The sequence below is a fragment of the Thalassovita sp. genome (genome assembly GCF_034670005.1).
GTDB lineage: Bacteria > Pseudomonadota > Alphaproteobacteria > Rhodobacterales > Rhodobacteraceae > Thalassobius.
Window position 1 is genome coordinate 171059 of record NZ_JAXMOH010000003.1, and the last position, 114281, is coordinate 285339.

General features: G+C 58.8%; 108 protein-coding genes (2 of these 108 running past the window's edge). 61 read left to right on the plus strand and 47 right to left on the minus strand.

Annotated elements, in window-relative coordinates:
* A protein-coding gene (locus VOI23_RS08320; RefSeq protein WP_323784036.1) for a lytic transglycosylase domain-containing protein crosses the window boundary here: on the plus strand, positions 1-1251 show its 3' portion. Its footprint begins 711 nt before the window's first position; the window shows 1251 of its 1962 coding nt (coding positions 712-1962); its start codon lies beyond the left edge, outside the window; its stop codon occupies positions 1249-1251.
* Here the strand turns inward: VOI23_RS08320 and VOI23_RS08325 are convergent.
* The gene (locus VOI23_RS08325; RefSeq protein ID WP_323784038.1) at positions 1225-2091 is read right to left on the minus strand and encodes a DMT family transporter; all 867 of its coding nucleotides are present in this window, start codon (positions 2089-2091) and stop codon (positions 1225-1227) included. The genes VOI23_RS08320 and VOI23_RS08325 overlap by 27 nt on opposite strands.
* Positions 2088-2765: a tRNA (5-methylaminomethyl-2-thiouridine)(34)-methyltransferase MnmD gene (mnmD, locus tag VOI23_RS08330; RefSeq protein ID WP_323784039.1), complete on the minus strand. Its 678-nt coding sequence runs from the start codon at positions 2763-2765 to the stop codon at positions 2088-2090. The genes VOI23_RS08325 and mnmD overlap by 4 nt, the downstream gene beginning before the upstream one ends.
* Positions 2766-2830: 65 nt before the next feature.
* Between mnmD and VOI23_RS08335 the strand changes: the two genes are divergently transcribed.
* On the plus strand, positions 2831-3871 hold the full coding sequence (locus VOI23_RS08335; protein ID WP_323784510.1) for an NAD(P)/FAD-dependent oxidoreductase: 1041 nt from the start codon (positions 2831-2833) through the stop codon (positions 3869-3871).
* 63 nt (positions 3872-3934) lie between these two features.
* Here the strand turns inward: VOI23_RS08335 and VOI23_RS08340 are convergent, their stop codons facing one another.
* Positions 3935-4741: an FAS1-like dehydratase domain-containing protein gene (locus VOI23_RS08340; protein ID WP_323784041.1), complete on the minus strand. Its 807-nt coding sequence runs from the start codon at positions 4739-4741 to the stop codon at positions 3935-3937.
* A gap of 42 nt (positions 4742-4783) precedes the next feature.
* Between VOI23_RS08340 and VOI23_RS08345 the strand changes: the two genes are divergently transcribed.
* The gene (locus VOI23_RS08345) at positions 4784-5182 is read left to right on the plus strand and encodes a VOC family protein (RefSeq protein ID WP_323784043.1); all 399 of its coding nucleotides are present in this window, start codon (positions 4784-4786) and stop codon (positions 5180-5182) included.
* 1 nt (position 5183) lies between these two features.
* Here the strand turns inward: VOI23_RS08345 and VOI23_RS08350 are convergent, their stop codons facing one another.
* The 3 genes from VOI23_RS08350 to VOI23_RS08360 form a co-directional block, all read right to left on the minus strand.
* Positions 5184-5714, minus strand: coding sequence for an NADPH-dependent FMN reductase (locus tag VOI23_RS08350; RefSeq protein ID WP_323784045.1), 531 nt, complete (start codon positions 5712-5714; stop codon positions 5184-5186).
* A 106-nt stretch (positions 5715-5820) separates the two neighbouring features.
* Positions 5821-6477: an OmpA family protein gene (locus VOI23_RS08355; RefSeq protein WP_323784047.1), complete on the minus strand. Its 657-nt coding sequence runs from the start codon at positions 6475-6477 to the stop codon at positions 5821-5823.
* 137 nt (positions 6478-6614) lie between these two features.
* Positions 6615-7469, minus strand: coding sequence for a bifunctional helix-turn-helix domain-containing protein/methylated-DNA--[protein]-cysteine S-methyltransferase (locus VOI23_RS08360; protein ID WP_323784049.1), 855 nt, complete (start codon positions 7467-7469; stop codon positions 6615-6617).
* Between the two features lie 95 nt (positions 7470-7564).
* Here VOI23_RS08360 and VOI23_RS08365 point away from each other — a divergent pair, with 95 nt between their 5' ends.
* The 3 genes from VOI23_RS08365 to VOI23_RS08375 are packed head-to-tail and all read left to right on the plus strand — an operon-like array spanning position 7565 to position 10127.
* Complete coding sequence (locus VOI23_RS08365) at positions 7565-8446, plus strand: serine hydrolase domain-containing protein (RefSeq protein ID WP_323784051.1); 882 nt, start codon at positions 7565-7567, stop codon at positions 8444-8446.
* A 53-nt stretch (positions 8447-8499) separates the two neighbouring features.
* Positions 8500-9144: an endonuclease III gene (gene nth, locus VOI23_RS08370; protein WP_323784053.1), complete on the plus strand. Its 645-nt coding sequence runs from the start codon at positions 8500-8502 to the stop codon at positions 9142-9144.
* The gene (locus VOI23_RS08375; protein WP_323784055.1) at positions 9141-10127 is read left to right on the plus strand and encodes an adenosine kinase; all 987 of its coding nucleotides are present in this window, start codon (positions 9141-9143) and stop codon (positions 10125-10127) included. Before nth ends, VOI23_RS08375 begins: the two co-directional genes overlap by 4 nt.
* Positions 10128-10454: 327 nt before the next feature.
* Here the strand turns inward: VOI23_RS08375 and VOI23_RS08380 are convergent, their stop codons facing one another.
* The gene (locus tag VOI23_RS08380) at positions 10455-11273 is read right to left on the minus strand and encodes a sulfotransferase family protein (RefSeq protein WP_323784057.1); all 819 of its coding nucleotides are present in this window, start codon (positions 11271-11273) and stop codon (positions 10455-10457) included.
* A gap of 143 nt (positions 11274-11416) precedes the next feature.
* Between VOI23_RS08380 and VOI23_RS08385 the strand changes: the two genes are divergently transcribed.
* Both VOI23_RS08385 and VOI23_RS08390 read left to right on the plus strand, forming a co-directional pair.
* The gene (locus VOI23_RS08385) at positions 11417-12994 is read left to right on the plus strand and encodes a DUF5928 domain-containing protein (protein WP_323784059.1); all 1578 of its coding nucleotides are present in this window, start codon (positions 11417-11419) and stop codon (positions 12992-12994) included.
* Positions 12995-13002: 8 nt separating this feature from the next.
* Positions 13003-13386, plus strand: coding sequence for an HIT domain-containing protein (locus VOI23_RS08390; protein WP_323784061.1), 384 nt, complete (start codon positions 13003-13005; stop codon positions 13384-13386).
* Positions 13387-13557: 171 nt separating this feature from the next.
* Here the strand turns inward: VOI23_RS08390 and polA are convergent, their stop codons facing one another.
* Positions 13558-16359: a DNA polymerase I gene (polA, locus tag VOI23_RS08395; RefSeq protein WP_323784063.1), complete on the minus strand. Its 2802-nt coding sequence runs from the start codon at positions 16357-16359 to the stop codon at positions 13558-13560.
* Between the two features lie 142 nt (positions 16360-16501).
* A complete protein-coding gene (locus VOI23_RS08400; protein ID WP_323784065.1) occupies positions 16502-16687 on the minus strand; it encodes a zinc-finger domain-containing protein in 186 nt (61 codons plus the stop codon).
* A gap of 75 nt (positions 16688-16762) precedes the next feature.
* Between VOI23_RS08400 and VOI23_RS08405 the strand changes: the two genes are divergently transcribed.
* The 3 genes from VOI23_RS08405 to VOI23_RS08415 all read left to right on the plus strand — a co-directional run bounded on the left by VOI23_RS08405 (position 16763) and on the right by VOI23_RS08415 (position 19601).
* Entirely contained in the window at positions 16763-17689 is a 927-nt protein-coding gene (locus tag VOI23_RS08405; protein ID WP_323784511.1) for an ABC transporter ATP-binding protein, read from the plus strand.
* Between the two features lie 9 nt (positions 17690-17698).
* On the plus strand, positions 17699-18613 hold the full coding sequence (locus tag VOI23_RS08410) for a cation diffusion facilitator family transporter (RefSeq protein ID WP_323784067.1): 915 nt from the start codon (positions 17699-17701) through the stop codon (positions 18611-18613).
* 103 nt (positions 18614-18716) lie between these two features.
* On the plus strand, positions 18717-19601 hold the full coding sequence (locus VOI23_RS08415) for an acyl-CoA thioesterase II (protein ID WP_323784069.1): 885 nt from the start codon (positions 18717-18719) through the stop codon (positions 19599-19601).
* Here VOI23_RS08415 and VOI23_RS08420 read toward each other — a convergent pair.
* The 3 genes from VOI23_RS08420 to VOI23_RS08430 form a co-directional block, all read right to left on the minus strand.
* Entirely contained in the window at positions 19598-20287 is a 690-nt protein-coding gene (locus tag VOI23_RS08420) for a YafY family protein (protein ID WP_323784071.1), read from the minus strand. The two genes, VOI23_RS08415 and VOI23_RS08420, sit on opposite strands and share 4 nt — an antisense overlap.
* Positions 20287-20658 (minus strand): VOC family protein, encoded by a 372-nt coding sequence (locus VOI23_RS08425; RefSeq protein ID WP_323784073.1) that lies wholly within the window; start codon positions 20656-20658, stop codon positions 20287-20289. The genes VOI23_RS08420 and VOI23_RS08425 overlap by 1 nt, the downstream gene beginning before the upstream one ends.
* 87 nt (positions 20659-20745) lie before the next feature.
* On the minus strand, positions 20746-21339 hold the full coding sequence (locus tag VOI23_RS08430) for a DUF1285 domain-containing protein (RefSeq protein ID WP_323784075.1): 594 nt from the start codon (positions 21337-21339) through the stop codon (positions 20746-20748).
* A 69-nt stretch (positions 21340-21408) separates the two neighbouring features.
* Here VOI23_RS08430 and VOI23_RS08435 point away from each other — a divergent pair, with 69 nt between their 5' ends.
* From VOI23_RS08435 to VOI23_RS08450, 4 genes are read left to right on the plus strand one after another with little or no spacing between them, the layout of a single operon-like run.
* On the plus strand, positions 21409-22416 hold the full coding sequence (locus tag VOI23_RS08435; RefSeq protein WP_323784077.1) for a MoxR family ATPase: 1008 nt from the start codon (positions 21409-21411) through the stop codon (positions 22414-22416).
* A complete protein-coding gene (locus VOI23_RS08440) occupies positions 22413-23288 on the plus strand; it encodes a DUF58 domain-containing protein (RefSeq protein WP_323784079.1) in 876 nt (291 codons plus the stop codon). The genes VOI23_RS08435 and VOI23_RS08440 overlap by 4 nt, the downstream gene beginning before the upstream one ends.
* Positions 23288-26080 carry a DUF4159 domain-containing protein gene (locus VOI23_RS08445; RefSeq protein ID WP_323784081.1) on the plus strand — a complete coding sequence of 931 codons (2793 nt, stop codon included), beginning with the start codon at positions 23288-23290 and terminating at the stop codon, positions 26078-26080. The genes VOI23_RS08440 and VOI23_RS08445 overlap by 1 nt, the downstream gene beginning before the upstream one ends.
* Complete coding sequence (locus VOI23_RS08450) at positions 26077-28125, plus strand: hypothetical protein (protein ID WP_323784083.1); 2049 nt, start codon at positions 26077-26079, stop codon at positions 28123-28125. Before VOI23_RS08445 ends, VOI23_RS08450 begins: the two co-directional genes overlap by 4 nt.
* 20 nt (positions 28126-28145) lie before the next feature.
* Here the strand turns inward: VOI23_RS08450 and VOI23_RS08455 are convergent, their stop codons facing one another.
* Genes VOI23_RS08455 through VOI23_RS08465 form a run of 3 tightly spaced genes read right to left on the minus strand, consistent with a single transcriptional unit; the run spans position 28146 to position 29677 of the window.
* Entirely contained in the window at positions 28146-28508 is a 363-nt protein-coding gene (locus VOI23_RS08455; protein ID WP_323784085.1) for a hypothetical protein, read from the minus strand.
* A 35-nt stretch (positions 28509-28543) separates the two neighbouring features.
* Positions 28544-29263: a DUF599 domain-containing protein gene (locus tag VOI23_RS08460; protein ID WP_323784087.1), complete on the minus strand. Its 720-nt coding sequence runs from the start codon at positions 29261-29263 to the stop codon at positions 28544-28546.
* Positions 29264-29266: 3 nt separating this feature from the next.
* On the minus strand, positions 29267-29677 hold the full coding sequence (locus VOI23_RS08465) for a CopD family protein (RefSeq protein ID WP_323784089.1): 411 nt from the start codon (positions 29675-29677) through the stop codon (positions 29267-29269).
* Between the two features lie 119 nt (positions 29678-29796).
* Between VOI23_RS08465 and VOI23_RS08470 the strand changes: the two genes are divergently transcribed.
* From VOI23_RS08470 to VOI23_RS08505, 8 genes are all read left to right on the plus strand, one after another.
* Positions 29797-31248 (plus strand): FAD-linked oxidase C-terminal domain-containing protein, encoded by a 1452-nt coding sequence (locus VOI23_RS08470; RefSeq protein ID WP_323784091.1) that lies wholly within the window; start codon positions 29797-29799, stop codon positions 31246-31248.
* 68 nt (positions 31249-31316) lie between these two features.
* A complete protein-coding gene (locus VOI23_RS08475) occupies positions 31317-32444 on the plus strand; it encodes an FAD-binding protein (protein ID WP_323784093.1) in 1128 nt (375 codons plus the stop codon).
* A gap of 3 nt (positions 32445-32447) precedes the next feature.
* A complete protein-coding gene (gene glcF, locus VOI23_RS08480; protein WP_323784095.1) occupies positions 32448-33737 on the plus strand; it encodes a glycolate oxidase subunit GlcF in 1290 nt (429 codons plus the stop codon).
* A gap of 128 nt (positions 33738-33865) precedes the next feature.
* Positions 33866-34681 carry a trypsin-like serine peptidase gene (locus VOI23_RS08485; protein ID WP_323784097.1) on the plus strand — a complete coding sequence of 272 codons (816 nt, stop codon included), beginning with the start codon at positions 33866-33868 and terminating at the stop codon, positions 34679-34681.
* A gap of 74 nt (positions 34682-34755) precedes the next feature.
* Entirely contained in the window at positions 34756-35493 is a 738-nt protein-coding gene (locus VOI23_RS08490; RefSeq protein ID WP_323784099.1) for a trypsin-like serine peptidase, read from the plus strand.
* Between the two features lie 117 nt (positions 35494-35610).
* A complete protein-coding gene (locus tag VOI23_RS08495; protein WP_323784102.1) occupies positions 35611-36078 on the plus strand; it encodes an Hsp20 family protein in 468 nt (155 codons plus the stop codon).
* Positions 36079-36246: 168 nt separating this feature from the next.
* Positions 36247-37467, plus strand: coding sequence for a PLP-dependent aminotransferase family protein (locus VOI23_RS08500; RefSeq protein WP_323784104.1), 1221 nt, complete (start codon positions 36247-36249; stop codon positions 37465-37467).
* Positions 37468-37768: 301 nt separating this feature from the next.
* The gene (locus VOI23_RS08505; RefSeq protein WP_323784106.1) at positions 37769-40339 is read left to right on the plus strand and encodes a Hint domain-containing protein; all 2571 of its coding nucleotides are present in this window, start codon (positions 37769-37771) and stop codon (positions 40337-40339) included.
* 91 nt (positions 40340-40430) lie between these two features.
* Here VOI23_RS08505 and VOI23_RS08510 read toward each other — a convergent pair whose 3' ends face one another.
* On the minus strand, positions 40431-41912 hold the full coding sequence (locus VOI23_RS08510; RefSeq protein ID WP_323784108.1) for an NAD-dependent succinate-semialdehyde dehydrogenase: 1482 nt from the start codon (positions 41910-41912) through the stop codon (positions 40431-40433).
* Between the two features lie 80 nt (positions 41913-41992).
* Here VOI23_RS08510 and VOI23_RS08515 point away from each other — a divergent pair, with 80 nt between their 5' ends.
* Positions 41993-42787: an alpha/beta hydrolase gene (locus tag VOI23_RS08515; RefSeq protein ID WP_323784111.1), complete on the plus strand. Its 795-nt coding sequence runs from the start codon at positions 41993-41995 to the stop codon at positions 42785-42787.
* An 85-nt stretch (positions 42788-42872) separates the two neighbouring features.
* Here the strand turns inward: VOI23_RS08515 and VOI23_RS08520 are convergent, their stop codons facing one another.
* A complete protein-coding gene (locus VOI23_RS08520) occupies positions 42873-43874 on the minus strand; it encodes a P1 family peptidase (protein ID WP_323784113.1) in 1002 nt (333 codons plus the stop codon).
* Positions 43875-44037: 163 nt separating this feature from the next.
* Between VOI23_RS08520 and VOI23_RS08525 the strand changes: the two genes are divergently transcribed.
* Positions 44038-45246 (plus strand): aminopeptidase P family protein, encoded by a 1209-nt coding sequence (locus VOI23_RS08525; RefSeq protein WP_323784115.1) that lies wholly within the window; start codon positions 44038-44040, stop codon positions 45244-45246.
* Positions 45247-45306: 60 nt separating this feature from the next.
* Here VOI23_RS08525 and VOI23_RS08530 read toward each other — a convergent pair whose 3' ends face one another.
* Positions 45307-45642 carry a cupin domain-containing protein gene (locus VOI23_RS08530; RefSeq protein ID WP_323784117.1) on the minus strand — a complete coding sequence of 112 codons (336 nt, stop codon included), beginning with the start codon at positions 45640-45642 and terminating at the stop codon, positions 45307-45309.
* 193 nt (positions 45643-45835) lie between these two features.
* On the opposite strand from VOI23_RS08530, the gene VOI23_RS08535 reads away from it, so the two are divergent.
* The 7 genes from VOI23_RS08535 (at position 45836) to VOI23_RS08565 (ending at position 53182) form a co-directional block, all read left to right on the plus strand.
* Positions 45836-46912: a hypothetical protein gene (locus tag VOI23_RS08535; RefSeq protein ID WP_323784119.1), complete on the plus strand. Its 1077-nt coding sequence runs from the start codon at positions 45836-45838 to the stop codon at positions 46910-46912.
* 86 nt (positions 46913-46998) lie between these two features.
* Entirely contained in the window at positions 46999-48129 is a 1131-nt protein-coding gene (locus VOI23_RS08540; protein WP_323784121.1) for a hypothetical protein, read from the plus strand.
* A 101-nt stretch (positions 48130-48230) separates the two neighbouring features.
* A complete protein-coding gene (locus VOI23_RS08545) occupies positions 48231-50168 on the plus strand; it encodes an ATP-binding protein (RefSeq protein ID WP_323784123.1) in 1938 nt (645 codons plus the stop codon).
* Complete coding sequence (locus VOI23_RS08550; RefSeq protein WP_323784125.1) at positions 50165-50710, plus strand: HEPN domain-containing protein; 546 nt, start codon at positions 50165-50167, stop codon at positions 50708-50710. The genes VOI23_RS08545 and VOI23_RS08550 overlap by 4 nt, the downstream gene beginning before the upstream one ends.
* Positions 50711-50880: 170 nt before the next feature.
* Entirely contained in the window at positions 50881-52245 is a 1365-nt protein-coding gene (locus VOI23_RS08555; RefSeq protein ID WP_323784127.1) for a DUF6638 family protein, read from the plus strand.
* A 9-nt stretch (positions 52246-52254) separates the two neighbouring features.
* Complete coding sequence (locus VOI23_RS08560) at positions 52255-52521, plus strand: hypothetical protein (RefSeq protein WP_323784129.1); 267 nt, start codon at positions 52255-52257, stop codon at positions 52519-52521.
* A gap of 13 nt (positions 52522-52534) precedes the next feature.
* Positions 52535-53182, plus strand: coding sequence for a DUF1523 family protein (locus tag VOI23_RS08565; RefSeq protein ID WP_323784131.1), 648 nt, complete (start codon positions 52535-52537; stop codon positions 53180-53182).
* Between the two features lie 181 nt (positions 53183-53363).
* Here the strand turns inward: VOI23_RS08565 and VOI23_RS08570 are convergent, their stop codons facing one another.
* Positions 53364-54815, minus strand: a complete 1452-nt coding sequence (locus VOI23_RS08570; protein WP_323784132.1) for a PLP-dependent aminotransferase family protein — start codon at positions 54813-54815, stop codon at positions 53364-53366.
* A 111-nt stretch (positions 54816-54926) separates the two neighbouring features.
* Here VOI23_RS08570 and VOI23_RS08575 point away from each other — a divergent pair, with 111 nt between their 5' ends.
* The 3 genes from VOI23_RS08575 to VOI23_RS08585 all read left to right on the plus strand — a co-directional run bounded on the left by VOI23_RS08575 (position 54927) and on the right by VOI23_RS08585 (position 57310).
* Complete coding sequence (locus VOI23_RS08575; protein ID WP_323784134.1) at positions 54927-55823, plus strand: ketopantoate reductase family protein; 897 nt, start codon at positions 54927-54929, stop codon at positions 55821-55823.
* A gap of 148 nt (positions 55824-55971) precedes the next feature.
* Positions 55972-56283: a helix-turn-helix transcriptional regulator gene (locus tag VOI23_RS08580; RefSeq protein ID WP_323784136.1), complete on the plus strand. Its 312-nt coding sequence runs from the start codon at positions 55972-55974 to the stop codon at positions 56281-56283.
* The gene (locus VOI23_RS08585; protein ID WP_323784138.1) at positions 56276-57310 is read left to right on the plus strand and encodes a permease; all 1035 of its coding nucleotides are present in this window, start codon (positions 56276-56278) and stop codon (positions 57308-57310) included. The genes VOI23_RS08580 and VOI23_RS08585 overlap by 8 nt, the downstream gene beginning before the upstream one ends.
* Before the next feature lie 49 nt (positions 57311-57359).
* Here the strand turns inward: VOI23_RS08585 and VOI23_RS08590 are convergent, their stop codons facing one another.
* Together VOI23_RS08590 and VOI23_RS08595 are read right to left on the minus strand one after the other, a co-directional pair.
* Complete coding sequence (locus tag VOI23_RS08590; RefSeq protein WP_323784140.1) at positions 57360-57920, minus strand: HupE/UreJ family protein; 561 nt, start codon at positions 57918-57920, stop codon at positions 57360-57362.
* Positions 57921-58121: 201 nt separating this feature from the next.
* Positions 58122-59519 (minus strand): aspartate aminotransferase family protein, encoded by a 1398-nt coding sequence (locus tag VOI23_RS08595; protein WP_323784142.1) that lies wholly within the window; start codon positions 59517-59519, stop codon positions 58122-58124.
* Between the two features lie 241 nt (positions 59520-59760).
* On the opposite strand from VOI23_RS08595, the gene VOI23_RS08600 reads away from it, so the two are divergent.
* Positions 59761-61026, plus strand: coding sequence for a glycerate kinase type-2 family protein (locus VOI23_RS08600; protein ID WP_416376517.1), 1266 nt, complete (start codon positions 59761-59763; stop codon positions 61024-61026).
* Positions 61027-61056: 30 nt separating this feature from the next.
* Here the strand turns inward: VOI23_RS08600 and VOI23_RS08605 are convergent, their stop codons facing one another.
* Genes VOI23_RS08605 through VOI23_RS08620 form a run of 4 tightly spaced genes read right to left on the minus strand, consistent with a single transcriptional unit; the run spans position 61057 to position 64011 of the window.
* Positions 61057-61935, minus strand: a complete 879-nt coding sequence (locus VOI23_RS08605; protein WP_323784144.1) for an OmpA family protein — start codon at positions 61933-61935, stop codon at positions 61057-61059.
* Between the two features lie 56 nt (positions 61936-61991).
* Positions 61992-62564 (minus strand): peroxidase-related enzyme, encoded by a 573-nt coding sequence (locus tag VOI23_RS08610; protein WP_323784146.1) that lies wholly within the window; start codon positions 62562-62564, stop codon positions 61992-61994.
* Positions 62561-63292 carry a GNAT family N-acetyltransferase gene (locus VOI23_RS08615; RefSeq protein ID WP_323784149.1) on the minus strand — a complete coding sequence of 244 codons (732 nt, stop codon included), beginning with the start codon at positions 63290-63292 and terminating at the stop codon, positions 62561-62563. Before VOI23_RS08615 ends, VOI23_RS08610 begins: the two co-directional genes overlap by 4 nt.
* Positions 63289-64011, minus strand: coding sequence for a competence/damage-inducible protein A (locus VOI23_RS08620; RefSeq protein WP_323784151.1), 723 nt, complete (start codon positions 64009-64011; stop codon positions 63289-63291). The genes VOI23_RS08615 and VOI23_RS08620 overlap by 4 nt, the downstream gene beginning before the upstream one ends.
* A 46-nt stretch (positions 64012-64057) precedes the next feature.
* On the opposite strand from VOI23_RS08620, the gene sfsA reads away from it, so the two are divergent.
* Positions 64058-64756 carry a DNA/RNA nuclease SfsA gene (sfsA, locus tag VOI23_RS08625; protein WP_323784153.1) on the plus strand — a complete coding sequence of 233 codons (699 nt, stop codon included), beginning with the start codon at positions 64058-64060 and terminating at the stop codon, positions 64754-64756.
* A gap of 73 nt (positions 64757-64829) precedes the next feature.
* Positions 64830-65678, plus strand: coding sequence for a type I methionyl aminopeptidase (gene map, locus VOI23_RS08630; RefSeq protein WP_323784155.1), 849 nt, complete (start codon positions 64830-64832; stop codon positions 65676-65678).
* Between the two features lie 84 nt (positions 65679-65762).
* Here the strand turns inward: map and VOI23_RS08635 are convergent, their stop codons facing one another.
* Together VOI23_RS08635 and VOI23_RS08640 are read right to left on the minus strand one after the other, a co-directional pair.
* Entirely contained in the window at positions 65763-66626 is an 864-nt protein-coding gene (locus VOI23_RS08635) for a DUF2189 domain-containing protein (RefSeq protein WP_323784157.1), read from the minus strand.
* Between the two features lie 201 nt (positions 66627-66827).
* Positions 66828-67460: a type VI secretion system-associated protein TagO gene (locus VOI23_RS08640; protein ID WP_323784159.1), complete on the minus strand. Its 633-nt coding sequence runs from the start codon at positions 67458-67460 to the stop codon at positions 66828-66830.
* Between the two features lie 249 nt (positions 67461-67709).
* Here VOI23_RS08640 and VOI23_RS08645 point away from each other — a divergent pair, with 249 nt between their 5' ends.
* The gene (locus tag VOI23_RS08645) at positions 67710-69194 is read left to right on the plus strand and encodes a SulP family inorganic anion transporter (protein WP_323784513.1); all 1485 of its coding nucleotides are present in this window, start codon (positions 67710-67712) and stop codon (positions 69192-69194) included.
* A 10-nt stretch (positions 69195-69204) separates the two neighbouring features.
* A complete protein-coding gene (locus VOI23_RS08650) occupies positions 69205-70053 on the plus strand; it encodes a universal stress protein (RefSeq protein ID WP_323784161.1) in 849 nt (282 codons plus the stop codon).
* A gap of 72 nt (positions 70054-70125) precedes the next feature.
* On the opposite strand, the gene rsmD is transcribed toward VOI23_RS08650, so the two are convergent.
* A complete protein-coding gene (rsmD, locus tag VOI23_RS08655) occupies positions 70126-70683 on the minus strand; it encodes a 16S rRNA (guanine(966)-N(2))-methyltransferase RsmD (protein WP_323784163.1) in 558 nt (185 codons plus the stop codon).
* Positions 70680-71891 carry an NAD(P)/FAD-dependent oxidoreductase gene (locus VOI23_RS08660; RefSeq protein WP_323784165.1) on the minus strand — a complete coding sequence of 404 codons (1212 nt, stop codon included), beginning with the start codon at positions 71889-71891 and terminating at the stop codon, positions 70680-70682. Before VOI23_RS08660 ends, rsmD begins: the two co-directional genes overlap by 4 nt.
* Positions 71892-71986: 95 nt before the next feature.
* Here VOI23_RS08660 and VOI23_RS08665 point away from each other — a divergent pair, with 95 nt between their 5' ends.
* The gene (locus VOI23_RS08665; protein WP_323784167.1) at positions 71987-72472 is read left to right on the plus strand and encodes a peroxiredoxin; all 486 of its coding nucleotides are present in this window, start codon (positions 71987-71989) and stop codon (positions 72470-72472) included.
* Between the two features lie 212 nt (positions 72473-72684).
* Positions 72685-73587 carry a hypothetical protein gene (locus VOI23_RS08670; protein WP_323784169.1) on the plus strand — a complete coding sequence of 301 codons (903 nt, stop codon included), beginning with the start codon at positions 72685-72687 and terminating at the stop codon, positions 73585-73587.
* Positions 73588-73627: 40 nt separating this feature from the next.
* Here VOI23_RS08670 and VOI23_RS08675 read toward each other — a convergent pair whose 3' ends face one another.
* The 7 genes from VOI23_RS08675 to VOI23_RS08705 form a co-directional block, all read right to left on the minus strand.
* Positions 73628-74473 (minus strand): mechanosensitive ion channel family protein, encoded by an 846-nt coding sequence (locus VOI23_RS08675; RefSeq protein WP_323784171.1) that lies wholly within the window; start codon positions 74471-74473, stop codon positions 73628-73630.
* Entirely contained in the window at positions 74470-74766 is a 297-nt protein-coding gene (locus VOI23_RS08680) for a 4a-hydroxytetrahydrobiopterin dehydratase (RefSeq protein ID WP_323784173.1), read from the minus strand. Before VOI23_RS08680 ends, VOI23_RS08675 begins: the two co-directional genes overlap by 4 nt.
* Positions 74763-75950 carry a GNAT family N-acetyltransferase gene (locus VOI23_RS08685; protein WP_323784175.1) on the minus strand — a complete coding sequence of 396 codons (1188 nt, stop codon included), beginning with the start codon at positions 75948-75950 and terminating at the stop codon, positions 74763-74765. Before VOI23_RS08685 ends, VOI23_RS08680 begins: the two co-directional genes overlap by 4 nt.
* 49 nt (positions 75951-75999) lie before the next feature.
* Entirely contained in the window at positions 76000-76767 is a 768-nt protein-coding gene (locus VOI23_RS08690) for a glycerophosphodiester phosphodiesterase family protein (protein ID WP_323784177.1), read from the minus strand.
* On the minus strand, positions 76764-77228 hold the full coding sequence (locus VOI23_RS08695) for a RidA family protein (protein ID WP_323784179.1): 465 nt from the start codon (positions 77226-77228) through the stop codon (positions 76764-76766). The genes VOI23_RS08690 and VOI23_RS08695 overlap by 4 nt, the downstream gene beginning before the upstream one ends.
* Positions 77229-77321: 93 nt before the next feature.
* Positions 77322-78629 carry an HlyD family type I secretion periplasmic adaptor subunit gene (locus tag VOI23_RS08700; protein ID WP_323784181.1) on the minus strand — a complete coding sequence of 436 codons (1308 nt, stop codon included), beginning with the start codon at positions 78627-78629 and terminating at the stop codon, positions 77322-77324.
* Entirely contained in the window at positions 78626-80359 is a 1734-nt protein-coding gene (locus tag VOI23_RS08705; RefSeq protein WP_323784184.1) for a type I secretion system permease/ATPase, read from the minus strand. The genes VOI23_RS08700 and VOI23_RS08705 overlap by 4 nt, the downstream gene beginning before the upstream one ends.
* A 206-nt stretch (positions 80360-80565) precedes the next feature.
* Between VOI23_RS08705 and VOI23_RS08710 the strand changes: the two genes are divergently transcribed.
* Together VOI23_RS08710 and VOI23_RS08715 are read left to right on the plus strand one after the other, a co-directional pair.
* Entirely contained in the window at positions 80566-81357 is a 792-nt protein-coding gene (locus VOI23_RS08710; protein WP_323784186.1) for a VacJ family lipoprotein, read from the plus strand.
* A complete protein-coding gene (locus tag VOI23_RS08715) occupies positions 81347-81952 on the plus strand; it encodes an ABC transporter substrate-binding protein (protein ID WP_323784188.1) in 606 nt (201 codons plus the stop codon). The genes VOI23_RS08710 and VOI23_RS08715 overlap by 11 nt, the downstream gene beginning before the upstream one ends.
* Before the next feature lie 56 nt (positions 81953-82008).
* Here the strand turns inward: VOI23_RS08715 and VOI23_RS08720 are convergent, their stop codons facing one another.
* The gene (locus VOI23_RS08720; protein WP_323784190.1) at positions 82009-84189 is read right to left on the minus strand and encodes a PBP1A family penicillin-binding protein; all 2181 of its coding nucleotides are present in this window, start codon (positions 84187-84189) and stop codon (positions 82009-82011) included.
* Between the two features lie 259 nt (positions 84190-84448).
* On the opposite strand from VOI23_RS08720, the gene VOI23_RS08725 reads away from it, so the two are divergent.
* The 12 genes from VOI23_RS08725 (at position 84449) to VOI23_RS08780 (ending at position 100082) form a co-directional block, all read left to right on the plus strand.
* Positions 84449-84787: a P-II family nitrogen regulator gene (locus tag VOI23_RS08725; protein ID WP_323784192.1), complete on the plus strand. Its 339-nt coding sequence runs from the start codon at positions 84449-84451 to the stop codon at positions 84785-84787.
* A 29-nt stretch (positions 84788-84816) separates the two neighbouring features.
* The gene (locus VOI23_RS08730; protein WP_323784194.1) at positions 84817-86142 is read left to right on the plus strand and encodes an ammonium transporter; all 1326 of its coding nucleotides are present in this window, start codon (positions 84817-84819) and stop codon (positions 86140-86142) included.
* Positions 86143-86399: 257 nt separating this feature from the next.
* Positions 86400-88721 carry a Tex family protein gene (locus tag VOI23_RS08735; RefSeq protein ID WP_323784196.1) on the plus strand — a complete coding sequence of 774 codons (2322 nt, stop codon included), beginning with the start codon at positions 86400-86402 and terminating at the stop codon, positions 88719-88721.
* A 327-nt stretch (positions 88722-89048) separates the two neighbouring features.
* Positions 89049-89294 (plus strand): DUF2478 domain-containing protein, encoded by a 246-nt coding sequence (locus VOI23_RS08740; protein WP_323784198.1) that lies wholly within the window; start codon positions 89049-89051, stop codon positions 89292-89294.
* A 202-nt stretch (positions 89295-89496) separates the two neighbouring features.
* A complete protein-coding gene (locus tag VOI23_RS08745) occupies positions 89497-90342 on the plus strand; it encodes an ArsR family transcriptional regulator (protein ID WP_323784200.1) in 846 nt (281 codons plus the stop codon).
* Entirely contained in the window at positions 90339-91337 is a 999-nt protein-coding gene (locus VOI23_RS08750; protein ID WP_323784202.1) for an ArsJ-associated glyceraldehyde-3-phosphate dehydrogenase, read from the plus strand. The genes VOI23_RS08745 and VOI23_RS08750 overlap by 4 nt, the downstream gene beginning before the upstream one ends.
* On the plus strand, positions 91334-92596 hold the full coding sequence (gene arsJ / locus VOI23_RS08755) for an organoarsenical effux MFS transporter ArsJ (RefSeq protein WP_323784204.1): 1263 nt from the start codon (positions 91334-91336) through the stop codon (positions 92594-92596). The genes VOI23_RS08750 and arsJ overlap by 4 nt, the downstream gene beginning before the upstream one ends.
* A 28-nt stretch (positions 92597-92624) precedes the next feature.
* The gene (gene arsB / locus VOI23_RS08760) at positions 92625-93632 is read left to right on the plus strand and encodes an ACR3 family arsenite efflux transporter (RefSeq protein ID WP_323784206.1); all 1008 of its coding nucleotides are present in this window, start codon (positions 92625-92627) and stop codon (positions 93630-93632) included.
* 234 nt (positions 93633-93866) lie between these two features.
* On the plus strand, positions 93867-95561 hold the full coding sequence (ade, locus tag VOI23_RS08765; protein WP_323784208.1) for an adenine deaminase: 1695 nt from the start codon (positions 93867-93869) through the stop codon (positions 95559-95561).
* Positions 95562-95713: 152 nt separating this feature from the next.
* Positions 95714-97813 carry a 3-hydroxyacyl-CoA dehydrogenase NAD-binding domain-containing protein gene (locus tag VOI23_RS08770; protein ID WP_323784210.1) on the plus strand — a complete coding sequence of 700 codons (2100 nt, stop codon included), beginning with the start codon at positions 95714-95716 and terminating at the stop codon, positions 97811-97813.
* A gap of 3 nt (positions 97814-97816) precedes the next feature.
* Positions 97817-99004 (plus strand): acyl-CoA dehydrogenase family protein, encoded by a 1188-nt coding sequence (locus VOI23_RS08775; RefSeq protein ID WP_323784212.1) that lies wholly within the window; start codon positions 97817-97819, stop codon positions 99002-99004.
* Positions 99005-99008: 4 nt separating this feature from the next.
* The gene (locus tag VOI23_RS08780) at positions 99009-100082 is read left to right on the plus strand and encodes an acyl-CoA dehydrogenase family protein (RefSeq protein WP_323784214.1); all 1074 of its coding nucleotides are present in this window, start codon (positions 99009-99011) and stop codon (positions 100080-100082) included.
* A 235-nt stretch (positions 100083-100317) separates the two neighbouring features.
* Here the strand turns inward: VOI23_RS08780 and VOI23_RS08785 are convergent, their stop codons facing one another.
* From VOI23_RS08785 to VOI23_RS08830, 10 genes are all read right to left on the minus strand, one after another.
* Positions 100318-101361, minus strand: a complete 1044-nt coding sequence (locus VOI23_RS08785) for an NADP-dependent oxidoreductase (protein WP_323784215.1) — start codon at positions 101359-101361, stop codon at positions 100318-100320.
* A gap of 98 nt (positions 101362-101459) precedes the next feature.
* Positions 101460-101891: a PaaI family thioesterase gene (locus VOI23_RS08790; protein WP_416376518.1), complete on the minus strand. Its 432-nt coding sequence runs from the start codon at positions 101889-101891 to the stop codon at positions 101460-101462.
* Positions 101888-102922 (minus strand): phosphotransferase family protein, encoded by a 1035-nt coding sequence (locus VOI23_RS08795; RefSeq protein ID WP_323784220.1) that lies wholly within the window; start codon positions 102920-102922, stop codon positions 101888-101890. Before VOI23_RS08795 ends, VOI23_RS08790 begins: the two co-directional genes overlap by 4 nt.
* A 9-nt stretch (positions 102923-102931) precedes the next feature.
* Positions 102932-103600, minus strand: coding sequence for a histidine phosphatase family protein (locus tag VOI23_RS08800; protein WP_323784222.1), 669 nt, complete (start codon positions 103598-103600; stop codon positions 102932-102934).
* Between the two features lie 54 nt (positions 103601-103654).
* Complete coding sequence (locus tag VOI23_RS08805; protein WP_323784224.1) at positions 103655-104857, minus strand: acetyl-CoA C-acyltransferase; 1203 nt, start codon at positions 104855-104857, stop codon at positions 103655-103657.
* Positions 104858-104879: 22 nt separating this feature from the next.
* Entirely contained in the window at positions 104880-105809 is a 930-nt protein-coding gene (locus VOI23_RS08810; protein ID WP_323784226.1) for an SDR family NAD(P)-dependent oxidoreductase, read from the minus strand.
* On the minus strand, positions 105806-106285 hold the full coding sequence (locus VOI23_RS08815; protein ID WP_323784228.1) for a MaoC family dehydratase: 480 nt from the start codon (positions 106283-106285) through the stop codon (positions 105806-105808). The genes VOI23_RS08810 and VOI23_RS08815 overlap by 4 nt, the downstream gene beginning before the upstream one ends.
* A 2-nt stretch (positions 106286-106287) precedes the next feature.
* The gene (locus tag VOI23_RS08820) at positions 106288-107106 is read right to left on the minus strand and encodes an SDR family NAD(P)-dependent oxidoreductase (RefSeq protein ID WP_323784230.1); all 819 of its coding nucleotides are present in this window, start codon (positions 107104-107106) and stop codon (positions 106288-106290) included.
* A gap of 10 nt (positions 107107-107116) precedes the next feature.
* Positions 107117-108250, minus strand: coding sequence for an acyl-CoA dehydrogenase family protein (locus VOI23_RS08825; RefSeq protein ID WP_323784233.1), 1134 nt, complete (start codon positions 108248-108250; stop codon positions 107117-107119).
* 11 nt (positions 108251-108261) lie between these two features.
* Positions 108262-109458 carry an acyl-CoA dehydrogenase family protein gene (locus VOI23_RS08830; RefSeq protein WP_323784235.1) on the minus strand — a complete coding sequence of 399 codons (1197 nt, stop codon included), beginning with the start codon at positions 109456-109458 and terminating at the stop codon, positions 108262-108264.
* A gap of 135 nt (positions 109459-109593) precedes the next feature.
* Between VOI23_RS08830 and VOI23_RS08835 the strand changes: the two genes are divergently transcribed.
* From VOI23_RS08835 to VOI23_RS08855, 5 genes are all read left to right on the plus strand, one after another.
* A complete protein-coding gene (locus tag VOI23_RS08835) occupies positions 109594-110832 on the plus strand; it encodes a branched-chain amino acid ABC transporter substrate-binding protein (protein WP_323784237.1) in 1239 nt (412 codons plus the stop codon).
* A 71-nt stretch (positions 110833-110903) separates the two neighbouring features.
* On the plus strand, positions 110904-111836 hold the full coding sequence (locus VOI23_RS08840; protein ID WP_323784239.1) for a branched-chain amino acid ABC transporter permease: 933 nt from the start codon (positions 110904-110906) through the stop codon (positions 111834-111836).
* Positions 111833-113113 (plus strand): branched-chain amino acid ABC transporter permease, encoded by a 1281-nt coding sequence (locus VOI23_RS08845; protein ID WP_323784241.1) that lies wholly within the window; start codon positions 111833-111835, stop codon positions 113111-113113. The genes VOI23_RS08840 and VOI23_RS08845 overlap by 4 nt, the downstream gene beginning before the upstream one ends.
* Complete coding sequence (locus tag VOI23_RS08850; RefSeq protein ID WP_323784243.1) at positions 113110-113883, plus strand: ABC transporter ATP-binding protein; 774 nt, start codon at positions 113110-113112, stop codon at positions 113881-113883. The genes VOI23_RS08845 and VOI23_RS08850 overlap by 4 nt, the downstream gene beginning before the upstream one ends.
* Positions 113880-114281, plus strand: the 5' portion of a protein-coding gene (locus VOI23_RS08855) for an ABC transporter ATP-binding protein (RefSeq protein ID WP_323784245.1). Its footprint extends 306 nt past the window's final position; only the first 402 of its 708 coding nucleotides appear in the window; its start codon is at positions 113880-113882; its stop codon lies off the right edge, out of view. The genes VOI23_RS08850 and VOI23_RS08855 overlap by 4 nt, the downstream gene beginning before the upstream one ends.

Sequence of the window (114281 nt, forward strand, 5' to 3'; positions counted from 1 at the left end):
CGCTGGCGGTTGAAGAAGAACCGCGCCGATGATGCGATCACGCTCTTGCTGGAGCGATCCAAATCCGCCGCATCGTTGGGGGAACCCGATCAATGGGCCGGTTGGCGGCGCAGTCTGGCGCGGCAGAAAATGCGGGCGGGCGAGATGCAGACCGCTTATGCCGTTGCGTCGTCTCATGGTTTGGTCGAGGGATCGGACTATGCCGATTTGGAATGGCTGTCTGGGTTTTTGGCGCTGCGTTTCCTGAACGATCCGGAACTGGCCCGCGACCATTTTCAACGGTTTCGCGCCGGCGTTGACACGCCGGTTTCTCTGGGCCGCGCCGGCTACTGGATCGGACGCGCGCAAGAGGCTGTAGGAGATCGCGAAGGGGCGCAGCAAGCCTATGGAGAAGGAGCGCAATATCAGACCAGTTTCTATGGGCTGCTGGCGGCGGAAAAGGCGGGTCTGCCATTTGACAGCAAACTGGCCGGAACTCATCCCTTTCCTGATTGGCGCGAGGCCGGTTTCGCCCGGTCTTCGGTGTTCGAGGCCGCAATGCTGCTGTTGCGCGCGGGTGAACTGAATCTTGCGGAACGGTTCCTGCGCCATCTGGCCGAAAGCCTGACCCCTGTGGAACTGGGGCAGTTGGGCGATCTGCTGAGCGAGATGCAGCAACCGCATCTGGCCGTGATGATCGGTAAACAAGCCGCAAGGCGCGGGTTGGTCGTTTCCGAACCCTATTACGCGTTGCATCCGATGCAAAAAATGAAGCTTCCGGTCCCGATGGAACTATCCTTGGCCATCGCGCGGCGGGAAAGCGAATTTGATCACCGGGTGGTCAGCGGTGCCGGGGCGCAGGGTCTGATGCAATTGATGCCCGCCACAGCCAAGCTGGTGGCGCGGGATCTGGGTATAGATCACGACCCGGCCAAAGTTCTGAGCGACTGGAGCTATAACGCCACGCTGGGAAGCGCCTATCTGGCGTCTCTGAGTGAACGGTTCAACGGCAACATCCTGATGGTTGCGGCCGGTTATAATGCGGGACCGGGTCGGCCGGAACGGTGGATGGACTTGTACGGCGATCCCCGCACCGGAGCGGTGGACGTGATCGACTGGATCGAATTCATCCCGTTTCGCGAAACCCGGAACTACGTGATGCGGGTGGCGGAATCGCTTCCTGTCTACCGCGCCCGGTTGGGCCGCGATCCGTTGCCACAGCCGTTCAGTAAGGAACTGACCGGGTCAAGTGTTCTGCCGCTCTCGCCATAGGGTGAACAGCCCTGCGGTCACAATGATTCCGGCCCCGAGCGCTACGTTCAGCCGGATCGTTTCGCTGAACACGGCAATGCCAAGCGCCGAGGCGAAGACCAGTTGCAGATAGGCAAAGGGCTGAACCGAGCTGGCTTCGGCAACTTCGTAGCATTTGATCAACAGGAAATGGCCCAAGGCCCCGGTAACACAGAGCAACGCCATCCAGCCCCAGTCAGGACCGGTCATCGGTTCCCAGAACCACGCACCGACCGCCGTCATTGCAATCGACCCCACGGTACCAGTCCAGAAAAAGGAGGTTGCGGCACTGTCGCGGCGGGCAACATAGCGGGTCAGCAATCCATAAAGCGCGAACATCAGTGCCGCTATCAGCGGCACTACGGCTTGTGGTTTGAAGACGCCAAAACCCGGTTGCAGGATGATCATCACACCGATGAAACCAACCGCGATGGCCGCCCAGCGACGCCAGCCCACGGATTCGCCCAGAACCGGACCCGACAACGCCGCGATCAACAATGGATAGCAGGCGAAAACCGCGTGGCTTTCCACCAGCCCAAGCAAGGTAAACCCATAGACCATCACGCAGATTTCGGTCACCAGAAGCACGGCTCTGAACGCCTGCAACAGAGGTTGCGTGGTGCGCGCTGCGGCCCGCACGCCACCCGCTTTGCGCGCCGCGACCGCGATCACGAAGGCGGCAAAAAACCAGTAGCGGATCATCGTCACCATCAGCACGTTATATTCCCCCGCCAGATGGCGGGAAATGCCGTCCTGCATGGCAAAAACAAAGGTGGTGGCGACCATCAACAGAATCCCGAGTCGGGTGTTGTTCGTGCTCATGCCTCGGCCTTTCTTGCGGTGGTCATATGCCGCTTGCGGCCAAAGCCGGGGCTGCGTTCTACGGTGAAACCGGCATCTTGCAATCCGCGGCGCACAAATCCAGCTGCCGTATAGGTGGCTGCGGTGCCATCTGCCTTGGTGTGACGAAAAACTTCCGCCATCAGCTCCGGCCCCCAAAGTTCGGGGTTCTTGGCAGGCGAAAATCCATCAAGGAACCAGGCGTCGGCTTGTCCCTGCCACTGCACCAAGGTCATGCGCGCGTCCCCACGGATCAATTCGAATTCCAGATCTGGCAGCTCTACCCGCTTTAGGTCATCGGTCCAATGCGATGCCATATCCCCGGCGACTTCGGCAATCTCGGGAAATGCGGACTGGGCGCGGGTCATTTCCGCCGGGGTCATCGGGAAGGCTTCGAAAGAGGTGAAGCGCAATACACCCTGTTGGCCGGTTTCTCGCCACAGCTTCAGCGCCGCCAGCAGGTTCAGGCCGGTGCCAAACCCCAGTTCGGCGATGTGAAAACCGGGACGGAACCGTGTCGGCAGATCGTTGCCTTGCAAAAACACATGGGCGGTTTCCGCCAGCCCGTTATCCAGCGAAAAATAGGGATCGTCGAACCGGGTCGACACCGGTATCGCGTCATCGCGCCATTGCAGGTCGGCACGCTGGTCATGCATCGTCTGATCCCTTAAGAAAACGGTTGAGAATGACGCGACAATGCAGGGGGGAGCGGGCAATGGCAATGGTGGATGTGACCGTTTACGGGGCCGGAATTTTCGGCCTTTCCATCGCCTGGACCTGCCTGTCGCGTGGGGCAAAGGTGCGGGTGATCGACCCCTATGGCCCCGGCGCCGGGGCAAGCGGTGGATTGGTCGGTGCCCTGGCACCTCATGTGCCGGAAAACTGGAACGACAAGAAACAGTTTCAGTTCGAAAGTCTGATCATGGCCGAAGGGTTCTGGCGCGGGGTCGAAGCAACGGGCGGCACGCGCGCCGGTTACGCAAGGCTGGGCCGGTTGCAGCCGGTGGCCGACGACAAGGCACTGGAGTTGGCGCGGTCGCGGTGTATGGGCGCGGCAGAGCTATGGCAGGGCAGGGCCGTCTGGGAAGTGATCAAGGTCGGGGAGGCCGGTGAATGGGCTCCGATCAGCCCGACCGGATGGCTGATCCGCGACAGCTTAAGCGCCCGGATGCACCCGCGTCGGGCCTGCGCTGCGCTGGTGGCGGCAATCACGGCCAGCGGCGGCGAGATCGTGGCAGAGGGTGCGGCAGAGGGACGTGTGATTTGGGCCACCGGTGTCGCCGGGTTGGAGGAGATCAGCCGCGGGACCAGTCGAAGCTTTGGCAATGGCGTGAAAGGGCAGGGCGCTTTGCTGCGACCGGAGCGGGATCTGCGCGACTGCCCGCAGATTTTTGCCGATGCGGTGCATGTGATACCACATTTCGACGGCACCGTGGCAGTGGGATCGACGAGCGAACGCGATTACGATGATCCCAAATCTGTGGACGGCCAGTTGGACGCTGTGCTGGCACGCGCTTATGCCGCCGTGCCCGCCATGGAGGGGGCGGAAGTGATCGAACGCTGGGCCGGTGTGCGACCGCGCAGTCGCAGCCGCGCCCCGGTTCTGGGGGCGCATCCGACCAAGCTTGGTCAATATATCGCAAATGGTGGATTTAAGATTGGTTTCGGAATGGCGCCGAAGGTCGCTCAGGTTATGGCAGATCTGCTGATCGATGGGATCGACCGGATTCCATCTGGGTTCAGGGCCGAGGCCAACCTCTGAAGGTCATGAGCATCCGGCCCGGACGGATCTGAGTATTTAGACCAAGATGAAGCCGAGGCGATTCTAACCTGTCTTGGCCGTCATGCATTGGCGGCCATCGGGCGCGCGAATCCACATATCGCCTGTTGTTTTCCAGCATAGCGTCGCAGTTTCGCCTAGGATCAGCGGGGCGGTGGCGCGGAAAGCAAAGCGTTTCAGGGGACCCATCCGGCGTTCCGCCAATAGCATCAACAGCTGCGCCAGAAGCGGCCCATGGGTGACCAGTCCGGCATAGCCTTCGACGTCGCGAGCATAATCCGTATCGTAATGAATCCGGTGCCCGTTAAAGGTCAGTGCTGAATAGCGAAACAGAAGGGTCGAGGTGAATTCGGCCTGTTCGCAATGGTCTTCGTCGGTGGCGGCGATGGGGGCCGCTGGTTTGGCCGCTTCGGGCGGCGGGTCCGGGCGATAGACGAGGTTCTGATATTCGGTCACGCACAGGCGGTCCTGCTGATACATCTCATGTTTCAGCGTCACAAAACCCAATGGTCCGGTGCGACCATCCTTGCGGCTGATTTCGGCAACCGAAACCCGTTTTTCCGCAGTGATTCCCGCCCTTAGCGGAGCGTGAAATTCCAACCTGCCCCCGGCCCACATCCGTCGCGGCAAGCCGAGATCGGGAATCAGACCAATGCCGGTCGCAGGGTGACCATCGCGACCCAAACGCACGGCGGGTTCAGGGTCCCAGAAATAGATCTGGTGGAAGAAGGGCGGCAATGGGGTGCCGGTTTCGATTGTTGCGGGCAGCCCGAGACTGACCTGTAAGGCCGCGGCGCGGGCCGGGTCCATTACATCGGTCTGGCGGGTTTCTTCTGGCAGGTCTTCGTGCATAAAGAGAGGGTAAGTTCGCGGCGGCAGAGGAGCAATTGGAAAATGACACCAGATTTAGCTGCGCTGGATCATCTGGTTCTGACGGTGGCCGATCTATCTGAAACTGTGGCGTTTTATTCCGATGTATTGGGTATGCGGGCCGAACGGTTCGACGCTGCGGATAACAGCAATCGCTGGGCGCTGTATTTTGGCACCCAGAAGATCAACCTGCATCAGGCCGGTGCGGAGTTTCTGCCAAAAGCACGCAATGCGACTCCGGGATCGGCGGACCTGTGTTTTCTCAGCCAGACCCCTGTTGACGACTGGGTGCTGCATCTGGCCGAGACCGGTGTCGAAATCGAACAGGGGCCAGTACCGCGCAGTGGCGCGACCGGGCCGATCCAGTCGATCTATCTGCGCGATCCCGATGGCAATCTGATCGAGATTTCCAACCCGGTTTGACTCAGTCGACTTCGGCCCGCAACCGGGTCATCAATTCACCCAGCGTTTCCAGATAACGGGCGTTTTCCAGCCTGCCGGTTTCGAATTCTGATCCTGCGCTGGCGATCATAACGCCTGGCCCGGCCAGAACCCGCGCTCCGAGAGGCACCAGACAGGAGCGCAACATATATTGCCCCGCTTCGCCGCCGGTGCGTCCGGCATTGGCCGACATTACAGCGATCGGTTTATCTTTTAGAACGCTCCGCTTGTCGCGGCTGATCCAATCCAGCGCATTTTTTAACACGCCGGTGATGGCCTTGTTATATTCCGGAGAAGCGATAGCGACCGCATCGGCAGACCTGATCTGATCAACCAACCGGGTCACCGCGTCGGGCAAACCATCGCGGGCTTCCAGATCCCCATCGTAAAGCGGCAGCTTGATATCTGCGTCGATCCGTTCCACCGGACCGTACAATTCTACCGCTTCGGTCAGCAATTTGCGGTTATAGCTGCCGGTGCGCAGTGAGCCTGAAATCGTCAATAGGGTTGTCATGCCTTCGCTCCAGTCTGGCTTTTTCAAGGGCGATTTAACTCGCGCACGCAGACCAAGTACGGGCGGCTGTTGCAAGCCGCCCGTGCGTTTTCTACGGAATGGTTTATCAGTTCGGCAGTATCACGATTTCGACGCGCCGGTTTTGCGCCCGGCCTTGCGCAGTCAGGTTCGACGCGATCGGCTGATCTTCTCCACGCCCGATGGTCAAAACCCGCGAGGCCGACACGCCCGATCCGATCAGGATCGAAGACACCGCAGCCGCGCGGCGCTGGCTGAGGTCGAGATTGTATTCGGCCGATCCGGTATTGTCGGTATGGCCAACCACCTGAACACTGGTGTTGGGATAGCGGTTCAGGCTTGTTGCGACAGCGCGCAGATCGTCCTGCAATACCGGTTGAACATAGGTGCTGTCGGTAGCGAACAGGATGTCCTGTGGCATGGTCACGATCAACCGGTCGCCGGTATTGGTGATCTGCACATTGTTGTCCAAGCTATTTCGCAATTCGGCTTCCTGCTTGTCCAGATCGCTGCCGATTGCGGCACCGGTCACCCCGCCTAGAATGCCGCCGATAATCGCGCCCTTCTTCTTGTCTTTGCTAACGGCCATGCCGGTGATCGCGCCCAGAATGCCACCGATCGCGGCGCCTTCCTTGGTGCGCTGGTTCGGGTCTGTGCCGCCCATCATTGCGGGGTCGGTACAGGCGGTGGTGGTCAGCAGCGATGCGCCAGCCACAAAGAGAACGACTTTGGATACTCGTGTCATGCTATGTTGCCTCATGTTTGTCCCCGCATCAGCGGATCGCGGCTAATATAGACGGCTGCTCTGAGTATCAAAACACAACTCTGCGTCAGCATCGGCGGCAATCCGCGTATATTCGGGGCAGCGGCGCCTCCGCCTTATCAGGCAGCGTCGCTTTCACCCTCCGCCCGCGCGGATTCATAAGCCAGAAGCGCGCGTTTCACCGGCAGACCCCAGTGATAACCGCCCAAGGCACCGGATTTGCGCAAGGCGCGATGACAGGGAATCAGCCAGCTGACCGGATTGCGCCCGACGGCGGTGCCCACGGCGCGCACCGCCTTGGGTTTGCCAATGCTGCCCGCGATTTCGGAATAGGTCGTCACATGGCCCGACGGAATATGCAGCAGCGCTTCCCACACCTTGATCTGGAATGGTGCGCCGATCATGTGCAGCGCGGTTTCGCCCTTCTGTGCGAAGGCCGCATCGACCCGCGGTTTCAACATCATCGGATCTTCGGTGAATGTGGCCTTGGGCCAGCGCGAAAGCATGTCCTGTAACGCCGCGTCGGTGCCGGTTTCGGCGGCAAAGGCCAGACCGCACAGCCCCTTTGATGTGCCCATCACCAGCGCCAGGTCGAACGGGCTGTCGAACCAGCCCCAGAATATGTCCAGCCCGTCCCCGGCGCGGGCATATTCCCCGGGACTCATCGCTTCCCACCGGATGAAAAGATCGTGCAGCCGGCCATTTCCAGACAACCCGATCTGATGGCTGACATCCAGCGTCGTCATGTTGTCACGCAACAGCGCCTTAGCATGATCGAGCGTCAGATATTGCTGATAGCGTTTCGGCGATACCCCGGCCCATTGCGAAAATATCCGTTGGAAATGCGCCGGGCTCATCCCCATCTGCGCCGCCAGTTCGTTCAGGCTTAAACCGGGCCCCGCCGCATCGATCAGGTCGATGGCGCGGCGCATGACGTTGTAATGATATCCGGTCTCTTGCGACTGTTGCAGCATGCCACGTCCTTTCCTCGCGACGATGATATCGCAGAATTGTCCGGGCGAGCGACCCGAAACTTGCGCTTTCGTTCGGATCGGCACAGGCTTGGCCGATGACGAACTCAAGGTTTATTTCCGCAGCCGTCGATACGACGGGGGCGCTGTGGCGCGATGACGTGCCGGGCGCGGTGTTGCCCTGGTGGAGCTTCACCAAGACCCTGATTGCCGCCTGTTTGTTGCTGCGTGCCGAAGACGGCGCGCTGGATCTCGACGCGCCCTTGCCCGGCAAACCTTACAGCCTGCGCCACGTGTTGGCGCATACCTCGGGGCTGCGCGATTATGGCGGTGTCGGGCGCTATCGCGCGGCAGTGGAGGCGGGGAAAGACCCCTGGCCGGTGGCGCAAATGCTAAAAGAGGCCCGGGCCGACGATCTGCTTTGGAAACCGGGCACGGGCTGGCGCTATTCCAATATCGGCTACATGCAGGCGCGATTCGCGCTGGAAGTCAGTGAAGGCGCCGATCTGGGCACGGTCGTCGCGCGGCGGCTGGCCCGACCGCTGGGATTGAAATCGGTCCGACTGGCGCGGCAACCGCAGGATTTCTCAGGTATGGTCTGGGGCAGCGGGGGGTACCACCCTGGCTGGGTCTATCACGGCTGTATGATGGGCAGCGCGGCCGATGCTGCACGGATGCTGCACGGCATTCTGGCCGGTGGACTGTTGCCGCGGAACAGAGTTGAACAGATGACAGCGTTGCATATGGAAGGCGGCGGGATCGAAGGACGACCTTGGCAGCAAACCGGCTATGGTCTGGGCCTGATGATGGGGCAAGTCGAAGGCGGCGCAAATATCCTTGGGCATTCCGGATGCGGCCCGTTTTCGGCAAATTTTGTGGCCCATTTCCCCGATCGGGGTGTGACCGTGTCCAGCTTTGCCCAGGGTGGCGATGAAACACCAGCGGAATGGGAAACGCTGCGCGTCGCGGCTTGTCGTTGAAATCAGCGTGCTACCCGGATAGGGGGGATAGGAAAGCAATCAGACCGTTCCTTATGCCCAAACAGCTCGACTATCACACCATTCGTGAAATCTTTACGCGGTTTCAGACAGCCGAGGCGGAGCCCAAAGGCGAGCTGGACCACGTTAATGCCTATACTTTATTGGTAGCGGTGGCGCTGTCCGCGCAAGCGACCGACAAAGGGGTGAACAAGGCCACGCGCGACTTGTTCAAGATCGCCGATACGCCGCAAAAGATGCTGGATTTGGGCGAAGAGGGGCTAATCGCGCATATCAAGACGATCGGGCTTTACCGCAACAAGGCCAAGAACGTCATGAAGATGGCGAAGATCTTGGTCGACGACTATGATGGCGAGGTACCCAATTCCCGCGCTGCGCTGCAAAGTCTGCCCGGCGTCGGCCGCAAAACCGCCAATGTGGTCCTGAACATGTGGTGGCGCTATCCGGCGCAGGCGGTTGATACCCATATCTTCCGCTTCGGCAATCGGTCGGGCGTGGCGGTCGGCAAGGACGTCGTCGCCGTCGAACGCGCCATCGAAGACAATATCCCGGTGAATTTCCAGCTGCATGCGCATCACTGGATGATTCTGCACGGGCGCTATACCTGTGTGTCGCGCAAACCCAAGTGCAATGCGTGCCTGATCCGCGACCTTTGCCATTACGAGGAAAAAACCCCATGAAAAAATATCAGATTGTCGGCATCGGCAACGCCATCGTCGATGTTCTCAGCCAAAGCGATGACAGTTTCCTCGACCTGATGGGAATTCAGAAAGGCATCATGCAGCTGGTCGAACGTGACCGCGGCGAAATGCTGTATGGCGCGATGACCAACCGGACCCAGGCGCCGGGCGGGTCGGTGGCCAATACATTGGCCGGGCTTGGAAATCTGGGCCTGACTACCGGCTTTATCGGGCGCGTGCATGACGATGCACTGGGCCGGTTCTATGCCGAAGAAATGGCCAAGGACGGCACCGATTTTGTCAACCCGCCGGTCGCTGGGGGCGAATTGCCGACCTCGCGCTCCATGATCTTTGTGTCGCCTGATGGCGAACGTTCGATGAATACCTATCTCGGTATCTCTTCGGAACTTGGCCCTGACGATGTGGCCGATGACGTCGCAGGTGATGCCGAAATCCTGTTCCTCGAAGGCTACCTCTACGACAAGCCAAAGGGAAAAGATGCGTTCGAACGGGCCGCCAAACTGTGTCGTTCGGCGGGCGGCAAGGCGGGGATCGCTCTCAGTGATCCGTTTTGCGTCGATCGTCACCGTGACGATTTCCGCCGTTTGGTCAAGGAACTCGATTACGTGATCGGCAATCAGCACGAATGGGAATCGCTCTACCAGACCGATCTCAGTTCCGCGCTGGAACAGGCGGCGGCGGATGCGGGCATAGTGGTCTGCACCCGGTCGGGCCATGATGTGGTGCTGGTGCGCGGCGAAGAAGAAGCGGTTGTTCCGGTCACTGAAATCACGCCGGTCGATGCGACAGGCGCCGGGGATCAGTTCGCCGCGGGTTTCCTGTATGGCTACGCTGCCGGTGCGCCTCTGGAAACGGCTGGCCGCATGGGATGCGTCGCAGCGGCCGAGGTGATCAGCCATTTCGGTGCACGCCCCGAAGCAGACCTGAAGTACCTGTTCCGTCAGCAAGGACTGATCGCCTGACCCTTTGAATTCTGTCGGATCGGGGTATTTTCGCCACGATGAAACAGAAAATTGCACCCCGCCACAGGCCGGTCGACGATCTGTCGATGCTTACCAGTGGCGGGGCCGCTTCACCTATGGCGGTCATCGGCTCCCCAGCCTGTACCGTGCTGCTATGGAAACCCGATTCTGGTTAACGAAGGGTTTTCATCTTGGTGGAAATGCCCGGGGTGAATTGGCCAAGGGGTCGCCGTTGGAGCGCCATTGGTCCGAGCGACAATGGCGACGAGGGGCAGCGCCCCTTAACCCGCCCACCGCAGGCGATCCCAAGATCAGGGAGACCGGCAATCAGTCCCCCAGTTTGGCGTGTACCTCGTCCAGATCGATCTCGCCGATGGGCAGCTTGTTGCCCGGATTTTCGAAATCGTATTTGAACATATCGAAATCTCGTTTGTAGATTTCATAGACCAGATGCATCGACAGATCGTCGAAATAATCCTCGATGGGATGGGCGCGTTTGGGGCCGTGACCTTCGGATTCGTTGAACCGCGGAATCGTGTCCAGGTCGACCGCGTAAGGCGTTTCAATATGATCCAGAACCTGTTGCATGCCGTCGTTGAACATCTCGGTATAGAAGATCTTGTCGTACAGCCCGCCATTCACGATGAAGGTGGAAATATGGCCAGACATTGCCGACCAATGGATGTCCGGGTCCATCGGTTTCCGCCAGCGGATGGTGTCGCGGGCAAACAGCAGGAAGCGGCGGAAGCTCTCGATCTGATCGAAGTCGTCCTGACCATCTTCGCCGCCGACCTCAATGCCGTATTTCTGGATCAGCATCGGCACCAGATTGCCACGGTAGCGTCGGCCGTTGCGTTGAATGCCGCAGATCTTGTCAAAGAAACTCGACAGGATGCGGCTATATGGATTGCGCACACAGGTGAACGCATATGACGTGTGACGCTGCACATTCCTGGTTATCAGTGGCTGGCTTTCCTCGAAGGCCCATTTGTGCATTCCGGACTTGGCATCATGAATATCGCCATCGAAGAATTCGCCATGATCGGAATAAAACATGATCTGTCCGATGGTCGAACAGGCGCATTTAGGGACTACGCGGTAAACCACGCTTTCGCTTTCCGTCATCCAGGTACCGGGGAACCCCATGGAACTTTGCCTCCATTATTGCCCCTATAAACGCGGAGCTTTTGCTTTTGTTTAAAAAAACCAAAGAATTCCGGTTTATTCAATCTACGATCAGCCGTATCTATGTAAACAATATCAGAAAAAAGGGGCTATCGTTTCCATAGATGGCAAGAATTGCGTTCATCCTTCTGTGCCACAAGGACCCCGAGGCCATCATTTCTCAGGCGGAACGCCTGACGGCGGCAGGCGATTACATGTCGATTCATTTCGATGCCCGTGCCAAGACGGACCATTTCCGGCAGATCAGGGCGGCATTGAAGGATAATCCCAATGTAACCTTCGCCAAAAAACGAATTAAATGTGGCTGGGGTGAATGGAGCCTGGTGCAGGCTTCGCTGAACGCGGTTGAATCGGCGCTAGAGGCGTTTCCACGGGCGACGCATTTCTACATGCTTTCGGGCGATTGCATGGCGATCAAATCGGCCCAGTATTCGCATGACTTCCTCGACGACAATGATCGCGATTTCATCGAAAGCTTCGACTTTTTCGAAAGCGACTGGATCAAGACCGGGATGAAGGAAGACCGGTTGGTCTATCGTCACTATTTCAATGAGCGGACTCAACCCAAACGCTATTACTGGGCCTATAACCTGCAGAAAAAGCTGGGGATGGAGCGGGAGATTCCGCACGACATTCAGGTCCAGATCGGCAGCCAGTGGTGGTGCCTGCGCCGCCGCACCATCGAATGGATCTTGGATTTCAGCAAGACTCGGAAGGATGTAATGCGGTTCTTCCGCACCACCTGGATTCCCGACGAAACCTTTTTTCAGACTCTGGTGCGCCATCTGGTCCCGGAAGAAGAGATCGAATCCCGCACCCTGACCTTCCTGATGTTTTCCGATTACGGGATGCCGGTGACGTTTTATAACGATCACTTTGACCTGCTGGTCAGCCAGGATTTCCTGTTCGCCCGCAAGATCAGCCCCGAGGCACGCGAATTGAAGGCGCGACTCGGGGCGCTATATGCCGCCGAAGGGGTGCAGTTCAAAATCTCCAACGAAGGCCGCAGCCTGTTCAAGTTCCTCACCGGACGCGGTCGGATCGGTCGCCGCTTCGGCATGCGGTTCTGGGAAAGCGAAAGCACGCTGGGCCGTGAGCGCGAGTTGTTGATCGTGATCTGCAAAAAATGGCATGTCGCTAAACGGTTGCTGGAACAGATCCGCCGGGTCACCAACATCCCCGCGATCGAATACCTGTTCAACGAAGAATCGACGCCGCTGCCCGATCTCGGCGGAATTCAGAAAACCATTCCCAAGCGTCATCGCCACCGTCGCGCCTTGATGCGGATGCTGTTCGACTATTTCGCCACCGACCGGTTGATCATCTGCCTCGATCCCGGGGCGCTGGACTTGTTGCAGGATTTCTGCGGCGACCGGTCGACCACAAGGCTGCTTGAGGTTGATGTGGATTTCACCAACGATTACCTGATCGGCCATGCCATGCGGATCGGTTTGGCCGGGGAACAGACCCCACAGGAAACGTTGGAACGGTTGCTGCCTACGATCCGCCATGACCTGTCCTTCGAGGGGGACCGGATCAGGGACGCCAATTTCGACAACCATAACCGCATCCGCGAATCCGGAAACCTTGAAGAAAACATCGCTGCGGTCGCGCAGTTTCTTGCTATTTCCGAAGACAAAGCGCAAGAAATCGTCGGAATCGATTATTTGTATTCAGACTGAGATGGCCGATGACTTACAGCTATGACGATCAAAATATCTTCGCCAAGATTTTGCGCGGCGAAATCCCGAACAAGACGGTGCTGGAAACAAAACATGCACTGGCCTTTCATGACATCCAACCGCAGGCCCCGGTGCATGTCCTGGTGATCCCGAAAGGACCTTATGTCTGTTACGATCATTTTGCTCTGCATGCGACGCCCGATGAAATCGTCGATTTCACCCGCGCGGTGGGCGAGGTCTGCAAACTGGTCGGGGTTCAGGCGGGGGACAATGGCGACGGGTTTCGGCTGATTTCGAATTCGGGCGACAATGGCGTACAGGAGGTCCCGCATCTGCATGTGCATGTATTGGGCGGGCGCAGGCTGGGTCGGATGCTGCAAAAAGTAGGATAAGCCCGAATTGAGCAGTAGCTTCGCCTCCGGGATATCCCTGAACCGAAGACCTGCAAGAGAAACTTTGGTTTCTTCTTGGTGCAAATACTCCCGCGCGGAGCGCGAATCCCGAAGGAATTTGGCGCAGGCAAATTCGTGAGATATAGGACGCGCGCCCTGGCGCGCCCCATTTCAGTGCGCTTCGGCCCAGTTGGTGCCCTGCCCGGCATCAACGGTCAACGGCAGTGATAGATGAACCGCTGGCGCGGCGGCTGTTTCCATCACTTCACGGGCGCGGGCGATGACATCTTCGGCGCGATCCGCGTCCACCTCGAACAGCAATTCGTCATGCACCTGCAGCAGCATCTTTGCGGGCAGGTCGGTGATCGCAGCAGGCATGCGGATCATCGCGCGGCGGATCACATCCGCGGCGGTGCCCTGAATTGGCGCGTTGATCGCGGCGCGCTGGGCAAAACCCGCGCGCGGTCCTTTGGCGTTGATTTCCGGCGTGTTGATCTTGCGTCCGAACAGGGTCTGGACGAAGCCATGTTCTTTGGCAAAAGCCTTGGTTTCGTCCATATAGGTTCGGATGCCCGGAAACCGTTCGAAGTAGCGATTGATGAAGGCCTGCGCCTCGGCGCGCGGGATACGCAGGTTTCGGGCGAGACCGAATCCGGAAATGCCATAAATCACACCGAAATTGATCGCTTTGGCGCGGCGGCGGATTTCCGGGGTCATGTCTTCCATTGGCACGTCGAACATTTCCGATGCGGTCATCGCGTGAATGTCCAGGCCGTCCTTGAACGCTTGTTTCAGCGCGTCGATTCCGGCGATTTCGGCCAGGATGCGCAGCTCGATCTGGCTGTAATCAAGGGAAAGAAGCACCTTACCCTCATCGGCGACAAAGGCCTCGCGGATGCGGCGGCCTTCTTCAGAGCGAACGGGAATATTCTGCAAATTCGGATCAGACGAAGAAAAGCGCCCGGTATTTGCCCCGGTTTGCAGGTAGGATGTATGCACCCGCCCGGTGTCGGGGTGGATATGATCTTGCAAGGCGTCTGTGTAGGTCGATTTCAGCTTTTGCAGCTGGCGGTAATCCAGCACCCGAGCGGCGAAATCATGTTCGGTGGCCAGATCTTCCAGCACGTCCGCCGGCGTCGACCATTGACCGCTCTTGGTCTTCTTGCCGCCCTCAAGCCCCATTTCTTCAAACAGGATCGCGCCAACCTGTGCGGGGGATTGCACGTTGAAATCGTGACCGGCCAACTCATAAAGCTCGGCCTCGAACCCGGCCATTTTCTGGGCGAAAGCGTTCGACATCCGTGACAGGGTATCGCGGTCGACCTTGATACCGTTCATTTCCATTTCCGCCAGCACCGGCACCAGAGGCCGTTCCAGCGTCTCATAGACGGTGGTGACGTGGGTCTGGTGCAGTTGCGGTTTGAACAACTGCCACAGGCGCAGGGTGATATCGGCGTCCTCGGCGGCATATTTCACCGCGTCGTCAACCGGCACCCTGTCAAAGGTGATCTGGCTTTTGCCACTGCCAAGCAGCGACTTAATAGGGATTGGTGTGTGACCCAGATAGCGTTCCGACAGCGTGTCCATCCCGTGCCCATGCAGCCCGGCATTCATCGCATAAGACATTAGCATCGTGTCATCGATCGGGCCGATATTCACACCGTTGCGGGCGAAAATCTTGGCGTCGTATTTCATGTTCTGACCGATCTTCAGAATACTCTCATCCTCGAAGACGGGTTTTAGCAGCTGCAACGCTTCGTCCAGACCCAACTGCCCCTCGGCCAGCTCATCCGACCCAAACAGGTCATCTGATCCGTCCTTGTGGGTCAGCGGAATATAGCAGGCCTGCCCGGGTTCGATACATAGCGAGATTCCGACCAGATCGGCGCGCATTTCGTCAAGCCCGGTGGTTTCGGTATCAACCGCCACATAACCGCGTTCGCGCGCTTGGGCGATCCATTTCGCCAATGCGCCAGCGTCGCGCACACATTCATAGTCATCCGGTTTGAAAGGCAGTTCTTCGGGCGTATCGGCCTTGCCCGGTTCGGCGCCGTGCGGATCGGTGTCGACGATTGCAGGCGGTTCGATGTTCAGTTGATTCGCGATCCGCTTGGTCAGGGTGCGAAATTCCATCTCGGCCAGAAAATGCAGCAGCTTTTCGGGGTCGGGATCGCGCGCCTCCAGATCGTCGAGGCTGAAGCCCAGATCCATGTGGCAATCAAGCTGCACCAGCTTTTTCGACAGCTCGATCTGGTCGCGCTTTTCGATCAGGGTCTGGCGCCGCTTGGGTTGCTTGATTTCTCCGGCCCGGTCCAGCAGATCCTCAAGCGATCCATATTCGTTGATCAGCAAAGCGGCGGTTTTTATCCCGATCCCCGGCGCGCCGGGCACATTGTCGACGCTGTCACCGGCCAGCGCCTGCACGTCGACCACCCGTTCCGGGCCGACGCCGAACTTTTCCATCACGCCCTCGCGGTCGATCAGCTTGTTTTTCATTGGGTCGAGCATTTCGACACCGTCGCCGACCAGTTGCATCAGGTCCTTGTCGGAACTTACGATGGTCACCCGGCCACCGGCGTCGCGCGCCTGATGTGCCAGCGTTGCGATGATATCGTCGGCCTCGAATCCTTCGATTTCCTCGCAGGCGATGTTGAAGGCGCGGGTCGCTTCACGGGTCAGCGGGAATTGCGGTACCAGATCTTCGGGTGCAGGCGGGCGATGCGCCTTGTACTGATCGTAGAGGTCATTGCGGAAGCTTTTACCGGAATGGTCGAAAATCACTGCGACATGGGTCGGAGCATCCGGCCCATGATTGCCGTCGACATAGCGCTGCAGCATGTTGCAAAACCCCGCGACCGCCCCGATTGGCAACCCATCGGATTTGCGCGTCAGCGGTGGCAGCGCGTGATAGGCGCGGAAGATGAAGGCCGATCCGTCGATCAGGTGCAGGTGGCAACCCTTGCCGAATGTCATGCTGTTTCTCCCATGGTCCGATCACGCACGGTCTTTCATGCCACGCGGAAACCCGCACGGCCAGACCGCCGGTCGTCAATTGCATTTCATCTTGCTAAAAATACTCAAATCGGGCGGTTGTCGCCCGCAGAAACCGGCTGGGTCAGCCCGCCTGATCCGCCTTCGACCCCTTCAGAACGTATTTCGCGTCGCAATAGGGGCATTCGATGAAACCGTCTTCTTCCGGGATATGCAGCCAGACCCGTGGGTGTCCAAGGGCGCCTTCGCCACCGTCACAGGCAATCTTGGAGCTCTCGACAATTTTGGTTTCGGGCGCTTGAGTCGTCATCTGGGACGTTTCCTTTTGGCTGCAAAAGAACTAGGTGCTGTTATGAGCGATCATAAAGCTAGGGGCAAGTGGGCCATGGGCGGGAATGCCATTGAAATCCGGGGACTGCGCAAGACCTATCGCGGGTCCAAGGGGCAGCCAGAAAAGCAGGCGCTGAAGGGAATCGATCTGGATATCCCTCAGGGGGCCGTCTTTGGGCTGCTGGGACCGAATGGGGCGGGAAAATCGACACTGATCAATATTCTCGCCGGGTTGGTGGTCAAAACCAGCGGCCAGGTGACGATCTGGGGGTTCGATCAGGATGTGAACCCGCGTCAATCGCGTGCCTCGATCGGAGTGATGCCGCAGGAACTCAATCTGGATGCGTTTTTCTCTCCACGCGGCGCGCTGGATGTGCAGGCGGGTCTTTACGGTGTGCCCAAGGCGCAGCGCCGTACCGACGAAATATTGAAACTGATCGGGTTGGAAGACAAAGCCGATGCTTACGCCCGCACCTTGTCGGGCGGTATGCGGCGACGATTGTTGCTGGGCAAGGCGCTGGTCCACGCCCCGCATGTTCTGGTTCTGGACGAGCCGACGGCGGGCGTGGATATCGAACTGCGCCAGATGCTGTGGTCGAATATCCGCAAGCTGAACGATGAGGGTATGACCATCATCCTGACCACGCATTATCTGGAAGAAGCCGAAGAGATGTGCGACGAGATCGCCATCATCAATCAGGGTGAAGTGGTGGCGCGCGACAGCAAAGTGAACTTGCTGAACCGGATCGACGCCAAGACCATGGTAATTCATCCCGAGGCGGAGGTTGCAGACCTGCCGCAGGCCGAAGGCATCACCGTGGAGGCCCGGCCAGACGGGGCCTTGGCCTTAAACTATCACGCCAATGAAACCAGCGCCGAGGCTGTTTTGGCCGCCGTGCGCGAGGCCGGTATCCGCATCCGCGACGTAAAGACGGAAGAAGCCGATCTCGAGGATATTTTCCTGGAACTAACACGAGGCTGAGCACAAGGCATGCCGCACGATCATCATGGCCATCATCACCACGGTGCCGATCTCGATATTGGGGATAAACGCGTCGCATTGGCGGTCGCGGTCAATTTTCTGCTGACGCTGGTACAGATCGTGGCGGGGGTGGTTTCGGGATCGCTCGCGCTGATCGCGGATGCAATCCACAACCTGTCTGACGCGTTATCCTTGGTGATTGCCTTTTTCGCCCGCCGCATCGGCAAGCGTCCGGCCGATCCGCAAATGACCTTTGGCTATGGTCGTGCCGAAGTGGTGGCGGCACTGATCAATTATACCACGCTGATCGTGGTGGCGTTTTATCTTGCAGCGGAAGGCGTTCAGCGCCTGTTCAACCCGGCCGAGGTCGAGGGCTGGATCGTGGTCGTGGTGGCCGGTATCGCACTGGTCATCGACACAGTGACGGCGCTGCTGATCCTGCGGATGAGCAAGGACAGCGCCAATATGCGCGCCGCTTTCCTGCATAACGTGGCCGATGCTCTGGGGTCTGTTGCTGTGATTGTCGGCGGGACCCTGATCCTGCTGTACGATTGGCGGCTGGTTGACCCGATCGTGACGCTGCTGATCTCGGGCTACATCCTGTGGCATTGCTGGCAGGGGGTGGTGCCGGTTATCCGTATCCTGATGTTGGGTACGCCTGAAGATACCGATCTTGATCTGGTGTTGGCTGCGCTGCGCGGCATAGACGGGGTCGAGGACATTCATCATTTGCATGTCTGGTGCATGCAGGAACACGAAACCGCGCTGGAAGGCCACGTTGTGCTGGATGGCCGGGTCGCCGCCGAGGTGGTCAAACGCGATGTCAAACGGCTGCTGCGGGACAGGTTCGGTATCGTGCATGCGGTTCTGGAGCTTGAAGCCGAGGGCGAATCCTGTGGCTACACCAGATTGATCGGTCATTGAAGCCGGACGCGGGGACACGAACACCAAAGCCCTGTTTGCACTTGCAACTTCCGACGCGTTGGCGTCGATTAGGGACTAAATAAGTGCTGCAATGGGATTAACGATGACGGATCAACCCAGAATCGACATGGTGAAATGGCTTCATGACGTGCTTGAAGTCGAAACGGTTGAGGATAACTTTTTCCGCGGTATCGCCACCCCGCAGGGGCGTGGGCGATCTTTTGGTGGTCAGGTGATCGGTCAGGCGTTAATGGCAGCAATCCGCACCGTCGGGACGGACCGTCCGGTACATTCATTGCACGCCTACTTCATGCGCCCGGGCGATGCCACCAAACCGGTACTCTACCAAGTTGACTGCGATCGTGATGGCCGCAGTTTCGCAACTCGTCGGGTGGTGGCGATCCAGTCGGGCAAACCGATCCTGAATCTGGCAGCCTCTTTCCATGTCATCGAACCCGGTCTGGCGCATCAGGCGCAAATGCCCGATGTGCCGATGCCGGAAGAGTTGGAAAGCGACGAACAGATTGGCGAACGGATGCAAGACCAACTGCCCGAAGCCTTTCTGGAATGGTTGCGCGTCCCGCGTCCGATCGAAATGCGCCCGGTGGGGTTACGTGCGCCCTTTACCCGAGACCCGCAGGAGCCGGTTCAGAACATGTGGTTCAAGGTACGTGGCCCCTTTGGCGACGATTCCAATCTGCACCGGGCGGCGTTGGCCTATACATCGGATTACGGTTTGCTGGGGACCTCTGTTCTGCCCTTTGCCAAGGCGTTCGTCGATCCCGACATGCAATTTGCCAGCCTTGATCACGCGGTTTGGTTCCATGATGATTTCCGTATGGACGAATGGTTGCTTTATGCAATGGACAGTCCATGGTCTGGTGGCGCGCGCGGTTTCAACCGCGGTCAGATATTTACCCGCGACGGGCGGTTGGTGGCCTCGACCGCGCAGGAAGGGTTGATCCGGCAGGTGACACCCAGAGGCTAGCTGCGACGTTTGTAAGCTTTCAATCGATAGAAATCGCGCAGGGTCTGGCCCGATTGGGGTTTGAACCTTTCCCCTTGGGTCAGGCCCTGGATTCTATCCAGCCGGAACATGCGGAAATCTTCGCGCAATTCGCACCAGCAGACCATGGTCCAGATTTTACCCCAGAACCACAGCCCCAAGGGGCGAACGCTGCGGCTGGACGCGGCGCCGGCTTCGTCTTCATAGTTGATTTGCAGCCGGATATGGGTATTGGCAGCGGCCTCGACACGGTCGATCAGGTCGCGCAGGTCGTCGGTCATGTCCTGCAGAGCGAGGGCGTGTACCTGCACCTCTTCGGCCCGGTCGCGGGCCGCCTCGGGCAGAACCGCATTGATCTTGACCAGCGCCTCTTCGGCGGCGGCGGCCATCGCAGTACCGCCCCAGGCGCGGATCATTCTTGCTCCGGCCACCAGCGCCACGATTTCGTCCGAACTGAACATCAGGGGCGGCAAGTCATAGCCGTCGCGCATCAGATAGCCGACCCCGGCTTCGCCCTCTATTGGAACGCCCGAACCGATCAAATCGGCCACGTCGCGGTAGATTGTCCGCGGCGTGACCTCCAGCTTTTCGGCCAGCTGCGCCGCAGTCACCAACCGCCCACCGCGCAGATATTGCACGATCTGGAACAGGCGATCGGCGCGGCGCATCAGGCGGCTGCCGGTTCGAACAGACCCAACGAATTGCCGTCGGGATCTCGGACATAGACAAAGCGGCCCGGAGGGATCGCGATCGGTTCGCTCAACACGGTGCCGCCTGCTCGGGCACAGCGGGTGGCCGCGTCTTCCAGTTTGCCGGGGACCGCCAGATGCAGGGTCGGGCCCTGACCCGTTTGGGCCGGGTTTCCAGGGTAAAGATGCCCGCCGACGGTTCCCATGGCGTTGCCAAGAACGGCGATGGGATTGGGTCCGGTTTCATCCAATGACATGTCATATCCGAAAACGGTTTGGTAGAAGACCATGGAATTCTGCATATCCGAAACCGGGATTTCGGACCAGACGACGATGGGTTTCTGTGTCATGTATTTTTCCTCGTATCATTGATTGACGGACAACCTATGACACAGGGCTGCTGACAGCATTCTGTCAGCAGTGTTTCAGCAGGCCGATTAATCCGGAAGTTCATCCGACGGGATGATTGGGAAAAACTGACCGCCCGACCACAGGCCGAACCAGCTTGTACCGTCAACATCGTGATGCTCTGACAAATCGACCAGCCTGTAGAAGCTTTTGCGGTCGATCAGCGCCTCAAGATTAGTGCGGACCAGCACATAGGGCGACGGTTCCCCGGTTTCCGGATCGCGTTCCACCCGGATCGGGGCCTTTGGTCCTGCTGCGACCTTGTCGCCGACATTTGTGGTGAAGGTCAGAACCTGATCCTGCCCATTGCCCTCGGCTTCGAAATCCACCGCCACGAAAGGCGCGTCATCGACAGTGATGCCGACCATTTCGACCGGAGTGACAAGGAAATATTTGTCATCATCCTTTCGCAAGATCGTGGAAAACAGACGAACAAGTTCGGGCCGCCCGATCGGGGTGCCCTGATAGAACCAAGTCCCGTCGCGGGCAATGCGCATATCCAGATCGCCGCAAAATGGCGGGTTCCACAGATGCACAGGCGGCAGGCCCTTGCCCTTGGAGGCGGCGCGGGCGGCGGCGCTTAGACTTTCTGATGATGGCTTCACGGACATTTGTTCGCTCATAGTTTTTGCCATTTGCGTTTGGCGAGATACACTCAATATGAAACGTACCCCTGATAACGGAGTTTGACCATGACCGATCCCAATGACCTTCTGGTCGAGATCGAGGCATTAGAAGAAAAACTGGCCGAGGCGAAGGGATCGATCACAAGGCGGTTCATTGGTCAGGAACAGGTTGTCGACCTGACCTTGTCCGCGCTTTTGTGCGGCGGTCATGCGCTGCTGATTGGCCTGCCTGGCCTGGGGAAAACCCGTCTGGTCGACACGCTAAGCACGGTGATGGGGCTGGACGGAAACCGGATTCAGTTCACCCCGGATCTGATGCCGGCAGATATCCTCGGGTCCGAAGTTCTGGAAACCGATAGTGAAGGCCGCCGGTCGTTCCGATTCGTGCCCGGCCCGATTTTTTGTCAGCTGCTGATGGCTGATGAAATCAATCGCGCCAGCCCACGGACGCAATCTGCATTACTACAGGCGATGCAGGAATATCACATTACCGTGGCAGGCGAAGACCGCGCATTGGGCGAGCCATTTCACGTGCTGGCAACGCAGAACCCGATCGAACAGGAAGGCACCTATCCGCTGCCCGAAGCGCAGCTTGACCGTTTTCTGGTCCAGATCGACGTGGCCTATCCTGACCGTCAGACCGAACGCGATATTTTGCTGGCGACCACGGGGGTCGACGAAGATAAAGCGCATCAGGTTTTCACCGCCGCCGAATTGATCCGCGCCCAGACTCTGTTACGGCAAATGCCGGTCGGCGACAGCGTGGTCGAAGCGATCCTCGATCTGGTCCGCGCCTTCCGGCCCGATGACGAAACCGCCGACGAACGGGTGAAACAGACCGTGGCGTGGGGACCCGGGCCGCGCGCGGCACAGGCCTTGATGCTGACGGTGCGGGCGCGGGCGATGCTGCAGGGACGGTTGGCACCGTCTGTCGATGACGTGGTGGCAATGGCGCGCCCGGTGCTGAGCCACCGGATGGCGTTGAATTTCGCCGCAAGGGCGCGGGGCGATAGCCTTGCCGATCTGATCGAGGCCACCGTCGCGCGCACCACCCGAATCGAGGCTGCGGCTTGACCCTGACACCTCCCCTTCGGGCGCGAGCCGAAGAACAGGCCGCGTCGCTTCCTCCGCTGTTAGCCCGGGCTGAACATTTGGCCGGGACGGTGCTGCTGGGCGAACACGGTCGGCGCCGCGCGGGTATGGGGGATGATTTTTGGCAATACCGGCCCGTGCAGCCAGGGGATTCAAGACGGATGATCGACTGGCGCCGTTCGGCGCGGGGCGATGCGCAATACGTCCGTGAACGCGAATGGCAGATCGCGCAAAGCGTTATGCTTTGGGTCGATCAGGCGGCGTCGATGCGGTTTGCATCTCACAACGACCTGCCGGAAAAGGCCGACCGCGCCCGATTGCTGGCGCTGGCCGTGGCGATCTTGCTGGTGCGTGGCGGCGAACGGGTCGGGCTGACCGGCACGCTACTGCCGCCGCGGCGGGGCAATAACCAAATCTTGCGGTTGGCCGAGTTCCTGGCGCTTGATGAACCCGCCGATTATGGCGTGCCTGAAGCGCGTGCGATGATCCCTCAGGCACGTGCTGTTTTCCTGTCCGATTTCATGGGTGATATCGATGCGGTGCGGCAGGCCTTGACCAAAGCCGCCGATCGCGGCGTGCGCGGCATTCTTTTGCAAGTGCTGGACCCCTCCGAGGAAGCCTTCCCGTTTCAGGGCCGCACGATTTTCGAAAGCGTTGGCGGAACGGTAAGCCATGAAACCCTGAAGGCGGGTGAATTGCGTGACCGTTATCTTCAGCGGCTGGAACGGCGCAAGGCGGATTTGGCGGGTCTTTGCGCGGTGACAGGGTGGCAATTTCATACTCATCACACCAGTGACAGCGCGCAGGTTTCGTTACTGTGGCTGTGGCATGCGCTGAACCGGGGGACCGTCTGATGGCCGGATTGGCACAGATCGGATTTGCGACGCCGTGGCTTCTTTGGGCGCTGGTAGTATTGCCGGTGCTGTGGCTGCTGCTGCGGGCGGTGCCGCCGGCACCGTTGCGTCGCCGCTTTCCCGGTGTTGTGCTTCTGTTGGGGCTGAAAGACGATGACAGCGTGACCGATAAAACGCCTTGGTGGCTGATCCTGCTGCGGATGATGGCGGCGGCGGCGGTGATTGTCGGGCTGGCAGGACCGGTGCTGAATCCAGACGCCAAGGGACAGGCGCGGTCCGGCCCTGTGCTGCTGCTACTGGATGGTGGCTGGGCCGGGGCGCGGAACTGGGAGGCGCGGATCGACGTGGCGGACCGGCTGTTGGTCGACGCCGAACAATCCGGGCGCACCGCTGCGGTGCTACAGTTGAGCGACCCCGAAGCGCTGACCTTCCAACCGGCGGGCGATTTGCGTGCGCGATTGCCCGGGCTACAACCGCTGGCCTGGGAACCGACGGCGGCCGGGATCGTAGACGCATTGGCGATCATACAAGATATCGATGGTGGGTTTGACACCATCTGGATGTCGGACGGTCTGCAATTTGACAGTCATGACCGGCTGCTCGCCGCGTTGCAGGATCGGGGACAGGTAGAGGTTTTCGAAGGCGGCCAAGGTTCGGTCGCTCTGATGCCGCCGGTTTTTGAGGATGGCGAAATTCGCCTGACCGCGGTGCGCGACCGGGTGCATGGCGCTGTGCCACTGGAACTGCGCGCCCATGGCCGCGATCCGGCGGGGGTGGAACGGGTGTTGGCGACCCTGCCCTTGCAGATCGAATCGGGGGCTAAAAGCGCCGAAGCGCGCCTGTCTTTGCCGGCCGAATTGCGGGCACGAGTCAGCCGGTTCGATATTCTGGGTCAACGCAGCGCCGGGGCGGTGGTGTTGAGCGACGACAGTCTGCGACGCCGCGAAGTGGCGCTGATTACCGAACGGGATGACCGCGAAGGGTTGGAACTGCTGTCGCCGCTGCATTACCTGCATCAGGCATTGCTGCCTTCGGCCGATCTGTTGCAGGGCAGCCTGGGCGACATCCTGCCCGCCAATCCCGATGTGATCATTCTGGCTGATGTTGCCGGGTTGCCCGAAGCGGAACAGCAGGCGTTACAGGCATGGGTGGAACAGGGTGGAATGTTGTTGCGTTTCGCTGGACCGCATCTGGCGGCCAGCGATCTGAGCCGCAGCGAAGAACATCCCCTGATGCCGGTGCGGCTGCGGTCGGGCGGGCGCACTGTGGGGGGCGCGATGAGCTGGGGCGAACCCAAGACGTTGGCCCCTTTTACCGATAATAGCCCGTTTTACGGTCTGGCGGTCCCCGAAGATGTTACCGTATCGGCACAGGTGATGGCACAGCCCGATCCATCGCTCGCCGAACGGGTGATTGCGCAACTGTCCGATGGCACCCCGCTGGTAACGCGCAAGAAGCTGGGGCAGGGCAAGGTAGTTCTGTTCCATGTCTCGGCCAATGCCGAATGGTCCAGCCTGCCGTTGTCCGGCCTGTTCGTGCGTATGCTGGACCGGCTTGCAGTGTCCTCGGTTATCGGCCAACCAGATGCCGAAGATCTGGCCGGGTCAGTTTGGCAACCGTTGCGTGTTCTGGATGGGTTCGGGCGTTTGCAAGATGCAGGAAACCTGATCGGTGTGGCGGGCGAAGACCTTGCCGAGGCTCCATTGGGTCCGGAACTTCGCCCAGGTCTTTATCAGGGTGAAAACCGTCTTATTGCGCGCAACGTAATGGCAGCTGATCGAGAACTGGTTGCCGCGACATGGCCGGCATCGGTATCGGTCGCGGGCTTGGACCGGCCTGAACAGGTTCCGCTGTCGGGCTATCTTCTGGCTTTGGCGGTGATGATCCTGCTGGCCGATGTGATCGCGACGCTGATGTTGTCGGGACGGATATCGCTGCGCGGGGGTAAGGCAGCGACGCTGATTTTCCTGCTGGTGCTGGGTCCGGGATTGATCGTGCCGGGCGCATCCGGCGCACGGGCGCAAGAGGTACAGGACGACCGGCACACGCTCAGCGCCACATCCGAAGTGGTGCTGGCCTATGTTCTGACCGGAAATACCCGGGTCGACGAGGTGTCCCGCGCCGGGTTGACCGGTCTGTCGGATACCTTGTTTTTTCGTACCTCGGTCGAACCGGACCTGCCAATCGGCGTCGATCTGGAACGCGACGAACTGGCGTTTTACCCGTTATTGTACTGGCCCATCACCGAAGATCAGCCGATCCCGTCGGCCGATGCTTATGAGCGGCTCAATCGATATATCAGAACAGGCGGCATGATCCTGTTCGATACCCGCGACGCCGATATCGCCGGGTTCGGAACCGCCAGCCCGAACGGGCGCAAATTGCGTCGGTTGGCCGAACCGTTGGCAATTCCGCCGCTGGAACCCTTACCGGGCGATCACGTGCTGACCCGCACATTTTATCTGTTGCAGGATTTCCCGGGCCGGTTCGCGGGGCGCGATATCTGGGTCGAAGCGGCAGCGCCGGGGGCTGAAAAGGTCGAAGGTATGCCGTTCCGAAATCTCAATGACGGGGTGACGCCGGTGGTCATCGGCGGCAATGACTGGGCGGCGGCCTGGGCCACCGACCCTCAGGGCAATCCACTTTATCCGGTCGGGCGTGGATTTTCCGGCGAACGCCAGCGCGAACTGGCGTACCGTTTCGGGGTCAATCTGGTCATGCATGTACTGACCGGAAATTACAAATCCGATCAGGTCCATGTGCCTGCGTTGCTGGAAAGGTTGGGCCAATGACCGGGGGCATCATATTCGATCCGTTATTGCCCTGGGGTGTGCTGCTGGTGCTGGCTGGGCTGGTGCTGGCTGCGGCTTGGCTGGCCTATTGGCGTGGGTTGGCGGGCTGGGCGCTGCGGCTGATGGCCGGAGCGGTGATTGTTGCGGCGCTATCAGGACCGTCCTATCGGCAGGAAGATCGCGCGGCGCTGAGCGATATCGTTCTGCTGATCGAAGACAAATCTGCCAGCCAGGCACTGTCCGACCGGGCCGGTCAGACCAAAATGGCAGCTGATTTGCTGGAGCAGCGGTTGACCGCACGTCCGAATACCGAAGTGCGACGGGTTGAACTAGGCGATGGTCCGGACAATAGCGGCACTTTGCTGCTCAGCACATTGTCCGATGCCTTGGCGCAGGAACCGCAGGCCCGGATCGCCGGGATCATCGCGTTGAGCGATGGTCAGGTGCATGATCTGGATCGGGTGCCGGATCTGCCCGCGCCGATGCATCTGCTGTTGAGCGGAAAGCCCGAAGACTGGGACCGGCGGCTGGTGGTGGAAACCGCGCCTGCCTTTGCCATTCTGGGCGAACCGGTGACGTTGAAATTCAGGATCGAAGACACCGGTGACGCGCCGCAGGGGGACGACCGGGCACCGCTGGACCTGACCCTGAACGGAGGCGAGACATCCCGCGTCATGGTGCCGTTGGGACGGACTTTTGAATTGCCGGTGACGCTGCCCCATGGCGGCCGCAACGTGATTCAGTTTTCAGTGCCCGAAGCGGCGGGTGAATTGACCGACCGTAACAATACCGCGCTGGTGCAGATCAACGGTGTGCGTGACCGTTTGCGGGTGCTGTTGGTCAGTGGCGAACCGCATACCGGCGGGCGGACATGGCGCAATCTGTTGAAATCCGACAGTTCGGTCGATCTTGTGCATTTCACCATCCTGCGACCGCCGGAAAAACAGGATGGCGTACCGGTGTCGGAGCTGTCGCTGATCGCCTTTCCGACCCGCGAATTGTTTCTGGAAAAGATCGACGATTTCGATCTGATCATCTTCGACCGTTATAAACGACGTGGTATTTTGCCATCGCTTTATCTGGAAAATGTACGCCGATATGTCAGCGATGGCGGTGCGGTTCTGATCGCCGCGGGACCCGATTTCGCCAGTGCCGATTCAATTTACCGTTCGCCTTTGGCAACGATCATTCCGGCGCGTCCTACGGCGCGGGTAATCGAACAGGGCTATCGGCCTGCGGTTACGGATTTGGGCGAACGCCATCCGGTCACCGCAGGGCTGAAGGCCGAATGGACTGGCGATTGGGGCCGCTGGATGCGCCAAATCGAAGTGGAGCCTGAAGACGGCGAAGTTGTGATGACCGGGGCCGAAGACGCGCCGCTGCTGTTACTGAACCGGGTTGGTGAAGGTCGGATCGCGCTGTTGGCCTCGGATCAGGCGTGGCTTTGGGCGCGTGGGTTCGAAGGTGGCGGACCGCAGTTGGAATTGCTGCGGCGGCTGGCGCATTGGATGATGAAGGAACCCGAACTGGAAGAGGAAATGCTGACCGCCACGGCCACTGGACAGGATTTGCATATTCTGCGCCGAACCTTGCAGGAAACTGTCGGCCTGGTTGAGGTTATTACGCCATCGGGCAATACGGTGACTTTGCAAATGCAGCAGACCGCACCGGGACAACATGTCGCCGAATTTCACGGCGACGAGATCGGGCTCTACCGGCTGAAACAGGCCGATGCCGAGGCGGTGATCGGTCTGGGTCCAGCCGCGCCGCGCGAGTTTGAGGAAACTATCGCCAGCGGGAATGCGCTGCGTCCGGTGATCAATCCCATGGGCGGCGGGGTAATGCACCTGTCAGATGGATTGCCGCGTATTCGGGACGTGCGGGCTGGGCGTCCGGCCTCGGGGCGTGGATGGATCGGCATCACCCCGCGTGCGGCGTCTGAAACCCTATCGGTTACGCGCATTCCGTTGTTGCCGCCGTGGCTGGTTCTGCTGCTGAGCCTGGGCCTGATCCTGGCTGGCTGGCTGCGTGAAGGCCGCCGGTAAGCGGCAAAGCTGATGGCGGGCTAGCGTTCCAACCGTACCGGAACTGTGTCCTGTGACCAGCCGCCGACCATGCAATGGGACCGGATGAACACTTCGCGGGTGCCGTCAGGCACCATCACATTCATCAGTGAGCGGGTGAATGGCTGTTCATCCATATGCGGGTGCATCAGTTTGCGAATGCCGAGCCGGTTGCCGTCAGCATCCAGAATTTCCCAGGCGTCGGCGAAATGATCCCATCCGGTGTCTGGGTGCTGCATCGTCACATCAATGCGCCAGCCCATTCCGACGCGGGACGTTTCGACGGCAAGGATTTCCGGAATCTCGGCGCGCGCGGCAGAGACGGTCAGCAACAAGGCTGCCAGGAGCGTGAAAAGGCGTGTCATGAAATTATTCTAGCACTGCTGACTGTCAGGCGGAATCACGACTGCGTGTGCCCTGTCGTGTCGTCTTCCTGCATCAGGATCGAGCGGGAATTCGATGCGAATTCACGCCGCCACAGCACCGCGAAGGTCGCCGCGATTGCAGCGATCAGCGCAATCGCACCAGCCAGCCAAGCGGTGCTGGCCAGAGCGAAATAGATCGACCTCAGACCCTGATTGTAACTGCGCGCGGCGGTGATGTTGATCTCGGCGGCCTTCAGTGCGCGTGGCAGGGCAGCGGCGTCTTTGGCGTCATTGGGAACGGCCCCCATCAGTACGGCGCAATATCCAAACAACCGATGCGACCAGACGAATTTCAGGAACGCGTTGGTCAGCAGAAGCAGGGTCACCAGAAGCTTGATCACCCAGACGAATTTAGGATCGGCGTTGAGGGTCAGGTCATGCGCCACGCCGACCAGTTGTTCGGCATTGCCGATTGCGGCCAGCGCCCCGCCGATGGCAATCAGCGCCGCTGAGGCGAAAAACGAGGTGCCCTGGCGCAGCGTTGACAGCGTCTGGGCGTCAAAAATGCGGGGTTGCCGGGTCACCATTTGCCGCATCCATTCGCGCCGGTAGCGTGCCATCAGAACCGAAACCGATGGCCGCTTGCGATTGGGATGCTGAATCAACCAACCAATCAGAAACCAAGCCAGGAATAACAATCCCAGAGCGACGAAATCCAGTACGGTGAACAGGGTTAAGCGATCAAGGATCTGCATGGCTCAGAACGGTTGCACGACGACGGTCCACAGCACCGCGATGACACCGAATACGCTGACTTCATTAAAAATCCTCAAGAACATATCGCTTTCACGAAAGCTCCCTTTGCGCGCTGCCATGACCATTTTCCCGGTCCATGCGTAATGACCAGCCAGCGCCGTAACCAGTCCCAGTTTTAACCAGACCCAACCGGGAAAGCCCAAATTCCAGCCGAGCCAGAGCCCGGTTGCCAGCGCGATCAGCGCCAAGCCGGTGGAAAATCGATAAAGCCGGATCGTCAGATCGCCCAAGGGTCCGAATTCCCCCAGCCGGTCATATTCGCGCTTCCAGAATATCAACGCCCGCGGCACTGCGAAGATGCTGGTCATCCAGCCCATGACGCATAGAATATGTATGATTTTTACCCAATCCATGCCCCTTTACTGCCCGCGTCGTCCGGTTTGCGCAAGTCAGTGACGCAGCAAGGCCACGGAAAAGAATTGCAGGCCTGTCGTTTTGGTTATATTAGTTTACCAATTATAGGAGATGAGCCATGCAGATGCCGAAGCCCGATGCAAAAATACTGGCGATCAAGCCGGTATTGGTTAAACGTCTGTTGCAGGTTCTGCCCGACAACGCGGTGATCCATGAAGAGGTCGAAACCCGCGCTTATGAATGCGATGCCCTGACCGCATATCGTTGTCCGCCGCTGGTGGCGGTGCTGCCCGCCAATACCGAAGAAGTGTCTGCGGTTCTGTCCCTTTGCCACGAATTGGGTGTTCCTGTGGTGCCGCGCGGGTCGGGTACATCTCTTGCCGGGGGGGCTCTGCCCACCGCCGACAGCGTGGTCCTTGGTGTATCGCGGATGAACGAGGTGATTGAGACCGATTACGAAAACCGTTTCATCCGGGTCCAGGCCGGGCGCACCAATCTCAGCGTCACTGGCGCGGTGGAGGAAAACGAATTCTTTTACGCTCCCGACCCGTCGTCGCAGTTGGCCTGCGCCATCGCGGGCAATGTGGGGATGAATTCGGGCGGCGCGCATTGCCTGAAATACGGCGTGACCACCAACAACCTGATGGGCGTGACCATGGTGCTGATGGATGGCACCGTGGTGGAACTGGGCGGTGCGCATCTGGATGCGGGCGGGCTGGATCTGCTGGGCGTCGTCTGCGGGTCCGAAGGCCAGCTCGGTGTGGTGACCGAAGCCACCTTGCGCATCCTGCACAAGCCCGAAGGTGCGCGGCCCGTTCTGATGGGCTTCGACAGCAACGAAGTGGCGGGCGAATGCGTCAGCGACATCATCAAGGCGGGCCTGTTGCCGGTGGCGATCGAATTCATGGACCGCCCCGTCATCCGCGCGACCGAGGCCTTTGCCGGCGCGGGCTACCCCGATTGCGAATCCCTGCTGATCGTCGAGGTCGAGGGGAGCGAGGAGGAAATCGCCGAGCAGCTGGACAAGATTCTGACCATCGCCCGGTCGCACAACCCGGTCGAGCTGCGCGAAAGCACCAATGCCGATGAAAGCGCCCGCATCTGGCTGGGCCGCAAATCGGCCTTCGGCGCGATGGGTCAGATCAACGATTATATGTGTCTCGACGGCACCATCCCGGTCAACCAACTGCCCTATGTGCTGCGTCGGATCGGTGAAATGAGCAAGCAATACGGGCTGGGCGTGGGCAATGTGTTTCATGCCGGTGATGGCAATATGCACCCGTTGATCCTGTTTGATGCCAACAAACCCGGTGATCTGGAACTGTGCGAACGCTTTGGGGCGGATATCCTGAAGCTTTGTGTAGAGGTGGGCGGATGCCTGACTGGTGAGCACGGCGTCGGGATCGAAAAACGCGACCTGATGGTGGATCAGTTCGAACCCGATGATCTGGATATCCAGATGGCGGTGAAAGATGCGTTCGATCCGGCCTGGTTGCTGAACCCGGCGAAAGTGTTTCCCTTGGAGGCAAGCGAGATGCGCAGGACCGGAGCCGGCATAGCGGCCGAATAAGGGGCGTTGCCCCCCTTGCGCGCGCAACGCGCGCATTCCCCCAGGATATTTTTCAAAAGAAGAAGATCATGAGACCAGAAACAGAGGCCGATCTGGCCGAAATGATAGCAGGCGCCACGGGTCCATTGCGTGTTCAGGGCGGTGGAACCCGTCCCATCGGGGTGCCGGTTGCGGGGGATGTGATGGAGACCGGGGGGCTGAGCGGAATCCGCCTTTATGAACCCGGGGCGCTGACGCTGGTGGCCGGGGCAGGGACGCCGCTGTCCGAGGTCGATGCAGCGTTGGCCGCTGAGGGTCAGAGATTGCCGTTCGAACCGATGGACCATCGCGTATTGCTGGGCACGACAGGTACACCGACTGTTGGTGGCATGGCGGCGGTGAATGTATCGGGGCCGCGGCGGATTCAGGTCGGAGCCTGCCGTGATTTCATGCTGGGGGCACGGTTCGTCGACGGCATGGGCCGGGTGCTGAAAAACGGTGGACGGGTGATGAAGAACGTCACCGGTTATGATCTGGTCAAACTGATGGCCGGGTCCTATGGCACATTGGGTGTGATGAGCGAGGTCAGCTTTAAAGTATTGCCCAAGCCGGAAACCAGCGCGGTGATCCTTATCGAAGGATTGAGCGATGAAAGGGCTGTTCGGGCGATGTCGATGGCGCTTGGGTCGCCCTATGACGTAACCGGGGTGGCGCATGCACCCAAGGGTATCGACGGCGCACCGGTTACGATGGTCCGAATCGAGGGATTCGAGAAATCGGTGGCTTACCGCGCCGGGCAGATGAAGGCGTTGCTGGCGGATTTCGGGGATATCGCCGTGGAAACGCGGGCTGAAAGGATTCTGTCGGGATGGAAATGGGTGCGCGATGTGGAGGCATTTGCGGATCAACCCGGCGATGTCTGGCGCCTTTCTGTGAAGCCGTCGGACGCGCCGGCGCTTGGCGCGGCGCTGCAGGCGGAGGGATTGCTTTACGATTGGGGTGGCGGCTTGATCTGGGCGCTGGTCGAGGCCGGGCGCGATATCCGCCCCGCGATGGCGGCGATCGGCGGGCACGCCACGCTGGTGCGGGCCAGTGCGGAAACGCGTCAGACGGTCGCGGTATTCCAGCCGGAACCGGCGGCGGTCGCGGCGTTATCGCAGGGTGTGCGGGCGAAATTCGATCCGCGTGGGATCCTCAATCCAGGACTGATGGGGTAGAAGATGCAGACGAATTTCACCGAAGAACAGCTCAACGATCCGGGGATCGAGCGGGCTAACGAAATCCTGCGTGCCTGTGTCCATTGCGGCTTTTGCACCGCGACCTGCCCGACCTATCAGGTGCTGGGCGACGAGTTGGACAGCCCTCGCGGGCGGATTTACCAGATCAAGGATATGCTGGAAAACGAACGTGTGCCGGACGCCAAGACGGTCATGCATATCGATCGCTGTCTGAGCTGTTTGGCCTGCATGACCACCTGCCCGTCGGGCGTGCATTACATGCATCTGGTGGATCATGCGCGCGACTATATCGAACAACGCTACAAGCGCCCGTTTGGCGACCGCGCCTTGCGCTGGGTACTGGCGAATATCCTGCCTTATCCGACCCGGTTCCGGCTGGCTCTTTTGGGGGCGAAGATCGGGCGGCCTTTTGCCTTTTTGATGCCGGATGCACGGTTGAAGGCAATGCTGGAAATGGCCCCGAAACGGATCCCGCCAGTAAGCCGCAATGATGATCCGCAAAGCTTTGCCTCTGAAATACCGCGCCGCAAAAGGGTGGCGCTGATGACGGGCTGCGCGCAAAAGGCGCTGAATACCGATATCAACGATGCCACCATCCGACTGCTGAAACGGCTGGGCTGCGAGGTGGTTATCGCCGAGGGGGCGGGGTGTTGCGGGGCGCTGACCCATCACATGGGCAAAACGGGCGAAAGCCACGCCTCGGCGGCCAGAAACATCCGCGCCTGGGTGGCGGAAATGGACGGTGAGGGGCTCGATGCCATCGTCATAAACACCTCTGGCTGCGGCACCACGGTAAAGGATTACGGACATATGTTCCGCAATGATCCCTTGGCCGAAGATGCCGCGCGGGTGGCGGGTATCGCGATGGATGTGTCTGAACTTCTGATGCAGCTGGACCTGCCGGAGAGCGCCGATAAGGGGCTGACCGTGGCCTATCATGCAGCCTGTTCATTGCAGCATGGGCAGAAAATCAAGACCTATCCCAAGGACCTTTTGAAAAGGGCCGGGTTCAAGGTGGTGGAACCGGCCGACAGTCACCTGTGTTGTGGATCGGCGGGGACCTATAACCTGATGCAGCCTGAAATTTCCAAGCAGCTGAAAGACCGTAAGCTGCGCACGTTGCAGGCCAAGAACCCCGATATCATTGCTGCGGGTAATATCGGTTGCATGATGCAGATCGGATCGGGCAGTGAAGTGCCGGTGGTGCATACGGTGGAATTGCTGGATTGGGCAACGGGTGGGCCGCGACCACCGGCGCTGACTGAAGGGTAAGCGGAAACGATACAGGGACTGCTACTGTCCTTGGCGTCGGAATTTCCGTGAGCTCGGGCAAATGATGCCCCATTTTCGACAAATCTGCCGTTTATCCAACCATGAGACCGTGACTGAAAGGAGCGCTCATGCTGCGGCCAATTTTGATTTTTCTGTACCTGACCCTGTTCGCCACGGGTGCGATAGCCGAAGACAGCGCCTTGCGGCAGCTCGATACAGGAGAAGACAGCAAAGGCTGGGAAGGGGTTGGGCGGCTTGATCTGGCTGGCAGTGGATTTTGCACCGGGGCGCTAATCGCGCCTGATCTGGTGTTAACCGCGGCGCATTGTCTGTTTGACCGCGAGACCGGCGAAAAGATCGATACTACCCGGATCGAATTTCAGGCCGGCATGCGCAACGGACGGGCCGAAGCCTATCGCTGGGTCCGACGCGCGGTGGTGCATCCATCCTATCGTTTTGATGGGCCGGTTTCGGCGGACCGGGTGCGCAATGATCTGGCGTTGTTGGAACTGGCTCAGCCAATCCGTAACGGCATTGTGATCCCGTTCAAAGTGGCGCGCGACGTGGGAGCAGGCGACCGGGTCGGCGTCGTGTCCTATGCCCGCGACCGCGCCGAAGCCCCCTCGATGCAGGATATCTGTTCCGTGACCGGGCGGCAGCAAGGGATTCTGGTCATGTCCTGCGACGTTGATTTCGGCGCGTCGGGATCGCCGGTGTTCAGCTTTGACAAGGGGCAGACGCGGATTGTTTCAGTGATTTCGGCCAAGGCCCACGCCGATGGCGAACGGGTCGCGCTGGGCAGTCAGTTGGACGGTTCCGTCGACCTGCTGCGCAATCAGCTTGATGCGGGTGTCGGAGTGTTGAAGGCCACGTTATCCCAAGCCCGGCGCGTACGTGTCGGGGCAGCGCGTAATGCAACTGGCGCCAAGTTCCTGAAACAATGAGATATTTCGGTATCTTAGCGATCTTCTTTGCTCTGGTTTGTCCGCTTTCCGTCGCCGCTGACGGGCTGCGGCGATTGACGGATCGCGATGATCTGCTGGGATGGGAAGCGGTCGGGCGTCTGGATCTGGATGGCAGAGGGTTTTGCACCGGCACCCTGATTGCACCCGATCTGGTGTTGACTGCGGCGCATTGTGTTTATGAACGCAAAGCCAAAAGCTTGCGCCCTGCGGACAAGATTTTGTTCCGGGCTGGATTGCGGGATGGTGTGGCGATTGCCGAACGGCGCGGGCTGCAGATCGCGGCGCATCCGGATTATGATCCTGGACAACCGCCGAGCATCCAAAACATTCGCCACGATGTCGCTCTGATCCGGCTGACCGAACCGATAACCAGCCGCGATGCAGACCCGTTTGCAATTCATTCCGGTCGGAATGCCGGGACCGAGATTTCGGTAGCGTCCTATGGGGTGGGTCGGGCCGAAGCATTGTCGCGGCAGCGCAGCTGCACCCTGCTGACCGAAAGGGACGACGTGATCGCCTTTGACTGCAACGTGACCTTCGGGTCTTCCGGCGCGCCGGTTTTTGCCCGGGTCGGCGGTCGTGGGCGCATCCTGTCGCTGGTGTCAGCAGGTGGCAAATTAGATAGCAAAACAGTGGGGTTTGGCATGACCCTGCCGCAGCGGATTGCGGAACTGAAGGCGCAATTACGCCGCAATCCGGTCGCTGTCCCTGATCGGCGGATCAAGCGGCTGCAGGCTGGCACCGGACGTAACAGTTCAGGTGCCCGTTTCATCCGGCCCGGCGGGGGTTGAAACGCCTATTTGGTCCCCCCACATGATCTGTATCGGGATGCCACTTTGGGTCCCGCACACCCTGCCTGTCCAGTTGGAAGGCAATCATCAGGTATCGCTCAGATGGAGGATCACCCTATGCGTAGTTTTGATTTTGCACCGCTTTATCGTGCCAGTGTCGGTTTCGACCAGATCGCCGACATGATGGACCGCGTTTTTACCAACGAAGCACCACAGCCGAGTTACCCGCCTTATAATATCGAAAAAATCGACGAAAATGCTTACCGCATTTCGATCGCAGTGGCAGGTTTTTCCGACGCTGACCTGTCGGTCGAAGTGAAGGAAAGTGCTCTTATCGTTGCTGCCCGCAAGGCCGATGACGACAAGGAACATGTTTACCTGCATCGCGGCATCGCTACCCGCGCCTTTGAGCGTCGCTTCACGCTGGCGGATCATGTCCGCGTGACCGGCGCGACCCATGCCGATGGTATGCTGCATATCGACCTGATCCGGGAAATGCCCGAAGCGCTGAAACCGCGCCGGGTTGAGATTGCCAGCGGCCAAGCTGCCGAAAAGGATATTGTTGACGCCAAAGCTGTCAACTGATCCGTGATATCTCTCAATTTGTGGAAAGGGCGGGCGATTGGCTCGCCCTTTCTCGTTTGGGAAATGCAGCCCTTTTCACGCCTTGGCTTTGGCGCGATCACAATTTATGTCAGCTATATTGACTTAATTTGATTCCACGGCCATCCTCGTCCAACTGGGAGGCCCACCATGTCGCTAGATCAATTTTTCGCTACCCGTACTTCACGTATGAAAGCATCGGAAATCCGCGAGCTACTGAAGCTGCTGGATCAGCCCGATGTCATTTCTTTTGCCGGTGGCATTCCTGATCCAGCGATGTTCCCGGCAGCGGCGTTCCGGGACGCAATGGCCCGGGCGCTAAGCGACGGTCAACAGGCAATGTCGCTGCAATACTCGACATCCGAAGGTCATCCGCCGCTGCGTCGCTGGATCGCGGCGCATATGCGCGGGCTGGGTGTTGAATGCAATGAAGACAATATTCAGATCACGTCGGGATCGCAGCAGGCGTTGGATTATCTGGGTAAGCTGTTTTTGTCCCCGGGCGATACTGCGCTGGTCGGTTGGCCAACCTATCTGGGCGCGCTGGGGGCGTTCAACGCTTATGAACCTGAATTCGACAGGCTCGACCCCAATGGCAACCGTTCGGCATCCGATTTCCGGGCCGAGGCCAAAGCGAAGGGCGGGCGGGTGAAATTCGCCTATCTGTCGCCGGATTTCGCCAATCCTACCGGGATCACCCTGACCCGGGCGGAGCGGGAAAAGGTACTGCAACTGGCCGAAGATCTGGATTGTGCGGTGATCGAAGATGCCGCTTATCAATCGCTACGTTATGAAGGTGAACCATTGCCGCCCATTCTGGCACTGGAATACGCGCGCAAGGGCGATATCGAGGCTTGTCGCACGATCTACTGCGGGTCGTTTTCCAAAACCCTGTCGCCGGGGCTGCGGGTCGGTTGGGTGTGCGCCGCCAGATCGGTGATTGACCGGCTGGTGCTGCTGAAACAGGCTGGCGACCTGCATACGCCGACCCTTACACAGATCGCGGTTGCCGAGGTTGCGGCGGACGGGTTCGACGATCATGTCGCGGCGCTTTGCAACCACTATCGTACCCGGCGAGACCGAATGCTGGCGGCGTTGGAACGGCATATGCCGCCCGGGGTCAGTTGGACCCGGCCCGAGGGTGGTATGTTCGTCTGGCTGACCCTGCCAAGGGGGATGGACGGTGCCGACCTGTTGCAGAAAGCGTTGAAAACCCAACGGGTTGCCTTTGTTCCCGGCGCGGCGTTCCATGCCGATGGGTCAGGATGCAATACGATTCGGTTGAATTTTTCCAGGCCCGACCCGATGCAAATCGAGGAAGGCATTACCCGGTTGGGTCAGGTTTTGCGGGACCGTTTGAAGGTTAGGTAACCTAATCAAATCTGGTCCGGAGGTGAAACGGTACCGGGTAATGGCCACGGTTTCAGTGCTGTTTTTTTGATGAAAACGTTGAGTTAAGCTCAATGCTTCCGCCAGTTCAGAAGATGCAAAAACTGGCCTTTGGTATAGGCAAGCAAAATTCAGTCAGACGATATCTGTCGTCCTTTGACTTTGAGATAGCCGGCATCGACCAAAGAGCAGGATGGCCCAACTTTTGCGCAGGACTGTGCGGTAAGACCGGCATAGGGTTGGCCGTTCGTTACTAGTGAGTTTTAGTAACGAGGTTATTTGAATGTCACAGTACAATTTTGCCGGTTTTAGCCCCGACCAATTGGTTAATGCGGATGGAAGCGGTTCTTTTACAACTGGTGACAGCCTGGTGCTGGATTCGAACTGGAGCAGCTCAGCGAATGCGTTCGCTTTCAACTTCACTGATTCCGGCGACACTCACCTCCAAGGCGATTACAACAACACTGAGCTAGGGGATGATAGCGATCAGTTTCTGACGGTTTATGACGAAAACGGAAACGTCACCGGATCTGGACGAGGCTATGCAGAAGATCGCATTACGCTGTCGGCCCCTGATGGAACTAACATCAATGTTTATTCGATAGAGATAAACGGCGTTTTTCAGGGCTATGTCGTCGATGGCCATATAACGCCCGGCGTTCACTACGAAGTGTCGTCGATCCAGAATGTGGGACAAGGGACCGCGCCTAGCTTCAGTCAGATCGATTCCCAGACTTACGAACCCGGCGCGGCCAACGATATGTACGCCAGCAACGGTGATGAATCTTTGGTCAGTGGCGCGAGCAACGACACTATCGACGCGAATGGCGGTGCCGATACAATCGATGGCGGATCCGGCAATGACTCGATTGATGCCGGATCGGGTAACGATTCTGTAGAAGGTGGCGCTGGTTTCGATTCGATCGAAGGTGGTGACGGCAATGATGTGCTCAGCGGTGGCGCTGATGACGATACGATCCATGGCGGAGCTGGCGACGACACAATCATTGCTGGCGACGGCAACGATCTGATCACCAGCGGTGGCGGTACGACCACCACTGGTGGTAGCGGAGGGATGAGCACGTCCTATACCGTTATCAGCCTTGGCAGCGCCGGCGATCTGGACCCCAACGAATATTACAGCCCGTATCACACGCATTACGGTGCCGAAAATGCGAACTCGGCGCTGGGGACTTATGGGTCAGGCGGCGACCCTCTGACGGATCATTTCGCTGATATGCATGCTCCTAATGCGTCGGCGAATGTGAATGGAGTCCGGGCGGTTTCCACAGACAGTACCAGCGGGTCGGCAGATGCAATATACATCAATGGCGAACAGACCTATATCGATTCCGTTTTGGTTTACGATGCCACCATCACCTATGCCGATGGCGGGACGGCGACGATCAGCGCGGTCGTTTTCCAAACCGTAGATGGTAATCTCTTTCTTGCACCTGAATACGACTACAACAGCGATCAGGCCGCGCTGGAAGCCGGACCGATCGAATCGATCTCACTGAATTCGCTGATCTCGGGTAATAATCCCAACGAGGTCGACTATTTGGCCCAGAGCCGCTGGGATGCCGAATACGCCACTGGCACGATGAACGCAGATGGCGATGATGTGATCGACGGCGGGGCCGGGGATGACACTATTTATGCCGGCGAGGGATCGAATACCGTCTTTGGTGGCGAAGGCAACGATGTCATCGATGATGACGATGGTGTTATTTACACCGGTCACAACGAATTTCACGGTGGCGGTGGCAACGATACGATCTGGAGCGGCAACGGTAACGACACGGTCTATGGCGATGCTGGCCGGGACTGGATCAACGCCGAAGGCGGTGATGATTATGTCGAAGGCGGTGCCGGAGCCGACACCATCTATGGCAGTTGGGGTGACGATACGCTTTCCGGGGGCGAGGGAAATGACGCGCTTTCTGGAGGCGACGGAAACGATACATTCGTCACGACGAACAATTCCGGTGCCGATACCATCTCGGATTTCGATATGGGTGACGACGATCTCGACGGGTTTACCAACGACCAATTGGATGTGTCTTCGTTGCTTGATGCCGATGGCGAAGCGGTTGAAACATGGGATGTAACTGTCGGTGACGACGGTGCGGGCAATGCTGTCCTGACTTTCCCGAATGGTGAAACTCTGCTGCTATCCGGCGTCAGTCCGGCCCTGGTTTCCAGCCCTGGGCAGCTGTATGCGATGGGCGTTCCGTGTTTCGTCAAGGGCTGCATGATTGCGACTCCGCGCGGAGAGGTCCCGGTCGAAACGTTGCAGGCGGGCGATCTGGTCAGTTGTGCCGACGGATCAGTGCAAGCGATCCTCTGGGCCGGTGACCGGCATCTGAGTGAGGATGATCTTGATGCGCGGCCACGCCAGCGCCCGGTTGTGTTCCGGCGCGGTGCGTTGGGGAATGACCGTGAATTGCGTCTGTCGCCGCAGCATGCGGTTCCTGTAGAAACCGAAAAAGGATTGAAACTGGTCCGGGCGATCCATTTGGCTGAGAATCGAGATCCTCGGTTTCGTGTGGCGCGCGGTGCGAAATCGGTGACCTATCACCACCTGCTATTACCGCAGCACGCGCTGGTTTGGGCCGATGGAATGCTCGCTGAAAGCATGTGGCCTGGCCCGATGGCATTGGCCGCGCTCGGACCACTGGCGCAGCTTCAAATCGCAATCGCGGCGCCGGGTCTGGTTCCGGCGCTCAATGGCGACGCTGCGGTCGAGAGCGTCTATGGCCCGAGGGTTTATCCGCTGCTCAGTGGTCGCGCGGCGCGTGCGCTGAAGCAGATTGATACGCCCAGAATTTACGAGTTGGAGCCGGTTTTCTGAAACGTTCCCGACACTGAATGAAAACGGGCGGGCCATATCGGCCCGCCCGTTTTTTTCATTCCTGATCAGATCGAAACGGATTTCTGCGCTGTCACACCGACAGGCAAACGTATTTCATTTCCAGAAATTCTTCGATGCCATGATGGCTGCCTTCGCGGCCCAGCCCGGATTGCTTGACACCGCCGAACGGGGCCACTTCGGTCGAGATGATGCCGGTGTTGACGCCAACGATGCCGTATTCCAACGCCTCGGCCACCTTGTACACACGGCTCAAATCCTTGGCATAGAAATAGGACGCCAGACCAAAGATGGTGTCATTGGCCATGGCAATCACATCGTCTTCGTCCTTGAAGGCAAACAGCGGCGCCAGCGGGCCAAAGGTTTCGTCCTGAGCGAATGTCATGTCCTGTGTTGCGCCGGTCACGATGGTGGGGGGCAGGAAATTGCCCGGTCCCTGCATCGGATCGCCACCGCCCAGAATAACCTGCGCACCCTTGGACGTGGCGTCGGCGACATGTTCCTGCACCTTCTTGATCGCGTTGTCGTTGATCAGCGGACCCAGATCGGTGCCGCTTTCCAGCCCGTCGCCCACTTTCAGCGCTTCTACTGCCGCTTTCAGTTTCTCAGCAAAGGCATCATAGACGCCTTCCTGTACATAAATGCGGTTGGCGCAGACACAGGTCTGGCCGTTATTACGGAACTTGCACATGATTGCGCCGGCGACGGCTTCATCCAGATCGGCATCATCGAACACGATGAAAGGCGCGTTGCCCCCCAGCTCCATCGAACATTTCATCACCTGATCTGCTGCCTGACGCAGCAGGATACGGCCGACATTGGTCGAGCCGGTAAAGGTGAGTTTGCGCACGGTCGGGTTTTCACAGAATTCCTGCCCGGTGCCGGGTGCGTCGGTGGTCGGCACCACCGAGAAAATGCCCTTGGGCAATCCGGCGCGTTCGGCCAGAACGCCAAGCGCCAGAGCCGACAGCGGGGTCAGTTCCGATGGACGCGCCACGAAGCCACAGCCTGCGGCCAGCGCCGGGGCGGCCTTGCGGGTGATCATTGCGTTGGGGAAATTCCACGGTGTGATCGACGCGGCCACGCCGATCGGCTGCTTCATCACCATGATGCGTTTATCGCGCTGATGGCCGGGGATGGTTTCACCGTAAATCCGCTTGGCTTCTTCGGCGAAGAATTCCACGAAGGAGGCACCATAGGCAATTTCACCCTTGGCTTCGGCCAGTGGTTTGCCCTGTTCGGCGGTCAGGATGGTGGCCAGATCGTCCTGATTTTCCATCATCAGGTCAAACCAGCGTCGCAGCACGATGGCGCGCTCTTTGCCGGTCCAGCTGGCCCAGTCTTTTTGCGCTTCGGCCGCTTTCGCAATCGCAAGGGCGACTTGGCTACGGCTCGGATCGGCGACATTGGCGATTACGTCGCCCCGCGCGGGATTGGTGACCGTATAGGTCGCGCCGGTATCCGATGCGACCCATTCACCGCCTATATAGGCTTGCTCGGTCAGAAGCGACGGATCCTTCAACAATGATTTGAGATCGGTTTTTTGATCAAGCATCGGACAGCCCTCCAGTATTTATGCTGGAATAGGCAAATCATCTGGCGCTAGGGTTGTCCAGAGCAAGTACGGGGACAAAGATGGAATTGGACGACGCCTACGCCAATGCGACCTATATCGAAAACGGTGCGACCTATCCCGACCGATGGGCCGCCGCTGCGGCCGGGTTCCGGGAAGGGATGTTGGAACAGGGGCTGGCTGAGCTTGATGTTCCTTATGGCGACCGACCCCGCGAAGTGTTCGATCTTTTCCTGCCCGACGGCGCGGCGAAAGGGCTGATGATTTTTGTACATGGAGGCTATTGGATCAGATTCGACAAATCATATTGGTCGCATCTGGCCGCAGGAGCGCTGGAACAGGGTTGGGCGGTGGCGATGCCGTCTTATGATCTGTGCCCCGAGGTGCGGATCGCGGATATCAGCCGCCAGATCGCCCACATGATCCCACAGGCGGCCGCCATGGTTGCCGGTCCGATCGTTCTGACCGGGCATTCGGCCGGTGGACATCTGGTCGCGCGAATGGCGATGCCGGGCATGTTGCCGGCAGAGGTGGCAGTGCGGGTGGCCCGGATCATGCCGATTTCGCCGGTTGCCGATCTCAGACCGATGGTGAAAACCTCTATGAATGCCGACTTCAAGCTGGAAATGGCCGATGCTGCGATGGAAAGCCCGACTCTGATGCTGCCTATGCCGGGTATGGATATCGTGGTCTGGGTCGGGGCCGAGGAGCGCCCCGCCTTTCTGGAACAGGCAACGGCGCTGGCCGAAGCTTGGCGCTGTGACTGCGTGGTGGATCCGGGGCGGCACCATTTCGACGTGATCGACGGGCTGGCCGATCCGGACAGCAGGATGATGTCGCGGTTGCTGTCGGCGTGAATTGTGCCCGGCGCTGGCATGGGTGGAAATTGCGTAGGCGTCTGGCTGGAGTATTTGGCAGAACATTGAAAGCGGCTTGGCCGCCTCAACTGTGACGGGAAGACCAGCAGGGTTGCAGGTCGCGGGCTGCCGGGGTCGCATGAAATACAGCCCTCGCGATGGCACGGGCCATGCAGGTGGCCGCGGCGTGACCAAGGTAAAGCGTGTCGGATACAGCATGTCCCAACGGTTTTGTCCCCGTCGCGGCGGCAAAGATCAGATCGCCGTCCATCGGCGTATGGGCCGGGAAAAGGGCGCGGGCATACCCGTCATGGGCGGCAGTCGCCATCCGGGTACATTGCGCCTGCGTCAGAACCGCATCGGTGGCGACGATGCCGATTGTGGTGTTGCTATGGGCGGCGATTTTCGTCGGTGGCACGTGCGGTTCGGGATAAGTTGATGCAACGCCAAGCCCGCCGAATTCGTCGCCTTGTTCGAAGGGGGCGGCCCAGAAATGCGGCCCCTCCCCAACCACGGCAGAGCCGAGCGCATTGACCGCAACCAAGGCCCCGACCGTGTGGCCCGAAGGGAGTACGATCGAAGCCGAGCCCAGACCGCCCTTGAAATTGGCGGTGGTTGCACCTGCGCCCGCGCCGTGACTGCCCAAACTGAAGTCCTCGGTCGCATTTTCCAGCGCCTCTGCTCCAAGGCGTTTATAGGGGTTTTCTGGCCAATCCTTGTCCCCGCCGTTGATCAGGTCAAACAGGATCGCACCCGGTACGATCGGTACGCGCTGATCGCCCACTACGAAACCGCGCCCCTGCATCCGTAAGGCATCCGCTACACCCGAGGCGGCATCGAGCCCGAATGCCGATCCCCCCGACAAGACCAGCGCATCGACCTGTTCCACCGTTTTGTCCGGTGCCAGCAGATCGGTTTCCCGAGCCCCCGGCGCACCGCCCATCACATGTACACCCGCCGTGAAAGGCGCATCGGCAAGCAACACGGTCGCACCGGTCTTGATCTGGTCGTCCCGGGCATTGCCCACGGAAAGGCCGCCCACATCCGTGATCAGATTTCGGGCGCCGGGGCGGATTTGGCTGGTCATGGTTTGAAAATCCCTCTCAAATGTTAAAAATCATCTTGCCAGATCGCGCGCCATGGGCAAGGTCAAGAAACGGGCGAGGCGATGGCGTCGCCACATGACGCCCTGTCATGCGCCCCGATACCGTCCTGTACGCCGGGACCTTTCTTTTTCAAGGAGGGTCGAAATGACATCCCGTCCAGAATTTTACCGTTTTCACAATGGCGAAAAGGCCAAGTTGCCTTTCGTTGCGACAGAATACGACGAGCGCCTTGCTGGGCTGCGCCAGATCATGGCCGAGACAGGGGTCGATGCAGTTGTGCTGAGTTCGATGCATAACATCGCCTATTACAGCGGCTTTCTGTATTGTGCATTCGGGCGGCCTTACGGCTTGGTCGTGACCGCCAGCGACGATGTGACGATCAGCGCCGGGATCGACGCCGGTCAACCCTGGCGGCGGTGTCACGGCGACAACATCACCTATACCGATTGGCAGCGCGACAATTATTGGCGGGCGATCCTGTCGGTCACCGGGCCGGGCCGCGTGATCGGTTTTGAAGCCGATCATTTGACCATGGTGCAAAAGAACAAATTGGAGACGTTCCTCACCCCATCGCGGTTGGTGGATCTGTCGGCCCAGACCATGCATCAGCGTATGCACAAGAGCCCTGCCGAAATCGCGCTGATCCGCGAATGCGCGCGGGTGGCCGATGTTGGCGGCTATGCGATCCGCGACGCGGTGCGCGAAGGTGTGCGCGAAATTGATGTCGCCATGGCCGGGCGCGACGCGATGGAGGGGGAGATCGCCAAAAGCTTCCCCGATGCCGAATATCGCGACACCTGGGTTTGGTTCCAGTCGGGGCTGAACACCGACGGGGCGCATAATCCGGTGACAAGCCGCGCGTTGCAGCGCGGCGATATCCTGAGCCTGAACACTTTTCCGATGATCAGCGGCTATTACACCGCTCTGGAACGGACCATGTTTGTCGCTGAGGTGGACCCGGACAGTCGGAAAATCTGGCAGGACAACGTTGCCGCCCATGAATACGGGATGAGCCTGCTGAAACCCGGCGTGAGCTGTGCCGAGGTGACCGAGAAGATCAATGCCTTCTTCGAAGACCGCGACCTGTTGCAATACCGCACCTTCGGCTATGGCCACAGCTTCGGCGTCTTGTCGCATTACTACGGTCGCGAGGCGGGGCTGGAACTGCGCGAAGACATCGATACGGTGCTGGAACCCGGCATGGTGATTTCGATGGAACCTATGCTGACCATCGCCGCCGATCAGCCCGGCGCAGGTGGCTATCGCGAACACGATATCCTGGTGATCACCGAGGACGGCAACGAAAACATCACCGGCTATCCCTACGGGCCGGATTTCAACGTGGTGGGCTGATCCACCATAGGAAGGGGCGTATTGCCCCTTCCTGTCTCCTAAGCGGCCAAAAGCGCTCGCTTACAGGCGGATCACGTAGTCCTTGGTGGTGGTTTCTATCACCTCCCAGGTGCCGCTGAATCCGGGCCGGATCACATGCGCGTCGCCCGCTTCCAGTCGGATTTCCTGCCCCTCGGCATCGGTCAGCACCGACACGCCGCTGAGAATGCGGAAATATTCCCATTCGTCATAGCTGACGCGCCACTTGCCGGGCGTCGCTTTCCAGATTCCGCAATAGAGCCCGTCGCTTTCTTCCAGGTTCCAGGTGGTGAATTCCGGATCGCCCGAGATCAGCTTCTCAGCGTCGGGGCGTTCAGTTTCGCCGGGGCCTTCGGCGGTGACCGGGAAGTGGAGCATGGTGGGTATCCCTAATTTGATCAAATTACTCGGTGGCATTTAGCGTCAAGATCAGACGCCAAGCAAGGACGCCTTGCCGCTTTCTTTTTGCGGGTGAGTTTGCCACAGTTTCCGGGAACCCGGTTCCAGGGGGGTAAAATCTGAGATTGCCCTTCCCATATATTTGCTAAGTTTTTGAAAAGAAGGGAATACGATGGCGAATTTCGATGCACAAGTGATGGAATCCCAAAAGCAGGTGGCTGAGGCGCAGGCCAAGATTGCCGAATTGACATCGCGTATCGAAACCGCGCGCGACAAGATCGCGTCGGGCGACGAGGCAATGATCGATATCGAAAACGCCACGCTGGAAGATGTGCACGCCCATACCGATGTAATGAACGCCAATATCGCTGAGCTAATCATGGGGCTGGACGACGTCACCGCCGCCTTTTCCAAGGATTTTGACGAAATGCGGACCAAGACGGGCTGGGAAAGCTTCGTCGGCGTGTTTTCCAAGGCGAAGTCGGAATCGTTGCGGCAGGAACGGATGCGCACTGCCAATATCGATGACAAATTGCAGGACCTGATTGCCAAGTCCGACATCATTACCAAATTATTGGAAGCCCAGTTGGCGACGCTGAACGAGCAGAAGTCGAGAGTTGAAACCAACCTGACCGAAACGTTGGATGAACGAGAGTTTACCGTCGGCGAACTGGAAGATACCCGCGCTCGGATCGTGGCGATGGACCCCAAGATCATCGAGTTGGAAAACAAGATTTCGGTGACCCAGGATGCCGCCGAGCGTACCAAGCTGGAAACGGAACTGGCCGATCTGAACAGGGCCTATAACGAATTGGTACAGGCCGAACAGGTGAAGCTGGCCAAAAGCCAGACGCTGGAACGCTATATCGAGAAGGGCAAGACTTGGGTCGACAGCCTGCAAAATCAGGCCGCGACTCAGATGGTCCTGATCAACAAACTGCAAACGGATACGAAACAGCGTGTGGTGCTGTACGACGCTTTGTCGAAATCGCTGAAAACGGCGCAGCAACAGGACGTGGCGCACAGGATCAACGAAATCGGCGTGCAGACCGACAAGGAGGCGCAGGCCGCCATGGCCGCGATCGGTACCGCCACCAATCAGCGCATGGCCGACATGATGGAAAAGCACGAGGAACACATGGTGTTCGCCCGCGAGGTGCTGGAAGCCAAGGCCAAGGCCGACGAACGTTTCGCCCGCCGGTTCCAGGCGATTGTCGAGAAGCACGACAAGAACCTTTACGGGGCGTGAGGTGGCGGTCTGCCTCCGCGCCGTCCGGCAGGGACAGGTAAACAATGACGGATGATAAATCTCTCCCGAGGCTCGACGCGGCGCACATGAAGCCTAAAAAGGTGGATCTCACGCAAGACCATGCGGCTTTGCGAGACACCTTCGCCAGCCGCCGCTATTTCCGCAAATTCGAGGTCATCACCGCGCATATGGGCAGCATCGCGGCGCAGATGCAGGCCGAGGGCGATCTGGGCGCGGAGGAGGTCAGGATCCTCACCCGCTACATGGCCGAGATCGGTTTCACCTTCCGCGCGCTCAGCATGAAATACCTGCTGGCCGGGCGCGATACCGGGCAGTTCTTCGGATCGCTTTCCATCGACACGGTCGACAGCGGTTTCCCTGTGTTCAATGAACTTCTGGTCATGGCCAACGACGCGATGCAGGCCGAACGCCATCTGGAAAACATGCCCTCGGTCGAGGCGCTGAAGCGGCAGATGGTGGGCAAGATCGTGGGCGAGCGGGACATCCCGACCCGGCTGCAATTCGCACTGAGCCAGCGGCTTTACTACGAAGAACTGGTCAAGGGGCACCTGTTCTGGGCCCGCAATGACCCGCGCGCGGTCTGGCTGGGCGGGGATGAGCGCCGCCGCTACCTGCTGCACTGGGCCGTCTATGACAGTCAGGTCAACCTGCCGGTCATCTACCTGATGGAGCTGGAAGATACCGGCCGCCACGGGCTGCCTAAGGACGAAGCGCGCTGGCCCGAGGTGCAGGCGCATCTGATGGGGCAGGCTCTGGGCGGGCTGAAGATGGTGACCATCGCCAAGGGCTTCGATGAGCGTTTCGACGACCTGCATCCGAAACGGTTTCGCCGACTGCATTTGGGGCCGATGTATTCCCATGCCTTCACCCGGCAATCCGGGCCCTTGCGGGAGGTTCTGGCCGAGGCGGAAAGCCCCGAAGGGCAGGACTGGGCGCTGGCCTGGACGGTGGAGGAGCTGGAAAGCGAGCGGGTGCAGGAAGAAAAGTCGGGATGGTTTTCCACGGTGGAGCGCGAGGTTTTCGCGCTGGACCCGTTCGGCGGACGCGGCGCGGATACCGGCACGACGCGGGTCGAGCGTAGCATCATTCTGCCTGAACGTCCCTATCAGGTTCTGGCGGAAAAGGCCCCGCCGGGATTCGCCAATATACGAAAATTTGTGGTCAGCCCGGCAGGCCGGGTTTTGAGTTACCGCTAGGGTCTGCGGGCAAATTCTGAGGCAGAATTTGCCGGAAAATCTGAAATTTTCCGTGCCTCCGGCGGGAGTATTTGAGCCAAGATGAATATGAGGGTGAGTGTATGAGCCAGACAAGCGATCAGATGGAGCTGCGCGAGGACGACATTCGCGCCCATTATGGTGCTGCCGTGGCGATGCTCGAAGGCATCGATCATACCCCGCGTATCGCCAAGGGCAAGGATGCTGCGGGCGCGCCGGGGCGGTCTTCGGGGGTTGTCGGGCATCGCCGGTTCAGATCGACCACGCCGGGGATGGTGACACGCTCGACTGCGCGGCCTGAAGGCGTGAAGCTGTTGCAGCGGATCGAAGCGTCGGATGGGACGGACCCGCTGATTTCTCCGGTGCAGGCCAATGTGATGAACAGCTTGCGCCGGGCGCTGGCCATTGCCTTGGCCATCGGAGCGGCCTACTCGGAGCAGACCGGTCTGGACGGGTTGAAGCGCGCCAATCTGCAAGGGGCGCTGCCACCGGATCGCAAGAACGATTTTTCTGAACTTCTGGCGGCAGAGGCATTGGTCTGTTTGCATGTCTTTGCCAATGCAACCGCGTTTTTGCTGATGCCACATCTGAGCGAAGCAACGGTTGAGCTGGGCAATGTCGAAGAGATCCTGACCGATAATGCGCAGCTTGCCTTGCATGGTGCACTTTGGGAATTGGATCAGGAACTGGCCAATTTTGCCAAGGATGACGCAACGCTGGTGGCCACTGTTTCGGCCTTTGCCGAACAGGTGATGGAAAAGGTGGTGCTGCGGGTCGAGGGCATCGGACGATTACAGACCTTTGGTCAGACCAGCTGGAAGGTAGAAGCCGACGACTTCACCATTCAGGGCTTCACCCCTGCGCGCAAGGCACGTGGATCGACCCTGACCATGCAGTTCAAGAAACCGCATCAGGTGGTGGGCAATCACATCGCCAAATATCAGGCTTTGCGGCTCTCGAAAATGCTGATGGCCTATGATTTCGACCGCCGCCTCAATCCGTTCGCGGAACTGGGCGGGTTCATTTTCACGTTCATGGGCGACGGCAAACCGGGGACAGGTAAGACCACGTTGATTCAGATGATGGCCGGGCTGATCCATGAGTATTGTCAGGTGGTTGAATATCCGTTCCGGTTTCAGAACCTGAGCACCGAAAATATCGACAGCTATCAGGGCAAGTCGGGTCAGAACGCCAAGGCCTTTATCAACAACATCATTGATCCGAATGTCATCGGTTTTGGTACCATCGACGATATCGATCAGTTGGCGGGCAAGCGCGGCGACAGGCAGTCGAGCGCCGGGCAATTGGAAATCACCGCCGTGCTGATGGAAAGCTTTGCCGGGGCCAACACGGTGGTGCGCGGCAATTGCACCTTCGGGATGTTTTCCAATTACCCCGAAAACGTCGACGATGCTTTGCGGCAGCGGGCCGGGGCGCGGTTTCTGGTCGATGGGCCGCAAACGCGGGATGATTACATCGACATCCTGCATCTGTTGATGGGTAAGAATCATGATATCCCGTTGGGCGATCACGACCTTTACGCCGCGCAGGAAATCAAGACCGCCGTCGCCAAGTCGTTCGAGTCGCACTCGAAACCCCACGAGGCAGGGCTGTTGAACGTGTTCGACCGGGTACATGACCGGATCGGCGAATTGGACACGATCGCCAAGATGGGGACCTATTTGAAGGCCATTCAGGAAGCGGACGAGCGATTCACCGGCAGGGCGATCAAGAACATCACCGACGCGGTGAAGGTCCGCGCGATGGATTTCGAACTGCCGGATGAATGGATGGAAAAGCCCGATCTGTTCCTGTTCCAAAGCTATGAGCGCAAAAAGGACATGATCGCGGCGCTGCGGGTGCCGATCACCCCCGACATGGTGTTGCAGGAAATCAACCGCTACGCCGATAGCGAATTCCGCTATGCCGACAAATCGGACGAGGTCGCCATCGAGACGATGGTGCGGGAGTTCGAACGGCAGGAGGAAGCGAAGAAAAGGTATTTGGAGGGGAAGGGGTGAGAAATTGTCAAATAAACCTCGCCAATGTTGATGACCTGATCGAAGCTCGGATTCGTTTTCACTTGTTTGAACAGAAAATGACAGAAGCGGTTCCAGATTGGGAGCGTGATGGCAAAGCTATAGTGCAAGCCGGGATCGTGCTTCTATCAGCGTCGTTTCAAGCATTTGTCGAAGACGTGTTTTTAGAGTGCTCTGAAAAAGCGTTTGGAAAAATGCTCAGCGGAAAAAATTTGAAAAACTATAGAGAGACTTGGAGAAATTGGGGAAATCCGAATCCGGATAATATCGTGCGTTTATTTCGCAGGTTGGGGTGCGATGACGTATTCGAAAATCTCTCGCTGAGAGACCCAACAAAAGAAGATTTTCTCAAGACTCTGGTGACACTTAATTCGGCGCGAAATTGTATTGCGCATGGAAAGCCGACCAAGCACTCGGGTAAGAGGCTTGATGTAAACCTGGCAGGTCTTCGGGAATGGCGTAGACAAATCGATGTTGGAAGCCGGGCTTTTCGAGTTTGCGCTATGCGACAGTCGGGGATTTAGGGGATGAAACTCTCATCAAGAGTAAGTGTTGGGCGAAGTCGTGTAGCCGTTTCCATAAGGAATGCGGCGAAGCCGCTACGCGCCCGTCCCGCCCCCCAGGGCGGGCGCGTTCCGCACCCACCCTCGTGCCGGGCGCGTAGCTACGTACAATGCTCGGACGGAGGTCGATCATGAAACGCCTCATCACCCGTGGCCTGATGTTCGGCAACCTGATCCATGTCAGCAGCCCCGCCCTGGTGGAGCGCTATAACCGCGCGCTTGCCCATCTGACCGGCAAGCGCACGGACCTCAGCGATTTTCATATCGACATTTCCGGATATTCCCCGGAGGTGGGCGATGAGCTCAACGACCCCCTCTATCTGAACCCCAACGGCGTCAACCGGCAGTTTATCCTGCTGAGCACGGCGCAGAAAACCGCGCCGCTGCTGAACGTCAAATTCTCCATGTCCCGGTCGATCCTGCGCCAGTTCATTGAGGAAAACGAAGCACAGCTTTTCGCGCTGACCGCCAAGGATGCGGTGGCGGGGGAACTGCTCAATTCCGTTTATGCCGTCAGCGATCCCAAGGCGCTGTTCAATATCCGCAAAATCAAGATCGAGGCCGACACCACCGCCGGCACCGTCCGCGATGCCGAAGAGCTGGGCCAGAAGATCGACCGCTTCATGGCCGAAGATGACGCGTGGTTCGACGATGTGTTGATCGCGGAAATGGTGACGCTGGCCAAGAAAACCGGCGATGTGACCCGCAATCCGGTGCGGCTGAAACAGATGGAATTCGGGCAGGACAATTTCTGGACCGCGCATTTCGGTGGGCTGTATATTTTTCGCGGGATGGATCATCCGGCTGCGATCTGTGCCGGGGATAAATCAGAGCTTGGCAAACTGCCGATCAAATACACATTCGATTTCAGCGACCGCAACCAGATCGCCAAGTTTCTTGAATACAACGATTTGGTTGAACCGATCGTCAAGGCGCGTGGCATCGACGCCGGGGCGATCCTGCGCCAGAAGCTGGATTTCATCATCGTCGATGCGGCGCAGGAAACCGGCATCGACCTGACCGGGGCCAGCCGCCGCGATATCCGTGCGCTGGCCCGCGCCCATGCCGGGGATTTGCCCGAGGAATTTCACGGGCTTCAGGCCCTGTTGCAATGGGCCGAAGACGAAGGGCCGTGGCCCCGGATCAGTTCCGATCACCCGGCTTATTTCTACACTCTGCGCGCCGCCGATCATGCCGACCGCGATCTGGTCAACATGATGCTGGCGGAACTGGCGCCCAAGGATGTGCGGCAATTGTTCATCTGTCACAAGGAAGCGTTCTATCGGGCCTATCAAGGCTGGAGCGAGGCTAAGAAATCCTATGTGGCGGATTTCCTTTACCGGGAATATCAGGTGGACAAAGCCGGGACGCGGGCGGCCTTGTTCGGGCATGATGATGCAATGGCGGAACCAGAGCGGGATCTGATAGACAGGGTGGGTCCGTGGGGGGCAATCCGGCGTAAACCGGGCGGTGTCAAAGGCCCCTGGGGCAGATAGGAGGCGAATATGTTTGGACTTGCGCGGTTTCTGATTATTGGATTTGTCATTCTGACCCTTATCTACACAGGGGTGTCGCTCTGGTCCCGTTCGGTCCGGAAGGCCAAGCTGAAAAAAGAATGGGAAGAAGAGGTCCGTCAGGGCGACAAGGAAGAGTTCGTCGAAGAAGGTCTGGAAGACTATTCGCATTCGTTCCGGCGCAAACTGATCCTGCTGGTCTATATCGTGCCGGCGTTACTGGTGCTTCTGATCATCTATCTTGTGAATATTAATTAAGGAGGCCGCTGCAATGGTCTATTTCAAATGGGCATTCTGGGGCACGATCTGGCTGATCGTGGCGGCGTTCTTTCATTACACGTTACCGCAGCACGATATCGTGCGGATCGTGAACACCTATGAAGAACGACAGGATCTCAGCGACTGGACCCGGAGATTCTGGTCCACGCCGGACGATCAGTCGCAAACACTGGAAAATCGCGATGTGCAGTTCATTCAGGCGGTCACGCCCGAAGGCAAGGCCCGGGTGTATCGCAATGAAGATACCGGTTGGCACTGGCCGCCCTATTTCAAGTTCGACACCGCCAATCTCTATACCGAAGCGAATGATGCCAAATCCACCAAAGCTCAACCGGAATGGTATTCGATCACTCATTATGGCTGGCGCAATGAATATCTGTCGATCTTCCCCAACGCGGTGGCGTTGAAGCCGGTTGCGGGCCCCGATGCGACGATCATTCCATGGCTCAACATCATCATTCTGACGCTGTTCTTTGCGCTGATCTGGGCGATCTGGGTGCGCTGGCGGCGGTTCCGCCGCAACCGGATCGACCCGATGCTGGAAGAGCTGGAAGACAGTTATGATGCAGCTTCGGACGCTGTCGCGGATAGGCGGGGCAGGATCGGTCGCTGGCTGGGCAGTTGGCGGTCGAAGAAGTGAACCAAGGCCGGTCTCAGATTAATGCGCTCCTTTAGAGCAAAGCATAGTACAGCATTGCTTTCTTATGTGGGGCTGTGCTGTACGGCGGCGCAAACGAATATCTTTGGGGCAGGGGGCATGCCTGGATATCAGGTTCGTCAGCTGAACGGTTAATGCTTTGGTGCGGGTTTCGCCGCAGTCATCACAATGCCTCGGCAATCAACCTGATCCCCTCGGGGATACGTTCCGCCGGGATCGAGGAATAGGCCAGCCGGAAGTAATTCTTAGGTGGGGTGGAGCCGTTAAAGAACCGTTCGCCCGCTTCGAACAGCACGCCTTTCTGCATCAGTTGCGCCGAAACCTGTCCCATGTCAGTGCCGTCCGGCGCGCGCATCCACAACGACGATCCGCCAAAAGAACGGGCTCCGGCGATTTCCAGCCCGTACTCGCGCACCGCTTGTTCCATCACTGCCCGACGTTCAGCCAGAACCTTGCTCATGCGCCTGATCTGGGCGTCGTAATGGCCAAGGCTGAGGAAATAGGCGGCGGTGCGTTGAATATGTCCCGGCGGATGGCGTAGCACGCTGGCGCGTAATGCCCGGGCTTCGCGGATGAAGGGTTCGGACCCCACAAGATAACCTAGCCTAAGCCCTGGAAACAGCGACTTGGAAAAACTGCCGACATAGATCACCCGGCCGTCCGCATCGAGCGATTTCAACGCAGGTGAAGCGGGTGACAGAAACGACATTTCGAATTCGTAATCATCTTCGACAATCAACGCCCCCATGTCGCGTGCACGTTGCAGCAAGCGGCGGCGGCGCGCCACCGGCATGGTCGCAGAGGTCGGACAATGATGGGACGGCGTGGTAAAGATCACATCGCTGCCGTCGGGGATCGCATCCGGTTGCAAACCGTCCTGATCCACATCAACCGGAGCCAGACGGCAACGCGATTGGATCAGAATGTCTCGCAGTGCCGGATAGCATGGGTTTTCAATCACGGCCAGGCGTGACTGGGTAAGCAGCACCTGTGCGGTTAACCAAAGCGCGTTCTGTGCTCCCAGCGTCAGCAAAACCTCGGAAGGCCGGGCATGAATGCCCCGGCGTGGCAGGCTGTGGCGCAGGATGAATTCGATCAGTTGCGGGTCGTCCTGATCGTAATAGTCCGCCGTCATGGCACCGAAGTCTTTCTGGCCAAGCGCGCGCAGCGCACAAAGACGCCAATGCGCGTGATCGAACAGCGTCGGATCGGTTTGCCCATAGATGAAGGGATAACGGTATTTCGACCAATCCAACGGTCGTTCAAGCGCGAAATTGCTAGTGAAATGCTGACCGATCGCCCTTGACCAATCGACCGGATCGCCTTCGGTCTTCTCTGGTGGTTCCGGCATTGGTTCGGGTGCCGTTTCCGATACGAAATAGCCTGATCGCCCACGAGAGCTCAGGTAGTCATTGGCCACAAGCTCTGTATAGGCCAACGTGACGGTGATCCGGCTGACGCCCAGATGCTGCGCCAGTTTGCGGGTCGAAGGTAGCTTTTCCTCGCGCCGGAACCGGCCCGACAGGATGCCTGCCGAGATCATTTGCAAAATCTGCGCTTGCAACGTTCCCTGATGCTTCGGATCAAGGAAGAATGTTTCGACGGGAATGGCCATTGGCAAACATTATCTGGTCTTAACTTGGGGGTAAACTGGCCTTATGGGGGCGGGTGACAGCGGCGCGAACTTGCGGCAGGGTGCGCCGCACGTACGTTGGAAGGAATGACTATGAAAATCGCAGTGATGGGGGCCGGTGCGGTCGGGTGTTATTACGGAGCGATGCTGGCGCGGGCCGGGCACGAGGTGGTGCTGATCGGCCGCCCGGCGCTGGTGCAGGCGGTGCAAACCAACGGGCTGATCCTGGAAATGGGTGGCGAAAGCCACGAGATCGCGGTTGAGGCAAGCGGGGATCCCGCCGCCATGGCCGGGGCCGGGATGGTCCTGTTTTGCGTGAAATCCAGCGATACCGAGGAGGCGGGCCGGCAGATAGCGCCGTACTTGTCGGACGATACGCTGCTGTTGAGCCTGCAAAACGGTGTCAGCAATCCCGAACGGTTGCAGGCGGTGACCGGCCATGCGGTGATCCCCACGGTGGTCTATGTCGCGTCCGCGATGGCGGGGCCGGGCGTGGTACGCCATGAAGGGCGCGGCGACCTGGCCATCGGCGGGCCGGGCAGCGATGCAGCGGCCGAGATTCTGAACGGTGCCGGGGTGGAAACCCTGGTGTCGCCCGATATCGTGGCGGCGCAATGGGTGAAGCTGATCCTGAACTGTGCGTACAACGCCCTGTCGGCCGTGGCCGACATGCCCTATGGCCCGCTGGTCGTGCAGGACGGCATTCCGGAACTGCTGGAAGACAACGTCGCCGAATGCCGTGCAGTGGCCGAGGCGGCAGGCGTCATGCTGCCGGGTGGGTTGCTCGACAACATCCGGGGAATCGCGAAGGCGATGCCAGGGCAATATTCCTCGACTGCGCAGGACCTGCGGCGCGGTCGGATGACCGAGATCGATTTCCTGAACGGTGAAATCGTGCGCAAGGGCTGCGAACTGGGGGTGCCGACTCCGATCAACAAGACCCTGACGGCGCTGGTGAAACTGGCGGAATCGAAGCTGATGAAAGGGTAAGGGCCATTTCCTGCCTTGCCGACCATGAGTCGGCCGGGCTGAAATCTGGCCTGCTGGTATTGCGAAGCGTGTGTTTCTCCTTGTCGCTTGACCTGCTGTCCAAAAAAACTATAAAACTAGTTATATCGAATCAATTGGAGGCAAGCCAATGAACTGGGAAGAAGCGGCCAACGGATTTTCCGCCATGGGATCGGAGGCGCGATTACAAGTGCTCAACATACTGGTCCGGGCGGGCGAACCCGGCCTGACTGTCGGTGAAATACAGCAACGCACCGGTATCGCGCCTTCGACTCTGGCGCATCATCTGAAATTTCTCGCTGCTGGTGGGCTGGTCGAACAACAAAAGATCGGCCGTAGTACCTTCAACCGTGCCCGGTTCGATGAATTGAGAGATCTCGCGCAATTCATCCTGTGCGAATGCTGCGCTGATATGGACAGAGAGGCGGCGAATAATGGCTGACCTTACACAGATCCCCGGCCGGAATTGGAAACAGCTGACCGGTTATCTGCAAACGCCTTGGGCGGTGATCGTTGTTTTGCTTGGCGCTGTTGCACTTCTCGATCCCGGAAATCTGACGCCGACCATCATCTTCGCCGCGCGGGCACTGGCCCATACCGGACAATATATCCTCTTCGCAGTGCTGCTGCTGTCCTATCTCAAGGCCACCGGGGCCGAGGTCATGGTCGCCAGCGCTTTTCAGGGGCGCGAAGTGCGGATGATCCTGCTGGCGGCCCTGTTCGGCGGCTTGGCGCCATTTTGTTCCTGCGAAGTCATCCCGTTTGTTGCCGGTCTGCTGGCTCTTGGGGCGCCGCTTTCTGCTGTGATGGCGTTCTGGCTCAGTTCACCATTGATCGATCCGCCGACCCTGTTGATTACCGCCGGGGCTTTGGGCTGGTCTTTCGCTATTGGCAAGGCGGTATTCGCCATCGCCTTGGGGCTGTTTGGCGGTTTCGTTGTCAAAGGGTTGATCGGACATGGGGTGTTTGCCGACCCTTTGAAGCCGCGCAAAACTTCCGGATGCTGTTCATGCAGCGGCCCGAAGCTGGACGGAAAACCGCATTGGCGGTTCTGGCAGGAAGACCCACGCCGGGCGGCCTTCCGGGAACAATTCCTGTCCAACGGCTTGTTCCTGCTGAAATGGCTGGCTCTGGCCTATGTATTGGAAGCCTTGCTGGTGCGCTACGTTCCCGCCGATCTGATTGCGCAGGCCGTGGGCGGTGAAGGTGTGCTTCCGATCGCCATTGCGGCGCTGGTCGGGATGCCTGCTTACCTGAATTCCTACGTGGCCCCACCGCTTCTGGCCGGGCTAATGGACCAGGGGATGAGCACGGGGGCCGCCATGGCCTTTATGATCGCTGGCGCGGTCAGCTCGATCCCGGCAATGGCGGCGGTTTGGTCGCTGGTGAAGCTGCGGGTCTTCGCCGCCTATCTGGGTCTTGGCATCAGTGGCGCGATCATTGCCGGGATTCTGTTTCAACTCGTTTGATGATTGGACGGGGAGGCTTTACTGCGTCCCCGTCTGAAATATTCCAAGGTCAGCCGAACGCGACCATCAGCCCAGCCAAGGCGGTAGCGCCACCCACGACGCGCAGTACCTTTTCCTGTCTTTTCAGCAGCAGGCCGATCCCGGCACCAATCCCGTGAAGTCCCGCCGTCGCGGCGGCAAAGCCGATCCCGAAGGTCGCCGCCTCAGCGTGACCCAACTCCGCCCCGTGGGCATGGCCGTGGAACACGGCGAACAGGCCAACGACCACCGCAGCAGTCCGCGGGTCGGGCCGGACCGCCATCGTGACCAGCAGCCCAAGCGCCACGGAAGACGCTAGGATCATCGGTTCCACCATAGGCAGCGGTAAGCCGGCCAGCGACATTGCAAAACCGCAAATCATCGCCGAAACAAAGCTTGCTGGAACCGCCCAGATGGCGCGCCCGCCGATTTGTGCCGCCCACAGGCCGACAACGACCATGGCCAGGATATGATCCAGTCCGAACAGCGGATGCGACAGGCCGGCGGCCACCGATCCATGTTCTGACGGGTCGAGATGGGCCAGGGCAGGTGTCGCGATCAATGCGGGGGAAAGAAGGCTCAAGCGTTTCATATGGTTCCTCAATTTGGTCAACCGGCATCCCGGATTGGGTTATGCCCGGGCGGAAAGAACCATGAGGGGGCAATCGTCTCAAGGGAAAAGCCCACAGAGACGCCGCTTTTCAATCGACCCGAACAAAAAAAGGGCGGACCGACACGCGACGGACCGCTCTTCTTTTTCAAAGCATTGGGACAGCGCCCCTCACGCTTTCTCTTAGCCGAACACCTTGGTCAGCGCCTTGTCCACCGCGTCGGTGATCGCGTCGACCTCCTGTGCGGTCACGATCAGCGCGGGCGAGAAGCACAGCACGTTGTTGCGCTCCGGAATCGACCGGTTCGACGCGCCGATGATCACGCCCAGATTGCCGCATTCGGCAACCACGGCGCCGACATCCGCTTCCGCGACCGGTTCTTTGGTCTCGCGGTCCTTGACCAGCTCGGCCCCCAGAAACAGCCCCTTGCCGCGCACGTCGCCGATTACCGCGTGCTTTTCCATCAGCGCTTTCAGATTGCTCATGAAGCGTTCGCCCATCTTGGTGCAGTTTTCCAGCAGGCCCTCATCCTCGATGATGCGCATGTTTTCCAGCGCCGCCGCCGGACCCCCGGTGCAGCCGCCGAAGGTTGAGATGTCGCGGAAATGGTCCATCTTGTCCGAAGGGTCGGATTTGAACAGGTCGAACACCGCTTCGGAGGTCACGCAGCAGGCGATCGCGGCATAGCCCGAGGCGACGCCTTTCGCCATGGTCACGAAGTCGGGCTTGATCCCGTAATGCTGATAGCCGAACCATTCAGTGCCCGTGCGGCCGATGCCGCAGACAACTTCGTCGATATGCAGCAGCACATCGTATTTGCTGCAAATCTCCTGCACCCGTTCCCAGTATCCCTCCGGCGGGGTGATCACGCCGCCGCCCGCCGTCACCGGTTCCAGGCACAGCGCGCCGACGGTTTCGGGGCCTTCGCGCAGGATCACGTCCTCGATCAGATTGGCGGCTGCAATGCCGAACTCGCGGCCCGACAGGTGACCGAGGCCCAGTTCTTCCTTGCGATATTCCATACAATGGGGGACGCGCACGAAACCCGGCGCGAAGGGGCCGTATTGCATGTTGCGTTCGTCCTGCCCGCCCGCCGACATCGCAGCCAGTGTGCCGCCGTGGTAATCGCGGTCGCGATAGAGGATCTTGTGCTTCTCGCCGCCGTATTTCTTGTGCGCGATCTGGCGCACCATCTTGAACGCCTTCTCGTTCGCCTCGGACCCTGAGTTGCAGTAGTAAACACGGCTCATGCCTGGCATCTTTTCGATCAGCTTTTCCGAAAACTGCGCGCCGGGAATTGTGCCGGCGGAACCCGCGAAATAGTTCATCTTGATCAACTGGTCGCGCACCGCGTTGGCGATGCTTTCGCGGCCATAGCCGACATTCACGGTCCAGACCGCGCCGGAGACGGCGTCGAGATATTCCCTGCCCTTCTGATCCCAGACCTTCAGCCCCTTGCCTTCAACGATGACGCGCGGTTCACCGTTTTCAAAAGGTTTGTGCTGCACAAGGTGGTGCCAGACATGGGCGCGGTCGGCATCCACCACCGCCTGAATGTCGTTTTCGAATTTGCCGTCCATGATCGGGAACTCCATTTGTCATGAGGGGGCGCGGGCGGATTCGTCCTGGCGCCTTTGGATCTATTTCACACGCGAAGCGGGGGGATTGGATAGCGCCAGTTGGCGGGCTCCTTTAAGTCCAGAAGCGGAGCGCCTGTGGAAAGCTGCGCCTCCGGCGGGAGTATTTGAGCCAAGAAGAAACCGGGGCGCTTTTCATTCCCGGACCCGCTGCCTAGGCTGGCTCGCAAAGAGGGAGATTGGAATGGATGAGCGGACCTTCCTGACACGGATGTTCGGCGCGGCGATCCGGGCGGCGGACCCGAAAGAGGCGCTGCGCGCGCATCTGCCGGAACGGCCCAAGGGCCGCGTGGTTGTGATCGGCGCTGGCAAGGGGGCTGCGCAGCTCGCCGCTGCGTTCGAGGAGTTGTGGGGCGATCCGGTCGAAGGGGTGGTGGTGACGCGTTACGGCTATTCCTGCGCTACCCGGCATGTGAATGTTCTGGAAGCTGCCCATCCGGTGCCGGACGCGGCGGGGCTTGCCGCTTCCCAAGCGCTTTTCGCGGCGGTTCAGGGATTGGGCGAGGACGATCTGGTCGTGGCGCTGGTCTGCGGTGGTGGATCCGCCCTGCTGGCCGGGCCCGCCGAGGGGCTGACGTTTGACGACGAGGTGGCGCTGAACAAGGCGTTGCTGGCCAGCGGCGCGCCGATCGGGGCGATGAACGCCATCCGCAAGCAGGTCAGCCGGATCAAGGGCGGGCGGCTGGCGGCGGCGGCCTATCCGGCGCGGGTGGTGTCTTTGATCGTGTCGGACGTGCCCGGGGACGATCCGGCGCAGGTGGCCAGCGGGCCGACCGTGCCGGATCATGTTGGCCGGGCCGAGGCGCTGGCGGCGATCCGCGATTACGGTATCGAACTGCCGCAGCGGCTGCGCGAATTCCTGAATACCGCGCCCGAGGACGCCCTAAGCCCCGACGATCCCCGTTTCGCCCGCAACGAGGTGCATGTCGTCGCCTCCGCGGCCAAGTCTTTGGAGGCGGCAGCGGAGCTGGCCCGCGCTGAAGGCATCCCGGCGGCGATCCTGTCGGATGCGATCGAGGGCGAGGCACGCGAAGTGGCCAAGGTTCATGCCGCCATCGCCCGGGAAGTGGCGGCGAAGGGGCGGCCCTTTGCGTCGCCCGTCGTCCTTCTGTCGGGCGGCGAAACCACGGTGACTCTGCGGGGCCAGGGCAAGGGCGGGCGCAACAGCGAATTTCTGCTGTCGCTGGCGTTGGAAATCGACGGGGTGGCGGGGGTGGCTGCGCTGGCCGCCGATACCGATGGGATCGACGGATCCGAGGACAATGCAGGCGCCTTCGCCAATGGCGGCACCGCGCGGGCGATGCGGGGCGCCGGGGTCGATCCGGCCGGGGCGCTGGCCGACAACGATGCCTATAGCGCTTTTGCTGCGGTTGGTGGTCTGTTCGAACCCGGGCCGACGGGGACGAATGTCAACGATTTCCGGGCGATCCTGGTGCGCGGCGAGGGCTGAAACTGGGGCCGGTATGCTGGCGGCGCATGGCTAGTCGGTATTCAGCAGCACCGCTTCGACCCGGCGATTGGTGTCGCGGCCTTCGGGCGTCTGGTTCGGCGCAATGGGGGCGAGATAGCCCATGCCTTCGGCGCTGAGCTGTCCGCGTACCGCTCCATAGTCGCTGACCAGCCGTTCCAGCACCGAGGCAGCGCGTTTTTTCGATAAAGCGATATTGCGGTTCAAATCGCCAACCGCATCGGTATGGCCGACCAGCGCGATGCGACGAGTCGGATCCGCAGACAGAAAGGCAGATAGCGCCTCGAGCGAGGCATAGTTGCCATCCCCCAGTGAGGACGATCCCGTTTCGAAAGACAGATCGTTCAGAACCACATGGCCCTGGGTCACAAGCAATCCGACAATGTCAGACGGCAGCGCAACGTTGTCTGCGCTGACCTCTGCAACCTTGACATTCAGCGCGGCATCGGGGTTTTCGCCCGGTTGCACCACGCGGATCAACTGTATGAAACCTGCATTGGCACTGCGGCTAACCAGTAAGCCAAGATAGTCGCCAGGTTCTTTCTGTGCCGACAGGAACCGGAAATCACCCAGATCGACATGCATGAGCGGTGCCGGCAAAACTTCGGTCTCGAATCGGAAATCGAAGCCGCCGCAATCCAGCGTGTCGCATTCGAAAAGCACCTCATACCCGGCCTGCTGCAACTGTTCGCGCAGCGGTGCCAGAAGTTGAAGCGATGTCATTCCCTGTGCCGCGATGCGCCAGCTTTGTCTGGTGACGTGACCTTCTATCGGATCTGTCCAAAGAGCGCCGTCCGCATAGGGGCCAAGCGGCAAGGCGTAACTGTCCAGAGCGACATTTTCATTCGCCAGCAGATCGGCAGAGCCAGGCAGTATCAGATCCAATGCCACGGCCGGTCCCGCGAGGGACAGGCCGAAAGCCAGCGCTATAACAGGCCCGGCGCGCATCAACGATGGCTGGCGTGATATTCGTCATTGGGACGCATATCGATCGCAGCGGCGACCCGGTTCGACATGTTGTAGAATCCGGTCGTATTGGCGATGTCGAAAATGTCGTGATCGTTGAACCCGACATCGCGCAGTGCCTGACGGTGATGTTCTTCGATCGTGGCGGGCGCATTGGTCAGCAGCACCGCAAAATCCAGCATTGCCTTCTGCCGCGGTGACAGGTCGGCGACCCGGTAGTTCATCACCAGCGCTTCTCCCAACTTGGGATCGCCGGACAATTCCCGCACCGCTGCGCCATGTGCGGTCAGGCAATAGAAACATTTGTTTTCCGAAGACACTGCCACCGCAATCATTTCGCGTTCCAGCTTGCTGAGTCCGCTTTTGGCCAGCATCACGTTGTTATAAAGCCCCGAGAAGGCGTTCAGCTTATCGATGTCGAACGCATGAGCGGCCAGAACATTGGGCACCAATCCCAGCTTTTCCTCGCAGATATTGAAATATTTCTGCGTTGCCTCGGGCAGCGGATCGACGGGCTGCAGGTTCAGTGCGGTGATCGCGGTTTTGTCGCTCATGACAGGTCCTCCTGATGTTTTCGGTAATGGTATTGTCCGCAACGGGACATGCCCAAGCTTTGATATAATGCATTCGCGGCATCGTTTTCTTGTGTACAGACCACGGAAATTTGACTGGCGCCATTATCGCGGGCCCAGAACGCCGCCAGTCGCATAAACCAGCGCGCCATGCCCTGTTTACGCTGGTGCGGCAGGATTTCCAGCGCGTGCAGCATGGCTATGCCGTCATGGATGGCGACAAAGGCGGTGCCAGCGGGGCTGTCGTTCAGGCGGCCCAGCAGCGATGTCTTGGGGTCTGCGGCGCGGTACATCACCGCGATCCGTCCCGGCCCGATCCCGCCCTTTGCCCAGATGTCGATTTGAATCGCCAACGGATCCCAGACCGAAAAGGCCGTCACCGGCGGCGGAAATTCGGTGGCGATGTCATCCACCGGCGCGATCCAGAAATTCACTGGATCGACCACGGCATAGCCGCGTTCGTCCAGCATCATATCCAAATCGTCCTGACCTTGACGAATCTGGAACAGCCGGGGCTGTCCCAGTTCCTGCATTGCCGCCTCGGCCAGCGGGATGTCATCTGCGGTGACCGGTCGTTTCGCGGTGGCGGCAGATACCCTTTGGCCGCCGCCCTGACCTTCGCGGATCAGCCAGGGGCCGAGTTCACGAGTTGTGGCGGCGGGCCAGGTGGCATCGATCACATCGTAAAACTTGTCCATATCCGTTGTCATTGCTGTACCATCCGCGCCAGTTCTGCCATCGCTGCATCGACCTTGGCGCCGTCCTGACCCCGGACCACGATATTGGTCCCGAACACGCCGTTATGGGTGAACGGGTAAGATCCGAAAGACAGGTCGGGAAAAGCCTTGGCCAACTGGCCCAACGGTGCGGCGATCTCGCCTTCTCCACGTTCCACACGCAGGCTCTGCGACAGCAGCGGCGCACCACCGGTCAGGGTGGGCAGGATGCTGGCAACCATAGCTTCGAAAATAGTGGGGACACCGGCCATGACATGGACGTTTTCCAAGGTGAAACCGGGGGCGATGGAAATTGGGTTGTCGATCAGGGAGGCCCCTTCGGGGATGCGTGCCATGCGCAGCCGGGCGTCGTTCAACTCGGTCCCGGTACGGGCATAATGCGCCTCCAGCAGGGCGCGGGCATCGGCGCGTACGTCGATCTGAGCGTCAAAGGCAGCCGCGATGCAATCTGCTGTTATATCGTCATGGGTCGGTCCGATTCCGCCCGAGGTAAAGACATGGTCATAAGCCTGTGACAGCGCCCGAACCGCCATTACAATCGCGTCGGTGTCATCGGGAACAAAGCGTGCCTCTGCCAAGGTGATGCCGTGTTTAGTCAGCTCACTGGCAAGGTGATGCATGTTGCTGTCTCGGGTGCGGCCGGACAGAATTTCATCGCCGATTACCAGCATTGCGGCAGTTGGGTTGGTCATCGCCCCTCTCCTTGCGAAAGCGTCAGTCCCGGTATAGGCGCGGGACATGCGCTTTCAAACCCCTCTTGTGCCCGCAGTGCTGATCCGCCGCTACAAACGGTTTCTTGCCGATGCCCGGCTTGCGGATGGTCATGAAATCACCGCCCATTGCGCCAATCCCGGATCAATGATGGGATTGGCAGAACCGGGGATGCGGATTTGGTTGGAACCCAATGACGATCCCAAGAAGAAGCTGAAATATGGCTGGCGGCTGGTCGAACATGGCGGTGGCCATTTCACCGGTGTCGATACATCAGTGCCGAACCGCGCGCTGAAAGCCGCGCTGATGGCGGGCGAGGTGCCCGGGCTGCAATACCCGCAGCTGCGCCCCGAGGTGAAATACGGTGAAAACAGCCGCATCGATTTTCTGCTGTCCGATGGCGCGGCCCGCGCCTTTGTTGAGGTGAAATCGGTGACGCTGTGCCGTCAGCCGGGGTTGGCCGAATTTCCCGACAGCGTCACCGCAAGAGGACTAAAACATCTGGACGAGTTGGCGCGCGTGGCGGCAGGTGGGGATCGCGCGGTCATGCTCTATCTTGTTCAGCGAACCGATTGTGAACGGGTGGGTATCGCCGGCGACATTGACCCGGCCTATGCGGCGGGATTGGTCCGGGCACGCGCCGCCGGGGTCGAAGTGATGGCTTTCGATTGCCGTATTTCGCCGCAAGAGATTGAACTGGGCAGGCCGCTGCCTTTCATAACCTGATGGCGGTGCCGAACCCGGATATGGGACCATTCCCGCACTGGTCCTTGCCAGATATCTGTCCTAAATAGAGAGCATGATTTTGAATCTTGGCAAGAAGGTGGACCCGGTGAACGAGACGCATCAGGGACGAATTACGCGCGATGGCATTCGCATCCATGAACCCGGCGATTTCGCTGGCATGCACAAGGCAGGGGCCTTGGCTGCACAGATTCTGGACGAGATGATCGAGCATGTGTTCCCCGGCCAGACCACCGCCGAAATCGACCGGATCATCGAAGACAAGGTGAATGCCGCGGGTGCGAAATCGGCCACGATCGGCTATAAAGGCTACAAGCATGCCAGTTGCATCAGCATCAACCACGTGGTCTGTCATGGCATTCCCGGCGACAAGAAACTGAAGGATGGCGATATCCTGAACATCGACGTCACGGTGATCGTCGACGGTTGGTTCGGCGATACCAGCCGGATGTATGTCGCCGGTAAACTGAACCGTAAGGCCGAGCGGCTGATCCAGGTGACCCATGACGCGCTGTTCAAGGGGATCGAGATGGTCCGCCCCGGCAACACGTTCGGCGATATCGGACACGCGATCCAGGCCTACGTCGAAGGGCATCGGATGAGCGTGGTGCGGGATTTCTGCGGTCACGGGCTTGGCCGGGTGTTCCATGCTCCGCCCAACGTACTGCATTACGGTCGTCCGGGCACCGGCCCGGTGCTGGAAGAAGGTATGTTCTTCACCATCGAACCGATGGTGAATCTGGGTCGGCCGGAGACCAAGATTCTGGCCGATGATTGGACCGCAGTGACCCGCGACAAGTCGTTGAGCGCACAGTTCGAACATTCCATCGGTGTCACTGCGGATGGCTACGACATTTTCACCCTGTCGCCGGCGGGCAGGTTCCATCCGACCTATTCGGCCTAAGCGGGGGCAAGGGCGCGGCGCGCCCGTCGCCGCGTGCGGCGACTCCCCCGGGGTATTTTGGGTCAAGATGAAACCAGCAAGCGGTCAGTCCCTGAACCGGATTGCGGAACGATAGAGATGCCAGGTGGCGTGACCGAGGATCGGCAGCGCCAGGATCAGCCCGAGAAAGACCGGGATCGAGGCGACAATGAGGATCGCCGCGACTGTGAGCCCCCAGAAGCCGACCACGCGCGGGTTTTGCCAAGCGAGACGGAAAGATGTCGCCACTGCCACGGGCAGCCCGACCCGGCGGTCGATCAGCATCGGGAATGAAATCAGTCCGGTGATCAGCGCCAGAAGTGCAAAGACCAGACCGACGGCAAGACCGAGGGTCATCATCGCATAGCCTTCGGGCGTGGTCAGAACTGCCGTGGCGAGGTCGCGCAACGTTCCCGGCAAATCGGGGCCGAGCGTAATCCGATAAATCCAGGCTGCCGCAACGAGCCAGATCGCGTAAAGTGCGATGAGATAGAGCCCGAGCGAAAACACCGGCCCGGCGACAGCGGGACGCAACACTGAAAGCGCCTGCGACCAGCCGGCGGTTTCGCCCAGCTCGCGGCGGCGGCTGAGTTCGTAAAGCCCGATGGCGACGAACGGTCCGATCAACGCAAATCCTGCAGCCATCGGAAACAGCAAGTGCAGCATGTTTTGCTGAAATGCGATGAAGGCCAGCAGGATGCCGATAGCGGGATAGATCAGCACCATGACCATCACGTCGCTGCGGAAATGGGCGAAATCGTCGACGCCCTTGCGCAGCGCCATGCGGATATCGGCCAATGTCAGCGGCCGGATTTCTGGCAGTTCGGTGTCATGGCTGCCGATGCTGACGGCCACCGTTTCGAGTGCATGTCCCGCATCAGAGAGCGTCGCTGCCCCCCAACTGAGCGGGTTTCCAATAGTTTTGACCATATTATGTCCTCCCTTTTTCCAAGGCAGGCCGGCGCGATCAGGCTGTTTTGGACCACGTCTTCGGCGGAGGAAGTCGCGGTCGAAACGACGTCGGCCAAGACCAAGGATAACACGAAATGGGACATCGGCGGTTCAATTTGTCTCGATCACCGGAGCGAACGTGTAATGACGTTTTGTTAGGAGCAAGGGTGGCCGTTTGCATCACCAGTGACATTCCTCGCGCAGTGGCTTTATGACATCCGCAAGCCCGGTCAGATTGAATTCTACGTCGATTGCGCTTTCCGAGTGCGGCGTCGCCCTGACAAAAAGCTTCTGATGGTCAAATAGCGACTTGATGACCGGTATCGAACTGCGGCCATCCCACAGTCCGAGAGCCTCATGGTTGTTAGATTCCCGAAACCGTTTCTTTTTCGCTGGGGCCGTGTCGATGCGGTAGGTTACGGTTCCGTGTTGGTAGTCAGACATAAAATGGCCGCCGAAGTGAATCCAAAGGCTTGTCGTGTTTTCCCTGCATGCAATCAGCAAGGTTGCCCGTGTCAGATTACCAAAACGACCCAAGGTAGGTTCTTTGGCGTCGGTGGACAGGATCACATTCCTTGCATCGTTAATCGGGGACTGTTTCGTTGAAACAGCCCAATGATCGACGTTTGGAAGTGTTTGGGAAACATCTGGTTTCTGTTCGGATGACGTATCGGTTGCACGAAACAAGGCATCGTAACACGCGAGGCGTGTCTTATCGATTTTCAAAGCCGCGCAACGCGATTTGGCATCTTCCGATCCGATCGCTTGAGACCCGAGTACGGCAAAGGCAATGATCGCGAGGAAAAGGCGCATGATTCCACCCAGTATAGCTGATAATTCTTTCCGTACCCTTTTTGGTAGCATCATGGTTGTGCCCAACAAAGAGGATTCACTGCGATGCCACCGGATGAAACAGTCTGATCAGGTTGCAGTACGACGGTGAACGCGTATAAGCGCCGCGTATGCGTGAACGGGCCGCTATGGCCCCGAACTGTCGATCCGAAAGATACTGACCCACCGGCGCCCTGATAGGGACGACCGGGAACGGAGGCCTGATTGCCGATGATGTCCCTTTCTTCCTACAAACGTGAATGGTTCGGAAATATCCGGGCCGACTTGCTGTCTGGACTGGTCGTGGCGCTGGCGCTGATCCCCGAAGCCATCGCCTTTTCGATTATCGCGGGTGTCGACCCCAAGGTCGGACTTTATGCCTCTTTTTCCATCGCGGTGATCACCGCGATCGTCGGCGGACGGCCGGGGATGATTTCGGCGGCCACGGCGGCCACGGCGGTGTTGATGGTGACACTGGTGAAGGATCACGGGCTGCAATATCTGCTGGCGGCCACGATCCTTGCGGGGGTGTTGCAGGTGGGTGCGGGATTGCTGCGGCTGGGCTACGTGATGCGGTTCGTATCGCGCTCGGTGATGACCGGGTTCGTCAACGCTCTGGCGATCCTGATTTTCATGGCGCAATTGCCCGAACTGATTGATGTACCGCCCCTGACCTATGTGATGGTCGCCGCCGGATTGGCCATCATCTATATGTTCCCGCTGCTGACCAAGGCGATCCCGTCACCGCTGGTCTGTATCGTGATCCTGACCATCGTGTCGCTGGGCCTTGGCCTCGATCTGCGGACGGTGGGCGATATGGGCGAATTGCCCGATACGCTGCCGATTTTCCTGTTGCCCGACATTCCGCTGAATCTGGAAACGCTAATGATCATTCTGCCCTATTCGGCGGCGGTCGCGGCGGTGGGGCTGCTGGAAAGCCTGATGACCCAGAACCTGGTCGATGAACTGACCGATACCACTTCGAACAAGAACCAGGAATGCATCGGTCAGGGCGTCGCGAATTTCTGCACCGGTTTCATTGGTGGCATGGCTGGCTGCGCGATGATCGGCCAGTCGATGATTAACGTGAAATCGGGTGGGCGCGGTCGGCTGTCGACCTTCATCGCGGGGGTGGTTCTTTTGATCCTCGTGGTGTTCCTGGGCGATTTGGTGGCGCGTATTCCGATGGCGGCGCTGGTGGCGATCATGATCATGGTGTCGGTTGGGACCTTTAGCTGGTCCTCGATCAAATCCCTGCGCGAACACCCCACGTCGTCGAGCATCGTGATGGTGGCGACGGTGGTCTTCGTGGTCTTCACCCATAACCTGGCGATCGGGGTTCTGGTCGGCGTTTTGCTGTCGGGTATCTTCTTTGCGTGGAAGATCGCGCAGCTTTTCGCGGTACGATCCGAGCTGTCGGCGGATGGTCGTGAGCGCCGGTATATCGTCGAGGGGCAACTGTTTTTCGCCTCGTCGGAGGATTTCATGAAGGCGTTCGATTTCCACGAGGCGCTGGAAAAGGTCGTGATTGACGTCAGCCGCGCCCATATTTGGGATATTTCTTCGGTTGCGGCCTTGGACATGGCTGTGCTCAAGTTCCGCAGGGACGGTGCCGAGGTGGAAATCATCGGGATGAATGAAGCGTCTAGCACCATCGTGGACAAGCTGGGCGAACATGACAAGCCCGGCGCAATGGACAAGTTGCTGGCGCATTGAGGGGACGGATATGAGCAAGATCATCGCATTGGTGGACGGATCGGATTATTCCGAAAGTGTCTGCCACCATGTCGGTTGGATCGCGGGCCGGATCGGCGCCTCGGTCGACCTGTTTCATGTGTTGGGACGGCGAGAAGCGTCGAATGGCGATCTGAGCGGCAATCTGCGGCTTGGCGCACGGAGCAAGATCATGAGCGATCTGGCCGAACTGGACGCGCAGCGGGCCAAGCTGGCGCAGGCGCAGGGGCGCGCGATTCTGGAAGATGCCAAGGCGCTGATCGAGGGCGATGGGGTCAAAGCCGTCACGCCGCATCTGCGCATCGGTGACATTGTCGAAACCGTGGCCAGTCAGGAACAGGGTGTCGACCTGATCGTGATCGGCAAGCGTGGCGAGGCGGCCGATTTCGCCAAGATGCATCTGGGATCGAATCTGGAACGGATCGCGCGGGCGGCAAAAAAGCCGGTATTTGTTGCCAACCGGGCGTTCAAACCGATTGAAAAGGTGCTGATTGCTTTCGATGGTGGGGTCAGCGCGATGAAGGCGGTGGACTACGTTGCCCGTGATCCGCTGTTTGCCGGGCTGAGCTGCACCGTGGTTACAGTCGGCAAACCGAGCGGGGATGCCAAGCGTGGGCTGGATGACGCCAAGGCGACGTTGGCGGCAGGCGGGCACCAGGCCGAGGTCATGGTGATCGAAGGCCAGCCGGAAACCGCGCTGGGCGATCTGGTCGATGCCAAAGGCTATGATCTGCTGGTGATGGGGGCCTACGGCCATTCCCGCATTCGCAGCATGATCATCGGATCGACCACGACCCAGATGATCCGCACCTGCAAGGTGCCGGTGGTCTTGGTGAAGTAACGGGGATTGGGGGCGCTGCCCCCGTCGCCGCAAACGGCGCCTCCCCCGGGATATTTTCAAACAGAAGAAGTCTCAGGCTTGCAGCAGGGTGATGGTGGTATCGCCATATTTGCGTGCGTCAAGATAAGTCAACGCTTCGGGCGGGGCAATCGTGGCGCTTTCTTCCCATACGATCAGCGCGTCCTTGGCGATCCAGTTCTGGTTCAGTGCCTGAAACAGGGCGGTTTCGCCCAATCCCTTGCCATAAGGCGGATCGAGAAAGATCAGGTCATAAGGCGCACCGGGGTTTTCCGGCAGTTTTCGGGCGTCGCGGCGGATCAGTTTGGTTTGCGCCTGCGCCTCGCAAATGCCGATATTCTGCTTAATCAGGCTTGTCGATTTGTTCCCGTCATCGACAAAGGTGACATGGGCGGCCCCGCGCGACAGCGCCTCAAGGCCAAGTGCGCCGGTGCCGGCAAACAGGTCCAGCACCCGGGCGTCAGTGATCGGGTCGCCAAAGCGACCGCCAGACAGCATGTTGAACAGGCTTTCGCGGGTGCGGTCGGTCGTGGGGCGCAGATGGGCACCGGGATCGCCCTTGCCGACCGAGGCCAATGCACGGCCCTTGAACGACCCGGCAACGATCCTCATGCCTTCATCAGCGCTTTCAAGTCGGTTTTCGGGTCGGCCACCAGATCGGGCGCGGGCGATTTCCCCCCTTCGATCAGGCGCTTGCCGATCATGTAGGCGCGCGGATCATTGGCGGCGTCGACGGCCAGCAGCGTACTGTCCTTGTAGTACCAGAACGAAACCGCCCCGTCCTTTTCGCCCGGGCGGGTGATCACCCTGTCATAACCGGTATTGAGACCGGCGATTTGCAATTTGGTGTCATACTGGTCGGACCAGAACCACGGTTTCGGAACATAGGGTATCTGCGCGCCCATGATGTTTTGGGCAACACATTCGGCCTGATCAATGGCGTTAGGCACTGATTCCAGCCGCAGCCGCCCGTCTTTGTAGGGGAACGAAGCGCAATCGCCAGCTGCCCAGATATGCGGGTCGCTGGTCTGGCCCATCTCGTTGGTCTTGATCCCGTTATCTATCTCGATCCCGGCGGCTTCGGCCAGTGCGGTGGCGGGGGAGATGCCGACGCCAACGATGACAAAATCGACCTCCAGAGTACTGCCATCGGTGAGCTTCGCCCCGGACACGTGCCCGTCCCCGGTCAGTCTGTCCAGACCGACGCCTTCGCGTATATCGACACCATGCGATTGGTGCAGGTTGCGGAAGAAATCTGAAGTTTCAGGTGCGGCCACACGTTGCAGGATGCGGTCGGCCATTTCCACCAGCGTCACTTTCAGGCCCTTCTTGGCCGCCACCGCCGCGGCTTCCAGCCCGATATAGCCGCCGCCCACAATCAGCACCCGGGCGCCGTCGCGGAATTCCGGGGCCATTGCATCGACGTCTTTCAGGTCTCGCACGACATAGACACCGTCAAGTTCACCGCCGATCGCGCCGGGCAGGCGGCGCGGCACAGATCCGGTTGTCAGCACCAGATCGTCATAGGCAACCGGCTGTCCACCCGCGATCACCACCTTGTCGGATCGGTCGATCGACTGCACCACCTCATCGAGATGCAGAGTGATGCCGTTTTCGCTGTAGAAGCTTTCAGGGCGCAGGAACAACCGTTCCAGATCCATCTCGCCCAGAAGGTATTTCTTGGACAGGGGCGGACGCTGATAAGGGGGAACATGTTCTTCACCGATCAGGGTAATTGATCCGGTGAAGCCTTCGTTGCGCAATTTGGCAACCAGAGATGATCCCGCCTGACCGGCCCCGACTACGACGACCTTTTTCACGATGTTCCCTCCCAAGCGAAATTTTTTGTGGCTGGCTTTGCCGCGAACCCTATATGACGGGTTACTGAGAAAGCAATCAAGGACATTAGTTGACAATGACAATTTCTGTAGGAGACCGCCTGCCGGAGGCCACATTCATTCGCATGGGCGCTGAAGGGCCAGAAACCGTTGCGTTGGAAGACAAGATCAAGGGCCGGAAAGTGGCGATCTTTGCGGTGCCGGCGGCGTATTCGACCACATGCCAGACCGCTCATATGCCAAGTTTCATTCGTAGCAAGGACCGCTTTGCCGAAAAGGGCGTGGACGAAATCATCTGCATCGCCGTGAACGACCCCTTTGTGATGGCAGAGTGGGGTAAAGCAACCGGCGCGGACGAGGCCGGAATTACGATGCTGGCCGATGCAGACGGGTCCTATACCCGTGCAATTGGAATGGAATTCGATGCCCCTGTCGTGGGGCTATATGGCCGTTCAAAACGCTACGCGATGTTGGTCGAAGATGGTGAGGTTACTGTATTTCAGCCGGAACTGACACGCGGTTGCGAGACATCTTCGGGTGAAGCCCTGCTGTCAGAAATGTAACCGCCTGGACAGGAAGGCCGTCCGAATGTGCCGATGCAAGTTCTGCTTCGGATTGATTGCACAAAGTTTCGGACGGCTATCCCCTTATTCTAGCACTGAATAACGGCTTTCTATTGGTAACGCTGTGCCGGCCAAACGCAGCATAAACTAAACAGGATTCAAAACCTGTCCGTTAGTTAGGAGGACAAGGTATTTAGTATTGGAGTTTAACGATGAACGTGACGTCATCGATATCCGCAGTTGCGATGAGTTGGTCGGCGCACAGCCGGGTTAGCAGTCAGGAAGCCCCTGAACCCACTCGCGGTGAAAGGCTTGTCGCGCGACTGGATAAGAACCAGGATGGCGGCATTTCGGCGGAGGAATTGCAGGGTACCCGACTGGGTCGGCGCATGAGCGTCGATGCGTTTTCCAAGATCGACGGAGACAGCGATGGCAAGCTGTCAGCAGGCGAAATCGATTCCTTTAGAAATGAGAACGGTCTTCCGGGCCGCCGTGTCGGTTGGTCGCGCCACGGTCATCATCATCACAATCATCATGGCGATACAGCAAGGGCGGTGTCGCAACGGGCCGAACTGCAGACTGGGGGGGCCAGCGAAACCGAAACTGAAACGTCGTTGACCATCGTGTCCTTCGAATCGACGACGACCAACAGTTCGGGCGAAACGACAACGACGAGCGTTCTGGCGATCCAAGCCTATTCGAGAACCGCGTCGTCTGCAGGAGCTGGCGTACAGGGAGAAGCCGCTGATGCGACCGTGGACGCCGAGGCGGTCGACGTCACTCCGGGCGTCGTGGCCGATGCGGGTGCAACGACCCCGGGTACTGAAAACAAGGTGGTCGCAGACACAGTGGACAATTCCGCTCCGGCTGAACCTGCCGGGACCAGCGAGTCCGTCGCCCTTGCCCAAGCGGTCAATGCTGCCGATGAGCCTGATAGTGCTGCGGAAATTCTTGAGGAAGTTGCTGCCGTCGAGGCTGCCGAAGCCGCTGCGGTAACAGAGGAGGTCGCAAAACCCGATGAGGCCGTCGCGACCGGCGAAACCTTTTCCTCCTCAGTCAATGTGACGGCTTTGTTTGCCTATTCGAAAACGGTCGAAATGGCGACCTCGGCTTGATGATATCTGACAAGCGGCGCACCAGTCGTGCCGCCGCTTTTCAGCCCTGAACGATGGTCCGGGTGGGGAAGGGAATGTCCACCCCAGCGTCGTCCAGCGCTTCTTTCACTTTGCGTTTCATATCGGCCTGATAGGCGAAGTAATCCGACGAATTTACCCAGGTCCGGGCCAGAAAATCGACCGAGGATGCTCCCAGATTGTTGACCTGAACGAATTCTGCCGGATCCGTCAGTGTCCGGGGATCGGCCAGCAAAGTCTGGCGAATGGTATCTTCGGCCAGTTTCAGATCGACACCATAACCAACACCGAACACCCATTCGGCGCGGCGGGTGCCATTGGTCGAATAGTTCGTGATCGTATTGCCCCAGACACTGGCATTGGGAATGATGACCTGCACATTGTCGGGTCGCGCCATTTCGGTGCAATTGAGCGATATATTCTTCACAGTGCCCATCTGTCCCGAAACTTCGACGAAATCGCCAAGTTTGAAGGGACGGAACACCACGATCATCACCCCGGCTGCAACATTGGACAACGTGCCCTGCAACGCCAAACCGATGGCCAGACCCGCAGCACCGATGACCGCCACGATGGACGTTGTCTGCACGCCGAACGTGTTCAGCACGAACAATATTGTGAAGGTCAGGATCGCGTATCGCGCCAGATTGCCGAGGAAGGTGAACAGCGTATTGTCCAGTTCTTCATATTTCTGTGCCAGCCGGATCAGCCGCCGCCGAACCCAGCCCGACACGAAATAGCCCAGCACCAGAAGCGCAACTGCCCCAAGTACAGACCCGACCGCCGAGGCCAGGAATTCTATGGATACCAAGTCTGCGATGGTCTGGTCGTTCCAAACCGGCGTCATCATCAAATCAGTCAGTGTCATTCAGCTAGTTGGTCCATTTTGCGTGCCAGTTTCGCGTCCTGCGCGCTCAGCCCGCCGACGTCGTGGGTGGATAACGTGACCTGCACTCGGTTGTAAACGTTATTCCATTCCGGATGATGTCCCCATTTTTCCGCCCAAAGCGCACAGCGCGTCATAAAGGCGAAAGCGCCTGTGAAATCATCGAAATCGAAGGTCTTGGTGATGGCATCGCGACCCTCCACCATCGCCCATCCGTCATGAAACAAGGGTTCCAGCATGGTCTTGCGGCCGGTATCGCTAAGAAGTTCGGTCATTCCTGTTCCTCCGCTTGTGTCTTTCGAAACGGGCCATAGGCGGTCAGGATTTCGATATCCTCGGCCACTGCGGCCCGTTCGGCCCTTAGATATTGCCCGACCGCCTCGGCAAAGCCGGGATCGGCGATCCAATGCAGCGAATGTGTGGTCGCAGGCAGATAGCCGCGCGCCAGTTTATGTTCGCCCTGCGCGCCCGCTTCGACCCGGTGCAGACCGGAGTCGATGGCGAACTCGATGGCGCGATAGTAGCACGCTTCGAAATGCAGGCAGGGATGATCTTCGATACAGCCCCAATATCGGCCATAAAGCGTCTCGGCGCCGATGAAATTCAGCGCTCCGGCGATGGGCTGGCCGCCACGTTCGGCGATTATCAGCAGGATGTCGTCGCGCATCGTTTCATGGATCAGATCGAAAAACGACCGGGTCAGATAGGGCGTCCCCCATTTGCGCGACCCGGTATCTTGATAGAATCTCCAGAATGCCTCCCAGTGCTGCGGCTGGATGTCGTTTCCGGTCAGCATCCGAATGTCGCCGCCAAACGCATTTGCAGTGCGGCGTTCCTTGCGGATCGTCTTGCGCTTGCGCGAACTGAGCGAGGCGAGGAAATCGTCAAAATCGCGGTAATCGTGATTGAACCAGTGAAACTGCTGGCTGGTGCGGTGCATCAGGCCCATCTGTTCGCCCGCCAGCGCTTCGGCTTCGGTGCAGAAGGTGACATGCAGTGACGACAGCCCGTTGTCCGATCCGATCTGAACCGCGCCTTGGATCAGGGCGCTCATCCCTACGGTATCGAAGCCGGGCCGGGTCAGAAGCCGCCGACCGGTGGCGGGTGTGAACGGCACCGCGATCTGCATTTTGGGATAGTACCGCCCGCCAGCGCGTTCATAGGCATGAGCCCAGTTGTGATCGAAGATGTATTCGCCCTGGCTGTGCGATTTGGCATAAAGCGGGGCACAGGCGATGACCTGTCCACCCGAGCGCGCGATCAGATATTGAGGCTGCCAGCCGGTACCGGGACCGACCGAGCCGCTGTCTTCCAGCGCCTTGAGGAAACGGTAGGTCGTAAACGGGTCGATCGCCCGACCGGTCTGCGCGGTTTCGGGGCAGGCGCAGGCATCCCATTCCGCTGGGTCGACTTGATCCAGCGATCCAAGCAGCTGAATTTCCACGGTTTGATCCGTCATTTCCCAATCCTTTGCGCTCCGCCACTATCTGGGGTGCGACCGGTTTGGATCAAGCCGGATTTTCCGCAAGATAGCCTTCGAAGGTCACATTCTGAGCTATTTTGCGCGCCTCTGCCTCGGCTTCGGGCGACCGGATCGTCCAACATAGCACATTCGCGCCGCGCCGTTTCAGCTCTGCCACCCGCGGGCGATCCAGATCGTCGGCTTCGTGGCTGATGAAGCAGCAGCCCAGAGCGTCGTAATCGGGAATCTCGCGCAGCCGGTCACGGGTGCCGTTGGGCAGCAATTGCCAATCCTCGGACCGGTAGGCAGAGGTGGTCAGTCCGCGCGGAATGTCGGGGCAAAGCCCGGCCATCTTCTGCACCGAATGCGGGCTGAAGGACATCAGCGCGACCGGACCTTCATAGCCTTGCAGCGCGCGCGCCGTGGCTTCTTCCAACTTGCCGATATTAGCACCCATCTGCCCGTCCTGATCCTTGATTTCGATCAGTAGTGGCACCTGTCCCGCGACCTGATCCAGTACCTGCGTCAGCGTTGGCACGGTGTCGGACCCACCCAGCAGGGCTATCTGCCCCAACTCGGCGGCGCTCCGGCGCTGGATCGGGCCCTTCTGGCCGGTCAGCCGCAGCAGATCGTAGTCGTGAAACACCATCGCCTGGCCGTCGGCAGACAGTTGTAGATCGATTTCGATCCCATAGCCGGCTTTGATCGCGGCTTTGATCGCAGCAGGCGAATTTTCCGCCCGGCCCTGTTTAACATCATGCAACGCCCGGTGGGTGATCGGACGTTGCAGGAAAACCTCGGGAAGTTGGGTCATTTGATCTGGAAAATCGCCTCGATTTCCACCGCGACGCCCAAAGGCAAAGACGCGGCTGAAACCGCCGAACGCGAATGACGACCCTGATCGCCAAGCGCTTCGACCAGGAAATCGGAACAGCCGTTGACCACCTGCGGCTGTTCCGTGAAGTCGGAGGTCGAATTTACGAAACCGGTCAGTTTTACCACCCGCACCAGACGATCCAGATCGCCGCTACAGGCCGCTTTACATTGCGCCAACAGAGCAACAGCACAGGTTTTGGCGGCTGCGGTGCCTTCTGCTGTGGTCATGTCTGCACCCAGCTTACCGGTGATCAACCCGTCGGGGCCGTTGGAAATCTGACCCGATACGAACACCAGATCGCCGACCTGCACAAAAGGTACGTAATTGGCTGCAGGTGCTTGGGCCTCGGGCAGGGTGACGCCCAGTTCGGCCAAGCGCGTTTCGATTTGTCCAGTCATGGGGTTTCTCCTGTCATCATGGGTTTGGCGCGACGCTAACGCCATGATCGGCGAATGCAATGCCAAACCACGCGCGCGCTGCGACCGATTTCGTTATTCGCGGAATGCCTTGACAAAATAATCTGACACCGGTTTGAGCAGATAGGCCAGCGGCGTGCGGTCGGCAGTGCGGATAAAGGCTTCTACCGGCATACCGGGCACCAACACGACCCCTTCGGGAAGACGTTCCATTTCACCGTCTTTGATCAGTATTTCAGCCCGGTAATAAGATCGTCCGCTTTTGTCATCGGTAAAGGCGTCGGCAGAGACTTTGCTGACCCTGCCCTTCAGTTCAGGCGTGGTTCTTTGATCCAACGCAGGCAAGCGCAGGACCACGTCCTGACCGGGATAGACCTGATCAATATTGATGGTTTCGATCTGGCTGGCGATCACTAGCGGACGGTCTTGCGGTACCAGAAACATCACCGGATCGGCGGGACGGATCACCGAACGCGGGGCGAAGAACTGCATTCCATACACCACGCCGGAAACCGGCGCGCGAATGTCGAGACGGCCCAGGCGGTTTTTCAAAGACCGGCGATTTTCGGCCAGTTCCAATTCCCGATATTGCAGATCGCGCAGCCGCGATACAGCGTCTTCCCGGCGCGAAGTGTCAAGCTTGAGAATCTCGATCTCGATCTCGGTGATCCTGCCTTCGGCCTGAGCCGCCTGCGCGATCAGGTTGCCGACACGTCCGCTCAGCCCGGCCTGTTCGCGCTGCAAACCGAGGACGCGTGACGACTGCGCCAATCCGCGTTCCAGCAGCGATTGCTGATTTTCCAGCTCTTCATCAATCAGCGCCTGCTGTCGTTCCAGCGCCACTTGCTGTGCCTTGATGCCATCGATCTGGCTGCTGATCTGCGCTTTGCGTTTCTGCAACTGATCAATTTCCTGGGCTTCAGAGGCATCGCGCGCCTGCACCAGCCGGATTTGACCTTCGATCAGGTCATGAACGTCGGGGTTTTCCTTGGCAGCCTGCAGCAGCTCTGGTTCGAATTCGATATCCGACTTGCCGTCTTGTTCCGCTTCCAGACGACCGCGCCGCGCCATCAGTTCGAACAACTGGCCCTCGACGATGGACAGTTCGGATTGCAGATCGGTCGGATCGAGGCGAACCAGCAGTTGATTAGCTTCGACAAAGTCACCTTCTTCGACCAGCAATTCTGAAATTACGCCGCCATCGGGGTGTTGCACCACCTGACGGTTCTGATCGACCTCGATTTGACCGCTGGCAACGATTGCGCCTGCGATCTGGGTCAGGGCCGCCCATGCGCCGAACCCGCCGACCAGCAGCGCCAGCGCGAAAACGCCAATGAAAAGCGGTATCCGGACCGGGAAAGGTTTAGGGCCTAGCGGTATCATTGCATTCCCCCCTGACCGGCGGTTTTCTTCAGTTGTTGCGAATTCTTAACCACTTCTTGCAAGACATCGTCCTTGGGTCCAAACGCTTTGACCGCGCCGTTCTCCAACATCAAAAGCAGGTCGCATTCCTGAATCGCCGCAGGACGGTGCGCCATGATGATCACCGATTTACCTTCGGATTTGAGAGTCCTGATGGCCGAGTTCAGGGCCATCGAGCCTTCGTTGTCGAGGTTGGAATTGGGTTCGTCCAACACCAGGATCACCGGGGCGGAATACATCGCCCGCGCCAGTCCGATACGTTGAATCTGTCCGCCTGACAGCCGCCCGCCGGATGCGGTGACGCGGGTGTCATAGCCATCGGGCAGTTTCACAATCATCGAATGTGCATCTGCGCGTTTGGCAGCTGCTACGATTTTTTCCGGGTCGGGTTCGGGGGACAGGCGGGCGATGTTTTCAGCGATGGTACCGTCAAACAGTTCCACCCGCTGCGGCAGATAGCCGATCAATTGGCCCAGAACCGTTGGATCGTACTGGTCCAGAGTCGCACCGTCGAGCCGGATCTTGCCGCCCGCAGGCCGCCAAAGCCCGGTGATCGCGCGCGCCAGCGATGATTTGCCAGCACCGGACGGGCCGATTACCCCCAGCGCAGTGCCTGGTGGCAGCATGAAGTTGATCATCCGCAGCGTTGCCTGCGCTTCGCCCGGCGGCACCACGGTCAGGCTTTGCACTTCCAGTTTCGCCTGCGGGGTCGGCAACGGCGTCCGTTCGGTTTCCGGCGGTACCATCGACAGCAGTTCGGCCAGATTGTGCCATCCTTTGCTGGCGCGCTGCACCACCGACCACTGATTGATCAACATCTCGATCGGGGCCAGAGCCCGGCCCATCAGGATCGATCCTGCGATCATGGCGCCGGGCGACAATTCGCCATGCAGCACCAGATACGCCCCCAGTCCAAGCATGGCTGATTGCAGGAATTGCCGGAAGGTTTTCGACAGAACCGAGAAGCCCCCGCCGGAATCGGTTGCGGTGATGTATTGGCTCAATGCACGATTTCGGCTTTTCTCCCAACGATGGAAGGTGGCTTCGCGCATACCCATCGCCTGCACTGATTCGGCCTCGGCTTGCAGTTGTGAAGCGAAATGTTCAGACGCCACAACGGATTGATTGGCCTGAGCCATCGGTTGCCGGGTCAAGGTCTGGTTGGCCAAAGTAATCAGGACAAGAACAACGCCGCCGCTGATCGCCAGATAGCCAAGCCAAGGATGGAAGATCATGATCCCGAACAAGAAAAATGGCGTCCAGGGGATGTCGAAAAATGCAGTGAGCGCGGGTGAGCTGATCAGCCGCTGCACGGATTCCAGATCTCGCAGGCCAGTGGCGGTCAGTTGGTCGGGCTTCAGCGCTGACTTGCGGATCACGGCGTCAAAAACGCGGCGATCCAGTCGTGCCTGAAACCGTGCGCCGACCCGCGCCATGATCCGAGTCCGGGCGACATCCAGCAATCCCATCATAAAGAACAGGAAGGCCACCAGCAGGGTCAGGCCAAACAGGGTTTCAACCGATCGGCTGCCCAATACGCGGTCATAAACCTGTAGCATGTAAAGAGGGCTGGTGAGCATCAAAAGATTGACGAAGAAGCTGAACAGAGCGACCGCCCAATATAGCCCTCGGCTCTCGCGCCGTGCAGCCAGCAATTCCTGTCGACCGGTTTCCATCTGTCTGGGAGTCATCCGCGTCATTCCGCCAGTTTTACAATTAGTGTCATACGGGTAATAGTCCGCCGTGTCCTGCCGCGCTATAAAGTGCCAAAGGTGTTCCTATGCTGCTAATCCGCCACATCTGGTGCTTATGCTTTTCCAATGGGCTGAGATATGAGATATGCGTGACCAAGATAACTGTCAAAGTTTAGAATTCGGCTGTAGAATTGACTGATCATATGAAGAAATACAAGCGGGGCTTTACTGGCAAAACCATATTGATCGGCTTTGCACTGTCCATTACCCTTTCAGCCTGTACGCCGGTTGACCCGTCGTTGATGACCAGCGGCGGTGTGTTCGACCCTTACGAGGCAACCAACCGTAAAAACCATGAATTCAACCGTGCCGTGGACCGCGCCTTGCTGCGGCCTGTGGGCAAGGGATATGCCAGCGTCATACCCGGCGATATCCAGACCAGCATCGGGAATTTCGGGGATAACCTGTCTGAACCCAGTATGGCCGTGAACCATATGCTGCAGGCGGACATGAAGGGTTTGAGTGTAAATTTCTACCGTTTCCTGATCAACTCCACACTGGGTATGGCGGGTCTGTTTGACGTCGCCGCAGAATTCGGTGTGAACAAGGACGATACGGATTTCGGCGAAACCCTACATGTCTGGGGCGCGCCGGAAGGGGCCTATGTCGAATTGCCGCTACTGGGACCATCAAATGAACGTGATGCCGTGGGAAAAGTCGTCGATCTGTTCACTGATCCGCTTTCAAATGTCATTCCAAGCCCCGAAAAATATTACGGAACCGCTGCACGGGTCGCGGCTAAGGTCGGTGATCGGGGACGCTATTCGGATACGGTCGATTCGGTCCTCTATGACAGCGCCGACAGCTATTCCCAGACACGTCTGATATTTACACAAAAACGCCGCTTTGAACTTGGCGGCGGCGGTTCGGATACTTATTCTGATCCTTATTCCGACCCTTATTCTGATCCGTATGGGGACCCCTATGCTGAATAAATCTTCCCGCCGGTCGTTTTTGTCACAGATCAGCGCTACCGCACTGGCCGCGATGCTGCCCATGCCTGCCTTCGCGCTCAGCGCCAGCCGCGCCAAAACACTGGTCGACAGGCTGGTTGCGGATATCAATCAGGTGATCGATTCAGGAAAATCTGAAAACCTGATGCTCAAGGAGTTCGAAAGGATATTCGACCGCTACGCCGATGTCCCGACGATCGCGCGCTATGCGCTTGGTGTCGACGCTCGCCGCGCCAGCCCTGCACAGTTGAGTGAATTCACCAAAGTGTTTCAGCGGTATATTTCGATCAAATACGGCAAACGGTTCCGTGAATTCATTGGCGGGAAAATCGTGGTGGATTCGGCGCGTCAGATCAAAAGCTTTATTGAGGTGAAGACCACCGCGCATTTGCGCGGCGAAGCACCGTTCGATGTGACGTTTCTTGTGTCGGACAAAAGTGGGTCCGAAAAGTTCTTCAACATGTTCATCGAAGGAATCAACATGTTGTTGACCGAGCGAGACGAAATCGGTGCAATGCTGGATCAGCGCGGCGGCAATATCGATGCAATGATCGCAGATTTGCGCAAGGTTTCATAACCTTTCCCATCTGGGCGATAGTGATAAACGGCGCGGTTCAGCCCGCGCCGTTTCTGTTACCGGTCTCCGGTCCCCAGAAGATCGCGCAGCAGCTTGTCGATACCTCCCCGAGTGTCGTCGTTGCTGTCATTTCTGACCTTGGTTTTCTTCGGCGGGCTACCGTCACGCAGCATCGGCAGCGGCTTGGGGTCGATCCCATCGTGAACGCGAGTCATGGTCTCGTGCCAGATTTCGGCGGGCAGACCCGATCCGGTCACCCCGGAAAGCGGCGTGTTATTGTCATAGCCCATCCAAACTCCGGCTACATAATCGGCGCTGAACCCGATAAACCATGCATCCTTTGCATCCGAAGACGTGCCGGTTTTACCCGCCACTTCCCGGTCGTCCAGGTTGGCGCGGCGGCCCGATCCGCGGGTCGCCACATTATACATCATCCAGGTTAGTTCGCGCGCCGCATTTTCGCTGATCACGCGTTCGCGGATACCACCGGTGGCGGTCATCAGCGGATCGTCATCACCCTGCATGCGCAATTCGACCAGCCCATAGGGCGTAACCGAACTGCCGCCATTGAGGATGCCGGCATACGCGCCGGTCATCTCGATCAACGTGGTTTCCGACGCGCCAAGCGCCAGCGCCGGCCCCTGGGCCAGGTCGGATTTGATGCCAAACCCTTCGGCCACCCGGCGCACATTATCAAGCCCGGCTGCCCGTGCCATCTTGACTGCAGGAATGTTAAGCGAGCTGCGCAGCGCTTCGGTCAGCGTCACCTCGCCGTGGTATTTCTTGTCGTAATTCTTCGGTGACCATGGACCAGATCCGGGAATGTTGATGGTCAGCGGTTCGTCCATCACCGTGTCGTTCGATGACCAGCCCAGTTCCAGCGCGGTCGCATAGACGAAGGGTTTGAAGGCCGACCCTGATTGTCGTTTCGCGGTGGTGGCGCGGTTGAATACTCCAGACACCCGGGTTTCACGCCCGCCGACCATGGCGCGCACCGCGCCATCGGCCGACATCACCACGATGGCGGCCTGCGCCTCTGATCCGTCTTTGACCTTTTCGCTGTAGATGTAATTCATCGCCTCTTCGGCGGCTTTCTGAATGCGCTGATCCAGCGTGGTGCGGATGACCACATCCGAGGTGCTGTTGCGGGTAAAAAATTCCGGTCCCGAGGACATTACCCAGTCGGCGAAATATCCGCCCGCCCGCGCTTCGGCCGCAGGTGAAAGTTCTGCTGGGTGGTTCAGCGCGTTCTGTGCGGCAGTATCCGATAGGTAGCCTTGATCGCGCATCAGGTCGATCACCACCGCAGCACGGTTTTGCGACCGTTGCAGATTGTTGGTTGGTGCCAGAGATGTCGGCGCGGTCAGCAGTCCCGCCAACATTGCGCCTTCAGCCGGGTCCAGCGCCGAGGCGGGTTTGCCAAAGAACCGTTGCGCGGCGGCTTCTGCACCATAAGCACCGCCACCCATATAGGCGCGGTTCAGGTAGATCGAAAGGATTTCGTCCTTGCTGTATTTGCTCTCCATCGCCAGCGCATAGATCGCTTCTTTGATTTTGCGCCAAAGTGATCCTTGACGACAATCGGATTCATAGGCGGCTTCGCTTTCCCAGTCGTCGGAGTTGTATTCGACCCCCAGGCAAAGCAGTTTCGCGGTCTGCTGGGTAATGGTCGATCCGCCATGTCCGGACAGCGGTCCACGCCCTTCGCGCAGGTTGATCCGGATCGCGCTGGCGACGCCACGCGGCGAGATGCCGAAATGGCGATAGAACCGTTTGTCTTCGGTTGCGACCACGGCGTTTTTGAGATGCGGCGATACCGCGTCGGCTGTCACCACCCCACCGAACTGATCACCGCGCCAGGCAAAGACCTGTCCATCGCGGTCGGTCATGGTGACCGACCCTTTGGCGCGGCCATCCAGTACCGCCCCGGCTTCGGGTAAGGTGGTATAGACATAGCCCACCGACAAGGCGACGATCAGCGCGACGACCGCTCCGACGCGCCAGCTGAACCCCCATATAACGCGCAGGATCAGACCAATCAGCCGTTTGAAAAAGCGCAGGATCGGATTGCCGGCCGGTTTGGCCGACGCTTTGCGTTTGGTCGGCCGCCGTTTTGGCTTTGCCGATTTCGAAGCTGCCGCCTTTTTCGGTGTCGATGCTTTCGATTTGGTCTTGGATGTCTTGGAATAACGTCGTTCGGCCACCAAGGGCGGCTTCTTTCGACCTGAATCACTCATGTCCAATCCTGCTCGGCTCGTTCTTTTTTCGCATGATACATGTCTGTGCCGTGAATGTTGAGGCCTTCTATGCCGCCCATTTACGTTTTCATTGAGATGAAAAAATGGGCAAAAATGTATATATGATGAAAAATTAATCTACTTTGCATGAGAGTTGGCGCAATTTTGGGCCGTTCGCTTCTCTCTGATACTGGGTTTCGTGTTCATTAGCCCTGTAATCCAGCGGGACCACCCGCACCATAACGACAAGGGGATCAAGGTGAAACTCATCATTGCAACGATCAAACCGTTCAAGCTGGAGGAGGTCCGTGAAGCACTGACCGACATCGGCGTGCGCGGCATGATGGTGACCGAAATCAAGGGGTTCGGTTCGCAGTCGGGTCATACGGAAATCTATCGCGGCGCTGAATACGCGGTGAACTTCGTGCCCAAAGTGAAACTGGAAATCGTGGTGGACTCGGCCATGGCCGATCAGGTGGTTGAAACCATCACCACCACCGCACGCACCGGCAAGATCGGTGACGGCAAAATTTTCGTGCTGGACGTGGCGCAGGCCGTACGCGTGCGGACCGGCGAAACGAATGATGACGCGTTGTAAGCCGCGGACAGGGGAATAAGGAAATGCAAATGAACCGTATCACGAAACTTGGCCTGGCCGCCGCGCTGATCGCGCTGCCGAGCCTGGGTCTGGCCCAAGAGGCCGATGTGACCCCGCCGAACGAAGAAATCGGCTATATTCTCAACACCTTTATGTTCCTCGTCACCGGCTTCTTGGTGATGTGGATGGGCGCGGGCTTCTCGATGCTCGAAGCTGGGCTGGTGCGTTCCAAGAACGTGGCGATGCAGTCGCTCAAGAACGTTGCATTGTTCGCCATCGCCGCGATCATGTACTATCTGGTTGGCTACAACCTGATGTATCCGGGCGATGGCTGGACCATCACCAACGTCCTGGGTGCGTTCAGCCCCGCGTCGATGGAACCGGTTGGCCTGGCTGATACCGAAACCGATCTGACCTATGCGTCGGTGGGTTCGGACTTCTTCTTCCAGTTGATGTTCTGCGCCACCACCGCTTCGATCGTTTCGGGCACGCTGGCCGAGCGCATCAAGCTGTGGCCCTTCCTGATCTTTACCGTAATCCTGACCGGCCTGATCTACCCGATCCAGGCGTCGTGGAAGTGGGGCGGCGGTTTCCTGGATGCGAATTACGGCTTCCTGGACTTCGCAGGCTCGACCGTCGTGCATTCGGTTGGCGGCTGGGCTGCTCTGGCCGGCGCGCTGATCCTTGGTCCGCGTATCGGGAAATACAAAGATGGCAAAACCCACCCGATGCCCGGTTCGAACCTGACTCTGGCAACTCTGGGGACGTTCATCCTGTGGCTGGGTTGGTTCGGCTTCAATGGCGGGTCGCAGCTCTATATGGACACGGCCGGCAACGTCGCTGACATCAGCCGCATCTTCGCCAACACCAACACCGCAGCTGCAGGTGGTGCCATCGCCGCACTGATCCTGACCCAGCTGCTGTACAAGAAGCCGGATATCACCATGGTGCTGAACGGCGCACTGGCGGGTCTGGTTTCGATCACCGCCGAACCGCTGACCCCATCCTTGGGCGCAGCAACCCTGATCGGGGCCGTAGGTGGTATTCTGGTGGTCTTCGCCGTGCCGTTCCTGGACAAGCTGAAGATCGACGACGTTGTTGGCGCGATCCCGGTTCACCTGATTTGCGGTATCTGGGGCACCCTGGCGGTTTGCTTGACCAACGGTGACGCGACCTTCGGCGGTCAGCTGATCTCGATCGTTATCGTCGGTGTCTTCACCTTCGTGGTCTCGTCAGTTGTCTGGTTTATACTCAAGGCCACCATGGGCATCCGTGTCGGCGAAGAGGAAGAAATCTCGGGTCTCGACATGGCCGAGCTGGGGATGGAAGCTTATCCCGAATTCACCAAGGGCTGATATTCCTTCCTGATCAGTTCTTACTATCTGGCCCGGGCGTTCAAAGCGCCCGGGTCTTTTTTGTCGGCGGGGCAGAAATGTGCGCCCGTTTCGGGCACGGAGGTTTCGCGCTGACGCGCGGGTTTGCGAGGCTCTGCCTCGCGCTCCGGAGTATTTTTGCCAAGATGAAACGCTGTGCCAGCGCGAAGTTTTCCGTCTTGCGTGGCGCCAAGGGAGGGCTATGGTGTCGGTCCCTGATTTCAAGATTTCGGACCCCCATGGCCAAAGATTCCTCGCATCGCATCCTTCAGACAATCGCCCGCGATATTGCAGCCCGTCCCGAACAGGTGAATGCGGCCGTGCAAATGCTGGACGAAGGCGCGACGGTGCCTTTCGTGGCGCGATACCGGAAAGAGGCGACCGGGGGGTTGGACGATTCGCAGCTGCGTCTGTTGTCCGAGAGGTTGGGCTATCTGCGCGACCTTGAAGCGCGCCGCGACACGATTGTGAAATCGATCAAGGATCAGGACAAGCTGACCGATGATCTGGCCCGCGCGATTGCGCAGGCCGACACCAAGGCGCAGCTGGAAGATCTGTATCTGCCCTATAAGCCCAAGCGCCGAACCCGGGCGATGATTGCACGGGAAAATGGGCTGGGCCCGCTTGTCGACGCGATTCTGGCGGATCGCAGTGCCGATCCCGAAATCCTTGCGCAGACCTATATCACCGAGGCGGTCCCGAGCGTGAAGGACGCGTTGAATGGGGCCCGGGACATTGTCGCCGAAACCCTGAGCGAAAATGCCGGTCTGATCGGGCGGTTGCGCGATTTCATGCATAAGGAAGCCATTCTCAGCGCCAGGGTGATCGAAGGTCAGGAGCAGAAAGGCGCGAAGTTTTCCGACTATTTCGCCCATTCCGAACCTTGGGCCGGTGTGCCCAGTCACCGGGCGCTGGCGATGATGCGGGCCAGCAACGAAGGTGTCCTGAGCGTTGATATCGCGCCCGATCCCGAAACCGGCATCGCCCGAGCCGAGGCGATGGTTGCTGCCGTGTTGCAAACCACGAGCGACGGTCCCGGCGATCAATGGCTGCGCAAGACTGCGGGCTGGACGTGGCGGGTGAAGCTGAGTCTGACGATGATGCTCGACCTGATGAGCGATCTGCGCAAACGGGCGCAGGACGAAGCGATCAGGGTTTTTGCCCGCAATCTGAAGGACCTGCTATTGGCAGCCCCCGCCGGGGCAAAATGCACGATCGGGCTGGATCCCGGTATCCGGACGGGCGTCAAGGTTGCGGTGGTCGATGCCACCGGCAAGCTGTTGGAGACCGATACGATCTATCCGTTCCAACCGAAAAACGACCTGCGCGGGGCGCAGGCGGCCTTGGCTGCGCTGATTGGGAAATACCCGGTCGAACTGATCGCCATCGGCAATGGTACCGCCAGCCGGGAAACCGAAAAAATGGTTGCCGATCTGCTGCACACCCTTGGCGCACCGAAACCGACCAAGGTGGTGGTGTCCGAGGCCGGTGCCTCGGTCTATTCCGCGTCAGAACTGGCGGCGCGGGAATTCCCGGACCTCGATGTGTCCTTGCGCGGCGCTGTGTCGATTGCCCGCCGATTGCAGGATCCGCTGGCCGAACTGGTAAAAATCGAACCGAAATCCATCGGCGTTGGCCAGTATCAGCACGATGTCGATCAATATCAGCTGAGCCGCGCGCTGGAAGCGGTGGTCGAGGATGCGGTGAATGCGGTCGGTGTCGATCTGAACATGGCATCGGCCCCTCTGCTGGCCCGGGTTTCCGGTCTGGGTGAGGCGCTGGCCGAAGCGGTGGTGGCCCATCGCAACGCCAATGGCGCGTTCCGCACCCGGAAGCAGCTGCTGGATGTCGCCCGTCTTGGACCGCGCGCTTTTGAGCAATGCGCCGGGTTCCTGCGCATTGTCGATGGCGATGAGCCGCTCGATGCCTCTGCCGTGCATCCCGAAGCTTATGGCGTTGCGCGCCGGATCGTGCAGGCTTGCGGTCGTGATTTGCGCAGCCTGATGGGGGATGAACGGCACCTGCGCGGCGTGCGGGCCGAGGATTTCGTTGACGATCAATTCGGCCTGCCGACGGTGCGCGATATTCTGTCAGAACTGGAAAAGCCCGGCCGCGATCCTCGCCCCGGGTTCAAAACCGCCAGCTTTGCCGACGGGATTGAGGATATCAAAGACCTCAAACCGGGGCTGTTGCTGGAGGGTACTGTAACGAATGTCGCCGCTTTCGGAGCCTTCGTTGATATCGGTGTGCATCAGGATGGTCTGGTTCATGTCAGTCAACTGGCGGACCGTTTCGTCAAGGACCCGCATGAGGTGGTGAAAGCCGGCGATGTGGTAAAGGTGCGGGTGACGGAAGTAGATGTTTCGCGCAAACGCATCGGCCTGTCGATGCGCAAGGATGTCGGCAAAGGAGACCGTCCCGGCGGTGGGGCGCGCGACAAGGGCGCAGCTAAACCATCCCGCAAAGCGGCGGGGCAACAGTCCCGCAAACCCGACGATGCTAAGCCCGGTGGCAATGGTGCGCTTGGGGCCGCGCTGATGGATGCGATGAAACAGCGCTGAAGGTCGAACTTGCTGTTGGTAGCAAACTCCGCTTTGCTTGTCCGGCGCTGGAAATTTGGGGGCGGCAATGCGGATCTGCTATGTGAATGCGACAGAGCGCGGGCAAACCAACCGGTTGCTGGCGGCATTGGCCGACCGGCTGGCCGCGAAGGGGCTGCGCTTGGCAGGTGCGGTGTAGGTTGATCGGGAATGCGACAGCGGCGATAGATGTAATACGGATCTGCGTCTTCTGCCCTCGGGTCCGGTAATCCGTATTCGCAAAATCTCGGGTCTGCGGCGTAGGGGTGCCGGCTTGATCCGCAGGCGCTGGAACAAGCCGTTGCTCAGGTGAACCGACAGATTGAACAGGGTGCTGACCTTCTGATCATCAACAAATTTGGCAAACACGAAGCCGAAGGTCGCGGGTTTCGCAACACTGTCGCCTTGGCGCTTGAGGCTGATATCCCGGTTCTCAACGGCATTAACCGGACCAATTTTGACGCCTTTCAGAACTTCACCGGCGGGGTGGCGGAAAACGCGGGAGGCGATATGCAGGCCTTGGACGACTGGCGGGCTTTCTTCCCCACGTCCTGATCCGTTCCGACCGTACAGCCAACGCGCCAGCCGGGTGTTCTGTGAGACCGCGTTCGGTCTGAACTCAGCACCTTTTGCTTAGTTTTTCCTAAGAGGCCTGACAGAACAGGAGCAAAGAAAAGGTCCGGTAGTCCGGGGCTATTCGTACCGCTGTCATAAAAAATTCACTTTCAACAGTCATTAATTCCATTATTCATGAAATATGGAAAAATTGATTCTCACCCGCCTGAACGTCCTTGGCCATCCTGGTCGTATGGCCGTATTCCGTCTTCTGATGCGCCGACTTCCCGATGCTGTGCCAGCGGGTGAAATCGGTCAGGCGCTGGCGATCAAGCCCTCCACGCTTTCGGTCTACCTTTCGGCTCTCTGTGGGGCGGGATTGATCGGTCAGCGGCGCGAAGGCACGTCGATCCTTTACAGCGCAAGAGCTCAGGCCGGGGGCGAGATCGTCGATTTCCTGTTCAATGACTGTTGCCGCGGGCGCCCGGAAACTTGTGCGCCTGTATCCAGGGTTTTTCGAGAAGGTTTCCCGGACATGTCCGACAGAAAATATAACGTGCTTTTCATCTGTACGGGCAATTCTGCCCGATCGATCTTTGCTGAAACGATCTTGCGCGACCAAGCGGGAGAGCGCTTTGATGTCTATTCTGCGGGAACCCGTCCTTATTCCCAGCTTGACCCTTTCGCGCTCGAGGTTCTGAAGGCAAAGGGGCATGACATTTCAGGGCTTCGCGCCAAGAATGTCTCAGAGTTCTGCGCCCCTGATGCACCGCAGATGGATTTTGTGTTCACGGTCTGCGATCAGGCTGCCAACGAAGAATGCCCCGCATGGGAAGGCCAGCCCGTAAGTGCGCATTGGGGGATGCCCGACCCGGTCAAGGCCGAAGGGACCGATGCCCAGAAAAGCCTCGCGTTTCAGCAGGCCTATGGCGCTTTGCGCAACCGGATCCTTTCCTTTACCGCGCTGCCGCTCGACTCGCTCGACCGGATCTCGTTGCAAAAGGCGGTTGATGACATTGCACGCGAAACGCCGGAGGTGACAACATGACGGTTTATGCACTGAACGGCCTTGGTCGAATGGGGAAGCTGGCGCTGCGCCCGTTGCTTGAGCGCGGTGCCAAGATTGCGTGGATAAACGATGCCGTGGGCGATGCGGAAATGCATGCTCACCTGCTGGAATTCGACACGGTTCACGGACGTTGGGATGCTGCTTTTTCCCATGATGCGGACGGCGTGACAATTGATGGTGATCGACTGCCTTTCATTGGTGTCTCAAGGATCGAAGACCTGCCGCTCGACGGGGTCGATGTCGTCATTGACTGTACCGGAGCGTTCAAATCCGAAGCGAAGCTTGCCCCCTATTTCGATAGAGGCGTGCGCAAAGTGGTGGTTTCAGCGCCGGTCAAGGATGGTGATGCGGCCAATATCGTTTGCGGCGTCAACGCTGACAGCTATGACCCGGCGCGCCACAGGATCGTGACGGCGGCCAGTTGCACGACGAACTGTCTCGCGCCGGTGGTGAAAGTCATCCATGAAAACATCGGTATCCGTCACGGTTCGATCACAACCATTCACGATGTGACCAACACCCAGACCATCGTCGACCGTCCGGCCAAGGACAAACGGCGCGCCCGCTCTGCGCTCAATTCACTGATCCCGACAACCACGGGCAGCGCCACCGCGATTACGCTGATTTATCCCGAACTCACTGGCCGCCTGAATGGTCACGCCGTGCGGGTGCCGCTGCTGAATGCCTCGATTACCGATTGCGTGTTCGAAGTCGAACGCGAAACCAGCGTTGAAGAGGTCAATGCGCTGTTCAAGACAGCCGCCGAGACCGAACTGCGCGGCATTCTGGGATATGAGGAACGGCCACTGGTGTCGGCCGATTACACCAATGACACCCGTTCGGCGATCGTGGATGCGCCCTCGACCATGGTGGTGAACGGAACGCAGGTGAAAATCTACGCCTGGTATGACAACGAAATGGGCTATGCGCATCGGCTGGTTGATGTCGCTCTGATGGTCGGGGAACCACTGTGACCACCCGCCCCGAAGGCCTGTCTGCCTATGTCGCCGTCACAGCGGCCTACTGGGCGTTCATGCTGACCGATGGTGCCTTGCGGATGCTTGTTCTTCTGCATTTCCATACCCTCGGTTTTAGCCCGGTTCAGCTCGCCTATCTGTTCGTTCTGTATGAAATCGCCGGGATGATCACCAATCTCGCTGCCGGCTGGATCGCGGTGCGCTTCGGGCTGACCTCTACCCTCTATGCAGGGCTTGGTCTTCAGGTTGTCGCTTTGCTCGCCCTTGCGCAGCTCGATCCGGGCTGGGCGATCGGTTTTTCGGTCCTCTATGTCATGCTGGTCCAAGGCGCGAGTGGTGTGGCAAAGGATCTTGCGAAGATGTCTTCCAAGTCCGCTGTCAAACTACTGGCCCCGAAGGAAGATGGCGGTTTGTTTCGTTGGGTCGCGATCCTGACCGGGTCTAAGAACGCGGTGAAAGGGGTTGGCTTTCTTCTTGGGGCGGCGCTGCTGGCAACGCTGGGTTTCGTCTGGGCGGTGCTTGCAATGGCCTTGGTTCTCGCTGCGATACTGATCACAGTGCTGCTTAGCATGCCGCCCGGATTGCCAAAGGGACGCAAGGGGGTGAAGTTCTCCGAGGTGTTTTCGAAATCCGCCAATGTGAACTGGCTCAGCGCGGCCCGGGTGTTCCTGTTTTGCGCGCGCGATGTCTGGTTCGTGGTCGGAATCCCGATCTATTTCTACGGCGTCCTGTCCGATGGCAGCGAGGACGGCAATCGTGCCGCTTTCTTCATGGTGGGGACCTTCATGGCGGTCTGGATCATTCTCTACGGCGCAGTGCAGGCCGCCGCGCCGCGTCTGTTGCGGGCCTCGGCGTGCCCCGAATACGAGCTGATCAGGGCCGCGCGCGGCTGGGCGGTTGTTTTGTTCGTGATCCCGGCAGTGCTGGCGGCGGGTACGGCGCTATCGCCGGGGCCGACCCCGGCGATGACGGTGGCCCTTGTTATTGGTTTACTTGTCTTCGGGGGGCTTTTTGCTGTCAATTCGTCGCTCCATTCCTACCTGATCCTCGCTTTTGCGCAGGAAGAACGGGTCACGATGGATGTCGGGTTCTACTATATGGCCAACGCCGGCGGACGCCTGATTGGCACGGTTCTGTCCGGGCTGACCTATCAGGCTGGTGGGCTCGCCTTGTGCCTGGCTGCCGCTGCCGCCATGGTCGGGTTCAGTGCGCTGGCTGCAGGCCGGCTTGAACCTCATGAAAAACAAGCTGCATGAATATCATTCAGTTTTTCAGGACCCCAAGATGACTACATTTGAGAAATATCTAACCCTTTGGATCGCTTTGGCAATGACTGCGGGGATCGCCTTTGGCAACGTTTTGCCGGGTCTCGTACAACTGATCGCTGGCGCAGAAGTGGCGCGCGTTAATCTTGTTGTTGCGGTGCTTATCTGGGCGATGGTTTATCCGATGATGGTCGGGGTGGACCCCGGCGAGTTGAAGAATGTTTTGCGCCAGCCCCGGGGGCTGGCAATTGCGCTGGTCATCAATTGGCTGATAAAGCCGTTCACGATGGCTGCGCTCTCCGTGTTGTTTTTCGAAACTGTCTTCGCCGATTTGATCGCCCCGTCCGACGCGCAGCAATATACTGCCGGTTTGATCCTTCTGGGGGCAGCCCCTTGCACAGCGATGGTTTTCGTCTGGTCCCAACTGACACGGGGCGATGAAAATTACACGCTTTTACAGGTCTCTGTGAATGATATCGTGATGGTCTTTGCCTTCGCGCCGATCGTCGCCTTTCTGCTCGGTGTTACCGAAATCGCGGTGCCTTGGGCTACGCTGCTTCTGTCTGTTGCCCTGTTTGTGGCGCTGCCTCTCGCCGCCGGTGTATGGACCCGACACCTGCTCGGGTCGCGTAATCGCATCGCGGCATTTCGTGACCAGATTAAGCCGTTTTCGATTGTTGGACTGATCGCGACAGTGGTGATCCTGTTCGGATTGCAGGGGCAAGTCATCCTCGATCGGCCATTGGTGATCGCGCTGATCGCGACCCCAATTCTGATACAATCCTATGGTATTTTCCTGCTGGCCTATGCCGCAGCCTGGCTTCTGAAGGTTCCGCACCGCATCGCGGCCCCTTGCGCCTTAATCGGAACATCGAATTTCTTTGAACTAGCCGTCGCAGTCGCAATCAGCCTTTTCGGTCTGAATTCTGGCGCTGCTTTAGCCACTGTCGTTGGCGTATTGGTAGAAGTCCCTGTTATGCTTTCGCTTGTTGCCTTTGCAAACAGAACGCGGGCTGGTTTTTCCTGAGCGTTTGCTTTTGGCATGCCCGTGATCAATTTAGGGCTTCAACTAAGGACGGCAGGGCCTCTCAGATGCGAAACGCTTGGTTTTCGCTGAGGGTAATTGTTCCTAAGCCGAGTGCTCTGATCCTTCTATGACCGCTTTGGGGTATCAGAGATCTCTGCGCGCACTTTCTGATAACGCCTCGCGCCTGCCCCCGTTCCATGGCATCGTGGCAGAAACACAGTAAAGGAAGGTGGCATGGCGGAACTGGACCAGCTGATCGATCAGGGGCGTGGGGCGGAACCCGCCGATATTGTGCTGCGCGGCGGTCGGATGCTCGATCTTGTCACCGGGGACTTTCTTGAGGGCGATATCGCCATTTGCGGCGATATGATCGCGGGGACTTGCGACAGCTATGAAGGCAAGCGGATCGTTGATGTCACCGGGCTGATCCTGGTGCCGGGTTTTATTGATACCCACCTGCATATCGAAAGCTCTCTGGTCACGCCGTTCGAATTCGACCGCTGCGTGCTGCCGCGCGGCGTCACCACCGCGATCTGCGACCCGCACGAGATCGCCAACGTAATCGGCACCGACGGAATCCGCTATTTTCAGCAGGCCGCGCTGAATACGCTGATGAGCATCCGGGTGCAGTTGTCCTCCTGCGTGCCCTCGACCGAAATGGAAACCGCAGGCGCCCGGATTGATGCCAAAGATTTGGTGCCGCTTATGGATCATCCCACCGGCATTGGGCTAGCCGAGTTCATGAATTTCCCCGGCGTGCTCTACAAAGACCCCGGCGTGATGGAAAAGCTGACCCTGTTCCGCGGCAAGCATATCGACGGGCATTGTCCGCTGCTGTCGGGCAAGGACTTGAACGGCTATATCGCCGCCGGTATCCGCACCGAACACGAAGCAACCACGGCCGAGGAAGCGCTGGAAAAGCTGCGCAAGGGGATGCGCGCCCTGATCCGCGAAGGATCAGTATCAAAGGACATGCACGCGCTGGCCCCGGTCCTGACTGAGCGCACCGCGCCTTACCTGTGCCTGTGTACCGATGACCGCAATCCGCTCGATATCGCCGAATACGGCCATCTCGATTACATGATCCGCAGCCTGATCGGGCTGGGAGCGCCGGTGCTGGCCGCCTATCGCGCTGCCAGCCTGTCGGCGGCCGAAGCCTTTGGGCTGAAGGATCGCGGGCTGATCGCCCCGGGAAAACGCGCCGATATCGTCGCGCTGACCAGTCTGGAAGACTGCGACGTGCAGAAAGTCTTCTGCGGCGGCGTTGAAGTGACGGACGAAGCCTTCGCTTCGCGCCAGACGATCCCGCCGGTAGGTCGGCATTCGGTTAAGGCGCCCACGGTGACGGCCACCCATTTCCGAACTACGGGAAACCGCGAAGACACGGATGTAATCGGCATCATCGAAGGCAAAATTATCACCGACCATCTGCATGAAACGATCCCGATCGTGGACGGTGACAAACGCCCTGACATTGCACGCGATCTGATCAAGATCGCGGTGATCGAACGGCACGGCAAGAACGGCAACATGGCCACCGGGTTCGTGCGCGGTTTCGGATTGCAGCGCGGCGCCATCGCCTCGACGGTCTGTCACGATCACCACAATATCGCGGTGGTGGGGGCCGATTACGACGACATGGCGCTGGCCGCGAACCGGCTGGGCGAAATCGAAGGCGGCTTCGTCGTGGTTCAAGGCGGCAAGGTTCTGGCTGAACTGCCGCTGCCGGTGGCCGGGTTGATGAGCCTTGAACCGTTCGAAGCTGTACGCGACCGGCAGGTGGATCTGCGCTCTGCCGCCCGTTCGCTTGGCGTCACGCTGGAAGAGCCGTTCCTGCAATTGGCATTTCTGGCTTTGCCAGTGATTCCCAACCTCAAGATCACCGATCGCGGTCTGGTCGATGTGAACCGGTTCGAGATCATCTCGTAACCTGACGTCACCGCGTTGTTCTGCATTGCAAAACTATATTCCACGCGTTGACGCGGTCACGCCGAGGCTTTAGTTTGGTCCCGACGGGAGGAGGCGGTTGCAGAGCGCAGCCCGCATTCCTCTGTGTGATTGCAGGAGCGTGAGGCAGCCATATGACCGATGTCACCCAGGTGAATGACAAGATATCCATCGAACGGCAGGGCGACATTGCCCTGATCATTATCAACAACCCGCCGGTGAACGCCACCGGGCAGGTTGTTCGTCAGGGATTGCAGGATGCAATCACCCGGCTGAACGAAGAAGGTACTGCAAAGGTCATCGCGATCTATGCCGAAGGCCGTACCTTCGTCGCCGGGGCGGACATCACCGAATTTGGCAAACCACCGCAGCCTCCGGCGCTGCCGGACGTTTATAACATTATCGAAGATAGCAAAATCCCGGTCATCTCGGTCATGCATGGCACTGCACTCGGCGGTGGTTTCGAACTGGGTATGGCGACCCACGCCAGGATCGGGATCAAGGGATTGCGCATCGGCCTGCCGGAAATCCTGCTGGGCCTGCTGCCCGGTGCTGGCGGAACGCAGCGCCTGCCACGGATCGCGGGCATTGCCTTCACTCTCGACATGGCGCTGTCGGGCCGTCAGGTCAAAGCCGAAGAAGCGCTTGAAAAAGGCGTGATCGACCGGCTGGTCGACATGGCCCCGCGCGACGCCGCGTTGCAGGCCGCGCAGGATGTTCTGGACGGCAAGCTGGCGACCCGCCATAGCTGCGATCTGGTTGTCGAACCCGATGAAAAAACGCTGGAAGATACCGCCGCGATGCTGAAGGCAAAGCAGCCGCATCTGTTTTCACCACATAAGATCGTCGAAGCGGTCAGAGCATCGTCGCTGCCGCGCGCCGAAGGTCTGAAAATCGAACGACAGGCCTTTATCGATTCAATGGACACGCCGCAGCGCGCCGGTCTGATCCATGCCTTCTTTGGTGAACGTGCCGTTTCGGGCATCCCCGAAGCCAAGGGCGACACCCGCGAGATTGCCAAGATCGGGGTGATCGGCGGCGGCACGATGGGATCGGGCATTGCCACTTCTTGCCTGATTGCAGGCATTCCGGTGCGGTTGGTCGAAGTCGCGCAAGACGGTCTTGATCGTGGCGTTGCAACGATCACCAAGAACCTTGAAGGCGCAGTGAGCCGCGGCAAGATGAGTGCAGATCAGAAAGACGCGGCGCTGAAAATGCTGGAACCGTCGCTGGGTCTGGACGTGCTGTCCGATGTTGATCTGGTTATCGAAGCGGTGTTCGAACAGATGGATGTGAAAAAGGACATCTTTGGCAAGCTCAACACCATCTGCAAACCGGGCGCGATCCTGGCTTCCAACACGTCCTATCTGGATATCAACGAAATCGCCGACAGCACTGACCGTCCGCAGGACGTTCTGGGACTGCATTTTTTCAGCCCGGCCCATGTGATGCGGCTGCTGGAAATCGTGCAGGGTGCGAAAACGGCGCCCGACGTTCTGGCCACTGGTTTCGCGCTGGCGAAACGGTTGAAGAAAGTCGGCATTCTGGCGCAGGTCTGCGATGGCTTCATCGGCAACCGCATCCTGGCGCATTACGGCAAAACTGCCAGCTATTTGGTACTGGATGGCGCGTCACCGCAACAGGTGGATAATGCGCTGGAAGGCTTCGGATTTGCCATGGGGCCGCACAAGGTCGGCGATCTGGCCGGTCTGGATATCGGTTGGATGACACGCAAACGCAAAGCCGATAGCCGCGATCCGAATGAACGCTATGCCGGTGACGTGGCCGACCGCATCTGTGAAAACGGATGGTTCGGACGCAAAACGGGGCAGGGGTATTACATCTATGGCCAGGGTGCCCCTGTGCCCAACCCCGAAGTCGCCACGATCATCGACGAGGTGCGCGCAGACAAGGGTATCACTCCGCGTACGTTCACCGATGAAGACATCGTCGACCGCTACATGACTGCGATGATCGTCGAAGCCACCCGCGTGGTCGAAGACGGTACCGCCAAACGTCCGGTTGATGTCGATATGGTGTTCCTGTTTGGCTATGGCTTCCCGCGCTTCCGTGGCGGGCCGCTGGCCTATGCCGACACCATCGGGGCCAAGGAATTGGTGCGCCGGATTACCGATTATGCCAACGAAGACAGCCATTACTGGCAAGTGCCTGGCCTGCTGCAGAAAATGGCTGACGATGGCACCACATTTGCTGATTTGAACAAAGGAGCCTGACCAATGGATCTGAGCTTTTCCGCCGAAGACATCGCGTTTCGCGACGAGGTCCGCGCCTATCTGGCCGAAAACCTGCCCACCCACATTTCAGATGCGGTGCGTGCGGGTGGCGAGCTGACCAAAGAGGTCATGGAAGAATGGCACGCCATTCTGAACGCCAATGGTTGGCTTGCCACCACTTGGCCGAAAGAATTTGGCGGCCCCGGCTGGACCCCGGTGCAGCGCTATATTTTTGAAGATGAATGCTGCCGTGCCTATGCCCCCCGCATTGTGCCCTTCGGGCTAAGCATGCTGGGCCCGGTGTTGCAGGCATTCGGTAGTAAGGAACAGCAGGATCACTACTTGCCGCGCATCCTGGACGGGACCGACTGGTGGTGTCAGGGCTATTCCGAACCTGGTGCTGGCTCAGACCTTGCAAGTTTGAAAACCCGCGCCGTGCGCGATGGTGACGAATGGGTGATCAACGGGCAAAAAACGTGGACTACGCTGGGACAGCACGCAGATTGGATCTTTTGCCTGTGCCGGACCGATCCGGATGCCAAGCAGCAGTCGGGTATCAGCTTTATCTTAGTCGATATGAAAACCCCGGGGATCGAAGTGCGGCCGATCAAGTTGATCGAAGGCGGTCACGAGGTGAATGAGGTGTTCTTCACCGATGTCCGGGTGCCTTATGGCAATCTGGTAGGCGAGGAAAACAAGGGTTGGACCATCGCCAAATATCTGCTGACCCATGAACGTACCGGCATCGCCGGGGTGGGCTTCTCGATGCAGTCTCTGGAAGAGGTGAAGGCGCTGGCCCGTAAGGTGCAGCGGGGCGGCCGTCCATTGATCGAAGACCCGCTCTTTGCCGCCCGCGTGGCGCAGGCCGAGATTGATCTTGAGGCGATGAAAATCACCAACCTTCGGATGTTGTTCAAGGCGCAGCAACAAGGCGCGCCTGGACCGGAAACTTCGATCCTCAAGATCAAGGGGACGGTGATCAACCAGGAACTCAAAGATCTGGCGCGCCGCGCACTGGGTCCGGCTGCGGCCCCGTTCCCGGGCTATGTCACAGACGGCAACCTGATGTTCGGCCCGGCGGACAGCGCGAATAACGCGGCGCGTTATTTCAACAACCGCAAAACCTCGATTTTCGGTGGATCGAACGAGATCCAGCGCAACATTCTGACCAAGACTATGCTGGAGCTGTAAGCCGATGGATTTTAATCTGACTGAAGACCGCCAGATGCTGGCAGACACGTTGAACCGGTTTCTGGCCGAGCAATATGCTGTCGAACATCGCAACAAGGTCGCCTATGACGCGCCGTACCACGATCCTTCGAAATGGGACCAGTTGGTCGAACTGGGCACTCTTTTCGCTCTTGCGCCGGAAGATGCGGGCGGCTTTGGCGGCACGGGGTTCGACATCTCGGTGGTGTTCGAAGCCATGGGCCGGCAACTGACCCCGGAACCGGTGCTGGGTGCGTTGATGGCGTCGCGCCTGTTGGTGTCGGCGGGCGAAGATCAAGAGGCGCTGCTGGCTGGGTCTACGAAATATGCGGTGGGTTTCACCGAGATCGACGCACCTTATGAACTGGACTACATGACCTGCACCGCCAGCGCCAAAGGCGATGGCTATGTCCTGTCCGGGCGTAAAAGCACCGTCTATGGTGGTCAGATCGCTGATACATTCCTGATCGCCGCCAAGCTGGATGGTAAAGTGGCCCTGTTCGAAGTACAGGCCGCCGATGCCAATGTGACCGGCTATGCAATGATGGATGGCAGTGGGGCGGCAGAGGTCCAGCTGGACGATAGCCCGGCGCGCCTGTTGATGGCCGAGGCGGCTGATGCGATGGAAGACGCGATCAATGCGGGCATCGTGGCGCTTTGTGCCGAAGCGGTCGGCGCTATGGACGTCACCCATGCGACCACGGTCGATTACCTGAAGCAGCGCAAGCAATTCGGTATCCCGATTGGTAAATTCCAGGTGTTGCAGCACCGCGCGGTCGACATGCTGACCGAGATTGAACAGGCCCGTTCGATCACGATCAAGGCTGCCGCCGAGTTGGGGGGCGAAAACGCCTCGCATTACGCGTCGATGGCCAAGAACCTGATCGGCCGTGCGGCACGGCTGATTGCTGAAGAGGCGGTTCAGATGCATGGCGGTATCGCAATGACCTGGGAATACCCGATTTCGCATTTTGCCAAGCGGCTGGTGATGCTGGATGCGCAGCTGGGTGATACCGACTATCACCTCAGCCGGATCATGGCGGCAAATCGCGCTGCCTGATCTTAAGGTGCGCCCGTTCCGGGCGCGCCGATTTTTCTTCGCAATAAATGCGAAGCGATTTGGGGGCGCTGCCCCCATGCCCCCGGAGTATTTCGGGCAAGATGAAACTCATTCGTTCGAATTTTATCTTGGTGAAATAAATCTGGGCGAGAAGCCGTGAACCATTCTTGGGTTTTGCATGGAAAAGGGGGGCAATGCCCCCCTTTGGTTTGTGTCTCGCGCGTTGTGGCGGATATCAATCCGCCAGTTTGACGATCTGTTTGCCGAAATTGCCGCCCTTGAGCATGTTCATGAATGCGCGTGGGGCGTTTTCCAAACCTTCGGCAATATCTTCGACGGATTTGATCTTGCCCGTGGCGACGCGCGGACCGGCATCTGCCAGGAAGTCCGGGTAGCGGTCGTAATGATCCGAAATGATGAAGCCATGCACATGCATCCGGTTCACCAGAATACTGCGCCACATTTTCGGCAACTGGTCTTTCGTGCCTTTCTGATTGGCTCCGAGCGCCCCCGCATTGTACCAGGCAACCATGCCGCAAAGTGGAATTCGGGCGCCGACATTCATCAAGGGCAGCACCGCTTCCAGCACCTTGCCGGCGACGTTTTCGAAATAGATATCGACGCCGTCCGGGCAGGCTTCTTTCAGCGTAGCGCGCAGCGCATTGGCATCCTCATAGGCATAGTGGTCCAGGCATTCATCAAACCCGAAGGTTTCTTTGGCCAGTTTGCATTTTTCCGGTCCGCCCGCGATGCCGACGACACGCAGCCCCAGCTGCTTGCCCATCTGCCCGACCATAGATCCGACCGGGCCTGTGGCAGCCGCCACCACAAGGGTTTCGCCTGCTTTCGGTTTGCCATATTCCGTCAGGCCGAACCAGCCGGTGAAACCCGGCATACCCAGCACGCCCAGTGCGTTTGTGATCGGCCCATGTGCGGGGTCGAGTTTCTGCAACTGATTGCCGGGCAGGCAGCCATGGCTGGCCCAGCCGAACATGCCGAACGCGAAATCGCCGGGGGCGAAATTCGGGTGGTTCGAGGCGATCACCTCGCCTACTGCACCGCCTTCCATCGTGTGATCGACCTCGACCGGCTTGGCATAGGATTTGGCATCGTCCATACGGCCCCGCATATAGGGGTCGAGCGACATATGGCTGACCCGGACCAGAACTTCACCATCTCCGGGTGCCGGCACTGGTACGCTTTCCAGGCGGAAATTTTCGTCGGTCGGTTCTCCTTGCGGGCGACTCGCCAGCACGACCCGTTGCATCATATCTGTCATGGTCTTTCTCCTCTTCATTGGCCTGCATTCTGGGCGAAAAACCATGAAATAAAAGGCAATTAGCGAGTTCAGGAAAATGACATCACGTCATTTTCCGCTCAAACGCCACGGTAACGAAATACCCCGGTTCCGGTCGCGATCAGGGTGCCCAATTCGTCGGTGAGCTTGGCTTCGGCGAAGAAAGTTTTGCGTCCACCACCGGTGCGAAACCCTTCGCTTATCAGCAGCTTGCCCTTGAGCTGGCCGACATAACTTACGTTCAGCGACAGCGTCATCGCCAACCGTTTCTGGTCCGGGATGCCGGTATAGCAGCCAGCGAATCCCATCGCGGTATCGATCAGCGTTGCGTGCACCCCGCCATGGGGGATGCCATAGCGATTACCGAGATGATCCTGCATCGGCAATTCGACCCGGGCGTAATCCTTGTCCCAACCTGTGATCTCGAAACCCAGATGTTTTTGTAGCGCATAGGGGTCTTCCTGCAGGGCGGGATCGATTTGGCTGTCTCTCACATCGGGTCCTTCCGTCATACGGTTTTGGCTGCTGCCAGCCCGTGTTCGGCGAAGGTGCCGACATGGCTGCCCAGCCGTTTGGCGCGTTCAGGGTTCGACGCGTTGCCGTCCAGTGCGCGTTTGTAAACGCCCTGAATGATCCCGGCCATGCGAAAGAAGGTGAAGGCCAGGTAAAAACCGAATTTGTCGATTCCGGCCAGGTTGCGGCGGGCGCAATAGGCGTCGACAAATCCTTCGTCGCTCATCAATCCTTGGGCAGAGCGATCCACTCCGGCCAGGCCACGGCCTTCGGCACCCGGCGGCATCGACCATTGCATGATCACGGCGGCAAGATCGGCATAGGGGTGGCCGGTGGTTGATAATTCCCAATCCAGCACAGCGGCGCATTCGGGACGGTCCTTGTGGAACAGCATGTTATCGATGCGATAATCACCATGAACCAGCGTGCGCTGACCGTCCTCGGCGGGGACATTGTTGTCGAGCCAGGAAATCAGGTCGTCCATTGCGGGGATCTTGTCGGTTTCCGAGGCGCGGTATTGTTTGGTCCAGCGGTCGATCTGGCGGCGGTAATAATTACCCTCGGGGCCATAATCGCTCAGACCAGTGGCTTGCAGGTCGACATTGTGAATCGCGGCCAGAACCCGGTTCATTTCATCGACGATGGGCAACCGGTCCGCCTTTGATAGTTCCGGCAAGCGCGGGTCGTTGAAATGCCGCCCGACGATTTCTTCCATCACATAGAAGGCCGACCCGATCACGTCTTCGTCTTCGCAGAGCAGGTACATATTGGCCACCGGCACATCGGTATTCCGTAGCGCGCTTTGCACCCGGAATTCACGATCCACTGCATGGGCCGATTTCAACAAAATCCCAGGTGGTTTGCGGCGCAGAACGTAGTTTTTCTTCGGAGTACGAAGCCGAAAGGTGGGATTGGATTGCCCGACATCGAATTTCTCGGCCTCGACCGGTCCTTCGAAACCCTTCAGATGTGCGCCCAGATAGGTGGCGACGGCCTCGGTGTCCAGCTTGGTTGGGTCGGTCTTGGTCATCGTCGCTCCTCAGCTATAGGTCAGCAAGGGGTCGGCATTCGCCGCCGTGATATGTGGGGTTTCGTTGAACCCGTGCAGGTAAAAACTGCGTTCGGAAAAAACAAACCGGTTCACCGCACAATTTTTCATCTGCAGTTGCAATTTAATCTGTTGGTCGGACGGGGTGCAGAGCGTGGCAGCGATCATCTGACCGATTGCGCCACCCGAGCTGACCGCCACGATAGTCTGCGCGCGGCTGGCGACGATGGCTTGGCGGGCGGCTTCGACTCTGCCGGTGAAGTCGGCCCAGCTTTCCGGTGGATCGACAATTTCGTCGCGTTGCCACGCCAAGACCGTGTCACGCAGGGTGCGGAAATGTGATTTCCGTTCGCTGTGCATCTTTTCCGGCGCGTCCCGGTTGCGGTAATGGGCATCGAGCAGGGACTTGAAGTCGAATTCGTTCAACCCGGCATGGATCTGCGCCTGCTGCGGATCGCGCCCCAAACCTTTCAGTACACCTTCCAGCGTTTCGCGGTGGCGTCGCTGCTCTCCGATGAACAGGCCGTCGGGCTGTACCCCCTGTTCGGCCAAGGCATGGCCTAAAGCAAAGGATTGATCATGGCCCAGTTCGGACAACACGTCATAGTTTGCCGCGCCGAAAGACGCCTGTGCATGACGGATCAGATAGAGTTCGGGCATATCGGGGCCTTTATTAGTAAGGGGGGCCGCAATGATCTGCGGCCCCGTAGTTTTTCAGAGAACTTCGAACAGACCGGCCGCGCCCATGCCGCCGCCGACACACATGGTGCAGACCACGTATTTCGCGCCGCGCCGCTTGCCTTCGATCAGGGCGTGACCGACCATGCGGGCACCCGACATTCCATAGGGATGGCCGATCGAAATCGCGCCGCCATCGACGTTAAGGATTTCATCCGGAATACCAAGAACGCGCTGCGATTGCAGGACCTGGCTTGCGAAAGCTTCGTTCAACTCCCAAAGGCCGATATCGTCGATCTTCAGGCCGTGTGCCTCCAGCAGTTTCGGCACGGCATAGATCGGGCCGATACCCATTTCATCGGGTTCACAGCCCGCCGCCATGACGCCGACGTAGCGGCCCAGCGGCTGCAAGCCGCGCTTTTCGGCTTCTTTCGCTTCCATGATCACGGCAGCAGAAGCGCCATCGGACAATTGCGAAGCGTTGCCAGCGGTGATAAATTTGCCCTCTTGCACAACTTGGCCGTTCTTGAAGACCGGCGACAAACCGGAAAGGCTTTCCAGTGTGGTCGACGGGCGATTACCTTCGTCCTTGGAAAGCGTGACTTCGCGGTCCGACACTTCGCGGGTTTCTTTGTCGACCACTTTCATCACGGTGGTCAGCGGCACGATTTCATCGTCGAACTTGCCAGCTTCCTGCGCGGCCGCAGTCCGCTGCTGCGATTGCAGCGCATAGGCGTCTTGGTCTTCGCGGCTGACGCCGTAGCGTTCGGCGACGATTTCGGCGGTTTCCAGCATGGACATGTAAAGCGCGGGTTTATGTTCCTTGATCCAGGCATCGGCCAGCCAGTCGGTCCGCATCTTGTCATTCTGAACCAGGCTGATCGATTCGACGCCGCCGCCGATGGCGACATCCATACCGTCATGAACGACCTGCTTGGCGGCAGTGGCGATGGCCATCATGCCGCTGGCACATTGCCGATCCATCGACATACCCGCGATGGTTACGGGTAGGCCCGCGCGGATGACTGCCTGACGGCCAATATTGCCGCCGGTCGATCCTTGCTGAATGGCGGTGCCGATGATGCAATCCGAAATCTCGGACCCGTCCAGGCCAGCACGGGACACCGCGTTGGAAACCGCATGACCGATCAGGGTCTGGGCCGAGGTGTTGTTGAACGCGCCGCGAAAGGCTTTGCCAATCGGGGTGCGGGCGGTTGAAACGATTACTGCGTCACGCATTTTGAATTCCTTTGGTTCGGGGTTATTCGCCGGGCAGGGTGACGCCACGCGCCGCCGCTGCATTCCGGACATATTTATGGGTTTGTTCGAAAGCGTTTGCCATCACCTGCTGGTTCGCAGGGTCACGGATTTCCGCCATTCTGGCCAAAACTGTTTCCGGGCTCAGCTCGTCGTCTTGCAGAGTGATGCCTTCTGTTTCGTAGATCTTGGTTTCCGCGAAACAACCGGCACCGGCCCCCAGGATCATTTTGGACGGCGCGTCGTCGCTTACCAGTGCCAAAAGGCCGGGGGTGATGGTTTCGGGCTTCAACAGTGCCAGAAGTTCGGCGGGGATCAGGTTTTCGGTCATCCGCGTTGCTGCTGTAGGGGCCAGTATATTGGCCCGAACGTTGTATTTCGCGCCCTCAATGGACAACACGTTCATCAGACCCAGCATCGCCGATTTCGCCGCGCCATAGTTCGACTGACCGAAATTGCCGTACATACCCGATGCTGAAGTGGTGAAAACGATGCGACCATATTCCCGTTCACACATATGCCGCCACAGGGCATGAGCGGTGTTAACCGATCCCGTCAGGTGAACATCCATCACCATCTGGAAATCTTCCAACGTCATTTTGGCAAAAGTCTTGTCGCGCAGGATCCCGGCATTGTTCACCAGAATATCAACATGACCGAATTCGGAAATGGCTTCGTCCACCATTGCCTGAACCTGCCCGGAATCCGCGACATTGGCACCATTGGCGATCGCTTTGCCACCTGCGGCGCGGATTTCGTCCACTACAGCGCGGGCCGCGTCGGACCCCGATCCGGTCCCGTCCGTGGACGTCCCCAGATCGTTGACCACCACCTTGGCCCCGCGTGCCGCAAGGCCAAGCGCATGACTGCGACCCAGACCGACGCCCGCACCGGTGACAATGGCCACGCGCCCGTCAAAACGTACTTCGCTCATGCTTCTTCTCCGAAATAGCGCCGACCCAACCATTGGGCCACAAGAGCAGGTTTTTCCTGTCCTTCGATTTCAACGGTCACATCCATTTTGGACTGGAATTCACCGGGTCTGATTTCGTTGAACGCGGCCAGTACGAACCGCGCCCTGATCCGGGACCCGACCTTCACCGGTGACACAAACCGAACTTTGTCGAAGCCGTAATTCACTCCCATGACGACGCCTTCGATGCTGGGCATTTGATAGACCATGGCCGACAGCATCGACAGAGTCAGGAACCCATGTGCGATGGTACTGCCAAAGGGCGTTTTTGCGGCGGCTTCTGGATCGACATGAATGAACTGGTGATCCTCGGTGCAGTCCGCGAACTGGTCGATCCGGCTTTGATCAATGGTGAACCAATCCGACACGCCCATTTCCTGCCCCAGCAGGGCTTCGAATTCTTCCCGGCTGATTTTTTTACCTGAGGGCAGCGTCATGATTACAAATCCTCGTTGAACAGGGAGCCGGGGGCGTTCGATTGCATTCCTCCAGACAGTGGCAGGATCGCGCCCGAAACATAAGACCCACCGCGGCCGCACAGATATTGCAGCGCTCCGGCGATGTCTTCGGGGCAGCCGACCCGGCCAAGCGGAACACCTTCGGCGGACTTTTTCTGTCCTTCTTCGGTGCCGATGGCAAAAGCGGTCATCTTCGACACGAACGGTCCTGGCGCAATGGCGTTCACCGTGATGCCTTCGGGGGCCAGATCGTTCGACAGAACCCGGGTCATATGGTGCACCGCACCCTTTGACACAGCATAGGAATAGGTGGATGTGCCTTTGGGGATGTCGCCCATAACCGACCCGACGTTGACCACGCGCGCGGGGTCCTGGGGGGTGCTGGCTGCTTTCAGCAGCGGCAGCAATTGCTGGGTCAGGTGGAACATCCCGGTCACGTTAAGACTCAGAAGCTTTTCCCAGGCCTGATAGGGATGTTCACCAATGGCCGCACCCCAGGTGCGACCCGCGTTGTTCATCAGGATATGCAGTTTGTCGGTACGCTTGTTCACTTCGGCGACCAGCGCATCGATACCCGCTTCGGTGCTGACATCGCCGGCGAAGCCTTCGGCGCTTCCGGCATAATCCATTCCGTTCAGTTCTGCCGCTACCGCTTCACAGGCATCAGCCTTGCGGCTGGCGATCAGCACCCGAGCCCCAGCAGCAACCAGTCCTTCAGCCGCCATGCGGCCAATGCCGCTGGACCCGCCAGTGACCAAAGCGACCTTGCCAGTCAGGTCAAACAAATCATTCGGTGTCATATTGTCCTCCTCAGAACCCGCGTGCTGCAGCTACCTGCGCAGCGTGATAACCATAATCGCCCAGCCATTCGGCCCCGACCCTGGCACGTTTCATAAAAAACCCGATGTCATATTCGTCGGTCATTCCGATGCCGCCATGCATCTGTACCCCTTCGGATACCGCCAGTTTCGCGGTCGCAGTTGCGCGCGCTTTGGCGATCGACACGGCCAGCGTGGCCTGATCGGGGGACTCGTCAAGGATGCGGCCGGCATTAATTACGGCCGAAGCAGTGATCTCGATTTCACTGAACAGATGCGCGGCGCGGTGTTGCAGCGCCTGAAACGACCCGATGGTGCGGTCAAATTGTTTGCGTTCTTTCAGGTACCCGATGGTCATTGCATAGGCCCCGGCCGTCAGTCCCGAAAGCTCGGCCGCCAGCGTCGCCTGGCCTGCTTCCAGACCGTGACGCAGCGTTGCAAAGCCATTGTCCAGTTCGCCTACGATATCTTCGCCGGTGGCTTCCAGATCGTCAAAGTTGAGCCGCGCGTGATCGCGCGAATCAATCGTGCTGATCGCCTCTCGGCTCAGCCCTGTTCGTTCGACATCAATATCAAACAGGGTCAAACCCGACGTATCGCCCGCTTCGCCGGCGGTACGAGCCAGAACCAACACCCGATTCGCGCTGCTGCCATCGGCGACGAATGTCTTGCTGCCGGAAAGCCGATAGCCGTTGCCAGATTTCTCTGCTCGCAACGCCGTCTTCGCAGGGGCGTGTTTCGGCCCCTCATCCACTGCAATCGCGTAGATTGATTCGCCTGCCGCGATTTGCGCCAGCGCATCACTGGCCCGGCCATTCGCCGCGCCGCGCAATGCCGTTGCGGCCATCACGGCTGACGAGATGAAGGGCGATGCGGCCAGAACCTGTCCCATTTCCTCCGACAAAATGCCCGCCGCGCGATGGCCCATATCGGCCCCGCCCTGTTCTTCGGGAACCAAAACGCCGGTCCAACCCATCTGTGCCATTTCGCGCCACAGCCCCGGATCGAACGGGCGGCCCTGTTCGCGGTTGGCACGCAGGGCGGAAACGGGCGAAGCATCGTTCAGAAACCCGCGGGCAGAATCGCGCAGCAAGGTTTCGTCTTCGGTTTCAAGAAGACTGGTCATTCTCAATTTCCTTATTTCAAAGGCAGTTCAAGGACGCGCTTGGAAATGATGTCCAGCATCACTTCCGAAGTGCCGCCTTCGATCGAATTGGCTTTGGTACGTAGCCATTCCGGTGCCAGTGACCCGTGCGGTCCGTCCCATTCCACGCCTTCGCTACCCGACGCTGACATCAGCAATTCGTATCGGCGCTTGTTCATTTCGGTGCCGTAATATTTCAACATTGCGCTGGCATTGCCCACGCCGCGTCCCGATTCCGCCTGATCCTTGTAGCGATCCAGCGTCATGCCAAAGGCAAGACTGTCCACTTCCAGCTCCATTGCCTGCGCGCTGATTACCGGATCGGACAGAACGTCAGTATCTAGGCTGGACAAGAATTCGCCAGTCGACCGACCGCCCAGCAATCCTTGCGCACCGCCGCTTATCATTTCACGTTCATGCGTCAGCAGATGTTTTGCAACGTCCCAGCCACGATTTATTTCACCCACCTGAGACGGGATGCCATCGCCATAGGATTTCGGAACTTTGACGTTGTCGAAGAAGGTTTCGCAGAAAGGTGATTTGCCCGAAATCAGCTGAATTGGCTTGGTGCTCACACCGGGTGTCGTCATGTCGATCAGAACAAAGGAAATACCCTTGTGCTTGGGCGCTTCCCGGTCGGTGCGAACCAACGCGAAAATCCAATCGGCCTTGTCTGCGTAAGAGGTCCAGATCTTTTGTCCGTTGATCAACCAATGGTCGCCCATATCTTCGGCCCGGGTCTGAACGCTGGCCAGATCGCTGCCGGCACCGGGTTCGGAATACCCTTGGCACCAGCGAATTTTGCCGCTGGTGATCTGGGGCAGGAAATGCAGCTTCTGTTCTTCGGTGCCAAAGGCCAGTAGGGCTGGTCCCAACATCCACAAGCCAAAGCTTTCCAGGGGACTGGGGGCTTTCAGGCGTGTCATCTCTTCACGGAAAATTTTCTCTTGCGCCCGGTTCAAACCTGCACCGCCATAGGCTGTTGGCCAGCGGGGTGCGGTCATGCCTTTGGTGATGGCGTTTTCCATCCAAACACGTTGATCGTCGTTGTCGAAGCTCCAGTTGCGGCCGCCCCAGACGATAGAGCCTTCACCAAGTGGACGGTTACGTAGCGTCTCGGGACAATTATTAATGATCCAATCCGCTATATCATTTCGGAACTTTGACAGTTCCGTCGTATCATCTGCCATGTCACCCCTCCCCTGATGAATGTTTCGCATAGCAGAATAGAGTTTCACAAAATGATTGACAAGCGGTCAGTAGACGCTTTTGATCAGCGGTGGAAATGACGTTGCGGCGTCGTTTAATGACGGGAGGAGAAATCTATGAAACTAGTTATATCAGCTGCACTTGCGGCGGCTATGAGCGTTGCGGCCGTTTCCGGCGCGTCAGCGGATACACTGAAAATCGCCTTTATCGATCCGCTTTCGGGGCCTTTTGGGCCGTCGGGACAGGCGGGTCTGAACGAATGGATCTACGCGGCCGACCAGATGAACGCCAAGGGCGGCATCAATGGCGACATGATCGAAGTCACCGGCTACGACAACAAGATCAACCCAAAAGAATCGCTGGTTCAGTTGCAGAAAGCGCTCGACGGTGGTGCTCGCTACATCGCGCAGGGTAACGGATCGTCGGTGGCTTCGGCGCTGATTGATGCGATCGACAAGCACAACAAGCGTAACCCGGGCGAAGAAGTCCTGTTCCTGAACTATGCTGCGGTCGATCCCGCATTCACCAACGATCGCTGCACCTTCTGGCATTTCCGTTTCGACGCGGATGCCGACATGAAGATGGCCGCTGTCACCAACTGGGTGAAAGACCAGCCGGACATCAAGAGCGTCTACATCATCGGCCAGGACTATTCCTTCGGTAAGGCGGTTGCCGCCGCAGCCGTTAAAAACCTGACCGAAAAGCGCCCTGACATCGATATCGTCGGCAACGAATTGCATCCGCTGGGCAAGGTGAAGGACTTCACTCCCTACGTGCAGAAGATCATCAGCTCGGGTGCCGATGCAATCATCACCGGGAACTGGGGCGCCGACATGGTGCTGCTGATCAAAGCGGCGGTCGATTCGGGTTTTGAAGGCCCGATCCTGACATATTACGGTGGTTCCAAGGGCGCGGCCACGGCGATGGGTGAAGCGGCGGTCGGCCAAGTTAAGGCGATTGTCGAGAACAACACCAACCTGCCGATGTCGGACGCCGAGGCAGCCTATGTCGATGGTTATGAAGCCAAGTATACCGAGGACAACTACTACTATCACCGCATTCACAATGCGATGAACATGCTGGCGATGGCGGCCGAAAAAGCCGACAGCACCGACCCGGTAGATGTTGCGTTCGCACTGGAAGGCATGACCTATGACAGCCCCAACGGCGTCATCACCATGCGTGCAGATAACCACCAGATTCTGCAGCCGATGTTCATGTCGACCTTCTCGGACGATGTTGAACGCGGTGTTGAGAAGCTGCCCCTGGGGTGGAAATCGGGTCCGGCGGACCGCATCGAAGCGGAAGACACCCGTACCGAAACCACCTGTAAGATGAAGCGCCCTAGCAAATAAGGCGGCCCAAATCTTAATCCAAGAACGGTGCCGCGTGATTTCACGCGGCACCTTACTGCTAAGAGGTTTTCATGGAAACGATCGTATTTTCACTCCTCAACGGAGTGATTTACGGGCTCCTTTTGTTCATGCTGTCAAGCGGTCTGACATTGATCTTCAGCATGATGGGCGTTCTGAATTTTGCCCACGCCAGCTTCTACATGCTGGGAGCCTATTTTGCCTACACCATCTCCGAAGCCAGTAGTTTCTGGGTGGCCCTGATTTTCGCCCCGATCCTTGTCGGGTTGGTCGGCGCTATGGTGGAAAAATTCGGACTGCGCACTGTGCATGTAAACGGGCACGTGGCCGAATTGCTTTTCACTTTCGGATTAGCCTATCTGATCGACGAGGTGGTTAAGATCGTTTGGGGCCGCAACGCAGTTGACTACAAGGTCCCTGAATTGCTCGATTTCCCCTTGTTCGAACTGTTCGGTGCGCAATATCCGGCTTATCGAATTTTCACGCTTTTCGTTGCTCTGGCGATGCTCGTGGCGCTTTGGTTTATCCTGAACCGTACCCGCGCGGGCCTGATCATTCAGGCGGCGCTATCGCATCCACATATGGTGGGCCATTTGGGGCATAACGTTCCGCGGATATTCATGACTGTGTTTGGTGTCGGTTGTGCGCTGGCCGGATTGGCCGGGGTGATCGGCGGAAACTACCTCGTGACCGAGCCTGCCATGGCTGTGCAGATGGGGCCGATCGTCTTTGTTGTTGTCGTTGTCGGAGGACTGGGCAGTCTGATGGGGGCATTTCTGGCAGCTATGATCCTGGGACTTTTGCAGACTTTCGCTGTCTCCATCGATGCCCGCTTTGCCGATATCTTCGGCTGGCTGGGGCTGAGCGAGACCACTGAACTGGGCAGTATTACCATCGCGTCGCTGGCACCGATGATACCGTTCCTAATGCTGGTACTGATCCTGATGATTCGTCCGCGCGGTTTGTTGGGGGATCGTGAGCTATGAGCAATATTGCAACTAATACAACGATTTCTCTGGCGCCGAGCGGCAGTCAGAAATTTATGCAGCGGACTTTGCCGTTGATCATCTTCGCCGTTGTTCTGGCGGTGATCCCATTCTTTGGGCCGACACGCACGGTGTATTCGCTTATGAATGCGATGGGCGTGTATATCGTTTTCGCAATGTCTTACAATATGTTGCTGGGGCGTGCCGGGCTTCTGTCCTTTGGGCATGCGGTCTACTTCGGATTGGGCGGCTATGCCGCCGTTCATGCCATGGAAGCTATCGAAAATGCGTCTTATGGCGACGGCGGCTTCTGGGCCAGTTACCCTGTCTTTTTCTTGCCGATCATCGGATTTGCCGGTGGTGCCTTGGCCGGGGCCGTCATCGGCTGGCCGTCCTGCCGTCGTGCCGGAACGCCCTTTGCCATGATTTCGCTCGGCGTCGCCGAGCTGATCGCGGCAGCGGGGTTCATGTTCGGATCCATTTTCGGCGGCGAAGAAGGCGTTTCCGGTGACCGGATGAACGGACCGGAACTGTTCGGCCTGTCGCTGGGGCCGATCGAAGAGGTCTACTGGTTTATCGCCTTCTGGACATTCATCGGCGTCTTGGGCACCTACGCCTTTACCCGCACGCCGCTCGGCAAAATGTCCGAAGCGACCCGCGACAACCCCGAACGGGTGGAATTCGTTGGCTACGATCCTCAAAAGGTGCGCTATCTGGTATTCATCTTTGCCGGTGGTTTCGCCGGGTTAGCTGGCGGTATGTCCGCAGTAAACTATGAAATCTTTACCCCCGAGGCGCTGTCGCTGGGCCCGTCCGGTATGGTTCTTCTGATGGCATATATCGGTGGTATTCGATATTTCGCCGGTCCGATTCTCGGCGCGGTGCTGCTGACCTATATGCAGTCCATGTTGTCGGACTATTCGGAGGCTTGGTTGCTTTATCTGGGGCTGCTTTTCATCGTAATCGTTATGTTTGCGCCCGGTGGTCTGGCGGGGATTTTTGCCGGGCTGTTCCGCGGGTTGCGCGGGGATGATCCGGTGGGGAGTCTGCGTCGCTGGAGTGTCCAGATCGCGGGGATTTTGCTGATGATGGTTGGGATCGTCACCTTGATCGAGATGTCCGTGCACTGGTCCAACAATTATGGCGAGGTGTTCCATCCTTTCGGGCTGCATCTGGCACATGACAGCGTGTTGACCTGGTTGATCATTTTCATCCCATTCGCTGCCGGTGTTGGCATCCTGCGCATGGCACATAAGAACAAGGAGGGCCAGGCATGAGTAACCCGGCGCTTTCTATCACTAACCTGCACAAAAGTTTCGGTCCGGCGCATATCATTCGCGGAGTGACGCTGGATATCGAACCGGGTGAACGCCACGCGATCATCGGGCCGAACGGAGCAGGCAAATCGACCTTGTTCAACCTGATCTCGGGTGGCTACCACCCGAGCAAGGGCAGCATCAAGCTGCGCGGCGAGGAGATCGGCGGGATGAAGCCGTTCAAGATCAACCGTATGGGTCTGTCGCGCAGTTTCCAGGTGTCGAACATCTTTTCCAACATGACCGTTCGGGAAAACGTGCGCTGCGGTGTGCTGTACTCGATGGGATATGGTTACGGGTTCTGGCGCAATGTTGGAAACCTGCATGATGTGCAGCGAAAGACCGCGGAAATCCTTGAAAGTGTTGATCTTCTTGACAAGGCGCAGCTACCTGCGGCGCTGTTGCCATATGCCGATCAGCGCACTTTGGAAATCGCCATCACCATCGCGGGGGGGGCGGATGTGATCATGCTGGACGAACCCACCGCCGGCATGTCGCATTCGGAAACCGAACGCGCGGTGGCGCTGATCAAGCAGGCGACCGAAGGCAAGACGCTGTTGATCGTGGAACATGACATGGGTGTGGTTTTCAACATGGCCGACCGGATCAGCGTGCTGGTTTATGGCGAAATCATTGCCACCGACAAGCCGATGGCAATCCGTGGCAACGAAAAGGTGCGCGAAGCCTATCTGGGCGACGAAGCCGACGCGATTGAAGGAGATGCGGCATGACCCAGGCGATGCTGTCCGTAAAGGACCTGAACGCCTATTATGGCAAATCCCATGTTCTGCGCGGCGTGAATATGGAAATCATGCCGGGCGAGGTGATTGCGCTTCTGGGTCGCAATGGCGTGGGTCGTTCGACCACCGCCAAGGCGATCATGGGCGAAGTGGCCCCCAAGGGCGAGATCACCTTCAAGGGGCAACCGATTTCCGGTCTGGAAAGCCATCAAATCTCGCGGTTGGGTCTGGGCTATGTTCCTGAAAGCAGGGATATTTTCCCAAGCATGACCGTGCGGCAGAACCTGATCCTTGGGATCAAGGACATGCGGCATCCGGGCAAGCACACGGTCGATCAGATGCTGGATATGTTCCCCAACCTGCGGGAGCGGGCGGATAATCTGGCAGGG

Excerpts from the sequence above, each read along its gene's own strand:
- VOI23_RS08325 (WP_323784038.1), bottom strand. The coding sequence starts at position 2,091 with ATGAGCACGAACAACACCCGACTCGGGATTCTGTTGATGGTCGCCACC.
- mnmD (WP_323784039.1), bottom strand. The coding sequence starts at position 2,765 with ATGCATGACCAGCGTGCCGACCTGCAATGGCGCGATGACGCGATACCG.
- VOI23_RS08335 (WP_323784510.1), top strand. The coding sequence starts at position 2,831 with ATGGTGGATGTGACCGTTTACGGGGCCGGAATTTTCGGCCTTTCCATC.
- VOI23_RS08340 (WP_323784041.1), bottom strand. The coding sequence starts at position 4,741 with ATGCACGAAGACCTGCCAGAAGAAACCCGCCAGACCGATGTAATGGAC.
- VOI23_RS08345 (WP_323784043.1), top strand. The coding sequence starts at position 4,784 with ATGACACCAGATTTAGCTGCGCTGGATCATCTGGTTCTGACGGTGGCC.
- VOI23_RS08350 (WP_323784045.1), bottom strand. The coding sequence starts at position 5,714 with ATGACAACCCTATTGACGATTTCAGGCTCACTGCGCACCGGCAGCTAT.
- VOI23_RS08355 (WP_323784047.1), bottom strand. The coding sequence starts at position 6,477 with ATGACACGAGTATCCAAAGTCGTTCTCTTTGTGGCTGGCGCATCGCTG.
- VOI23_RS08360 (WP_323784049.1), bottom strand. The coding sequence starts at position 7,469 with ATGCTGCAACAGTCGCAAGAGACCGGATATCATTACAACGTCATGCGC.
- VOI23_RS08365 (WP_323784051.1), top strand. The coding sequence starts at position 7,565 with ATGACGAACTCAAGGTTTATTTCCGCAGCCGTCGATACGACGGGGGCG.
- nth (WP_323784053.1), top strand. The coding sequence starts at position 8,500 with ATGCCCAAACAGCTCGACTATCACACCATTCGTGAAATCTTTACGCGG.
- VOI23_RS08375 (WP_323784055.1), top strand. The coding sequence starts at position 9,141 with ATGAAAAAATATCAGATTGTCGGCATCGGCAACGCCATCGTCGATGTT.
- VOI23_RS08380 (WP_323784057.1), bottom strand. The coding sequence starts at position 11,273 with ATGGGGTTCCCCGGTACCTGGATGACGGAAAGCGAAAGCGTGGTTTAC.
- VOI23_RS08385 (WP_323784059.1), top strand. The coding sequence starts at position 11,417 with ATGGCAAGAATTGCGTTCATCCTTCTGTGCCACAAGGACCCCGAGGCC.
- VOI23_RS08390 (WP_323784061.1), top strand. The coding sequence starts at position 13,003 with ATGACTTACAGCTATGACGATCAAAATATCTTCGCCAAGATTTTGCGC.
- polA (WP_323784063.1), bottom strand. The coding sequence starts at position 16,359 with ATGACATTCGGCAAGGGTTGCCACCTGCACCTGATCGACGGATCGGCC.
- VOI23_RS08400 (WP_323784065.1), bottom strand. The coding sequence starts at position 16,687 with ATGACGACTCAAGCGCCCGAAACCAAAATTGTCGAGAGCTCCAAGATT.
- VOI23_RS08405 (WP_323784511.1), top strand. The coding sequence starts at position 16,763 with ATGGGCGGGAATGCCATTGAAATCCGGGGACTGCGCAAGACCTATCGC.
- VOI23_RS08410 (WP_323784067.1), top strand. The coding sequence starts at position 17,699 with ATGCCGCACGATCATCATGGCCATCATCACCACGGTGCCGATCTCGAT.
- VOI23_RS08415 (WP_323784069.1), top strand. The coding sequence starts at position 18,717 with ATGACGGATCAACCCAGAATCGACATGGTGAAATGGCTTCATGACGTG.
- VOI23_RS08420 (WP_323784071.1), bottom strand. The coding sequence starts at position 20,287 with ATGCGCCGCGCCGATCGCCTGTTCCAGATCGTGCAATATCTGCGCGGT.
- VOI23_RS08425 (WP_323784073.1), bottom strand. The coding sequence starts at position 20,658 with ATGACACAGAAACCCATCGTCGTCTGGTCCGAAATCCCGGTTTCGGAT.
- VOI23_RS08430 (WP_323784075.1), bottom strand. The coding sequence starts at position 21,339 with ATGAGCGAACAAATGTCCGTGAAGCCATCATCAGAAAGTCTAAGCGCC.
- VOI23_RS08435 (WP_323784077.1), top strand. The coding sequence starts at position 21,409 with ATGACCGATCCCAATGACCTTCTGGTCGAGATCGAGGCATTAGAAGAA.
- VOI23_RS08445 (WP_323784081.1), top strand. The coding sequence starts at position 23,288 with ATGGCCGGATTGGCACAGATCGGATTTGCGACGCCGTGGCTTCTTTGG.
- VOI23_RS08450 (WP_323784083.1), top strand. The coding sequence starts at position 26,077 with ATGACCGGGGGCATCATATTCGATCCGTTATTGCCCTGGGGTGTGCTG.
- VOI23_RS08455 (WP_323784085.1), bottom strand. The coding sequence starts at position 28,508 with ATGACACGCCTTTTCACGCTCCTGGCAGCCTTGTTGCTGACCGTCTCT.
- VOI23_RS08460 (WP_323784087.1), bottom strand. The coding sequence starts at position 29,263 with ATGCAGATCCTTGATCGCTTAACCCTGTTCACCGTACTGGATTTCGTC.
- VOI23_RS08465 (WP_323784089.1), bottom strand. The coding sequence starts at position 29,677 with ATGGATTGGGTAAAAATCATACATATTCTATGCGTCATGGGCTGGATG.
- VOI23_RS08470 (WP_323784091.1), top strand. The coding sequence starts at position 29,797 with ATGCAGATGCCGAAGCCCGATGCAAAAATACTGGCGATCAAGCCGGTA.
- VOI23_RS08475 (WP_323784093.1), top strand. The coding sequence starts at position 31,317 with ATGAGACCAGAAACAGAGGCCGATCTGGCCGAAATGATAGCAGGCGCC.
- glcF (WP_323784095.1), top strand. The coding sequence starts at position 32,448 with ATGCAGACGAATTTCACCGAAGAACAGCTCAACGATCCGGGGATCGAG.
- VOI23_RS08485 (WP_323784097.1), top strand. The coding sequence starts at position 33,866 with ATGCTGCGGCCAATTTTGATTTTTCTGTACCTGACCCTGTTCGCCACG.
- VOI23_RS08495 (WP_323784102.1), top strand. The coding sequence starts at position 35,611 with ATGCGTAGTTTTGATTTTGCACCGCTTTATCGTGCCAGTGTCGGTTTC.
- VOI23_RS08500 (WP_323784104.1), top strand. The coding sequence starts at position 36,247 with ATGTCGCTAGATCAATTTTTCGCTACCCGTACTTCACGTATGAAAGCA.
- VOI23_RS08505 (WP_323784106.1), top strand. The coding sequence starts at position 37,769 with ATGTCACAGTACAATTTTGCCGGTTTTAGCCCCGACCAATTGGTTAAT.
- VOI23_RS08510 (WP_323784108.1), bottom strand. The coding sequence starts at position 41,912 with ATGCTTGATCAAAAAACCGATCTCAAATCATTGTTGAAGGATCCGTCG.
- VOI23_RS08515 (WP_323784111.1), top strand. The coding sequence starts at position 41,993 with ATGGAATTGGACGACGCCTACGCCAATGCGACCTATATCGAAAACGGT.
- VOI23_RS08520 (WP_323784113.1), bottom strand. The coding sequence starts at position 43,874 with ATGACCAGCCAAATCCGCCCCGGCGCCCGAAATCTGATCACGGATGTG.
- VOI23_RS08525 (WP_323784115.1), top strand. The coding sequence starts at position 44,038 with ATGACATCCCGTCCAGAATTTTACCGTTTTCACAATGGCGAAAAGGCC.
- VOI23_RS08530 (WP_323784117.1), bottom strand. The coding sequence starts at position 45,642 with ATGCTCCACTTCCCGGTCACCGCCGAAGGCCCCGGCGAAACTGAACGC.
- VOI23_RS08535 (WP_323784119.1), top strand. The coding sequence starts at position 45,836 with ATGGCGAATTTCGATGCACAAGTGATGGAATCCCAAAAGCAGGTGGCT.
- VOI23_RS08540 (WP_323784121.1), top strand. The coding sequence starts at position 46,999 with ATGAAGCCTAAAAAGGTGGATCTCACGCAAGACCATGCGGCTTTGCGA.
- VOI23_RS08545 (WP_323784123.1), top strand. The coding sequence starts at position 48,231 with ATGAGCCAGACAAGCGATCAGATGGAGCTGCGCGAGGACGACATTCGC.
- VOI23_RS08555 (WP_323784127.1), top strand. The coding sequence starts at position 50,881 with ATGAAACGCCTCATCACCCGTGGCCTGATGTTCGGCAACCTGATCCAT.
- VOI23_RS08560 (WP_323784129.1), top strand. The coding sequence starts at position 52,255 with ATGTTTGGACTTGCGCGGTTTCTGATTATTGGATTTGTCATTCTGACC.
- VOI23_RS08565 (WP_323784131.1), top strand. The coding sequence starts at position 52,535 with ATGGTCTATTTCAAATGGGCATTCTGGGGCACGATCTGGCTGATCGTG.
- VOI23_RS08570 (WP_323784132.1), bottom strand. The coding sequence starts at position 54,815 with ATGGCCATTCCCGTCGAAACATTCTTCCTTGATCCGAAGCATCAGGGA.
- VOI23_RS08575 (WP_323784134.1), top strand. The coding sequence starts at position 54,927 with ATGAAAATCGCAGTGATGGGGGCCGGTGCGGTCGGGTGTTATTACGGA.
- VOI23_RS08580 (WP_323784136.1), top strand. The coding sequence starts at position 55,972 with ATGAACTGGGAAGAAGCGGCCAACGGATTTTCCGCCATGGGATCGGAG.
- VOI23_RS08585 (WP_323784138.1), top strand. The coding sequence starts at position 56,276 with ATGGCTGACCTTACACAGATCCCCGGCCGGAATTGGAAACAGCTGACC.
- VOI23_RS08590 (WP_323784140.1), bottom strand. The coding sequence starts at position 57,920 with ATGAAACGCTTGAGCCTTCTTTCCCCCGCATTGATCGCGACACCTGCC.
- VOI23_RS08595 (WP_323784142.1), bottom strand. The coding sequence starts at position 59,519 with ATGGACGGCAAATTCGAAAACGACATTCAGGCGGTGGTGGATGCCGAC.
- VOI23_RS08600 (WP_416376517.1), top strand. The coding sequence starts at position 59,761 with ATGGATGAGCGGACCTTCCTGACACGGATGTTCGGCGCGGCGATCCGG.
- VOI23_RS08610 (WP_323784146.1), bottom strand. The coding sequence starts at position 62,564 with ATGAGCGACAAAACCGCGATCACCGCACTGAACCTGCAGCCCGTCGAT.
- VOI23_RS08615 (WP_323784149.1), bottom strand. The coding sequence starts at position 63,292 with ATGACAACGGATATGGACAAGTTTTACGATGTGATCGATGCCACCTGG.
- VOI23_RS08620 (WP_323784151.1), bottom strand. The coding sequence starts at position 64,011 with ATGACCAACCCAACTGCCGCAATGCTGGTAATCGGCGATGAAATTCTG.
- sfsA (WP_323784153.1), top strand. The coding sequence starts at position 64,058 with ATGCGCTTTCAAACCCCTCTTGTGCCCGCAGTGCTGATCCGCCGCTAC.
- map (WP_323784155.1), top strand. The coding sequence starts at position 64,830 with ATGATTTTGAATCTTGGCAAGAAGGTGGACCCGGTGAACGAGACGCAT.
- VOI23_RS08635 (WP_323784157.1), bottom strand. The coding sequence starts at position 66,626 with ATGGTCAAAACTATTGGAAACCCGCTCAGTTGGGGGGCAGCGACGCTC.
- VOI23_RS08640 (WP_323784159.1), bottom strand. The coding sequence starts at position 67,460 with ATGCGCCTTTTCCTCGCGATCATTGCCTTTGCCGTACTCGGGTCTCAA.
- VOI23_RS08645 (WP_323784513.1), top strand. The coding sequence starts at position 67,710 with ATGATGTCCCTTTCTTCCTACAAACGTGAATGGTTCGGAAATATCCGG.
- VOI23_RS08650 (WP_323784161.1), top strand. The coding sequence starts at position 69,205 with ATGAGCAAGATCATCGCATTGGTGGACGGATCGGATTATTCCGAAAGT.
- rsmD (WP_323784163.1), bottom strand. The coding sequence starts at position 70,683 with ATGAGGATCGTTGCCGGGTCGTTCAAGGGCCGTGCATTGGCCTCGGTC.
- VOI23_RS08665 (WP_323784167.1), top strand. The coding sequence starts at position 71,987 with ATGACAATTTCTGTAGGAGACCGCCTGCCGGAGGCCACATTCATTCGC.
- VOI23_RS08670 (WP_323784169.1), top strand. The coding sequence starts at position 72,685 with ATGAACGTGACGTCATCGATATCCGCAGTTGCGATGAGTTGGTCGGCG.
- VOI23_RS08675 (WP_323784171.1), bottom strand. The coding sequence starts at position 74,473 with ATGACACTGACTGATTTGATGATGACGCCGGTTTGGAACGACCAGACC.
- VOI23_RS08680 (WP_323784173.1), bottom strand. The coding sequence starts at position 74,766 with ATGACCGAACTTCTTAGCGATACCGGCCGCAAGACCATGCTGGAACCC.
- VOI23_RS08685 (WP_323784175.1), bottom strand. The coding sequence starts at position 75,950 with ATGACGGATCAAACCGTGGAAATTCAGCTGCTTGGATCGCTGGATCAA.
- VOI23_RS08690 (WP_323784177.1), bottom strand. The coding sequence starts at position 76,767 with ATGACCCAACTTCCCGAGGTTTTCCTGCAACGTCCGATCACCCACCGG.
- VOI23_RS08695 (WP_323784179.1), bottom strand. The coding sequence starts at position 77,228 with ATGACTGGACAAATCGAAACGCGCTTGGCCGAACTGGGCGTCACCCTG.
- VOI23_RS08700 (WP_323784181.1), bottom strand. The coding sequence starts at position 78,629 with ATGATACCGCTAGGCCCTAAACCTTTCCCGGTCCGGATACCGCTTTTC.
- VOI23_RS08705 (WP_323784184.1), bottom strand. The coding sequence starts at position 80,359 with ATGACTCCCAGACAGATGGAAACCGGTCGACAGGAATTGCTGGCTGCA.
- VOI23_RS08710 (WP_323784186.1), top strand. The coding sequence starts at position 80,566 with ATGAAGAAATACAAGCGGGGCTTTACTGGCAAAACCATATTGATCGGC.
- VOI23_RS08715 (WP_323784188.1), top strand. The coding sequence starts at position 81,347 with ATGCTGAATAAATCTTCCCGCCGGTCGTTTTTGTCACAGATCAGCGCT.
- VOI23_RS08720 (WP_323784190.1), bottom strand. The coding sequence starts at position 84,189 with ATGAGTGATTCAGGTCGAAAGAAGCCGCCCTTGGTGGCCGAACGACGT.
- VOI23_RS08730 (WP_323784194.1), top strand. The coding sequence starts at position 84,817 with ATGAACCGTATCACGAAACTTGGCCTGGCCGCCGCGCTGATCGCGCTG.
- VOI23_RS08735 (WP_323784196.1), top strand. The coding sequence starts at position 86,400 with ATGGCCAAAGATTCCTCGCATCGCATCCTTCAGACAATCGCCCGCGAT.
- VOI23_RS08745 (WP_323784200.1), top strand. The coding sequence starts at position 89,497 with ATGGAAAAATTGATTCTCACCCGCCTGAACGTCCTTGGCCATCCTGGT.
- VOI23_RS08750 (WP_323784202.1), top strand. The coding sequence starts at position 90,339 with ATGACGGTTTATGCACTGAACGGCCTTGGTCGAATGGGGAAGCTGGCG.
- arsB (WP_323784206.1), top strand. The coding sequence starts at position 92,625 with ATGACTACATTTGAGAAATATCTAACCCTTTGGATCGCTTTGGCAATG.
- ade (WP_323784208.1), top strand. The coding sequence starts at position 93,867 with ATGGCGGAACTGGACCAGCTGATCGATCAGGGGCGTGGGGCGGAACCC.
- VOI23_RS08770 (WP_323784210.1), top strand. The coding sequence starts at position 95,714 with ATGACCGATGTCACCCAGGTGAATGACAAGATATCCATCGAACGGCAG.
- VOI23_RS08775 (WP_323784212.1), top strand. The coding sequence starts at position 97,817 with ATGGATCTGAGCTTTTCCGCCGAAGACATCGCGTTTCGCGACGAGGTC.
- VOI23_RS08780 (WP_323784214.1), top strand. The coding sequence starts at position 99,009 with ATGGATTTTAATCTGACTGAAGACCGCCAGATGCTGGCAGACACGTTG.
- VOI23_RS08785 (WP_323784215.1), bottom strand. The coding sequence starts at position 101,361 with ATGACAGATATGATGCAACGGGTCGTGCTGGCGAGTCGCCCGCAAGGA.
- VOI23_RS08790 (WP_416376518.1), bottom strand. The coding sequence starts at position 101,891 with ATGACGGAAGGACCCGATGTGAGAGACAGCCAAATCGATCCCGCCCTG.
- VOI23_RS08795 (WP_323784220.1), bottom strand. The coding sequence starts at position 102,922 with ATGACCAAGACCGACCCAACCAAGCTGGACACCGAGGCCGTCGCCACC.
- VOI23_RS08800 (WP_323784222.1), bottom strand. The coding sequence starts at position 103,600 with ATGCCCGAACTCTATCTGATCCGTCATGCACAGGCGTCTTTCGGCGCG.
- VOI23_RS08805 (WP_323784224.1), bottom strand. The coding sequence starts at position 104,857 with ATGCGTGACGCAGTAATCGTTTCAACCGCCCGCACCCCGATTGGCAAA.
- VOI23_RS08810 (WP_323784226.1), bottom strand. The coding sequence starts at position 105,809 with ATGAGCGAAGTACGTTTTGACGGGCGCGTGGCCATTGTCACCGGTGCG.
- VOI23_RS08815 (WP_323784228.1), bottom strand. The coding sequence starts at position 106,285 with ATGACGCTGCCCTCAGGTAAAAAAATCAGCCGGGAAGAATTCGAAGCC.
- VOI23_RS08820 (WP_323784230.1), bottom strand. The coding sequence starts at position 107,106 with ATGACACCGAATGATTTGTTTGACCTGACTGGCAAGGTCGCTTTGGTC.
- VOI23_RS08825 (WP_323784233.1), bottom strand. The coding sequence starts at position 108,250 with ATGACCAGTCTTCTTGAAACCGAAGACGAAACCTTGCTGCGCGATTCT.
- VOI23_RS08830 (WP_323784235.1), bottom strand. The coding sequence starts at position 109,458 with ATGGCAGATGATACGACGGAACTGTCAAAGTTCCGAAATGATATAGCG.
- VOI23_RS08835 (WP_323784237.1), top strand. The coding sequence starts at position 109,594 with ATGAAACTAGTTATATCAGCTGCACTTGCGGCGGCTATGAGCGTTGCG.
- VOI23_RS08840 (WP_323784239.1), top strand. The coding sequence starts at position 110,904 with ATGGAAACGATCGTATTTTCACTCCTCAACGGAGTGATTTACGGGCTC.
- VOI23_RS08845 (WP_323784241.1), top strand. The coding sequence starts at position 111,833 with ATGAGCAATATTGCAACTAATACAACGATTTCTCTGGCGCCGAGCGGC.
- VOI23_RS08850 (WP_323784243.1), top strand. The coding sequence starts at position 113,110 with ATGAGTAACCCGGCGCTTTCTATCACTAACCTGCACAAAAGTTTCGGT.